The organism is Shewanella electrica (assembly GCF_022321485.1).
GTDB lineage: Bacteria > Pseudomonadota > Gammaproteobacteria > Enterobacterales > Shewanellaceae > Shewanella > Shewanella electrica.
The window spans coordinates 115,344-230,686 of the sequence record NZ_JAKOGG010000001.1 but is presented as its reverse complement, the minus strand read 5'-3'; the positions used below and the strand labels follow the sequence as shown (position 1 = coordinate 230,686).

111 protein-coding genes, 3 tRNA genes and 2 pseudogenes (2 of these 116 cut by a window edge) are annotated in these 115,343 nt (G+C 50.1%); 44 read left to right on the top strand and 72 right to left on the bottom strand.

Annotated elements, in window-relative coordinates; genetic code table 11:
- The 5 genes in view from L9G74_RS01000 to hemW are tightly spaced (at most 59 nt apart) and all read left to right on the top strand, a layout consistent with a single transcriptional unit that may run on beyond the window.
- On the top strand, nucleotides 1-203 hold the 3' end of the coding sequence (locus tag L9G74_RS01000) for a YggT family protein (RefSeq protein WP_238894381.1). The gene continues 349 nt to the left of window position 1, outside the view; the window shows 203 of its 552 coding nt (coding positions 350-552); its start codon lies beyond the left edge, outside the window; its stop codon occupies nucleotides 201-203.
- Nucleotides 203-496: a DUF167 family protein YggU gene (gene yggU, locus L9G74_RS00995; RefSeq protein WP_238894380.1), complete on the top strand. Its 294-nt coding sequence runs from the start codon at nucleotides 203-205 to the stop codon at nucleotides 494-496. Before L9G74_RS01000 ends, yggU begins: the two co-directional genes overlap by 1 nt.
- Nucleotides 497-555: 59 nt before the next feature.
- Complete coding sequence (locus tag L9G74_RS00990) at nucleotides 556-990, top strand: DUF4426 domain-containing protein (protein WP_238894378.1); 435 nt, start codon at nucleotides 556-558, stop codon at nucleotides 988-990.
- A gap of 48 nt (nucleotides 991-1,038) precedes the next feature.
- Nucleotides 1,039-1,641, top strand: coding sequence for an RdgB/HAM1 family non-canonical purine NTP pyrophosphatase (gene rdgB, locus L9G74_RS00985; protein ID WP_238894376.1), 603 nt, complete (start codon nucleotides 1,039-1,041; stop codon nucleotides 1,639-1,641).
- Nucleotides 1,641-2,774, top strand: a complete 1,134-nt coding sequence (gene hemW, locus L9G74_RS00980) for a radical SAM family heme chaperone HemW (protein ID WP_238894706.1) — start codon at nucleotides 1,641-1,643, stop codon at nucleotides 2,772-2,774. The genes rdgB and hemW overlap by 1 nt, the downstream gene beginning before the upstream one ends.
- 366 nt (nucleotides 2,775-3,140) lie before the next feature.
- Here the strand turns inward: hemW and L9G74_RS00975 are convergent, their stop codons facing one another.
- The 4 genes from L9G74_RS00975 to trmB form a co-directional block, all read right to left on the bottom strand.
- On the bottom strand, nucleotides 3,141-4,082 hold the full coding sequence (locus L9G74_RS00975) for a LysR family transcriptional regulator (RefSeq protein WP_238894375.1): 942 nt from the start codon (nucleotides 4,080-4,082) through the stop codon (nucleotides 3,141-3,143).
- Nucleotides 4,083-4,466: 384 nt separating this feature from the next.
- Nucleotides 4,467-5,246 carry a YggN family protein gene (locus L9G74_RS00970; RefSeq protein ID WP_238894373.1) on the bottom strand — a complete coding sequence of 260 codons (780 nt, stop codon included), beginning with the start codon at nucleotides 5,244-5,246 and terminating at the stop codon, nucleotides 4,467-4,469.
- Nucleotides 5,247-5,471: 225 nt separating this feature from the next.
- Nucleotides 5,472-5,795, bottom strand: a complete 324-nt coding sequence (locus L9G74_RS00965; RefSeq protein ID WP_238894371.1) for a 50S ribosome-binding protein YggL — start codon at nucleotides 5,793-5,795, stop codon at nucleotides 5,472-5,474.
- A 21-nt stretch (nucleotides 5,796-5,816) separates the two neighbouring features.
- Entirely contained in the window at nucleotides 5,817-6,533 is a 717-nt protein-coding gene (gene trmB, locus L9G74_RS00960) for a tRNA (guanosine(46)-N7)-methyltransferase TrmB (RefSeq protein WP_238894369.1), read from the bottom strand.
- 166 nt (nucleotides 6,534-6,699) lie between these two features.
- Here trmB and mutY point away from each other — a divergent pair, with 166 nt between their 5' ends.
- The 3 genes from mutY (at nucleotide 6,700) to L9G74_RS00945 (ending at nucleotide 8,573) form a co-directional block, all read left to right on the top strand.
- Complete coding sequence (gene mutY / locus L9G74_RS00955; protein WP_238894367.1) at nucleotides 6,700-7,803, top strand: A/G-specific adenine glycosylase; 1,104 nt, start codon at nucleotides 6,700-6,702, stop codon at nucleotides 7,801-7,803.
- A 3-nt stretch (nucleotides 7,804-7,806) separates the two neighbouring features.
- Nucleotides 7,807-8,088 (top strand): oxidative damage protection protein, encoded by a 282-nt coding sequence (locus tag L9G74_RS00950; protein WP_238894366.1) that lies wholly within the window; start codon nucleotides 7,807-7,809, stop codon nucleotides 8,086-8,088.
- A gap of 275 nt (nucleotides 8,089-8,363) precedes the next feature.
- Entirely contained in the window at nucleotides 8,364-8,573 is a 210-nt protein-coding gene (locus tag L9G74_RS00945; RefSeq protein ID WP_238894365.1) for a hypothetical protein, read from the top strand.
- Between the two features lie 32 nt (nucleotides 8,574-8,605).
- On the opposite strand, the gene L9G74_RS00940 is transcribed toward L9G74_RS00945, so the two are convergent.
- The 3 genes from L9G74_RS00940 to L9G74_RS00930 all read right to left on the bottom strand — a co-directional run bounded on the left by L9G74_RS00940 (nucleotide 8,606) and on the right by L9G74_RS00930 (nucleotide 10,995).
- Nucleotides 8,606-9,736 (bottom strand): MFS transporter, encoded by a 1,131-nt coding sequence (locus tag L9G74_RS00940; RefSeq protein ID WP_238894363.1) that lies wholly within the window; start codon nucleotides 9,734-9,736, stop codon nucleotides 8,606-8,608.
- A gap of 127 nt (nucleotides 9,737-9,863) precedes the next feature.
- Entirely contained in the window at nucleotides 9,864-10,439 is a 576-nt protein-coding gene (locus tag L9G74_RS00935) for a YceI family protein (protein WP_238894362.1), read from the bottom strand.
- Between the two features lie 4 nt (nucleotides 10,440-10,443).
- Nucleotides 10,444-10,995: a cytochrome b gene (locus tag L9G74_RS00930; RefSeq protein WP_238894361.1), complete on the bottom strand. Its 552-nt coding sequence runs from the start codon at nucleotides 10,993-10,995 to the stop codon at nucleotides 10,444-10,446.
- 369 nt (nucleotides 10,996-11,364) lie between these two features.
- On the opposite strand from L9G74_RS00930, the gene L9G74_RS00925 reads away from it, so the two are divergent.
- Together L9G74_RS00925 and L9G74_RS00920 are read left to right on the top strand one after the other, a co-directional pair.
- Nucleotides 11,365-11,440: transfer RNA gene (locus L9G74_RS00925), tRNA-Phe, on the top strand.
- A gap of 6 nt (nucleotides 11,441-11,446) precedes the next feature.
- Nucleotides 11,447-11,522 (top strand) — tRNA-Thr (locus tag L9G74_RS00920).
- Nucleotides 11,523-11,776: 254 nt separating this feature from the next.
- On the opposite strand, the gene tpx is transcribed toward L9G74_RS00920, so the two are convergent.
- From tpx to L9G74_RS00905, 3 genes are all read right to left on the bottom strand, one after another.
- Nucleotides 11,777-12,346 (bottom strand): thiol peroxidase, encoded by a 570-nt coding sequence (gene tpx / locus L9G74_RS00915; protein ID WP_438944526.1) that lies wholly within the window; start codon nucleotides 12,344-12,346, stop codon nucleotides 11,777-11,779.
- Between the two features lie 49 nt (nucleotides 12,347-12,395).
- A complete protein-coding gene (locus L9G74_RS00910) occupies nucleotides 12,396-13,226 on the bottom strand; it encodes a mechanosensitive ion channel domain-containing protein (RefSeq protein WP_238894359.1) in 831 nt (276 codons plus the stop codon).
- A 251-nt stretch (nucleotides 13,227-13,477) separates the two neighbouring features.
- On the bottom strand, nucleotides 13,478-14,026 hold the full coding sequence (locus tag L9G74_RS00905) for a DUF4136 domain-containing protein (protein ID WP_238894358.1): 549 nt from the start codon (nucleotides 14,024-14,026) through the stop codon (nucleotides 13,478-13,480).
- A gap of 193 nt (nucleotides 14,027-14,219) precedes the next feature.
- Between L9G74_RS00905 and L9G74_RS00900 the strand changes: the two genes are divergently transcribed.
- The 8 genes and pseudogenes from L9G74_RS00900 (at nucleotide 14,220) to L9G74_RS23490 (ending at nucleotide 21,310) form a co-directional block, all read left to right on the top strand.
- Complete coding sequence (locus L9G74_RS00900; RefSeq protein WP_238894356.1) at nucleotides 14,220-14,522, top strand: hypothetical protein; 303 nt, start codon at nucleotides 14,220-14,222, stop codon at nucleotides 14,520-14,522.
- A gap of 263 nt (nucleotides 14,523-14,785) precedes the next feature.
- Entirely contained in the window at nucleotides 14,786-15,115 is a 330-nt protein-coding gene (gene yciH, locus L9G74_RS00895) for a stress response translation initiation inhibitor YciH (protein WP_238894354.1), read from the top strand.
- A gap of 28 nt (nucleotides 15,116-15,143) precedes the next feature.
- On the top strand, nucleotides 15,144-15,704 hold the full coding sequence (locus L9G74_RS00890; RefSeq protein ID WP_238894353.1) for a YqgE/AlgH family protein: 561 nt from the start codon (nucleotides 15,144-15,146) through the stop codon (nucleotides 15,702-15,704).
- 41 nt (nucleotides 15,705-15,745) lie between these two features.
- Nucleotides 15,746-16,174, top strand: coding sequence for a Holliday junction resolvase RuvX (ruvX, locus tag L9G74_RS00885; protein ID WP_238894351.1), 429 nt, complete (start codon nucleotides 15,746-15,748; stop codon nucleotides 16,172-16,174).
- A gap of 148 nt (nucleotides 16,175-16,322) precedes the next feature.
- Complete coding sequence (locus tag L9G74_RS00880) at nucleotides 16,323-18,227, top strand: methyl-accepting chemotaxis protein (RefSeq protein ID WP_238894350.1); 1,905 nt, start codon at nucleotides 16,323-16,325, stop codon at nucleotides 18,225-18,227.
- A gap of 183 nt (nucleotides 18,228-18,410) precedes the next feature.
- Nucleotides 18,411-19,871: an aminoacyl-histidine dipeptidase gene (locus L9G74_RS00875; protein ID WP_238894349.1), complete on the top strand. Its 1,461-nt coding sequence runs from the start codon at nucleotides 18,411-18,413 to the stop codon at nucleotides 19,869-19,871.
- A 137-nt stretch (nucleotides 19,872-20,008) separates the two neighbouring features.
- Nucleotides 20,009-20,728: pseudogene (locus L9G74_RS23495) on the top strand (PAS domain-containing protein); the annotation flags it as partial.
- 42 nt (nucleotides 20,729-20,770) lie between these two features.
- On the top strand, nucleotides 20,771-21,310 hold the full coding sequence (locus L9G74_RS23490; protein WP_438944536.1) for a methyl-accepting chemotaxis protein: 540 nt from the start codon (nucleotides 20,771-20,773) through the stop codon (nucleotides 21,308-21,310).
- 92 nt (nucleotides 21,311-21,402) lie between these two features.
- On the opposite strand, the gene gabD is transcribed toward L9G74_RS23490, so the two are convergent.
- Both gabD and L9G74_RS00855 read right to left on the bottom strand, forming a co-directional pair.
- The gene (gene gabD, locus L9G74_RS00860) at nucleotides 21,403-22,845 is read right to left on the bottom strand and encodes an NADP-dependent succinate-semialdehyde dehydrogenase (RefSeq protein WP_238894347.1); all 1,443 of its coding nucleotides are present in this window, start codon (nucleotides 22,843-22,845) and stop codon (nucleotides 21,403-21,405) included.
- 188 nt (nucleotides 22,846-23,033) lie between these two features.
- Nucleotides 23,034-24,656 carry a PAS domain-containing sensor histidine kinase gene (locus tag L9G74_RS00855; RefSeq protein WP_238894346.1) on the bottom strand — a complete coding sequence of 541 codons (1,623 nt, stop codon included), beginning with the start codon at nucleotides 24,654-24,656 and terminating at the stop codon, nucleotides 23,034-23,036.
- 239 nt (nucleotides 24,657-24,895) lie between these two features.
- On the opposite strand from L9G74_RS00855, the gene L9G74_RS00850 reads away from it, so the two are divergent.
- Nucleotides 24,896-25,222: a DUF3634 family protein gene (locus L9G74_RS00850; protein WP_238894344.1), complete on the top strand. Its 327-nt coding sequence runs from the start codon at nucleotides 24,896-24,898 to the stop codon at nucleotides 25,220-25,222.
- A gap of 3 nt (nucleotides 25,223-25,225) precedes the next feature.
- Here the strand turns inward: L9G74_RS00850 and L9G74_RS00845 are convergent, their stop codons facing one another.
- The 9 genes from L9G74_RS00845 to L9G74_RS00805 form a co-directional block, all read right to left on the bottom strand.
- A complete protein-coding gene (locus tag L9G74_RS00845; RefSeq protein WP_438944535.1) occupies nucleotides 25,226-26,473 on the bottom strand; it encodes a class I SAM-dependent methyltransferase in 1,248 nt (415 codons plus the stop codon).
- Nucleotides 26,469-27,275, bottom strand: a complete 807-nt coding sequence (locus tag L9G74_RS00840; protein ID WP_238894342.1) for a DUF1365 domain-containing protein — start codon at nucleotides 27,273-27,275, stop codon at nucleotides 26,469-26,471. Before L9G74_RS00840 ends, L9G74_RS00845 begins: the two co-directional genes overlap by 5 nt.
- Nucleotides 27,272-28,549, bottom strand: a complete 1,278-nt coding sequence (locus L9G74_RS00835) for an NAD(P)/FAD-dependent oxidoreductase (RefSeq protein ID WP_238894340.1) — start codon at nucleotides 28,547-28,549, stop codon at nucleotides 27,272-27,274. The genes L9G74_RS00840 and L9G74_RS00835 overlap by 4 nt, the downstream gene beginning before the upstream one ends.
- 15 nt (nucleotides 28,550-28,564) lie before the next feature.
- Nucleotides 28,565-29,272 (bottom strand): SDR family NAD(P)-dependent oxidoreductase, encoded by a 708-nt coding sequence (locus L9G74_RS00830; protein ID WP_238894338.1) that lies wholly within the window; start codon nucleotides 29,270-29,272, stop codon nucleotides 28,565-28,567.
- Nucleotides 29,269-29,724 (bottom strand): nuclear transport factor 2 family protein, encoded by a 456-nt coding sequence (locus L9G74_RS00825; protein WP_238894336.1) that lies wholly within the window; start codon nucleotides 29,722-29,724, stop codon nucleotides 29,269-29,271. Before L9G74_RS00825 ends, L9G74_RS00830 begins: the two co-directional genes overlap by 4 nt.
- A gap of 13 nt (nucleotides 29,725-29,737) precedes the next feature.
- Nucleotides 29,738-31,180 carry a deoxyribodipyrimidine photo-lyase gene (phrB, locus tag L9G74_RS00820; protein WP_238894335.1) on the bottom strand — a complete coding sequence of 481 codons (1,443 nt, stop codon included), beginning with the start codon at nucleotides 31,178-31,180 and terminating at the stop codon, nucleotides 29,738-29,740.
- Nucleotides 31,177-32,067 carry a MerR family transcriptional regulator gene (locus L9G74_RS00815; protein ID WP_238894334.1) on the bottom strand — a complete coding sequence of 297 codons (891 nt, stop codon included), beginning with the start codon at nucleotides 32,065-32,067 and terminating at the stop codon, nucleotides 31,177-31,179. Before L9G74_RS00815 ends, phrB begins: the two co-directional genes overlap by 4 nt.
- On the bottom strand, nucleotides 32,057-33,016 hold the full coding sequence (locus L9G74_RS00810; RefSeq protein ID WP_238894332.1) for a YbgA family protein: 960 nt from the start codon (nucleotides 33,014-33,016) through the stop codon (nucleotides 32,057-32,059). Before L9G74_RS00810 ends, L9G74_RS00815 begins: the two co-directional genes overlap by 11 nt.
- Before the next feature lie 237 nt (nucleotides 33,017-33,253).
- Complete coding sequence (locus L9G74_RS00805; RefSeq protein ID WP_238894331.1) at nucleotides 33,254-34,177, bottom strand: polyprenyl-phosphate transporter; 924 nt, start codon at nucleotides 34,175-34,177, stop codon at nucleotides 33,254-33,256.
- A 780-nt stretch (nucleotides 34,178-34,957) separates the two neighbouring features.
- Here L9G74_RS00805 and L9G74_RS00800 point away from each other — a divergent pair.
- Nucleotides 34,958-35,974 (top strand): LLM class flavin-dependent oxidoreductase, encoded by a 1,017-nt coding sequence (locus L9G74_RS00800; protein WP_238894329.1) that lies wholly within the window; start codon nucleotides 34,958-34,960, stop codon nucleotides 35,972-35,974.
- 72 nt (nucleotides 35,975-36,046) lie between these two features.
- Here the strand turns inward: L9G74_RS00800 and L9G74_RS00795 are convergent, their stop codons facing one another.
- Nucleotides 36,047-37,330: an MFS transporter gene (locus L9G74_RS00795; RefSeq protein ID WP_238894328.1), complete on the bottom strand. Its 1,284-nt coding sequence runs from the start codon at nucleotides 37,328-37,330 to the stop codon at nucleotides 36,047-36,049.
- A 111-nt stretch (nucleotides 37,331-37,441) separates the two neighbouring features.
- On the opposite strand from L9G74_RS00795, the gene L9G74_RS00790 reads away from it, so the two are divergent.
- The gene (locus L9G74_RS00790) at nucleotides 37,442-38,395 is read left to right on the top strand and encodes a LysR family transcriptional regulator (protein ID WP_238894326.1); all 954 of its coding nucleotides are present in this window, start codon (nucleotides 37,442-37,444) and stop codon (nucleotides 38,393-38,395) included.
- Here the strand turns inward: L9G74_RS00790 and L9G74_RS00785 are convergent.
- The gene (locus L9G74_RS00785) at nucleotides 38,373-39,203 is read right to left on the bottom strand and encodes a hypothetical protein (RefSeq protein ID WP_238894325.1); all 831 of its coding nucleotides are present in this window, start codon (nucleotides 39,201-39,203) and stop codon (nucleotides 38,373-38,375) included. The two genes, L9G74_RS00790 and L9G74_RS00785, sit on opposite strands and share 23 nt — an antisense overlap.
- Nucleotides 39,204-39,443: 240 nt before the next feature.
- Here L9G74_RS00785 and L9G74_RS00780 point away from each other — a divergent pair, with 240 nt between their 5' ends.
- From L9G74_RS00780 to L9G74_RS00760, 5 genes are read left to right on the top strand one after another with little or no spacing between them, the layout of a single operon-like run.
- Nucleotides 39,444-39,869, top strand: a complete 426-nt coding sequence (locus tag L9G74_RS00780) for a curlin subunit CsgB (RefSeq protein WP_238894323.1) — start codon at nucleotides 39,444-39,446, stop codon at nucleotides 39,867-39,869.
- A gap of 12 nt (nucleotides 39,870-39,881) precedes the next feature.
- Nucleotides 39,882-41,366, top strand: a complete 1,485-nt coding sequence (locus L9G74_RS00775) for a hypothetical protein (protein ID WP_238894321.1) — start codon at nucleotides 39,882-39,884, stop codon at nucleotides 41,364-41,366.
- 44 nt (nucleotides 41,367-41,410) lie between these two features.
- Nucleotides 41,411-41,788 carry a curli production assembly/transport protein CsgE gene (locus tag L9G74_RS00770; RefSeq protein ID WP_238894320.1) on the top strand — a complete coding sequence of 126 codons (378 nt, stop codon included), beginning with the start codon at nucleotides 41,411-41,413 and terminating at the stop codon, nucleotides 41,786-41,788.
- A 7-nt stretch (nucleotides 41,789-41,795) separates the two neighbouring features.
- Nucleotides 41,796-42,176: a curli assembly protein CsgF gene (locus L9G74_RS00765; protein ID WP_238894318.1), complete on the top strand. Its 381-nt coding sequence runs from the start codon at nucleotides 41,796-41,798 to the stop codon at nucleotides 42,174-42,176.
- A gap of 5 nt (nucleotides 42,177-42,181) precedes the next feature.
- Nucleotides 42,182-42,961 (top strand): CsgG/HfaB family protein, encoded by a 780-nt coding sequence (locus L9G74_RS00760; RefSeq protein WP_238894316.1) that lies wholly within the window; start codon nucleotides 42,182-42,184, stop codon nucleotides 42,959-42,961.
- Here L9G74_RS00760 and L9G74_RS00755 read toward each other — a convergent pair.
- The 26 genes from L9G74_RS00755 to L9G74_RS00630 form a co-directional block, all read right to left on the bottom strand.
- Nucleotides 42,958-43,653 (bottom strand): helix-turn-helix transcriptional regulator, encoded by a 696-nt coding sequence (locus L9G74_RS00755; RefSeq protein WP_238894315.1) that lies wholly within the window; start codon nucleotides 43,651-43,653, stop codon nucleotides 42,958-42,960. The genes L9G74_RS00760 and L9G74_RS00755 overlap by 4 nt on opposite strands.
- A gap of 317 nt (nucleotides 43,654-43,970) precedes the next feature.
- The gene (locus L9G74_RS00750) at nucleotides 43,971-44,522 is read right to left on the bottom strand and encodes a phosphatase PAP2 family protein (RefSeq protein ID WP_238894314.1); all 552 of its coding nucleotides are present in this window, start codon (nucleotides 44,520-44,522) and stop codon (nucleotides 43,971-43,973) included.
- A gap of 337 nt (nucleotides 44,523-44,859) precedes the next feature.
- Nucleotides 44,860-45,504, bottom strand: coding sequence for a thiol:disulfide interchange protein DsbA/DsbL (locus L9G74_RS00745; RefSeq protein WP_238894313.1), 645 nt, complete (start codon nucleotides 45,502-45,504; stop codon nucleotides 44,860-44,862).
- Nucleotides 45,505-45,535: 31 nt separating this feature from the next.
- Nucleotides 45,536-45,928, bottom strand: coding sequence for a GNAT family N-acetyltransferase (locus L9G74_RS00740; RefSeq protein WP_275297214.1), 393 nt, complete (start codon nucleotides 45,926-45,928; stop codon nucleotides 45,536-45,538).
- 12 nt (nucleotides 45,929-45,940) lie between these two features.
- Nucleotides 45,941-46,144, bottom strand: a complete 204-nt coding sequence (locus L9G74_RS00735) for a hypothetical protein (protein ID WP_238894309.1) — start codon at nucleotides 46,142-46,144, stop codon at nucleotides 45,941-45,943.
- Nucleotides 46,144-46,488, bottom strand: a complete 345-nt coding sequence (locus tag L9G74_RS00730) for a hypothetical protein (protein ID WP_238894308.1) — start codon at nucleotides 46,486-46,488, stop codon at nucleotides 46,144-46,146. Before L9G74_RS00730 ends, L9G74_RS00735 begins: the two co-directional genes overlap by 1 nt.
- A 299-nt stretch (nucleotides 46,489-46,787) precedes the next feature.
- Nucleotides 46,788-47,333 carry a DUF3833 domain-containing protein gene (locus L9G74_RS00725; RefSeq protein WP_238894307.1) on the bottom strand — a complete coding sequence of 182 codons (546 nt, stop codon included), beginning with the start codon at nucleotides 47,331-47,333 and terminating at the stop codon, nucleotides 46,788-46,790.
- Nucleotides 47,333-47,869: a chalcone isomerase family protein gene (locus L9G74_RS00720; protein WP_238894306.1), complete on the bottom strand. Its 537-nt coding sequence runs from the start codon at nucleotides 47,867-47,869 to the stop codon at nucleotides 47,333-47,335. Before L9G74_RS00720 ends, L9G74_RS00725 begins: the two co-directional genes overlap by 1 nt.
- On the bottom strand, nucleotides 47,866-48,351 hold the full coding sequence (locus tag L9G74_RS00715; protein WP_238894305.1) for a DUF2878 domain-containing protein: 486 nt from the start codon (nucleotides 48,349-48,351) through the stop codon (nucleotides 47,866-47,868). The genes L9G74_RS00720 and L9G74_RS00715 overlap by 4 nt, the downstream gene beginning before the upstream one ends.
- A 135-nt stretch (nucleotides 48,352-48,486) precedes the next feature.
- Nucleotides 48,487-50,022: a phospholipase D family protein gene (locus L9G74_RS00710; RefSeq protein ID WP_238894304.1), complete on the bottom strand. Its 1,536-nt coding sequence runs from the start codon at nucleotides 50,020-50,022 to the stop codon at nucleotides 48,487-48,489.
- 346 nt (nucleotides 50,023-50,368) lie between these two features.
- Nucleotides 50,369-50,626 (bottom strand): hypothetical protein, encoded by a 258-nt coding sequence (locus L9G74_RS00705; protein WP_238894302.1) that lies wholly within the window; start codon nucleotides 50,624-50,626, stop codon nucleotides 50,369-50,371.
- Nucleotides 50,627-50,898: 272 nt separating this feature from the next.
- A complete protein-coding gene (locus tag L9G74_RS00700; RefSeq protein WP_238894300.1) occupies nucleotides 50,899-53,127 on the bottom strand; it encodes a S41 family peptidase in 2,229 nt (742 codons plus the stop codon).
- A gap of 323 nt (nucleotides 53,128-53,450) precedes the next feature.
- On the bottom strand, nucleotides 53,451-55,628 hold the full coding sequence (gene fdhF / locus L9G74_RS00695) for a formate dehydrogenase subunit alpha (protein WP_238894299.1): 2,178 nt from the start codon (nucleotides 55,626-55,628) through the stop codon (nucleotides 53,451-53,453).
- Between the two features lie 13 nt (nucleotides 55,629-55,641).
- Nucleotides 55,642-56,190 (bottom strand): electron transport protein HydN, encoded by a 549-nt coding sequence (gene hydN / locus L9G74_RS00690; protein ID WP_238894297.1) that lies wholly within the window; start codon nucleotides 56,188-56,190, stop codon nucleotides 55,642-55,644.
- A gap of 207 nt (nucleotides 56,191-56,397) precedes the next feature.
- Nucleotides 56,398-56,889, bottom strand: a complete 492-nt coding sequence (hycI, locus tag L9G74_RS00685) for a hydrogenase maturation peptidase HycI (protein ID WP_238894295.1) — start codon at nucleotides 56,887-56,889, stop codon at nucleotides 56,398-56,400.
- A complete protein-coding gene (locus L9G74_RS00680) occupies nucleotides 56,882-57,286 on the bottom strand; it encodes a formate hydrogenlyase maturation HycH family protein (protein ID WP_238894293.1) in 405 nt (134 codons plus the stop codon). The genes hycI and L9G74_RS00680 overlap by 8 nt, the downstream gene beginning before the upstream one ends.
- Nucleotides 57,283-58,056, bottom strand: a complete 774-nt coding sequence (locus L9G74_RS00675; RefSeq protein WP_238894292.1) for an NADH-quinone oxidoreductase subunit B family protein — start codon at nucleotides 58,054-58,056, stop codon at nucleotides 57,283-57,285. Before L9G74_RS00675 ends, L9G74_RS00680 begins: the two co-directional genes overlap by 4 nt.
- Complete coding sequence (locus L9G74_RS00670; RefSeq protein ID WP_238894291.1) at nucleotides 58,056-58,601, bottom strand: formate hydrogenlyase complex iron-sulfur subunit; 546 nt, start codon at nucleotides 58,599-58,601, stop codon at nucleotides 58,056-58,058. Before L9G74_RS00670 ends, L9G74_RS00675 begins: the two co-directional genes overlap by 1 nt.
- A gap of 19 nt (nucleotides 58,602-58,620) precedes the next feature.
- On the bottom strand, nucleotides 58,621-60,351 hold the full coding sequence (locus L9G74_RS00665; protein ID WP_238894290.1) for a hydrogenase large subunit: 1,731 nt from the start codon (nucleotides 60,349-60,351) through the stop codon (nucleotides 58,621-58,623).
- Complete coding sequence (locus tag L9G74_RS00660; protein ID WP_238894288.1) at nucleotides 60,344-61,939, bottom strand: hydrogenase 4 subunit F; 1,596 nt, start codon at nucleotides 61,937-61,939, stop codon at nucleotides 60,344-60,346. The genes L9G74_RS00665 and L9G74_RS00660 overlap by 8 nt, the downstream gene beginning before the upstream one ends.
- A gap of 17 nt (nucleotides 61,940-61,956) precedes the next feature.
- Nucleotides 61,957-62,607, bottom strand: a complete 651-nt coding sequence (hyfE, locus tag L9G74_RS00655; RefSeq protein WP_238894286.1) for a hydrogenase 4 membrane subunit — start codon at nucleotides 62,605-62,607, stop codon at nucleotides 61,957-61,959.
- Nucleotides 62,608-62,616: 9 nt separating this feature from the next.
- Nucleotides 62,617-64,056, bottom strand: a complete 1,440-nt coding sequence (locus L9G74_RS00650) for a hydrogenase 4 subunit D (RefSeq protein WP_238894285.1) — start codon at nucleotides 64,054-64,056, stop codon at nucleotides 62,617-62,619.
- 15 nt (nucleotides 64,057-64,071) lie between these two features.
- On the bottom strand, nucleotides 64,072-65,019 hold the full coding sequence (locus L9G74_RS00645; protein WP_238894283.1) for a respiratory chain complex I subunit 1 family protein: 948 nt from the start codon (nucleotides 65,017-65,019) through the stop codon (nucleotides 64,072-64,074).
- Between the two features lie 13 nt (nucleotides 65,020-65,032).
- Nucleotides 65,033-67,057, bottom strand: coding sequence for a hydrogenase 4 subunit B (gene hyfB / locus L9G74_RS00640; RefSeq protein ID WP_238894281.1), 2,025 nt, complete (start codon nucleotides 67,055-67,057; stop codon nucleotides 65,033-65,035).
- On the bottom strand, nucleotides 67,057-67,674 hold the full coding sequence (locus L9G74_RS00635) for a 4Fe-4S dicluster domain-containing protein (protein WP_238894279.1): 618 nt from the start codon (nucleotides 67,672-67,674) through the stop codon (nucleotides 67,057-67,059). The genes hyfB and L9G74_RS00635 overlap by 1 nt, the downstream gene beginning before the upstream one ends.
- An 18-nt stretch (nucleotides 67,675-67,692) precedes the next feature.
- Nucleotides 67,693-67,875 carry a hypothetical protein gene (locus L9G74_RS00630; protein WP_238894277.1) on the bottom strand — a complete coding sequence of 61 codons (183 nt, stop codon included), beginning with the start codon at nucleotides 67,873-67,875 and terminating at the stop codon, nucleotides 67,693-67,695.
- Nucleotides 67,876-68,355: 480 nt separating this feature from the next.
- Between L9G74_RS00630 and L9G74_RS00625 the strand changes: the two genes are divergently transcribed.
- Entirely contained in the window at nucleotides 68,356-70,455 is a 2,100-nt protein-coding gene (locus L9G74_RS00625; protein ID WP_238894275.1) for a sigma 54-interacting transcriptional regulator, read from the top strand.
- Nucleotides 70,456-70,460: 5 nt separating this feature from the next.
- On the opposite strand, the gene L9G74_RS00620 is transcribed toward L9G74_RS00625, so the two are convergent.
- A complete protein-coding gene (locus tag L9G74_RS00620) occupies nucleotides 70,461-70,952 on the bottom strand; it encodes a GNAT family N-acetyltransferase (RefSeq protein ID WP_238894274.1) in 492 nt (163 codons plus the stop codon).
- A gap of 44 nt (nucleotides 70,953-70,996) precedes the next feature.
- Complete coding sequence (locus L9G74_RS00615; protein WP_238894272.1) at nucleotides 70,997-71,311, bottom strand: hypothetical protein; 315 nt, start codon at nucleotides 71,309-71,311, stop codon at nucleotides 70,997-70,999.
- 234 nt (nucleotides 71,312-71,545) lie between these two features.
- Here L9G74_RS00615 and L9G74_RS00610 point away from each other — a divergent pair, with 234 nt between their 5' ends.
- From L9G74_RS00610 to bamJ, 3 genes are all read left to right on the top strand, one after another.
- Nucleotides 71,546-72,661, top strand: a complete 1,116-nt coding sequence (locus tag L9G74_RS00610; RefSeq protein ID WP_238894270.1) for a DUF418 domain-containing protein — start codon at nucleotides 71,546-71,548, stop codon at nucleotides 72,659-72,661.
- Nucleotides 72,662-72,687: 26 nt separating this feature from the next.
- A complete protein-coding gene (locus L9G74_RS00605) occupies nucleotides 72,688-73,308 on the top strand; it encodes a DUF1294 domain-containing protein (RefSeq protein ID WP_238894268.1) in 621 nt (206 codons plus the stop codon).
- A gap of 80 nt (nucleotides 73,309-73,388) precedes the next feature.
- A complete protein-coding gene (gene bamJ, locus L9G74_RS00600; protein ID WP_238894266.1) occupies nucleotides 73,389-73,886 on the top strand; it encodes a BamJ family beta-barrel-assembly machinery protein in 498 nt (165 codons plus the stop codon).
- 37 nt (nucleotides 73,887-73,923) lie between these two features.
- Here the strand turns inward: bamJ and L9G74_RS00595 are convergent, their stop codons facing one another.
- A complete protein-coding gene (locus tag L9G74_RS00595; RefSeq protein WP_238894264.1) occupies nucleotides 73,924-74,697 on the bottom strand; it encodes an ROK family protein in 774 nt (257 codons plus the stop codon).
- Between the two features lie 399 nt (nucleotides 74,698-75,096).
- On the opposite strand from L9G74_RS00595, the gene L9G74_RS00590 reads away from it, so the two are divergent.
- The 5 genes from L9G74_RS00590 (at nucleotide 75,097) to L9G74_RS00570 (ending at nucleotide 80,175) form a co-directional block, all read left to right on the top strand.
- Entirely contained in the window at nucleotides 75,097-76,884 is a 1,788-nt protein-coding gene (locus L9G74_RS00590) for an aminopeptidase P family protein (protein ID WP_238894262.1), read from the top strand.
- A 117-nt stretch (nucleotides 76,885-77,001) separates the two neighbouring features.
- Complete coding sequence (ybeD, locus tag L9G74_RS00585) at nucleotides 77,002-77,268, top strand: DUF493 family protein YbeD (RefSeq protein WP_037443561.1); 267 nt, start codon at nucleotides 77,002-77,004, stop codon at nucleotides 77,266-77,268.
- An 87-nt stretch (nucleotides 77,269-77,355) separates the two neighbouring features.
- Nucleotides 77,356-78,012 carry a lipoyl(octanoyl) transferase LipB gene (gene lipB / locus L9G74_RS00580; RefSeq protein WP_238894261.1) on the top strand — a complete coding sequence of 219 codons (657 nt, stop codon included), beginning with the start codon at nucleotides 77,356-77,358 and terminating at the stop codon, nucleotides 78,010-78,012.
- Nucleotides 78,009-78,974: a lipoyl synthase gene (gene lipA / locus L9G74_RS00575; protein WP_238894260.1), complete on the top strand. Its 966-nt coding sequence runs from the start codon at nucleotides 78,009-78,011 to the stop codon at nucleotides 78,972-78,974. Before lipB ends, lipA begins: the two co-directional genes overlap by 4 nt.
- A gap of 412 nt (nucleotides 78,975-79,386) precedes the next feature.
- Entirely contained in the window at nucleotides 79,387-80,175 is a 789-nt protein-coding gene (locus tag L9G74_RS00570; protein ID WP_238894259.1) for a GIY-YIG nuclease family protein, read from the top strand.
- 133 nt (nucleotides 80,176-80,308) lie between these two features.
- Here the strand turns inward: L9G74_RS00570 and L9G74_RS00565 are convergent, their stop codons facing one another.
- The gene (locus L9G74_RS00565) at nucleotides 80,309-80,803 is read right to left on the bottom strand and encodes a GNAT family N-acetyltransferase (RefSeq protein WP_238894257.1); all 495 of its coding nucleotides are present in this window, start codon (nucleotides 80,801-80,803) and stop codon (nucleotides 80,309-80,311) included.
- Complete coding sequence (locus L9G74_RS00560; protein WP_238894256.1) at nucleotides 80,800-81,075, bottom strand: type II toxin-antitoxin system TacA family antitoxin; 276 nt, start codon at nucleotides 81,073-81,075, stop codon at nucleotides 80,800-80,802. The genes L9G74_RS00565 and L9G74_RS00560 overlap by 4 nt, the downstream gene beginning before the upstream one ends.
- A gap of 222 nt (nucleotides 81,076-81,297) precedes the next feature.
- On the opposite strand from L9G74_RS00560, the gene L9G74_RS00555 reads away from it, so the two are divergent.
- Nucleotides 81,298-81,693, top strand: coding sequence for a hypothetical protein (locus tag L9G74_RS00555; protein WP_238894254.1), 396 nt, complete (start codon nucleotides 81,298-81,300; stop codon nucleotides 81,691-81,693).
- 30 nt (nucleotides 81,694-81,723) lie between these two features.
- Here L9G74_RS00555 and rimI read toward each other — a convergent pair whose 3' ends face one another.
- Together rimI and L9G74_RS00545 are read right to left on the bottom strand one after the other, a co-directional pair.
- Nucleotides 81,724-82,197: a ribosomal protein S18-alanine N-acetyltransferase gene (gene rimI, locus L9G74_RS00550; RefSeq protein ID WP_238894252.1), complete on the bottom strand. Its 474-nt coding sequence runs from the start codon at nucleotides 82,195-82,197 to the stop codon at nucleotides 81,724-81,726.
- On the bottom strand, nucleotides 82,179-82,526 hold the full coding sequence (locus tag L9G74_RS00545) for a DNA polymerase III subunit psi (protein ID WP_238894250.1): 348 nt from the start codon (nucleotides 82,524-82,526) through the stop codon (nucleotides 82,179-82,181). Before L9G74_RS00545 ends, rimI begins: the two co-directional genes overlap by 19 nt.
- A 175-nt stretch (nucleotides 82,527-82,701) precedes the next feature.
- Here L9G74_RS00545 and L9G74_RS00540 point away from each other — a divergent pair, with 175 nt between their 5' ends.
- Together L9G74_RS00540 and L9G74_RS00535 are read left to right on the top strand one after the other, a co-directional pair.
- A complete protein-coding gene (locus tag L9G74_RS00540; protein WP_238894248.1) occupies nucleotides 82,702-83,175 on the top strand; it encodes a Dps family protein in 474 nt (157 codons plus the stop codon).
- Nucleotides 83,176-83,425: 250 nt separating this feature from the next.
- On the top strand, nucleotides 83,426-84,184 hold the full coding sequence (locus tag L9G74_RS00535; protein ID WP_238894246.1) for a hypothetical protein: 759 nt from the start codon (nucleotides 83,426-83,428) through the stop codon (nucleotides 84,182-84,184).
- 116 nt (nucleotides 84,185-84,300) lie between these two features.
- Here L9G74_RS00535 and L9G74_RS00530 read toward each other — a convergent pair.
- A tRNA-Trp gene (locus L9G74_RS00530) sits at nucleotides 84,301-84,377 on the bottom strand.
- Nucleotides 84,378-84,753: 376 nt separating this feature from the next.
- On the opposite strand from L9G74_RS00530, the gene L9G74_RS00525 reads away from it, so the two are divergent.
- Nucleotides 84,754-85,590 (top strand): immunity 49 family protein, encoded by an 837-nt coding sequence (locus L9G74_RS00525; protein ID WP_238894244.1) that lies wholly within the window; start codon nucleotides 84,754-84,756, stop codon nucleotides 85,588-85,590.
- A 272-nt stretch (nucleotides 85,591-85,862) separates the two neighbouring features.
- Here the strand turns inward: L9G74_RS00525 and L9G74_RS00520 are convergent, their stop codons facing one another.
- Nucleotides 85,863-86,498, bottom strand: a complete 636-nt coding sequence (locus L9G74_RS00520; protein ID WP_238894243.1) for a hypothetical protein — start codon at nucleotides 86,496-86,498, stop codon at nucleotides 85,863-85,865.
- A 128-nt stretch (nucleotides 86,499-86,626) separates the two neighbouring features.
- Between L9G74_RS00520 and L9G74_RS00515 the strand changes: the two genes are divergently transcribed.
- The 3 genes from L9G74_RS00515 (at nucleotide 86,627) to L9G74_RS00505 (ending at nucleotide 89,796) form a co-directional block, all read left to right on the top strand.
- On the top strand, nucleotides 86,627-87,661 hold the full coding sequence (locus L9G74_RS00515; protein ID WP_238894242.1) for a hypothetical protein: 1,035 nt from the start codon (nucleotides 86,627-86,629) through the stop codon (nucleotides 87,659-87,661).
- Between the two features lie 68 nt (nucleotides 87,662-87,729).
- The gene (locus tag L9G74_RS00510) at nucleotides 87,730-88,512 is read left to right on the top strand and encodes a hypothetical protein (protein ID WP_238894240.1); all 783 of its coding nucleotides are present in this window, start codon (nucleotides 87,730-87,732) and stop codon (nucleotides 88,510-88,512) included.
- Between the two features lie 318 nt (nucleotides 88,513-88,830).
- Nucleotides 88,831-89,796 (top strand): immunity 49 family protein, encoded by a 966-nt coding sequence (locus L9G74_RS00505; RefSeq protein ID WP_238894238.1) that lies wholly within the window; start codon nucleotides 88,831-88,833, stop codon nucleotides 89,794-89,796.
- A 109-nt stretch (nucleotides 89,797-89,905) separates the two neighbouring features.
- Here the strand turns inward: L9G74_RS00505 and deoD are convergent, their stop codons facing one another.
- From deoD to prfC, 11 genes and pseudogenes are all read right to left on the bottom strand, one after another.
- Nucleotides 89,906-90,616 carry a purine-nucleoside phosphorylase gene (deoD, locus tag L9G74_RS00500; RefSeq protein ID WP_238894236.1) on the bottom strand — a complete coding sequence of 237 codons (711 nt, stop codon included), beginning with the start codon at nucleotides 90,614-90,616 and terminating at the stop codon, nucleotides 89,906-89,908.
- Between the two features lie 49 nt (nucleotides 90,617-90,665).
- Nucleotides 90,666-91,889, bottom strand: coding sequence for a phosphopentomutase (locus L9G74_RS00495; RefSeq protein ID WP_238894234.1), 1,224 nt, complete (start codon nucleotides 91,887-91,889; stop codon nucleotides 90,666-90,668).
- Between the two features lie 18 nt (nucleotides 91,890-91,907).
- Nucleotides 91,908-93,230, bottom strand: a complete 1,323-nt coding sequence (deoA, locus tag L9G74_RS00490) for a thymidine phosphorylase (RefSeq protein ID WP_238894233.1) — start codon at nucleotides 93,228-93,230, stop codon at nucleotides 91,908-91,910.
- A gap of 3 nt (nucleotides 93,231-93,233) precedes the next feature.
- Entirely contained in the window at nucleotides 93,234-94,007 is a 774-nt protein-coding gene (gene deoC, locus L9G74_RS00485) for a deoxyribose-phosphate aldolase (RefSeq protein ID WP_238894231.1), read from the bottom strand.
- 256 nt (nucleotides 94,008-94,263) lie between these two features.
- The gene (locus L9G74_RS00480) at nucleotides 94,264-95,550 is read right to left on the bottom strand and encodes a NupC/NupG family nucleoside CNT transporter (protein WP_438944534.1); all 1,287 of its coding nucleotides are present in this window, start codon (nucleotides 95,548-95,550) and stop codon (nucleotides 94,264-94,266) included.
- Nucleotides 95,533-95,751 (bottom strand): annotated as a pseudogene (locus tag L9G74_RS23485) (Na+ dependent nucleoside transporter N-terminal domain-containing protein); the annotation flags it as partial. The pseudogene L9G74_RS23485 and the gene L9G74_RS00480, both read right to left, overlap by 18 nt.
- A 179-nt stretch (nucleotides 95,752-95,930) precedes the next feature.
- Complete coding sequence (locus L9G74_RS00475; protein WP_238894704.1) at nucleotides 95,931-96,728, bottom strand: TatD family hydrolase; 798 nt, start codon at nucleotides 96,726-96,728, stop codon at nucleotides 95,931-95,933.
- A 19-nt stretch (nucleotides 96,729-96,747) separates the two neighbouring features.
- A complete protein-coding gene (locus tag L9G74_RS00470) occupies nucleotides 96,748-96,915 on the bottom strand; it encodes a DUF5363 family protein (protein ID WP_238894229.1) in 168 nt (55 codons plus the stop codon).
- Between the two features lie 64 nt (nucleotides 96,916-96,979).
- The gene (locus L9G74_RS00465; protein WP_238894227.1) at nucleotides 96,980-97,345 is read right to left on the bottom strand and encodes a hypothetical protein; all 366 of its coding nucleotides are present in this window, start codon (nucleotides 97,343-97,345) and stop codon (nucleotides 96,980-96,982) included.
- A 234-nt stretch (nucleotides 97,346-97,579) separates the two neighbouring features.
- Entirely contained in the window at nucleotides 97,580-98,467 is an 888-nt protein-coding gene (locus L9G74_RS00460; protein WP_238894225.1) for a hypothetical protein, read from the bottom strand.
- 588 nt (nucleotides 98,468-99,055) lie between these two features.
- Entirely contained in the window at nucleotides 99,056-100,645 is a 1,590-nt protein-coding gene (gene prfC, locus L9G74_RS00455) for a peptide chain release factor 3 (protein WP_238894224.1), read from the bottom strand.
- 819 nt (nucleotides 100,646-101,464) lie between these two features.
- Here prfC and L9G74_RS00450 point away from each other — a divergent pair.
- Nucleotides 101,465-104,467: a TonB-dependent receptor domain-containing protein gene (locus L9G74_RS00450; protein ID WP_238894222.1), complete on the top strand. Its 3,003-nt coding sequence runs from the start codon at nucleotides 101,465-101,467 to the stop codon at nucleotides 104,465-104,467.
- 125 nt (nucleotides 104,468-104,592) lie between these two features.
- Nucleotides 104,593-105,276, top strand: coding sequence for a response regulator transcription factor (locus L9G74_RS00445; protein ID WP_238894220.1), 684 nt, complete (start codon nucleotides 104,593-104,595; stop codon nucleotides 105,274-105,276).
- Between the two features lie 438 nt (nucleotides 105,277-105,714).
- Here the strand turns inward: L9G74_RS00445 and L9G74_RS00440 are convergent, their stop codons facing one another.
- The 3 genes in view from L9G74_RS00440 to L9G74_RS00430 are tightly spaced (at most 10 nt apart) and all read right to left on the bottom strand, a layout consistent with a single transcriptional unit that may run on beyond the window.
- The gene (locus L9G74_RS00440) at nucleotides 105,715-111,558 is read right to left on the bottom strand and encodes a tetratricopeptide repeat protein (protein ID WP_238894219.1); all 5,844 of its coding nucleotides are present in this window, start codon (nucleotides 111,556-111,558) and stop codon (nucleotides 105,715-105,717) included.
- Entirely contained in the window at nucleotides 111,555-114,047 is a 2,493-nt protein-coding gene (locus L9G74_RS00435; protein WP_238894217.1) for a VWA domain-containing protein, read from the bottom strand. The genes L9G74_RS00440 and L9G74_RS00435 overlap by 4 nt, the downstream gene beginning before the upstream one ends.
- Nucleotides 114,048-114,057: 10 nt before the next feature.
- Nucleotides 114,058-115,343: the 3' portion of a hypothetical protein gene (locus L9G74_RS00430; protein WP_238894216.1), read on the bottom strand. It continues 421 nt past the right edge of the window; 1,286 of the gene's 1,707 nt are visible here — the last part of the coding sequence; the start codon falls outside the window, past its right edge; it ends in the stop codon at nucleotides 114,058-114,060.

Here is a 115,343-nt window from a genome sequence, read left to right as displayed (position 1 = left end):
GCGCCATCCTCAGTTGGGTTAGCCAAGGCCGTAACCCATTTGAGTTGGTATTGATCCAATTAACCGAACCATTCTTAACCCCAATTCGCCGTATTATTCCGCCAATGGGTGGGTTGGATCTGTCGGTACTGGTGTTGTTTATTCTGTTGAACTTTATCAACTTGTTGTTGGCGCAGCACGTGCCGTACTGGGCTGTGGCTTAATGGCGACACCCGCCGTCACCATGGAGCAGCAATATTTGCTGCTCCATCTTTATATACAGCCCAAAGCCAGCCGCGACCAATGGTGCGGTTTACACGGCGATGAGCTAAAACTGGCGATCACCGCCCCGCCGGTGGATGGCAAAGCCAACCAACATATCATTAAGCTACTCGCCAAAGCCTTCAAAGTGCCTAAAGGCAGTGTGGAAATACAAAAAGGCGAGTTGGGCCGCCACAAACAGATCCGCATTACCAACCCGCAACAACTGCCTGAGGCAATTAGCGCGTTACTTTGATGGGAATTCATCGCGTTGCTGCGTATAATTTGCCTGAGTTAACGACATTCAGAGACATCATGATCCGTTCGTGTATCACCTTGCTACTGATGTGCAGTGTGTGGGCATTTGCCGCCCATGCCGAACAAAAGCTGCATGTAGACCACTACGACATTCACTACATGGCACTGCCAAGTACCTTTATTGCGCCCACCGTCGCGCAAACGTATGGTATCCAGCGCAGCCGCTATTTAGCGTTAGTGAATATTGTGGTGATAGATACCGACGCAACATCACCCAGCTATGTTCCGGTAGAAATTAACGGCATAGCCACCAATCTGCTAGAAGCCAGATTCAAACTGAAATTCAGAGAGATCCGCGAAGGACATACCATCTACTATTTGGCACAACTGCCCTATCGCGAAAGTGAAGAGATCAACTTTGACCTGTCGATAAAATCCCAAGGCAAGCTCAACACCAAACTGAATTTCACCCAGCAATTTTTTAACGATTAATCGCCCCGCTGCCCATCAGCGCAGCGTTAGCCTATTTGAGATAACACCATGCAAAAATTTGTGCTTGCCAGCGGCAACAAAGGCAAACTAAATGAGTTTGCCGAAATGTTCAGTGAATTCCATATCGAAGTCCTGCCACAGAGCGATTTTGCCGTGAGCGAAGTGGCCGAAACTGGCACCACCTTTGTGGAAAACGCCATCATCAAAGCGCGCCATGCGGCAGAAGCAACTGGCCTGCCAGCGATTGCCGATGACTCTGGCTTAGAAGTGGACGCGCTGCAAGGCGCACCGGGCATTTACTCCGCCCGCTACAGCGGCGAAAACGCTACCGCTGAAGGTAACTACCAAAAACTGCTGACCGCACTTAAAGATACAGCGGCACCACGCACAGCGCGTTTCCAATGTGTGTTGGTCTATATGCGTCACGCAAAAGACCCAACGCCAATCATCGCGCAAGCCGCATGGGAAGGTAGCATCGGCGATGCACCGCAAGGTGCTGAAGGCCATGGTTATGACCCAATCTTTATCCCTGAAGGTATGCAACAGACAGCTGCCGAAATCAGCAGCGAACAAAAGAACGCGCTGAGCCATCGTGGCAAAGCATTAGCGCTGTTATTGGACGCCTTTAAAGCGCAGGGGATAATTGCTTGATCAGCCAACTGCCGCCATTAAGCTTATACATTCACATTCCGTGGTGTGTGCGTAAGTGCCCTTATTGCGACTTTAACAGCCATGCGCAACATGGCGAGTTACCGCAACAGCAGTATGTTGATGAGCTGCTCAAAGATCTCGATGCTGACTTGCATTGGGTACAGCAACGGCCGCTGCACAGCATTTTTATCGGCGGCGGCACACCGTCGCTGTTCGATGCGGCGCAAATTAAACGCCTGCTTGATGGTGTAGCCCAACGCATTCCATTTGAAGCCGATATTGAAATCACTATGGAAGCCAACCCAGGCACCATCGAGCATGATGACTTTGCCGCTTACCGCGATGCCGGTGTTACCCGCGTATCAATGGGGGTGCAAAGCTTTGCGCCCGATAAGCTGACCATTCTTGGCCGAATCCATGGTGGCGATGAAGCCAAGCTGGCCGCGCAAACGGTCAAGCAAGCGCAGTTCAATAGCTTTAATATCGACTTGATGCACGGCCTGCCAGATCAATCTCTTGAGCAAGCGTTGGCTGATATTGAGACTGCTGCAGCGCTCAATCCGCCGCACCTGTCGTGGTATCAACTCACCATTGAACCCAACACCCTATTTCATAGTCGCCCGCCTGCGCTGCCAGATGATGAAGCGTTGTGGGGTATCTATGAGCAAGGGCAGCAGCGTTTAGCGGCGCTCGGCTATCGTCAGTATGAGATTTCTGCCTACGCTAAACCCGGCTATGAATGCCGCCATAACCTTAACTATTGGGAATTTGGCGACTATCTCGGTATCGGCTGTGGTGCCCACGGCAAAATCACTCAGTTGGCCGAGCAGAAGATTGTGCGTAGCGTCAAAGTGAAGCATCCCAAAGGTTACTTAGCTGGTGAGCATCTGTACCAGCTCGATGAAGTCGCCGATGAAGACCGCCCGCTGGAATATCTGATGAACCGCTTGCGCTTGATGACGCCGATTGCCCGCAGTGACTTTGAGGCCCGTACTGGTGTATCTGCCACCTTGCTTGATGACGGCATGCAGCAAGGAGCCAAGCAGGGATTAGTGATTGTGACCGATAGCCACTGGGAACTGACGCCCAAGGGCCATATGTTTGTGAACGAGCTATTGTCCTATTTTTGCTAAACGCCCATAAAAAATGCCCCAGTGATACTGGGGCATAACCATAAATCAGGATGTTGGTTTAAATGCTGCACCGTTCAGTCGAACGTTCAGCAAAGGATTCGGATAGCAGATATTGCTGAATCATAGCACCGTGTCGAAGGGGTCATTCCAACACAGCTTCTCCCTAGATTCCCACCCAAATCAAGCCAGTCCATTCTAATAAGCCAAGGTCATGTTGCAACCTAAGAAACCATTATTTGTAACTTAGGTCAAAAAACACATTTTGCTTAATTATCCAGTTTAAAAACAACACCTTGATTTATAGTACAATTTTATTATCTCAAGTTAAATCGATTGATTTTGCTGAATAAAATTGTTTTTCGGTTTTTACTTACGTTGTTCGAAAATACCGGTGAACTTGTCATCCCATCTTGGTGGAGTGCCGATGTGTTCTTTGATAAATTCGATAAAGGCACTGACCTTCGGTGCCAAATGTTTACGGCGTGGATACACCGCCTGCAATGGCAAGTGATTCACCAGATGCCAGTCAGTTAACATCGGCACTAACTTACCTTCCGCAATTTCGTTTTCGAGCAAATAGGTGGCCATATACACCACACCTAAGCCGTTAACCGCTGCGGTTTTAAGCGCTGGGGCGTTATCGACCCGGAAGTTACCTGACACCCCAATCTCACAGTAATCTTCGCCACGTCTAAACTGCCATACAGAGTGTTCATGCCACTCACCGTGATACACCAAACAGTTGTGTTCCACCAACTGCTCTGGGCGCTCTGGCATACCATGGCGTTTAATGTACTCTGGAGAAGCTAACAGCAGGAACTGACATTTCATCAGTGGCCGCGCCACCATGCCCAGCGGCAGTTGCTCTGACATAGTTAACAGCAGATCTAACCCTTCGTTTACCACGTCAACTTTATGATCAAGCAAGCTGACTTGTAGTTCTAACTCAGGATGACGCTCCATAAACTCAGGCAACGCCGGAATGATATGGGCCGTCCCAAACGATTGGGAAATCCCCAGCTTTAACACCCCACGAGTGGCATCGTTAAGATTGTGCACACTAGCTACCGCTTGGTCAGCACCGCGTAACAACTCTTCACCTTGGGCGTAAAGCAAGTTACCAGCTTCAGTCAAACTCAAGCTACGAGTGGTTCGTTGAATCAACTGCACACCTAAACGGTGTTCTAAATCAGCGACTTGTGTACTTACTTTGGACTTGGAAATACCTAAACGACGGGCTGCGGAGCTGAAACTGCCGGCACGAGCGACATGGGTGAAAATAGCAATGGGTTCTAATAGTTCTAGCATTGATGTCGCCTATAGCTGCTGTATTTTATAGCACGAAACATAATTTGGACTTGAACGTACTGGCCAGTGGCCGTGATTGTACGGTTGAGCGAATAATTGTATCGAGATTCAGAAAAATATACCAATGCTTTATCTGATGGTGATGGGCTGATCAGGGCTCGTTACGGTTATTGATCGGTTTTGCGCTCAGTAGCAGCCTTACACGGATATGTAAGCGCCAGCGAAACGTAGCTCGCATCCGGCTTACTCAGTTGACTATGGAAAATCAACGACGAGAGAGCAATAACGGTAAACTGGCAGATAAAAAAAGCCCCGTATCTAAATCGTCAAATACGGGGCAAAAGGAAGGTTCGGTGTGAACCTGTCAAGGAAGAAGTTAACGGGTTACTGCTTGTTAGAAGCGCCTGCAATTAAGGTGTATTTAGCCAGTTCAGGGATCTGCTGTTGCAGTTGTTGTTCGGTCACTTGCAGTTGCTCAAAACTTTGGCATAACTCATCAGCATGGCGTTCTAACACCTTAGATTTGGCATCGACGCGCGCTTCAATCTCTTCGCCCATGCGGTCTAATTTGGCACCAAGCGCTTCGGTGTCGCCATTCATCATGCTTTTGCCAATATTCATCAAAATACTGCCCATGGAACTCATCACCACTTGCTCAATCTCTTCACTAAACTCGTCGTTGAATGCTGCATCCAGCGATTTTTCCGAAGCGCCGACGTAGTACACATCGCCACGGTGATAGGCGAGATCATTCAAGCGGGTATGCAGGTTTTCCAATGATTGATTGAGTTTGCTGGTGCCTTCTTCGCCAAGTAGCGGCTTCAGGGCATTGCCCACCGCATCGCTGGCGATGTCCATCGCATCGTCCACTAGACCGATAATTTTAGGCAGTTGCTCGGTTACACCTTGACGATATTGCGCGACCAACTCACGTTGTTCGTTATTCAGCTTTACCTGCTTACCATCAACAAATAATTTGTCGCCCTCAATGCGATAGCGCTCGACACTGTCTTCCGCCACTGACAGTAGTTGCGGTTTGGCGGTGACATCGTAATTCAGCGAGATATCGCAACTATCGTGATGGTGGCTAACGGTTTTCGCTTCAGCAGGATTAACAGCCAGTAAAGAGCCAGCAATCGCGAGTGTACAAAGCAGAGTTTTCATGATGATTCCTATCATGCCAATGTGATTGACTTGATATAGCACAGGATATGCCAACATTTATCATACTGATAAATAAAGAAAAATTTAAAATAGGATGGATTTTAGAATAGTAATGTAGTCAAACAGACGAGTTTTTAGCGCTTCTAACAACCACGGTGGCAAAAACGCTACAGGCGTAAAAAAAGCAGCGTGCAATACGCTGCTTTTCAGAACGACGGCGGTAACTTAGCTCCACCAGATGTCGTACAGTTCGGTGATATTCACCTCATCAACCTGTTGCGCTTTCCAAAACGCCTCAACGGCTTGACGATCTTCTTCAGTACATTTGCCGATGCGTTGGGTGGCAACAATGCCGTCCCAAATGCGGTGACCACCGCCGTGGAAACCAAGATTGCGCGGTTCAATCACTTCAGCGATGAATTTGTCCACTTGCGCATCAATCTCTTCTTCAGAGATGGTGTCAGGGAAGCGCCAAGCTACATCAAAACCTAACTCTTGAAACTCATCTACGCGCAATTTTTTACGTAAGCGACGACTGCGAATAGCCATGGTGAAATCTCCCTCTAACAATTACTCAACGCGTTCAAACATCAGATCCCAAACTCCGTGTCCAAGACGTTGGCCACGAGCTTCGAATTTGGTCAATGGGCGATAGTCAGGACGAGGCACTACAGTACCATCAGCTGACTGATTTTTATAGCCAGGTGCTTGATTCATGATCTCAAGCATATGTTCGCTATAGTTTTCCCAGTCGGTAGCCATATGCAACACGCCACCGATTTTCAAACAACTGCGCACACGCTCAGCAAACTCAGCTTGCACGATACGGCGCTTATGATGGCGCTTTTTATGCCAAGGATCTGGGAAGAACAGCTGCAAACGCGCCAATGAACCATTTGGAATACAGTGATCAAGCACTTCAACCGCATCGTGGTGATATACCCGTAGATTGGTCACACCCGCTTCGGCGGCAGAACCTAAACAAGCACCAACGCCAGGTTTGTGTACTTCAATACCGATGAAGTTGAGTTCAGGTGCCGCTTTAGCCATTTCGACCAATGAAGCGCCCATACCAAAACCGATCTCAACTACCGTGTCCGCTTCGCGGCCAAAGACTTTGGCGAAATCTAACGGCTCTGGCGAGTATTCCAACCCCATGGTTGGCCAGTTTTCTTCAAGCGCTTGAGCCTGACCTTTAGTCAGTCGTCCCTCGCGCAATACAAAGCTTTTAACTTTACGCAGGTACTTGCCTTCTTCATTGAATTCAGCAGTAGTAACGTCGCTCATTTTTGCTCCTGTCAACGGACAGCCATGTGAAAAGAATGGGCATTATCCAAACTTCGACCTAGGGTGCAAGCCCTAGCGTAGAAAAAGTGTGCCACTGAGTGTTTATTGGTGCGCTACATCAGGATTTGCTTGTGTGCCATTTGGGCCAGCTATACACTTGGCGCCCATGAATACAGCCCCTTTTTCACAACGTATCATCGAATGGTATCGGCAATTTGGCCGCACTACCCTACCTTGGCAGCAAGCTAAAACCCCTTACAAAGTATGGATATCAGAGATAATGTTGCAACAAACCCAAGTTGCCACAGTCATCCCTTATTTTGAGCGGTTTATGGCGCGCTTCACCACAGTGACTGAGTTGGCTAATGCCGATATCGATGAAGTGCTACATCATTGGACCGGCCTCGGCTACTACGCCCGCGCCCGCAATCTGCATAAAGCCGCCATCACCATTCGCGATAAGTTTGCCGGTACATTCCCCGACAAGTTTGATGATGTCGTCGCCCTGCCCGGCGTTGGCCGTTCCACTGCTGGGGCGATTTTGTCACTCGCCAGCGGTCAACATCACGCCATTTTGGACGGCAACGTCAAACGGGTACTCACTCGCCATCAAGCGGTTCAAGGCTGGCCCGGCAATGCCAAAGTTGAGCAAACCCTGTGGCAACTGGCGGAACAGCTATCGCCCAAGCAACATATCGACCAATACAATCAAGCGATGATGGATATTGGTGCCACCTTATGTACCCGCAGCAAACCTGCGTGTGAACGTTGTCCCGTGGCGATCGATTGCCAAGCGCAGCGTCAGGGACGCCAGAAGGACTTTCCCAATAAAAAGCCTAAAAAGGCGATTCCGAGCAAATCTGGCTTTTTATTAGTGTTACGCCAACAGCAACAGATCTTACTGCAACAGCGTCCGCCAGCGGGCATTTGGGGCGGCTTGTGGTGCTTCCCTGAGTTTAGCAGCGCCGCAGCACTTGAGGCACGCGTCGCCCAACTGGCGCCCAATGCCACCTTGCATGCATTGCCGCCATTTAGGCACACATTCAGCCATTATCACTTTGATATTGAGCCGATGCTGATCAATGTCGATGACATTGACCTAAGCCACATCGAAGCTGGTCTACAAGGGCAGCAGAGTGACAACAACGTCATGGAACCTAAGCCCACTCTTTGGTATAACTTAGCGCAACCATCAAGAGTCGGCTTGGCTGCGGCAACCGAACGTATTATCGCGAGTCTTCAGACCGCCTCAATCAAGGAGCTTGAATAACTCATGGCACGCACAGTTCATTGCGTTTATCTCAACAAAGAAGCCGAAGGGCTCGATTTTCAACTTTATCCAGGTGAACTCGGTAAAAAGATTTTCGACAGCATCAGTAAAGAAGCTTGGGCACAATGGCAAAACAAGCAAACCATGCTGATCAATGAGAAAAAGCTCAATATGATGAATCCAGAACATCGCAAACTGCTGGAAGAGCAAATGGTGGCATTTCTGTTTGAAGGTGGTGACGTTCACGTTGAAGGTTACGTGCCGCCAAAAGAAGACGAGCTATAATTTTGTAGCGCGCCGTTCTAAATGAGAAACGGATTCGCCTAAATGCGAAAAATTTAAAGGCCCTTAATGGGCCTTTTTCATATCTGCGAACAATCGCTAACAATTACGCCAAGTGGTTTGACCACCGCACCTAGCCGCTACAGCGCTGGCTTGGTGTCAAGCTAAAACTATTGTGCCGCTACTGCAACCTTGTACTTCTGTTATACAAAATGCTAAAAATGCCACGTTTACAGCATTAAGCACCTAAAAAACCGTACAAGCAGTGGAGATCAACTATGGTAACAATTAAGTTGAGATACCCGCAGCAAGCATCAAACAGCTTGGAAGCATTATTGGATTACCTCAATGATTGGCATCAATACCAGCATGAGGAGCAAAAACAGCTGATTCAGTTCACTATGGCGCGCGCACTGTTTCGCAGTGAGCTATTTATTTTACGACGCCACTTTCCACAAGTGGATATACAGGTGATTTATCTAAGCTAAGCCAACACAGGGCTGGCTTAACCTTTTATCGGCTAACGTTTACGACGGCCAGTCACCAGCATAAAGGCAATCGCCACCAGCGCCAGAACGACCCCACCAGAGCATACCGCAAACCAGCCGTGCCACTGGTACAGCACGACAGAGACATATGAGCCCAATGCGCCGCCAGCAAAGTAACTGGTCATATAGCCAGCATTAAGCCGATTACGAGCGGCGGGCTGCAATGCATAAATCACGTTCTGGTTGCTGACGTGTGCCATCTGCACCGCCAGATCAAGTAACACAATCCCAGCAATCAAGCTGATCAGTGAATGGTCGGCAAAATACAACAATAGCCAACTGGCAAGACCGACTAGCCAGCCAATCCAACTGCCCAAGTTACCTTTACCGCCGTCGGCTAACTTTCCCGCCCATTTCGCCGCCATCACACCGGCAATACCGGCAATGCCAAATAAGCCAATCACTGCATCGGAATATTCATATGGCGGGTTAGCGAGCAAAAAGGCTAGCGGTGTCCAAAACAGGGTAAACATGGCAAAACTCAACGCGCCTAAGAACGAACGCTGCAATAACACGGGTTCGGTCTTAAATAAACTGATAACCGAAAGCAAGAGTTGCCGATAGTTGAGCGATACTTGTGGTCGATACTGCGGTAACGCCCGCCACAACAAGATAGAACAACTCAGCATTGCCACAGCTGCCACCCAATAAACCGCCTGCCAAGAAAACAGTGAAGAGATGGTTCCAGCCACGACTCGTGCTAACAAAATACCTAGCAGCAAACCGCCCATGACGGTGCCAACCGCTTTACCGCGCTGCTCTGGAGCCGACAAGGTTGCAGCTAGCGGCACCAGCACTTGCGCCACGACGGAGCAACCGCCTGTTATCGCGGTGCCAATCAGTAGCCAAGTGACATTGGGCGCGACAGCATTGACCAACAAGCCTGTTGTCGCTAGCAGCATCAGCAACACAATCATGCCCCGGCGTTCAACTAAGTCGGCCAACGGCACAATGAAAAACAGCCCCAGCCCATAACTCAGCTGCGCGGCGGTCACCAAGGTGCCAGCAACGGCGTGAGACACACCAAATGCTTGCGAAATCGTATCGAGCAGCGGTTGAACATAATAGTTGTTAGCTACTGCAACGCCGGTTGCAACGGCCATGAGTAAGATCAATTTTGAAGAGAGAGAAGTTGGCTCAGTCTGCATAACGGTCTCTGAGAATCTTTGACATAGTACAAAAACGAAGAAAGGCGCCATTATGCGCCTTTCCGTTTATATCAGAAACCTATTATTTTTTAACGCCTTCAACGACAAAGTTCAGTGTTACGTGAGTCGATGCTGGCCCTAAATCGGAATCAATACCGAAGTCCTTTAACGCGATTTCGGTGCTGCCAACAAAACCAGCACGGTATCCGCCCCAAGGATCTTTACCTTCACCGATATATTCTGCGTCAATCGTTACTGGCTTAGTGACACCATGCAGCGTTAAATCGCCGTTAATCGCAAATTTGCCATCGCCTTTATCTGTCACGCTAGTTGACGCGAATTTTGCTTGCGGGTATTTACTGACATCTAAAAACGCGTCACCACGCAAGTGCTTGTCACGCTCAGCTTGGTTAGAGTCGATACTTTCAGTTTTCACGGTAACATTAAACTTAGCATTGCTGATGGCATCTTTATCGAAACTAAAAGTGCCTTCAAACTCGTTAAAACGACCAACAACAAAGCTGTAGCCAAGATGACTGATTTTAAAATCGATCGATGCATGTGCACCCTGAGTGTCAATCGTATAATCAGCGGCGTGAGCAGCTGCAGTAAACAGCAGGGCACTGCCGAGAAGGCCAGCGAACAGTGTCTTTCTCATCTTTTTATCCTCTGTTAGGTTTAAGCATACGGATCAGCGTTTGATCCTTGTCGATAAAATGGTGTTTCAGCGCGGCTAACGCGTGCACCACCACCAAGCCAATTAATAGATAAGCAGCATACTGATGCACCATGCCAGAACGATCAGCCTGTTCGGCAAATAACTCGCCAGCACTTGGCACCACAAACCAGTTGAATACCTCGACACCGCGACCATCCGCAGTTGAGATCAACAAACCACTGATCATGATCAACAGCAATAACAGGTAAAGCGCAGCGTGCCCTAATTTAGCGGCGAGCCGCACTAAACGGCTTTGCCCTTCAACATCAGCCACTTTGGGATTAGTAAAGCGCCATAACAACCGCAGCAATGTGGCGGCAAACAACAGCACACCCACACTCTTATGGATGTATGGTGCGGTATGGTACCAATCGCTGTAATAGCTAAGCTGTACCATCCAATACCCCAAGGCGAACAGGCCAATGACTATCACGGCTGATAGCCAATGCGCAGTAATCGCGACTAAACCGTACCCCTGCCGTGTATTTCGAAACATTCACCGACCCCATGTGAAAACAATGTTGCATATAATATCGATTATCACTTGCGCTAATATCAACAAATTTCGTTCATATTATTCTAAAAAACGAAAAACTTAATCAAATCGCGCAATTAATGCCCAGCCACCCAGCAGCACCTAACGCAATGACACTGCCAAACACCGCTTTAGTGAACTTAATCAGCAATATGGGTGAATATTTCCCCATAAACTGCCGTTTTGTGCATTAACTAAGCGAATGAATCCAACAAATTTAAAAAGGGGTTGCGCCCGCAAAAGACCCGCTATAAGATACGCACCACTTCGACAGGACAGGCAAACAGCTTGAAATGTTGCAGTAAAAACTGATAACGAAAATCATCAGTTGCCCGAATAGCTCAGTTGGTAGAGCAGCGGATTGAAAATCCGCGTGTCCCTGGTTCGATTCCGGGTTCGGGCACCACTTGTTGCCGGCATAGCTCAGTTGGTAGAGCAACTGACTTGTAATCAGTAGGTCCCGAGTTCGACTCTTGGTGCCGGCACCATTTTTAAGGCCACATTGATGTGGCTTTTTTTATGCCTGAAATTTACCAATCTTCCCCCAGTAAAAACATCTCAGCACTGTGCACCAACGTCTTCACGTCAATCTGCGTCGGTACCATCTGCGCGAGCAAGAGTTCATTAGCGCCAGAAGGCAAACATACGGCAGTCAACTGATTGTGCGCGCACCAAGCTGATTTAGCCTGTTGGCAGCCATTAAAAAAGCGCCTCGCAAGGCGCTTTCTTGGTTTTCAGTGCATTACTGGCTAATCTTTTTCAGCTCAGCCAGCGCCTTATCATAATCGGGATGGTGCGATACATCGGCCACTAGCTCTTGATACTGCAACTTGCCTTCGCTATCAATGATGAAAATCGCCCGCGCTAATAAGCCCATATCAGGGATCATCAAGCCATATTGCGCGGCAAAATCGCGCCAAACAGAATCAGACAGCACTTTGATTTTGTCCACGTTTTCCACTTTGCAGAAACGCTTTTGCGCAAACGGCAAATCTTCACTGATGGTCAGCATCACAACGTTGTTATCAAAGTTAGCCACTTCTTTGTTGAAGCGTTTAGTTTGCAGAGCACACACCCCTGTATCTAAACTCGGCACCGCACTGATCAGCACGGTTTTACCTTTAAAGTCCGCCAATGATACGGGGGCAAACTTATCATCAACCACTTTAAATGTTGGTGCTGCTTGCCCCACATGTGGCAGTTCTCCCGCCAAGGTCACAGGCTTACCGCCCATAGTCACTTCGGCAGCCATCGTTGAGGTTGCCAATACTGTTGCTAATAACAAGCCACAGCTTTGCCATACTGCTTTCATAACGTTCTCCTGTAGAAAAGCGGGTAACCTACTACCCGCTTGGCTAAAACTAATGCGTTGGTGTGCTTGGTAGCTCTTTGACGTGAATATCCATTTGCGGATAAGGAATACCAATGCCGTGCTCATCAAAGGTCAGCTTAATGGTTTCTAACAATGCAAAACGGGTCGCCAAGAAGTCGGCAGAGTTCACCCAAGGACGCACCACAAAATTGATAGAAGAATCCGCTAGGTCATTTAACCCCACGGTATAAGCAGGGTCTTTCAATACCTTTTCGTTGTTCTCAAGGATCTCAATCAGCAGCTGTTTCGCTTTTTTAATATCCGCGTCATAAGACACACCAATCACTAAATCTAAACGACGCGTGCTCATCATCGAAAAGTTAGTGATACTGCCATTCATTAACGAGGAGTTAGGTAAGGTGATGATTTTGTTATCTGGAGTCTTTAAACGTGTCGCAAAGATAGTGATCTCGTCCACCACGCCCGCCACACCGGCTGCTTCAATATAATCGCCAGCACGACATGGGCGAAACATCACCAACAACACGCCAGATGCAAAGTTAGATAGTGAACCTTGTAAGGCTAAGCCAACCGCTAAACCGGCGGCACCGAGAATAGCCACTAGCGATGCGGTTTGAATACCCAGCTGCCCTAAGGTAGCGATGATAGTAAAGGTGAACACTACCGCCCAAGCGAGGTTAGCCACAAACAATGATACGGTTTTATCGACTTTGCGACTGAGCACATTCACTGTAATGCGCTTCGATAGTGAGGCGAAATATTTACCAATGTAGAAAATAATGATGGCGAAGATGACCTTAATGCCATAGGCCATCACCAGATCAGGCAGTTGTTCCATAAAACTCTTCAGGTTTTCCATTCACATGCTCCTATATGAATCTTGCTCTTATCCAAGTTGAATCTGTATTGAAGCGCAACATCGGGCAAATACCCGCGTTAACTTACCGCGTAGTGGCGAATTATTCACTCCAAAAGTCTCACCAAGGTGCGATGAATTATAGTTGTCGGTTATTAAAACCTAGTTTTTGCTGTTTAAATACGGAGTATTTGTGCGGATATTAATAAAAAAGGCTGACACATAACGGCCAGCCTCAATTATTCACACTGCAATTATTGTGCTTTAGGAGGGAAGTTTTCCAAAATCGCTTGCGCGGCTTGGTTCACTTTATTGATGCGCTGTTCGGGCGTTTTGTACTCACGCACGATGTTTTTAGCGGTACCACGCCATACCAGCTGGCTGGTTTTGGCATCAACTAAATCTAGCACTAAGCTACCAACTTCGTACTCACGCACTTGTGAGTATGAATTGCTAGCCCCCCACCAACCGCGATACCAATATGGGCCATAACCAGCGCCAGCATTAAAAGTATCTACCGTGGCTTGTTTGCTAATTTTAGTTAAGTAGTTCACCAGCAATTGCGCCTCTTCTGGTGCGACTTTAACAAAGCCTTTAGCGGCTAACTCTTTGTCGACGGCGTTATGTACGCGCTGCGCTAGTAAACCATCTTGCTGGTACTCTTCAGCCGACACTTTGTCATCAACCCAAGCATAGGTTTTATACTGCGAAAAATTGGCAGCTGGGTCGTAATCCCAGCCAGTATTGACTGAGGCACAGCCAGACAGGACTAACGCTACGGCGGCTAACATTAGATATTTCATAAAAATCACCTAGTTGCTTTGATCGTCTATTGCGTAACCACACCAGCTTACCGCCAGTGCTAGTAATCTACAACTGCAATTAAGTATCGAATAATTTCCAATTAGCCATTGCAATTTTTATTTTTTAAATGATAATGATTATCATTAATTGTTCAACACACGGGAGTGCTGGCTCATGGCATGGATTGTAAGCATGGTAATTATTGCAAGTTTGATGTTTCTGTTCACACCACAGCACGCAAACGCTGAAGCAGAACCGCGTGCGTCGGGGTTGACGGCAATCAGTCAACCTAAGCTGTTGATGATTCTCCCCTTGATTGTTATGGCTTGGGTTGCGGTTAAAGCATTTTCAATGCCCTTCTCATTTTTGAGTCTAGCGATGGTAAGTTTTGTGGCAACGCCAATGGTGCTGTTGATCCCCAAATGGCGTAACGCCTTGCCACCACTGGCTTTGCTTTCTGTCGCCAGCGTTATGCTAGGCATTATGCTCGACTAATTTTAAGTGCTGTTGCGCACAGGCGATGATTTAGCTCATCAACGGAGCCACATTCACGCTTGGTTGGTTGCACACCCCGCCGCAACGCTCAACAGCGCTTAATGCACCAACTTTCATCTTACTCCCTGCACCCTTGAGATGACTGCGCCGCTTCAAATGAAGCGGTTTTTTTCTTTGCGCCTGTTGTGAAGATAGTCAGTTACTGCGGTAGCCACTAAAAATCTGCTAAAATCGGCCAATTAAACGTAACAACTGAGCATGTCATGAAGATAGATCCCAATGTGTTGCTGGTGTATAGCACAGATAAAGGGCGCATTGAGCAACCAGAAGCCCCAGTAGAAATTCCTCAGGGTGATGGCGTTGTGCGTATTCATCGCGATAGCAAAGGTCGTAAAGGTAAAGGGGTGTCCGTTATCACCGGTTTAGGATTAGATGCTGATGCACTCAAGCTATTGGCACAAAAACTAAAAAAACAGTGTGGTTGTGGTGGCACCGTAAAAGACTTTACTATCGAAGTTCAAACCGACAATCGCGAACAACTAAAATCCCTGTTAGAAAAGCTCGGCTATCAGGTGAAGCTTGCTGGCGGTTAATAGCCATCATTTAGGTAGGAGCTGTTTAATGGAAAGTTTGCAGAATCACTTTTTAATTGCCATGCCGTCATTGAATGATTCGTTCTTTGAGCGGTCATTGATCTACATCTGTGAACACGATGAGAAAGGCGCGATGGGCATTATGGTGAATCGCCCCATTGGTATCGATGTGGAAGAGCTACTGGCGCAGTTGGAATTTACCGATGAGCAGCAGTTGGAAGCGTCCGCAGAGCAACAAGTGCTCGTCGGTGGTCCAGTCAATCCTGAGCGCGGTTTTGTGCTGCACACCACCCAGCCCAACTGGGCCAACAGCAGTAAAATTTCTGACGACATCATGCTGACCAGCTCCCGTGACGTATTGGCCGCGATAGGCACTAACAAAGCACCGAAACACTGTTTGGTGGTACTGGGTTATGCCGGTTGGAGCCGCAATCAGCTTGAGCAAGAGTTAGCAGAAAACTCTTGGCTGACCATTCCTGCCACGGCAGAACTGCTGTTTGATACGCCCTACGAAGAACGTTGGGAAGCCGCCACCAAATCACTGGGATTTGATCTTTGGCAGATGTCGACTGATGTCGGCCACGCTTAATAACTCTCTGTTAAACGCGCCGTTGTAAGGAATGTGAGTCAATGTCGTCCAACACCATTTTAGGTTTTGATTTTGGCACCAAAAGTATCGGTGTTGCCATCGGCCAAGCGATTACTGGCAGCGCTCAACCATTAAAAGCCCTCAAAGCCACTGACGGCACTCCCGATTGGTCGCTGATTGAAGCACTAATCAAAGAATGGCAACCCGATATCGTCGTGGTTGGCCTCCCCCTCAATATGGATGGCACCGAACAAGAGATGACCCAGCGGGCGCGCAAATTTGCTAACCGCATTCATGGTCGTTTTGGCGTGCCAATCGCTACCCAAGATGAACGCTTAACCACCGCAGATGCTAAAGCTCGCCTGTTTGAATACGGTGGTTACAAAGCCCTATCTAAAGGGCAAGTTGATTCGGTTTCAGCGGTATTGATTATCGAAAGCTATTTCGAAAATCAGCTGTATACCGATTAGCGCTGCATTATAGATTTTCCTCACAGTTAACAGCTTTAACTGTTGGAAATTCATTCAGATTTTCCGATAGCTGCCGATAATGAAATATCGCCAATTGCAACTAGACTTGATCTGGTAACACTATTTCAGCACTGTCGGAGACTTTTAAATGAAACAAATCGGATTAAAAAAAGCGCTGATGTTTTCCATTATGCTGTTAGTCGCTGTATCCGTAGCGGTTTCTAGCGTGATTCTTTACCTGCAACAGAAGTCTTCTTTAACGGCCGCCATCGTCAATCAAAGTAGCAGCTATGTGGCTGGACGCGCCGAAGTCATCGAAGCGATGATCAACGAAAAAGTTAACGGTATTCGCAAGATCTCCCAACAGTTTAAAGATACCGGAATCAGCGGCACTCCCGATGAGATTATCGAGTTAACCAAATTAGTCGCTAACGCAATGAACTCCAGCAGCACCGTTATCGCCTTTGATAATGGTGACGGCTATTGGAACCAAGCAACCGCGAGTTGGCCGAATCACAAATATAACGGCAATGTCACCGAGCGGCCATGGTATCAAAGTGCCATGCGCGCCAGTGATGTGACCGTCACCGAACCTTATCAAGGTACCGATGGCGCCTACTGGGTAACCATTGTTAACCGCGTTAAGGGCGGCGCCATCTCCGTTGATTTGGAATTGTCATTTTTAAACAAATTGGTGGCACCGTCCGCCGATATGCCAGGCGCGGTGGCAATTATTCTGAACCACGACACCACGCTGCTTGCGTCCTCTTCGGATGCCATTAAAACCAGCCAAAAGGCCAATCAATATGCGTGGTTTAAAGATACCGTTAACACTGTGGTTAGTCGTGATGATGCCATGGTGGACTACACCTTAAATGGCGAAGATAAAACCATGTTTTCCCATCGTATCAGCGTGGGCGACAAAAATTGGTATTACGGCTTGGGGCTAGAGAAATCAGAGATCTTTGCCACGTTGGAGCAAGCGCGTACTAATGCGATTATCGTCACCTTGATAGCCACCGTGTTGTGCGTGTTTATCGCTTTTGGCTTGGTCAATGTGCTCTATCGGCCGATCATTTCGCTGCGTGATACCATACTGAATCTCTCCAGTGGTAATGGCGATTTGACCCAACGCCTTGAAGTGAAAAGTGATGATGACATTGGCAAAATCTCCAATGGTGTCAACCTGTTCATTGCCAGCTTGCAGCAGATGATGGGCGAAGTGAAAAGCTCCACCCACTCGCTGCACGGAAGTATCGGCCAATTAAAAAGCCAAGCGGCAGCTAACAGCGATATTCTGCAAAACCACGTGAAAGAGACTGAACAGATTGCCACGGCAATTGAAGAGATGGACGCCACCGCCAACTCCATGGCCACCGATGCCGCTGACACCGCAAGGTTGACCGAAGAAGCCAATCACACCAGCGAACAATCGCGCAATATTCTCTCTCAAGCGCAATCCACGGTGACGGCACTGATCGCCGATGTGGAAAAAGCGGTAGCCGATGTGCAAGCGATGAACGGCCAGACACAAAACATCAGTACCATTTTGAATGTTATTGGTGACATTGCCGAACAAACCAACTTATTGGCGCTTAACGCCGCCATTGAAGCGGCGCGGGCGGGCGAACAAGGGCGCGGTTTTGCGGTCGTGGCAGATGAAGTGCGCTCACTGGCAACACGTACCAAAGAGAGCACCAAAGAGATTGAGCTAGCCATCGAGCGTTTGCTGCGAGGTAGCCAACAAGTGGTGAAATCGATGGATGAGACCAAAGACCGCTGCCAAGAAACAGCCTCTGGCTCGGCGGCAGTCGCAGAAAGCTTAGATACGCTGATCGCCTTCATTAGCAACATCAGCGCCTTGAGCACCCAAATTGCCACCGCCGCCGAGGAGCAAAGCTGCGTCACTAAAGAGGTGAGTCGCAATATGTCTGCCATCAGCGAAATTGTCGGCGAACTGGATCACTCAGGGCAAGACTCTCTGCGTAACGCCAATGGTATCGAGCAGATCAACGATGGTTTAGTGATGATTGTTAACCGCTTTAAAATCTAATGCCGCGCAGCAGGTGCTCACCACCATTGCGCCTGCTGCCGCTACTGTTCATTCCTGTTTGCAGTCGGCAAACAATTTGATCAGCTTGCCAAACGCGAACACTTTTCACTTGTGATAGACTGACGCCATCTTCGCTGAAGCAAACTCAGCGACCGTGTTTAATTCAGTTATCAGGAGTCCAATGTGTCTCAACTCAGCCAATTAGCCCCCCAGCCTTTGTGGCAATGGTTTGAAAAAATCTGTGCAATTCCTCGTCCATCTAAACATGAAGCGGCACTGAGCCAATTTATTCAAGATTGGGCTAAATCTCGCGGTTTAACTGTGATTGAAGATGCCACCGGCAACCTGATCATCCGCAAGCCCGCTACCGCAGGTATGGAAGACCGTAAAGGCGTAGTGATTCAAGCGCATATGGATATGGTGCCGCAAGCAAATGCCGATAAAGTGCATGACTTCACCAAAGACCCTATCGAAGCTTGGGTTGATGGCGACTGGGTCAAAGCCAATGGCACCACGCTGGGGGCAGACAACGGCATCGGCATGTCATCCGCACTGGCGATTTTAGAAAGCACTGACATTGCGCACGGCCCGTTGGAAGTATTGCTGACCATTGATGAAGAAGCTGGCATGACTGGCGCATTTGGTCTGCAAGCAGGCGTGTTGCAAGGCGACATTCTGATCAACACCGACTCCGAACAGGAAGGCGAAATCTACATGGGTTGTGCTGGCGGCGTTGACGCAAGCTTCACCCTGCCGTTAGTAAAACAAGCCACAGCCAGCAACGCACAAGCGTTTACGCTGACAATCTCCGGTCTGAAAGGCGGCCACTCTGGCGTTAACATCCATTTAGGCCGCGGCAATGCCAACAAATTGCTGGCACGCTTCCTGTTTGATCACGCTGATGATTTAGGTCTGGCACTGAGCAACATCACCGGTGGCTCACTGCGTAACGCCATTCCACGTGAAGCACAAGCGACCATTACTGTAGCCGCAGATAAAGCCGATGCACTGGCGCTGGCCGTTAGCGATTATCAAGCGGTGCTGCGCCAAGAACTGGCGGTAGCCGATGCCGACGTAAAATTCAGCCTCAGCCCAGTAGCATTGCCTGCTGAGCAATTTGATGCGGCAACGCAAACACAACTGTTAGCAGTGCTACACGCCTGCCCTAACGGCGTGATCCGCATGAGCGACGAAGTGGTGGGCGTTACTGAAACGTCACTGAACTTAGGCGTAATCACCACAAACAGCGACAACATTGTGGTGTTGTGTTTGATCCGCTCGTTGATTGATTCAGGCCGCGATAACGTCTGCAGCCAACTGGCTGCATTGGGTAAACTGGCTAAAGCGGAAGTGAAATTCAGCGGTGCTTACCCTGGTTGGAAACCAGACAACAACTCTGAAGTGATGGCGATTGTGCGTGATACCTACCAAGATATTTACCACAAAGAACCAGTGATCATGGTGATCCACGCCGGTCTGGAGTGCGGTCTGTTCAAAGAACCTTATCCAACCATGGACATGGTATCGATTGGCCCGACCATTCGTTACCCACACAGCCCTGATGAGCAAGTGAATATCACCACGGTGGGCCAATATTGGGAATTACTGTTAGCCGTATTGAAACGCATTCCCGTTAAGGCCTAAAAATTTATTTGATTCAAGAGCCTCCCCTCATTCGGGAGGCTTTTTTACAGTTGCAACTAGGCAGTTTTTCCGTTTAACTCCTACACTTATCACTCACACCGCACCACGTATGAGTAACTAGCCCGAAGGAAAATTCTATGTTTTGGGGAAAGAAGAGCAATAACGAGCATTCACTCAAAGCTGAACTTGAGACGTTGCAAGCAATGTGCACCTCAATTCACCAAAATCTAGCCACCATATCCTTTACTCCAGACGGTAGAATCACTGACGTAAGTGAGCTATTTTGCCGAACAATTGGCTATCGTAAAGAACAGTTGATTGGTATGGACCACAAAGAGCTTTGTTTTGCCGATTTTGTCAATTCACCGGCCTACAGTAAGCTATGGAATGACCTACGCAGTGGTAAACCATACTCAGCACCGATGCCTCGTCGTCATGCAAATGGTCAAAAAATTTGGCTGCAAGCAACCTACTTTCCCGTTACCCAAGATGGGCGTGTCACTCAGGTCATGAAATTTGCCTCGGATATCACCCAAACTTATGAGGAAATGCTAGATAAAGTTGCCTTGGCAAACGCACTGGATCTTTCTCGCGCTACCATCGAATTTGATCCACAAGGTAACATCATCGATGCGAACGATAATTTCCTGCACGCCATGGGTTATAGCCTGCATGAGATTAAAGGCAAACATCACCGCATGTTTTGCGACGACAAGTTTTACAGTAAATACCCCAATTTTTGGAAAGACTTAGCCAGCGGTGAATTTAAAGCGGGCCAATTTAAACGTTACAACAAGTTTGGTGAGCCCGTTTGGTTAGAGGCGTCGTACAACCCGATTAAAGATCCGAATGGCAAAGTCTACAAAGTGATCAAGTTTGCCAGCGACACCACGCGCCGAATGATGCGCGCCGAGGCCACTAAAGAAGCGGCCAATGTCGCCCGCGAATCGGCAATCGACACCACGTCCAAATTGCATGACGCCACCTCGCTGCTGTCTGACGTACAAAACACCTCCAATGCCAACTATCAACAAGTGCAGCGGGCCTCAACCGCCATTGCCGAGTTGAATGAACAGTCACGCAATATTGAGGCGATTGTGTCCACCATTAGCGGCATTGCCGACCAAACCAACTTGCTGGCACTCAACGCCGCCATTGAAGCCGCGCGGGCGGGTGAACAAGGTCGCGGCTTTGCCGTGGTGGCTGATGAAGTACGCCAGCTTGCCGCACGGACGAGCGAATCCACTAAACAGATCAGTAATGTGGTGAAACAAAACGGTGCCCTTACCGAGCAAGCCACCAAAGAGATCTCCTCCGTGGCCGAAGCGACAACAAAAGGCAAAGAACAGATCAACGCCGTCAGCCAAGTGATGAATGATATTCTCACCAGTTCGCAGAACGTATCAGCAACCATCTCGGCGTTGCAAAATACCGATTAAGACTGCGAGGCAGCAACTGCTTGACTCCTAAATAAAAAACCGCCGCAACTCACTTGCGGCGGTTTTCTTATGGCTGATTGACGCTTACAGCGTTAAACCGACATGCACAGATATTTCATCTCAAGATAGTCTTCAATACCGTATTTCGAGCCTTCGCGGCCTAAACCAGAGGCTTTAACGCCACCAAACGGCGCAACTTCATTGGAGATCAAGCCAGTGTTGATGCCGACCATGCCGTATTCCAGCGCTTCTGCCACCCGCCAAACACGCGATAAATTATTGGCATAAAAATACGCCGCCAAGCCAAACTCAGTATCGTTAGCCATGGCGATCACTTCGGCTTCATCGTTAAAGCGGAATAACGGTGCAATGGGGCCAAAGGTTTCCTCTTTGGCGACTTTCATCTGCGACGTCACGTTAGTCAGCACCGCTGGCTCGATAAAGTTGCCTGCGAGCGGTTTACCGCCGTAGGCCAAGGTTGCGCCTTTTGCCAACGCATCAGCCAGATGTGATTGCACTTTTTCACAGGCTTTAGCATCAATTAGCGGCCCGACATTCACGCCCGGCTCAGCGCCATTACCCACTTTCAGTTGCGCCACTTTTTGCGCTAACTTCTCGGCAAATTCATCATAGATGCTGTCATGCACATACAAACGGTTGGTGCACACACAGGTTTGCCCCGCGTTGCGATATTTCGACACCATGGCGCCTTCAACGGCAGCGTCTATATCAGCATCGTCAAACACGATAAACGGCGCGTTGCCGCCCAACTCCAGCGACAGCTTTTTCAGCGTCGCGGCACTTTGCTGCATCAGTTTGATACCAACGGGCGTTGAACCAGTGAACGTCAACTTGCGCACCACCGGGCTATCACACAAGGTGTTACCAATCGCCACCGCATGACCGGGTAACACGTTAAATACCCCAGCAGGAATGCCCGCCATTTCCGCCAGTTTTGCCAGCGCCAGTGCCGTCAGTGGCGTTTGCTCGGCGGGTTTGAGCACCATGGTGCAACCGGCGGCCAACGCTGGCCCCGCTTTACGGGTGATCATCGCCGCAGGGAAGTTCCACGGCGTAATCGCAGCGCAAACACCAATGCTTTGTTTAATCACCAACAGGCGTTTATCCGCTTGATGGCCGGGGATCACATCGCCATACAAACGTTTGGCTTCTTCGGCAAACCATTCGATAAATGATGCGGCGTAACTCACCTCACCTTTAGCTTCTGCCAGCGGCTTGCCGCCTTCGGAGGTCATCAACAATGCTAAATCGTCACTGTTTGCGGTGATCAGTTCAAACCAGCGGCGCAGCAGTTGCGCGCGTTCTTTGGCGGTCTTGGCACGCCATGCGGGCAATGCTCGCTCAGCGGCATCAATAGCTCGTTGGGTTTCTGCGGCACCGACATAAGCCACAGTGGCGATCACCACACCAGTGGCAGGATTAACGACGGGATGCGTCTCTTGCTTATCTGCGGCGACCCACTGGCCGTCAATATAGGCATTAGTTTGCAGTAATTGAGGATTTTGCAGTTGCATTTGAGGCTCCTTTGGCACGCAAGCGTTCTACATAGAAGCCATACCTTAACATAGCACGCAAGCAATCAACTGAACGGCATATAACAGTGGCGTTAACTGCCCTAAAATCCGTCGCGATGGCAAAGCGGTTGGGGGGCAAATTTCCGCAGCGATTCTTTCGCAGCTATGACTATCTAACTTTGCCCTGACTAAGACACGCGCGCGGTTACCTGAAACTGAATCACAAACTGCACTCCTTCACCTTCTTTACTGTGACAAACGATAGAGCCAGCCAGAGCATTGGTGATGATGTTATAAGTGATATTTAACCCAAGCCCAGTACCACCTTCGGCGCGTTGAGTGGTGAAAAAGGGATCAAAAATCTTGGGGATGTTTTCCTTGCTGATGCCTTTGCCGTTATCGCGATAATCCAGTAAAAATTCGGTGGGGTTAATCTCCGTCACGCCGATGGTGATCAAGCCCGATTGCCGCTTGGCAAAACCATGTTTAACCGAGTTAACAATCAAGTTGGTCAACACTTGGGAAATTAATCCCGGGTTGGTCAGTACGCTAATATCCTCTCGGCAATCAATGCTCACTTTAGCGCCGACGCCACGCAGTACCGATGACAAGCTAGACACCACCTCTTCGAGATAATCCTTTAAGTTGATTTGGCGCTCCTCTTCACTCATTTGATCCACAGCAACTTGTTTAAAACTGCGTACCAACTGGGCGGTGCGTTCCAAATTCTTACACACCAAATGCGCGATCTCTTTGGTGGCGCCAATAAATTCCTCAAAGTCAGTTTCGGTCAGACTGCCGGCTAAGTAACGTTTACTGATGCCGTCACAGTCGGCCACGATCTGGGTGATGCCCGTTAAGCCGATGCCAACTGGCGTGTTGATTTCATGGGCAACCCCCGCGACCAATGAACCAAGACTAGCCATTTTCTCCGCCTCGACTAACTTATCTTGCGCCCGTTTCAGATCTTCAATGGTTTGCTCTAGATGCAGGTTGGCGGCCTTTAACAAGGTATTGCGCTCGATAATTTCCTGTTCCAACTTCTTCTTGAGCGAAATATCACGGGTGATGGCGTACAACACATCAACGTCATCGAGGGTAATCTTAGTTAAGATCACCTCGCCCCAAAACTCGGTGCCATCGGTGCGCAAGTGGTTCCATTCAAATCGGGTGGATTCTTGCTGAAATGCATTGCCCATGCGCATCTCAATGGCAATCTCCACCGGCACACCATCGCTCTGAATGGCGGCTGAGACTTTTAATGGATCGAGTCCAATCACCTGCTCTTTACTGGAGAAACCAAACAGCGTGAGAAAGGAGCCATTACAATCAAGAAATACGCCATCGGCGATGATACTCAGCCCATCGCGCGACTCATTGAACAGGGTTTCAAACGTGGCTTTTTGTTTGTCTATTTTCAGTTGCAGCGCTTTCTTCTCAGAAATATCGCGCCAGTTGGTGTGGATCACAATCTCATCATCGAGCCGCATTCTGGTGAGCAACACATCAACCCACAGCGGCTCGCCATTGAGCTTATGGTGCAACCACTCAAAGCGGGCACTGCCGCTGTGGCGACACAGCTCAATCATCGCCAGACCTTTCTCCTCAGAGCGGCGCCCATCAGGCTGCCATTCGGGCGAGCAGTCAAACGGAGAGAGGCCGATAAACTGCTGTTTGGTGGTGGCCCCCATCATGATCAACATTGACTGATTACAATCAATAAATGCGGTGCCTTTAAAAATAGCTAAGCCGTCTTCAGAGTTTCTGAATACTGTTGCAAAACCATCCTCACATGCAAACGTCTGCTTCATGCTGATTTTCCTGAGCGCGCGCCAGCTTAAATACCTTAAAAGCTAGCAAAGAAGCGCAAAAGTGCCAGCACTGACGCAGGCGTATCGGCGGGGGAATATCATAAATTTAGCGCCAACGGCGACAGCAGTTTAGTGGTTGGATAAGCAGCCATGAGGTTAACGCTCTGTGATGAATTTAGCAGTCTGTGGCCCAATGGCCCGCTATATTTAGAGCATCTTGTTAATGCTGGAATGTCATTATGGCTAATTTGATTAAATTGCTGGCGCTGGCGGCCATTCTATGGGCGATCTACAAACTGGTCTTTGGTCGCAAGCCAAAAAACATCATCTTTGAAATGCATTTTAAAAATGGGCACTTACAACAACATAGCGGCAAAATCCCGGAACGATTTGCCAAAGAATGCCGCGCGATAGCCAAAAAAGGCAAACTGAACTGTGTGGTAAGAGCGCAAGATCTACAACCGGTAAAACTGCATGTATCGCCAAGCGCAGGCGCGAAATACGCCGAACAGATCCATGCAGCGTTTCCGCACCAACAATACCAAAACAGCCCAGCTAAAGCTTAAATATCAATTCACTGACTGTGGCCGATAATCCGCTTTGGCCGCAGTCAGATGCACTACACTGATCGCCCGCGCTAAAAACGCCCCTTCGCAGTAACTCAAGTAAAAGCGCCACATGCGAATAAAATCTTCACCATAACCTAAGCTACGCACCGCCGGTAACGCCGCAACAAAGCGCTGCTGCCAATCAGCTAAGGTGTGGGCATAGTCGCCGCCAAAATCATACAAGCTGTCCATCACCATCTCTGTGTTCGCCGTCAGTTGCTGCACCATCACCGTCACCGATGGCAAACAACCTCCAGGGAAAATATAACGTTGGATAAAATCGACCCCGCGGCGGTAACTGGCATAACGCTGATCGGCGATAGTAATCGCTTGCAGCAACAGTTTGCCGTGGGGTAACAGCAGTTCGTTCAACTTGGCAAAAAAGCCCGGCAGATATTCATGCCCCACAGCTTCGATCATCTCGATGGAAACCACGCGATCGTATTGGCCTTGCAACAGGCGATAATCTTGCTGTAACAGGGTGATGTTGTTGCTTAATCCCTCTTGCTCAATCCGCGCTTGGGCGTATTGATACTGCGCATCGGAAATGGTGGTTGTGGTCACGTGCACGCCGTAATGCTTGGCGGCGTAGATCGCCAAGGCGCCCCAGCCTGTGCCAATTTCCAACAAAGTTTGCCCCGGCCGCAAATCTAGCCGCTCGCAAATCAGCTGTAATTTATGCTGCTGCGCCGCTTCTAATCCGGCATCGCTATGGGGATAAATTGCGCTGGAGTACAACATGTCACGGTCGAGGAATTGCTGATACAAGCTGTTGCCCAAATCATAATGCGCCAGAATATTGCGCTTAGACCCCGCCACAGAGTTGCGGCTAAAACGGTGCTTAACCAAGTGCACACTGCGGGTCAACCAGCTAAAACGCTGTTCAACTTGATCGAGCAGACGCAAATTTTGCGCAAACAACTGCACTAACGCGGTTAAGTCATCACTGTGCCAAAAATGTTGAATGAACGCTTCGGCCGCACCAATACTGCCGCCGAATAACAGTTGGCGATAACAGCGCGGATCACGAATATGCATGGTGGCATGCAGCGCCGCTTGCGGCTCACCAAACTGCTGCGACACGCCGTTTTCAATCACAGTGAGCCGACCGCCTTGCAATGCTGCCAACGCCTTAAACAGCAGCTTACGCGCTATTTTCTGCTGCCAATCTAATTTGAGCGCGGCGGGCTGGCTGGTCGATAACTCAATCTCGCTTAGTGGCATGGGAGGACTCCTTGGCGTTTGAATAATTAGGATGAGCAACAAACGGCACTTTGTAGCGCCATAACTTAAAAGCTTGCCAGTAAATCAGCGCAACAATGCGCAGCGTCATCAGCGGAAAGCGCAGCACATAGCGGCGAATGGCTTGGGCTGACATCAGTTGACGCGTGAGTAACATACTGGCGCTAAAACAAGTTTTTCCTGAATCTGTATCTACGGCGGGACGCACGTTACGGATCACACATTGCAGTTGTTCGTTGGGCACATTGAAATGCCAGCGGTAGCCCATGCGGCTATCCATAAACGGCGATACGTGAAAATCTTTCGGGGTAATATCGCGGCTGGCAAACGGCACCAGATAATAATGGCGCTCGTTCCACGGCGTGTTGCTGACCTCCGCCAAAATCCAGCGCAATTGCTGTTCGGCCACGCAGTAGAAAAAATTCACCGGGCTAAAGTACACGCCAAAATGGCATAGTTGCCCGGCAAAAAATACTTGCTCGACTTCACCACCGCCTAGGGCAATTACTCGCTGCTGCACCCGCTGTTTTAACGCGGCAACGCTGCGCTGCGGCGGCTCGGTCAGCCCATCGGTGAGATGCACATCAGGATTAAAACTCAGCGGCCGCCAACGCTCAGGCCCAAACCAACGGCTTAATTGATACAACTGCGGCAGCTCGTCGAGATTAAGCAACGCCAAACCAAACGGATAGCGGAACTGATGTCGCACCACCTCTTGCCGTTGGTGGCGCACTTCGCCGAGATAAAAGCCGCTGCTGATATCGGTCATAGATGCGCTCCAAACCGCTGACACACATCCAGCGCGCTGCGCACCCCATCTTCATGAAAGCCGTTGTACCAGTAGGCGCCGACAAAGTGGGTGTGGCGTTTACCGCAGATCTGCTCGCGATGCTGCCGTGCTCGTAATCCCGCCATGGAAAACTGCGGATGAGCATATTGAAAGCGGCGCAGTATCTTTTGCTCATCCACCCGCTCACTCTGGTTGAGCGTGACAAAAAAGTTGGGCGAATCTGGCGGCAAGCGTTGCAGAATATTCATGTTGTAAGTCACGCACGCTGGCCGGTGTTTATCGCCATCTAAGCAGTAATTCCAACTGGCCCACGCGGCGCGGCGTTTTGGCATCATATTGCTGTCCATGTGCAACACCACATCGTTCATCTGGTACGGCAAGGCACCAAGCACCTGTTTTTCTAGCGGGTCGGCGTCACTTAATAGCGCCAATGCTTGGTCGCTGTGACAACCTAAAATCACCTCATCAAACTCGTGCCACTGGCCATTGACCAATAGCGCCACGCCGTCATCATGGCGTCGAATACTTTGCACCGGCGAGTTAAGGTGAATGCGGTCGGCGAAGGCTTGAGTCAACGGCGCAATGTAGCTGCGCGAGCCGCCTTTGAGCACATACCATTGCGGCCGATTGCTAACATCGAGCAAGCCATGATGTTGGAAAAACTCCACAAATGCTTGCAACGGAAATTGGGCGATATCATGCAAGCTGGCCGACCAGATCGCCGCCCCCATTGGCAGAATGTAATGTTCACAGAAGAAGTCAGAAAACGCCTCTTGTTTTAAGAACTCGCCTAAGGTGTCATCGGGATACACGCCGTCATGATAGATGGCTTTGCAGCGACGATTAAAGCGTAAGATCTCGGCGATAAAGCGCCAAAAGCGCGGCCGTAGCAGATTACGTTTTTGGGCGAATAAGGTCGCCAGATTATGGCCGTTGTACTCGATGCCCGTTAGCTGATGTTGTACCGAGAAGCTCATTTCAGTCGGCTGTGCTGCCACGCCAAGACGCGCCAGCAGCCGTTGAAACCGTGGATAAGTGCGATCGTTGAACACGATAAAACCGGTATCGATGGCGTAAAACTGGCTGAGTGCATCAATATCTACCGTGGCGGTATGACCACCGAGATAATCATTGGCTTCAAACACGGTGATTTCTGCCTGCGGTGCCAATAGATAACCGCAAGTCAGCGCTGAAATGCCTGAGCCGACAATGGCAATACGTTTAGGTGAAGCTGGTACGTCGGATTGCGTCATAGTTAGGGTCCTTAATTACATCCGTTGTAGTAGACGTTGCTGCCAAGACAGGGGCAACAGCGCCAGCAGCTTGAGGCTCCAAATTAGCCGCCGAGGAAAAGCAATCGTGGCTCGCCGCCGCTGCAAACCATGGCGAATACGCTGTGAGGCTTGCGCTGGCGTCATCAGCCACGGCATATCAAACAGATTACGAGCGGTCAGTGGCGTGGCGACAAAACCGGGTTGGATCTCACTCACCGTGATACCGCGTGCGGCTAAATCAAGCCGTAAACTCCCGGCGAGATAATGCACTGCGGCTTTCGACGCGCCGTACGCTTCAGCGCGAGGAAATGGCAGATGCACCACGGCAGAGCCCGTTAACGCCAATTGACCACCGTCCATCAGTTTAGTTAACAACTGCTGCAAACAGTAACCTAACGCCACTAAGTTGGTGTTGATCACGTGCGCGAACGCGTCACCGTCAAACTGATTGGTGTCCAAATATTCACAAGTCCCAGCGTTGAGCAGCAGCAGATCGAGTGAATAATCTGGCAGCGAGCTAAACGCTTGCTGCACTTGTTGGGCGTCAGTGATATCGACACTGATAGCACTCACGCCAGCGATGTCGCGCACCGTGGTGGTATTGCGCCCCGCCGCCAACACTTGCCAGCCCGCAGCAGCGTAATCCTGCGCCAGTTGCAGGCCAATGCCCGATGTTGCCCCAACAATCAGCACTCGCTTCATGTTTGCGCCCTCTGTTTGATTAACCGCACCATGCCGCCCACCAGCGGCAACTGTTCATACAACATCTGACCGACATCGAAATAATCACGATGGAAGATAATCTTGTGCTCCAGTGTCAGATGGCTCATGCCATCCACCGCAATCAATTTGCCGCGCGCCAGTTTGGGATGAGCGAAGCTCATGCGCCAAGTGATTGCCGCCTGTGCGCCAGTCATCAGCACCTGCTGAATATCAAAATGGATGTCAGTGATATTGCAGTACAGACCGGTAAAGTAGTCGGTTAACGCGCGCAGACCTTGCAACTGGTGTAATGGATCTTGAAACCGAATATCGTCGTCATAGATCTGCGCCAATAACGCCAAGTTATCTGCCCGCAACTGAGGGTAGATGGCAATAAACTGCTCTAGCAGTAGCTGTTGTTCGGCGCTAGCCTGTCCACAAAAATTCGCCATCACTGACTCCTTGTTAGTTGGCTTTCTTCAATACCGATAAGCGGTCTAACGCCCGTGCTCTGGCGGCACTGTGTTCCACTATCGGAAGTGGGTAATCGCTTACGGCAAACAGCTCGGCAGCACTGCGGTTGTGCGGATGATGGATCTGTTTGAGTGACCAATCTGCTACCTCAGGCACGTACTGACGAATGAAGCTGGCATCAGGGTCGAACTTCTCACTCTGGGTCATCGGATTAAAGATGCGGAAATAGGGTTGCGCATCGCAGCCAGTTCCCGCCGACCACTGCCAGCCACCATTGTTGGCCGCCAAATCGCCATCCAGCAGTTGCCGCCGAAACCAACGCTCGCCGTGACGCCAATCAATCAGCAGATGCTTGGTCAGAAAGCTGGCAACAATCATCCGTAGCCGATTGTGCATCCAGCCGATTTGATTGAGCTGACGCATGGCTGCATCCACAATCGGGTAACCAGTACGGCCTTCGCACCAGGCGGCAAAGTCATCATCGGCTTGGCGCCAATGGATCTGCCCACCGAGCGGATTAAAGCTAGCGCCCATACATAAATGCGGAAATGCCACCAGCAGGTGCCGGTAAAATTCGCGCCACACCAGCTCAGCCAACCATGTGCGCGCCGGGCTGGTGTCATCGACAATGGCGTCAGGAAACTGCGCTAATAAAGCTGCCAAACATTGCCGTGGACTGATCACACCGAGAGCCAAATAAGGCGATAAACTGCTGGTGCCATCGAGTGCGGGGAAGTCACGCTGCTCGGCATATTCTGCCGCCGCTTGCCGCACAAATTGCTGTAACCGTTGTTTGGCCTCTCCTTCGCCGGCGCGCCAATGCTCACTGTTGCCCGTAGCCACTGGCAAGGTGATCGGCGCAGTGATACTGACAGCGCTCGCCAACGGTGCTGGCGGTGGTAACGGCACAAAAGCTTTGGCTGCGGCCAACTCGCGCCAACGTTTAAAAAAAGGCGTAAATACCCGATACATCTCGCCGCTTTGGTTGCGCACTGTGCCGGGTGCCAGAATGCAATGCTCGTTGGTAAGGTTCAGCGGTAAGCCTGCATCTAACAGGGCTTGATCGCGCTGTTGCTCGTTAATTTCAGGCTCAGCGCCAGCAAAAATCGCCACCGCTTTATGTTGCGCAACTTGCTGCTGCCACAGTGGTAATACATCGGCAAAGGTGTCGCAATGCCACAAACTCAGTTCAATGCCTAACGCCGCCAGCGCCTGCTGTAAACAGCGCAGATGTCGCTGGATAAAATCCAGTTGTTTGAGGCCAACATCATGCTGCTGCCACTGCTCTGGTGTGGCGATATACACCGCTTTCAAGCGCAACTGTTGCTGCCGCGCCATCTTCACCGCCGCGGTTAATGCTTGATTATCGGTAATGCGTAAATCTTGCCTAAACCAGATAAACACTGTGTGTTGCTGGGCAGTAGATGGTTTCATTGTTGCAACTCCTTTGCTGGTGCTGGCCAAGCGGCCAACTGCGTAACGCTTGCCAAAATGGTTAAACGCGGTAATTCACTCATCGCTTGCTGCAACAGCGGCGCGTATGCTCCGCCGAATGCCACTGGCAGTGCCAGTTTTTGCGCTAGTTGGTCTAACTGCTCCAAGGTGCTTTGATGGGTGCGCGCTGCGGGTAGCGCCAATACCGCACAAGGCTGTAAGCGCTCGCTGACTAAACTGAGCACATCCAGATTGTCAGCCACGCTAAAACTGTGCGGCACGATGTTTTGTGCCAGCAGCGCCAACTGCCACAGCCACTGATGGTAATCCGGCTGCTCACCTAAACTCAGCAGCAACAAATTGCGATGTTTTTGCCGCAACACTGACTCACAGCGCAGCGCTGAATAATGCTGCAACTGCTGCTGCAGCCAACTGCGCAACAGTGGCCCGTCCACGCGTTCGGCAAGACTGGAATCTAACGCCGTTAACCATTGCAGCAGTTGCTCGCCGCAAAGCGGCAGCGGGTACAAGCTGGTGAGTTCATCTAGCCGCTGCCGCACGGTTACCGCTTTGAGTGCGAGCACGGCATCGGTTAGTCCTTCGGTCAGTTGCTGCCAATCGCTATCTGCTTCGCCGGTGGTAACCACTGGCGTTGTTTGCTTGAGCAGCGGTTTGACGCGGCTGATCGCCACCCCTTGCTCCAGCCAGTGCAGGATCTCTTTGATTTCATCCACCTGCTCAACACTGTAGAGCCGATGCCCTTTGGGAGTACGTTGTGGCGTTACCAACCCAAAACGGCGCTGCCAAGCACGCAGCGTCACTGGGTTTACCCCCGTCAGCCGCGCCACTTCGCCAATGGGGAGGTTATATTCAACTTCAGTAACCATAACGCAGTTTTAACTCCTGTGGATGGGGATTGAGATACACCTGCTCGGCGATATACGGTGTTGGGTGCTCCGATAAGTAGTGGTTAATCAAGGTCAATGGTGCAATCAACGGCTTAATACCGTTGCGATAATCCATGATGGTTTGCGTCAGCTCCGCCTTTTGCGTTTTGCTCAGGCTACGTTTGAAATAACCTTGAATGTGCTGCAGCGCACTGGTGTGATTTTTACGGCTGGCCTTGTGACGTAGCGCAGCCATAAAAAGTTGGAAATATTGCTGGGCAACCTCGTCCAAATCGCTGCTTGAACGGGCGACCAAAGGCCCAAGTTGGCGATAATGCGCTGGCGAATGCGCCAGTAGCAGGTACTTATAGCGCGCATGAAACTGCATCAGTTTATGATGCGTCAGGCCGCTGTGCAGTAGGCGATGCCAATCGTGATGGGCATAAACGCGGGTGAAAAAGTTCTCGCGGATCACCAGATCGTGCAACCGCCCTTCCTCTTCCACCGGCAATTCGGGCCAACGTTGCATCAAGGCTTGGGTGTACAAACCAACGCCCTCTTTGGTGCCATTGTTGCTGCCCGCCTTATACACAGTGACTCGCTCCATACCGCAACTGGGCGACTTGGCGCAGACGATGTAGCCGCTGAGAAAGCTCAGCTGCTCCACTTTTTCAGCACTGAACTGCTGCATCTTGTCGGTGAGGTCTATCACCTCATCCACCGTTTTAATTCTGATCTGCTGATCAGGCTCGCGCACCAAGCGAATCGCTTTACGTGGCGAGCTAAGCCCAATCGCCATCTCGGGGCAGATCGGTACAAATTCAAAATGGGGTTTTAGCTCGGATTGACAATAAGCCGATTGCTTATGGCCGCCATCAAAACGCACCTTTTCACCGAGCAAACAGCTGCTGACACCAAGACGGATCTGCTGTGGATCAAACTTGTACATTTATCTGCTCCTTGTATAACTTTGTAGTAATTACGGCACAAAGTTGTACAAGGATCAATTTTTTGTACAAATATTTTTTCTGCACACAAAAAAAGCACCCGCAGGTGCTTTTCGTTCTTCGCCTCTCGCTTACAGCTTAAGGCTTATAGCTTATAGCTTATAGCTTATCGCTTTTTCGCTTTTCACTTCTCTCTTACAGCTTAAAGCTTATAGCTTTCGCTCGTAACTCGTAGCTTATTAAACCTTCTTCCTCTGCCCAATATATTCCAACGCCAGCACCAGTACGATGGCGGCACAGGCATAAATCAATGCCAACCACAGCTGGTGGGAGTGACCAGTAATATGCTCAAACTCCATCGGAGACAGATTCTGCTGCAGCAGTGGCACTTGCTCACCGTGGGAGTTAGTCCGCCAAGTCAGCGTTTGTTTCCATGGCCAGATTTTGCCAAGAGTGCCGAGCATTAAGCCAATGAGGAAGATCAGCGTGGCATCGCGATAACGCTTCAATAGCATCGATAACAGATGGCTAAAGCTCAAAATACCGATCAACGCGCCAGCAGCAAAACACAGCAAAATGTCGATTTGCAGGTTTTTCGCCGCCGCCAATACGGCCGGATATAAGCCGATTAACAGCAGAATAAAGCTACCGGAAATCCCCGGTAGGATCATGGCGCAAATCGCCACCGCGCCCCCCAAGAAGATATTGAGATAGCTGGCTTCCACATTGACAGGCGACACTACAGTAATGCCCCAAGCAACCAGCACTCCAACGGCAAAGATCAACATACGGGCTATGGTTACGCGCCCCTGCACCTGCCGCATCATGTGCACCGCCGAGATGATAATCAGACCAAAGAAGAACGACCAAACGGGGATGGGATGGTTGACTAGCAGCCAAGAGATCAATTTAGCTAAGGTTAAAATGCTGGTGATAATACCGGCAAACAGACTCACTAAAAAACCGGCGTTGATATGGGTTAACACCGCCTTAAATCCTTGCTGGCGGTATAGGCTCCACAACGTCGGATTAATACGGCGAATGCTTTCCAGTAAGGTGTCATAGATACCGGTAATAAAAGCAATCGTTCCACCCGATACCCCTGGCACAACATCGGCCGCGCCCATGGCAAGCCCTTTAAAATAGGTTAATAAGTATTGCACCTTATATCCTTGAATCACTCAATCTGTAGCAAATTATACGGAAGCAAGTCGCCAATACTAATGCATGATGCCGTCCGTTACTTTAACTTTTCCTAAGAAAGACGCTGTTAATTTACGAAATTGTGACAACCGCTGTTATTCAGGGGTTCTCCCCGCGTCAATTTAGGGTGATTAATAATTTTTCTAATTTAAAAACAATAAAGTAACTATATTTCCCCACCATAACACTGATGAATTAATCACGACATTTTTACCGCAAAATTGGCTCTGCCGTGACGCAAAAACGGCCATCACGACCGTGGCAACGGTGGGATTAACGTCATGCCACAACCTCGGTCGTCACAGTACCACGGCCAGCCGTCATCGCCGAGTATAGTATTCGTCTTCATGGCGATAGACTAGCGGCTGCTGACCTTAGGTGTTTGTTTTTTGTTCACATCAGGCGTGTTATAAACGAAACTCAGCCGGTGACGCTTAGTCAACTAAGCAAGCTGGGCGCAACTACGTTTAGGCGGTGATGAAAGGAACTCTTCTGGCAGTGGCAGAGCTGCTCACCGAGCGTTAATTGTTGGCTTTCAGCTATCACGGCAATCCGTTTGCGCCTAAGCTGCTCACTATTTCATCACAAAACGTGAGCCTAACTGCAAATCTGCATCAATAACCATCTTTTATGATTAATTATTCTTCAATCAAAATGGTATAACCCATAGAGACTCACTCTAAATCGACGCGGATTTTTTGTGATATCGTAAATTCACGATTTACTAAAATGGATGTCTCATGACAGTTTCCTACTCGGTACTCGACCTTGCCCCAGTTGTCGAAGGCAGTACCCCAGCAGTTTCATTTGAAAATTCAGTGCAACTGGCACAACTGGCAGAGTCGCTTGGCTACCGTCGCTATTGGCTGGCAGAGCACCACAACATGGCAGGCATTGCCAGTGCAGCGACTTCCGTATTGCTGTGCCATATCGGTGACAACACCAGCACCATCCGCATCGGTTCGGGCGGCATCATGCTGCCGAACCATTCACCGCTGGTGATTGCCGAACAGTTTGGCACGCTCGCCACACTGTTTGGTGACCGCATTGATTTAGGCCTTGGCCGCGCGCCGGGCACTGACCAAGTCACCATGCGCGCATTGCGCCGCCAACCACAACAAGCGGTGGATAGCTTTCCGCAAGATGTACAGGAACTACAACACTATTTTGATGACCAACAACGCAGCGTCAACGCCGTCCCCGGCCAAGGGCTGCATGTTCCCTTGTGGTTGTTAGGCTCCAGCTTATATAGCGCACAATTGGCCGCACAGATGGGGCTACCGTTTGCCTTTGCCGCACACTTTGCGCCAGATATGTTGCTACAAGCACTGCGTATCTATCGCGAGCAATTTACCCCATCAGCGCAATGCCCTGCGCCATACACTATGCTTTGCGTTAACCTGATTGCCGCCGATGACACCCGCCAAGCGGAATATCTGTTTACCTCGTTGCAGCAGCAATTTTTGCAGTTATATCGCGGTACGCCGGGGAAAATCCCGCTCCCACGCCAACCACTGACAGGTTATGAGTCGTTTGAACTTAATGCGATGGAACGGACCTTACGCCGCTCATTGGTCGGTGGACCGCAGAAAATTCGAGCCGGTATTGAAGCGTTATTGGCAGAAACTGAGGTCAACGAGTTGATGTTTAATGGCCCGATTACCGATCCTGCCGCCCGCTTCGAATCCTTCGCTATCGGTGCACAAGTGATGCAAGACATCAACGCGGACGTTCACACTACCGCAACCGCCAAATAACCGCATAAACAACAACAGCCCCAGAAGGGGCTGCTGTTGTGACTTACGTTGCGGCGCAGTCATCTTACTAGGTTAAAAAGCTTGTCCTTGCGCGGCATGTTTCTCACGCCAGACACTCACATACAGCAATAACAATCCCGCCAAAGCGTAACTACCAGTAAACATCACCACCGATGACCAACCGCCGTGTTGCCAAAACCAGCCACCGACGGTGCCAGAAATACTGGAACCCATGTAATAAAACAGCAAGTACAGTGATGATGCATGGCCTTTAGCCTTTTTAGCATGTGCCCCCACCGAACTACTGGCAGCAGAGTGACCAACAAAGAACCCCGTCGTAATTAACGCCACACCGCAGACAATCATGGCGATAGCGCCAAATAGCGTGAGCAAAGCGCCGGTCAGCATCAGAATAAAGGCAGCAAACAGCAGTTTAGTGCGACCAAATTTATCGGCTAAGTTACCCGCCATGGACGACGACACAATGCCAAAAGCGAACGCCAAGAAAATCATACTTACTTGGGTTTGGTTAAAGCCAAACGGTTCAGCCGACAACCGGAAAGTGGTGTAGTTAAACAGGGTGACAAAGATACTGATCAACATAAAACCCACGGCATACAACTTGATCAAGCGCGGATTACGCAGATGACTTTTCCACGATGCGATATGAAAACCTAAGTTCAACCCGGGTTTACGAACAAAGTTGCGCGACTCAGGCAACAAGTACCAAAAACCAATTGCCGAGATTAAGCACAACAAACCCAGCACGCCCATCGCCACTCGCCATGAGGCGAACTCAGTTAATAAACCCATGGCCACGCGGCCCATCATGGCGCCAAAGGCGGTTCCGCCGACATACAGCCCCATCGCCTTACCGAGATCTTTTGGCGCAATCTCTTCTGCCAGCCATGCCATCGCCACCGCTGGCACACCGCCTAGCACAATCCCTTCCAACGCACGGCCAAATAACACCCCATGCCACTCGGGGGAAATTGCCACTAAGCAGTTCAACACCGCCGCAGCCGCCATTGAGCAGAACATCAGCCCTTTACGGCCGAGCGCTTGCGAGAACGCGCCAGCCAGCACAATGGCAATGGCTAAGCAGCCAGTGGTTACCGACAGTGCTAGTGAACTTTCTGCTGGGGTGACCCCAAAACTGCTGGACAGATCGGGCAATAACGGCTGCACACAATAGATGAGGGAGAAGCTAGAAAAACCGGCGAGGAATAGAGAGATACTGGCATTTTTAAACGCTTGGGTACCTTTCTCGATACCGGCGTAACTTTCGCTGTCAGCAGCAACAGAATCTGCAGTTGCACTGACAGCGCTGGAAGGGCTAGGTTCGGAACTGTTCATAATATCTACGACTTTTGGCTAGTAAGTGGAGTCAACGCGCCTATTTTATGAAGCCAGCCTTAATAGTTCTAATATATAATAAATCCAATCTCGATACGTTTTGGATATAGCATGGAGCTACGTCATATCCGCTACTTTTTAGCTGTGGCTGAAGAGCATAATTTTACCCGCGCGGCCAACCGGCTACACATCGCCCAGCCGCCGCTGAGCCAGCAAATTCGCACCTTAGAGCAAGAGATCGGCACGGCGTTGTTTGTGCGTACGCCACATGGTGCAGAACTCACCGATGCGGGTCAGGCGTTGTATCAACAGTTGGCTGGGTTGCCCAAACAGTTGCAGCACGCCAAAGATATCGCCTTAAAAGCGGCCAAAGGGGAAATTGGCAAACTGCGCTTGGGCGTGACGGGCACCGCCGCATTACATCCAGCGATCCCGGCAGTGATCCGCCAATATCGCCGCCGCTACCCCGAAGTTGAACTCACTATTGAGGAAGCCAACTCACTCGCGTTAGCGGAAGGACTCGCCAATGATCGACTCGATGCGGCCATTCTAAGACCTTCAGATTCCGATCCGACCCAGCTCACCGTGCAACATTTTTTGGAAGAGCAGTTAGTGATCGCCCTGCCCGCTTCCCACCCCATCGCCCGCGCCAACGAGACTATCGACGTTATCGACCTGAAAAACGAACCATTTATTCTGACGCCGCGCACACTTGCGGTTAGCTTGCACGATGCGGTGGTGCATGTGTGCCAAGAAGCGGGATTTGAACCAATTGTTGGTCAGCCAGCACCGCAAATTGCCTCGATTCTGTCGATGGTATCGGCTGAATTGGGTATCTCTATGCTGCCAGAGTCGATGCGGCAACTTTCAGTAAAAGGGGTGGTTTATCGGCCAATTAAACACACGGCGATCAAAGTGGAGTTGGCGGTGGCGCATCGCTCACTGCATCCCTCACAATCAGCGATTAACTTTGCCGCGACCGTAAACCAGCAGCGGCTGGCGCGCGAGGCATTATTGGCAGAAAGCAAAGCCGCGAGCGCACTTACTGCGCCGTCAGCACCTTAACCACTGGTTGCTCGACTAAGGTACGCTCGCCGCGCGTGACTCTTAAGTAACCGGCGGGCGATTCTGCCGTGCCCAATATCACCACATCTAGCCGATAAACATATTTACCATTATTGAATTGGTAATAGTAATTGCCGCCGCTGCCGTCGTAGTGCATCTCACCGTTATGCAGCACCAAATCGGGGTTGCTGTTCATCGCCTTGCCCGCAGACCACACCGCATAACGCAGTTGCCCGTCGGTGAGCGTATCAACCCGTACTAGGTAATCTTTGGTCTGCCACAACAGGTTATTTTGCTTAATCGGCAATAACTCTTCGGCCAGATCAGCAGCCATGCGCTGCTGTAACAGTTGCTGGGCTTTGCGCCCAAACGACTGCTGATAAAATTCTGGGCTGTAAAACGAAGTGATCGCAACCGTGACTTGCTGGCACAGGTCATCATCGCAAATATCGGTCAGCCACAACGCCCCATCAGCCACTCTGGCACCGCGCCAAGTAATACTTGGTTGGGTGCTATCACGCAGCTGTTGACGCAATGCTTCAGTAAACAGATGCGGGAAATAATGGGTAAACTCATCGGCATCGTGGATCGATACTTCGGGTTCACTACCGCCGATAGTCACCGGATAGTTTACGCTGTCAGCCAGCGCCGCCACATCGTTAGCTTGTATCCACGCCAACACTTGCTGGCTGGCTGCGTGCAAATAGCTTTCCCTGTCTGCATCGCCTGAATAGGACAGCGGTGCTGCCAATAGTGACGAGCACCACATCAACCATCCTGCTAGCGCTAACGCCCAATATTTAATCATGTTTATCTTCCTTGGTTTTATCATGCAACGCCCCAGTATTGACCTGTGCATTTTTCATACAAAATTAAGCCTTTTGGGCTACTACGAAAAATCATGAATTTTACTAAACCACTAATTTTTAAAGTTAAAACACATATTCTCGCATTTGTAGCGTTTTAAAAATCGCCCATTGTTCTGATTGTTCCAATGATACAGCTCGCTATGCTGACGGCATCAAAAACGGATAGTTTGGATATCAGAGTGAAAGGAATTGTCATCATTGCGCTGCTATTTGCCAGCATTTGCGCCTCTAGCAGTGCCGCCGATCTCATGGCTACCGACAATCAACTCAGCCCAACGCTCGCTGCGTTACTTACACGCCAACAACTCGGCAATATCACCTTCATTGGTCAGCAAGGTAATGCCAATGACCTGAGCTTATTTCAAGCAGGCCAAAGCAACGTTGCATTACTCGGACAAGTGGGTGATGGCAACCAAGTCTCACTCACACAAGTGGGCAAAGGCAATCAAACCAACGTGTTACAGGCCGGAAATGATAATCAGGCGATACTATCGCAAATCGGCAACAACAACCAAATTACGCTGGGACAATGGGGTCAAACCTCTGGAATTACCGTTGAACAGCTAAGCAACGGGGCGGAAATGTCCGTCCTTCAATATCGATAGGGAGAATCTCAAATGCTTACATCTAAGCACCGTAAACACCTGTTGGGTTTGGCCATCAGTGTGGTTTTATGTGGTCAAGCGTACGCAGCTAGCAATGATGCGTCTGTTACTCAACAAGCCCCAGTAACCTCAGCCCAGGGTAACGTGGCCGTCGTCAGCCAAGACGGTACACGCCACATTGCTGAAGTCGAACAATATGGTCAAGCTAACTTTACCGGTGCAGCGCAGTCAGGCGACTGGGCAGAAGCCTACATCTATACTGAAGGCACAGGTAACAAAGTAGCCACCGCTCAGACCGAAGATTGGCATATTGCCCAAGTACAAGTCGTTGGTAACGATAACCAAGCGGTTGTCACTCAGGCAGGTCTTTTCAACCAAGCCATTGCGGTCCAACAGGGCGATGACAACAAAGCCGAAGTGAGTCAGGACGGCAGTCTCAACGAAGCGACCACTATTCTGCTGGGTAACAGTAACGACAGTTATCAAGAACAGAATGGCGTTGCTAACTGGAGTGAAGCGAGTTTCCAAGGTAATCGTAACCGTCTAGACAGCGTCCAAACTGGTGATGACAACCAAACTGGGCTGATGGAAACCTACGGTAATCGTAACCGCATGACCATTACTCAAGACGGTGACGCTAACGTTGGCGGGATTGTCGGTGTGGTAGGTAACGGCAACAAAGCCGTGGTTGACCAATCAGGTATCGTAAACACCTTCATCGCCTACGATGTTTATGGCAACGATAACGATTTTGATATTACTCAATCTGGTCAATATAACGAATTTATCGTCGACACCGTTACTGGTAACGACAATAGCATCACCGCAGAACAAAAAGGTTCTGACAACTTAATCACGCTACAAGATGGTTTGGTGAGCAACGACACTTCACTCAACGTCACTCAACTTGGCGATGTGAACGATGCAGTGATTAGCGTGCAAGATGGTAACCACGATAAAGTGACCATCCTTCAAGCTGGTGATTACAACGTGGCTGACGCATCGGTTTATGGCAGTAAAAATACCGTTAATGCGGCAAGCATCGGTAATGAAAACACCACTTATTCTATGTTAGATGGCACAGATAACACCGCCATCACAGTGCAACGTGGTAACGAAAACAATTCACATATTAGCTTTGGTGGTGAAGACAACACAGCTGTTGTGATGCAAATCGGCAATGCCAACGTCAGCCACGTAGGAAGTAAAGCCAGTTCCGACAGCTATGTAGATGTGAGCCAAGTTGGCGACATCAACCTTGTTGATCTGATCGTTGCTGAGCACAACAACACAGTACTCATCGCTCAAGTCGGTGATAGCAACGTCGTGCAAGGCGTAGGCGGCGGTGACTTCAGCGTGACTGGTGATGATGGCGTCGTCAATATCTACCAAAAAGGTGTAGATAACTTAGCGATGGGTGCCCAAGCTGGTGCTGGCAACTATATGCAAGTATCTCAAGTAGGCAGCCAAAACTCTGCCACCGTTATCCAAAACTAAAGGTCGTCGGCCTACATCAGTGATGGTGTAGGCCTTTTTTTCTTATGAAGAAATGGTGGTTAATACTGGCACTACTGCTCAGCAGCAGTATCCAAGCGCAAGAAATTGAGCTATCCGGCCTCGTCATGGATCGCACCCTAACGCGCTTTGGTAAAGACTTTGTCTTTTACTATTCGAGTTATTGGCGTGATGTGCCGCAAACGAGCGGGGTTAGCGTCGTGATTTATGAACAAGTATACCCGCAAGCTGGAACCTACCTTTGGGTAGAGATGAATCAAAAGAAAATTTACCAGACCTATTTCGGCCGTCGCTATAACGATATCAAGCAAAAAGCTGAAACCGCGATTGTTATTTCGGTCAATCAACTGGCCCAGATAAAAGCCGATGCCATTACCGATGAACTGCTAAAACAAGGGTTGTGATCACATCATGAAAGCATTTCTGTTTACCCTAATATTCCTGAGTATGTCCGCACCAGCCACAGAGTTGGTTTACACCCCAGTTAACCCCAGCTTTGGCGGCAACTCTCTCAACGCCAACTTCTTGTTGAGTAAAGCCCAGAGCCAAAACAACCATACCGATGATTCAAATGAGCTGGGGTTCGAAGACCAGTTTCGTGCCGCATTAGAGCGCAACATTATCAACTCGCTAACACGCCGTATCTCGGATGGTGAACTGGTGGAAGGTACCTATAACACTGGTGATTATCAGATCGACGTCGCCGGCGCTGACGGCACCGGCGTCACCGTTACCATCACCAACCTATCTACCGGTGAAATCACCATTATTACTATGCCATCAATGGGATAAGCACCATGCGCACTATTTTTCTATCCGTGTTCGCAGCGTTACTGAGCGGCTGCGCGGCGTTTAATAATCCACAACTGAATATTGCCGATGCGGAAATCGACCCGCCATCACGAGCCATGGTTGAGCTGCAACAAGCGCCAAAACCACTGCACGCCATTCCAGTATCGGTGTATGCGTTTCGCGATCAAACAGGCCAATACAAACCACAACAAAACGTCAGCTCGTTCTCCACAGCGGTAACGCAAGGTGGTACCTCAATGCTGACTCAATTGCTATTAGAATCCGGCTGGTTTGCACCCGTCGAGCGTGAAGGCCTGCAAAACCTACTGACAGAGCGCAAAATCATTGGCGCTACCCGCGAAAAAGGCAATGACCTGCCCAACTTGATGGAGTCTCGCATCATCTTTGAAGGCGGCATCATTAGCTATGAAACCAACGTTAACACCGGCGGGATTGGCTTAGGCTACTACGGCATTACTGCCTCAGAGTTGTACCGTGAAGATCAAGTTTCGGTCTATTTACGGGCGGTGGATGTGTATACCGGCCGGGTATTACTGTCGGTATCAGCTTCAAAAAAAGTGCTGTCACAACAGGTGGATGCGAGTTTCTTCCGCTATGTCAGCCTAAGTCGACTAGCGGAAGCAGAAGCAGGTTATACCACCAATGAGCCAGTACAGCTGTGCGTTCGCCAAGCAATGGAGGCCGCATTAACTGGCGTCATTCATCAGGGGATTGAACGGGGCTACTGGCAAGCAAACGTGACCAATGATGCTATCAAGGGCTAAATCACGGTATCAACAGCGGCTTGGAACTGTTGCGCCCAGCGTAGCAGTTCCACGCGGTTACGTGATTGCGTCTTTCTAAATATTGAAGAAAGATGCGCCTTAACAGTATGAGCGCTGATATTAAGATGGGTGGCGATCTCTTTATTACGCGCCCCTTCACCAACAAGCTCGATGATGCGTTTTTCTTGTCGCGTTAACTGCAGTAAACACGGCGCCGATGCCGAGTCATCATTGGCTTGGCGCTTGAACTTCAACATCTTATCTAGCAGTATCGACAGTTGTTCACGGCCATAATACAGCTCGCCTTGCATCAGAATTTTCAATGCATGTAACACTTGGTCAAGTTGCTTATCAGCACTAATCACACCACGAATGCCAGAGATTAGAGCAACCTGCTGATCAACCATCTGTTCATCTGCGCGATAAAGAAATACCGGCGCAAACTGCAATGCGTGCTTAACCACTATCGGCATGGTGTATTTATCTAAACGCATACCTTGAATGGAGATCGCCACCAAAGCGCCTGCGGTATCAAGCAGGGCTAACTGTTGATCATCTCTAATTACCTCTGTCATAAATCCCATGGATTGCGCCAGAAATGGTAACTGTCCAACGGTAGCACTTTCGGCTACTACGATTAATTTCTTGAACTCTTCCATGATTACCTCGAGTTGGGTGTCGCTAATGTCCATGTCCCTCAAATCTCAGGTTTTGCCTTCCATAAGCTTAAGAAAACCTGAAGGGAGATAATTCTGACTAAAACTTAACCTTTTTTCTACACTTTTGTCGTCAAGGTAGCCTTTAGAACTAAGACAAATGGGCTATATTTCACAAAAACATGATTGTCACTCGTTTATGAAATCGGTTTTGCACACAGAAAACCATGAAAAACTGCGACATTTGTAAAAGAAATGTTCAAAAGAAAAGATAGATAAGAAATTTGAGCAAGAAAAATCATGAGAGCAAGTTAGCACCACGGCAGAGTGACCGCAGTGCTTACAGCAACCGCTTACCAGTTGAACGACACCGCAATACCTGCTGCATCACGATCAACCCAAGGAGTCACCTGCACCTTGTTGTCAAAAGCATCAGTAAAGAACCAGCCAGAAATCGAGCCGATCACCGCACTGGCTGCCACATCGCCCCAGTGATGCTTGTCAGCTTCCACACGGCCGTAAGCAGTTAACGCCGCCATACCATAGGCAGGTAAACCATATTCCCAACCATAACGTTTTTGCAGCGTGGTCGCAGCGGCAAATGCCATGGCCGCATGGTTCGATGGAAAGCTGTCATTATCACTGTGATCTGGGCGTTGCTCATGGATCACTGATTTCGCCAGAATACTGGTGCCAGTGGCGACACCAACACTAAGCCCAGCTTGTTTGACGCCTTGCCAATCATCTTTATAGGCTGGAATGGCTAGCGACGCCGCCACTAATCCATACGCGGTAACATCACTAAACTTATCCCAGTTATCATTGGCTAGCGCCGCAGTGCTGCTCAAAGTGGTTGCCATAAAAATAGCTGTGCCAGTTAAAGCGCGGGTAACTCCGTTTATCATCTAACGATTCCTAAGTTAAAAATGGTGGCGAGCTGCCAGTCACTCGGGGCGGCTGACCTTTGCTGGTTGTTTTGCAGCACGCAGAGCGCGCTTTAGACAAGGTAGGTGATGTGCCGTATCGTCATACTCCACTACCAGCCCCTAAGCACTTTGCGGCTCACACCTTAGCAAATACTTAAGCGACGAGCGATAACTAAACACGACCTTGTAAAAGCTAAGTTAACCATATTGAACAACTAGATAGGAGCATTAGCGCTGGCGCTAGAATCAGCGCCAGAACGGCGATGAACACCGGCGAGCGATGGGTAGTTTGCCGCGCAAACTACCCATCATTGATCTATTTCTGTTTTAGCAGATATTCCACCAATGCCGTAAAACGTGCTGCGGGATCTTTTACACCAGCAAAGCCGTCAAAACGGAGTTGATACTTACCGTTAACGATAAATACTGGCACGCCTTTCAAGCCCAGCGCCTGTTGATCGCGATAAGCAACTGAGAGTTTGTCAAGCGTTGCATCATCATCCATCGCTTTCTCAAACTTTTGCGCGTCAATGCCCTGTTTAGTCATGTAGGCTTTTACATCTGCAAGATCAGGCAAACGCTGTTCTTCGCTAGCAAGCTGATGATAATAGTCCATTAAATCATAAACTAAACTGCTCTTACCCATAGCTTGCAGCGCGTAGTACACATGGGCATCAAACACCCAACGGTCATTACCCAACCCGGGACGACGAACCACACTCACCTTGGGATTTGCACTTTCAAACTGCTTCACCATCGGGTTCATGGCGCGGCAATGCGGACAGCCCAACCAGAAGTATTCCAGCAAGTACGGCCCCTTGGCCTCTGCCGCTTTTATCGGTGCTTTAAGCACGGTGTAATCTACATCCGCTTTGAACTCATAGGTTTCAGCGTGCGCTAGGTTAACGCTGGCGAACCATGCCACCACCACGGTGACTAACGCCAGTAACTGCCGTTTCATCTTGTTAAAATTCCTTTAAAAAACATCAGATTTAATAGTGCCGAAATTCACCAGACAAAGCTAGCCAGCAGGCGATAGAGAAAGGCGAGCTTTTCGTTAAAATTTGTTTAACTTGCAGCAGCGTTGAGCCACTTTCCATGGTGAAATTCAGCAACTGCGTTCCGTTGCGGTCAACCACATTCTTATCTAACCGACGAAAACCCTGCTTGAAGAAAAATGGCTGTGCGAGATAGGACGCTTCCACGTACAAACGTGGTAAAGCAAGCGCGATAGCATGTTGTTCAAGCACGGCGTAAAGCGCACTCGCAATGCCACAACGCTGGTAATTAGGCGCTGTGTACATACAGTCGATATGACCATCATCGTCTAGCTCAATGAAGCCCACCACTTGCCCTTCTATCAAAGCAAGCCAAGGGCGCTTCAGTGTAAGACGTTGCTACCACTTGGCATAATCGATGGGATATGGTGCCCAAGCATGCCGCTGAGCATTGGAATACAGCGCGTCATCAATGCTGTGCACCGCCGCGTAAAACAGTTCAACCACCTCAGAGGCATAGGCTTGATTAACGGCAGAAACTGCCGAATTTAACCTCAACGATGCATCAGCACTCGCCGAATAACGCACAATGGTGATGTCCATTAGCAAAAGCCTTGTTGCAAAATCCGTTTGATTTTCGGTCGCAACAGCAACAGCTCCAACAGATTGTGTACCGACTTTAACGCCGTCAATGCACAGCCGATTAACGCAGCGCCCAACCACAGCAAGCCAATGTTCATCGAGGTGTTTTGCTCACGAAACATCTCGACAATGTCCGGTCGAGCCCACAGCGGTGCGACAAACATAAATACACAAATCAACAAGGTAAGAATCCGTAAACGCCACAGCATACTCAAACGCGCCTCAATCACCAGTCGGTCAATCTGGGTATCGTTTAAATGCGCACCTTGCGGCGTTTGATGTTTAACCCAATAAAAATGCTGCATTGTGTTATGTGTCCTCCGTGACTTAGATATATGCAGATGTATCAGCGAGAAACCCGATAATACGTCGAGTTATGCTAAGGCGTTATGGCGCTAATAGTAAATGGCTGATGAGCAGCGAATTTGAAGCTTTGTGATAAGAGTAGACAGAAGCAGATAAGAACCGAGCTAGCTCGGCTTAGCATATCGCTGTTACATGCAAGGCGCAGTTTGCCGCGACTAGTAAGCCCGTTGTATAAGCTGAAACCTCACTATATGCCACGCGCTACGGAAATTTGTTCACACCTTCCTAGTAACTAGCTTCATTGCTCCTTGGTAAAAAACAAGGTGACTTGGCCGAGAGTCACGCCCCACTTGGTGATTTTTGAAATGTTAAACACATGCTTCTCATCTTGACGATACATCCAATCGTCAAAGTGTACTTGCAGTTCATGCTCATCAGTTTTCAGCAAAAAGTCATAACGCCAACGCAGCGCGTTACCCATCTCTTCGCCCACAGCAGTACCGATAATATCGTCTGCCGTACCGAGATAGCGCCCATCCGGCTGACGGGTGATAATCCATACGCGCGTCGCTGTTTCGCCATCGTGATAACGAAAATCTTCATGCAGGGTAAGCGTGTTACCGTTTACTTCACCCCGAATTTGCACCTCAAAGCGGCGCGTCTGTTGCTCGGTATAATCCTGCACCATGCCCCACGCGGTAATATCCCCGTGGAAATATTCAAACAAATCAAACTTGGGCGTGCTGGCGCGATAGTCGGATAAATCAGCGCTACAACTGCTGAGCAGCACCACGGCGCTGGCCACAAACCAAGTTTTACACCAACGGATGAGGCACTTATGCATTAGCTTGCTCCTATTAATTGTTGTCGTAATTTGGGATATTCCGTTTGCGGCGATAGCCAGATAGCAATAAATGCTTGATTTAGCGCAGGTTCGGTAACCTGCCCCAACAGCTTGAAGCCGCTTTGATGCTTGGCTTGATAATAAAAATCACCCGCTTCGCCAGCAGAAACATACACCAGTTGATCACCCTCAGTAACATTAGGAAAAATCGCACTAAGTTGCTTAAGCCAAGGGGCAATTTGTTCCGTTGAATAACCCAGTTTTTGCCATTGTTCACTGGTCGCATCTAACAACTCTTGGGCGGAGATTTCACGCTGGTAGCGGATCTGTAAAGCCAGTGGCGCTTGTTGGCCGTCATACTGACCAGAGGGTGTGCGTAAGGTTGAATGATAAACATCAAACCATAACCAACTGAGACTCGCCTGCCCGACACTCGGCCATTGCGTCCACGTTGCCGAGGCGGCAGCGTTTGCAGACACGCTCAGCAGCAATGCTACCCCAGCAACAACATTTGCCCATTTAGCCGTTAACTTCATGCCAATTTTCCTCGCAACCACAACAACAATGCCATCAATATGCCCCACTGACACAGCAACACCGCTGCGGTTAAACTATTACCAAACGGCAGCATCACCGCATCAAGTTGGGCACCTGCAAGGTAACTCACCGCCCCGGCCACAGCGGCAACAGGCACGATTATCAACTTGGAATAGCCATGCAATATCGGTAATAACCACCAGCTGTACCAAGCAAAAGCCAGCCATAACGCCATTAACCAGACAGGCAGTTGTGGTGAACTAAATACCATTAAACCTGCCAGTAAATTAACGCTATCAAGCACGATGCCGAGCAGTGCAATGCCTACACACCATAACAACGGTTTACGTTGCCTTGGCAGGGTAATAGCGCAAGTCAGTAACACCAATGCCAATGTCCACCACTGCCAAGGCTCCCGCCCTAGCACCGCCAAAAACCATAGTCCTTGAAACCACAGCGATGTCAGCAACAGGCCTTTCATCCAACGGCGCCTCACATAATGATGAATACATAAGGTGTGCATCACCGCTTAACGACATGGCAAAGGGCGACACTATAGAAACGAAGTAAGCAGGAAAATCGATCAACTTATTTGCGTTGCCGCAGCGCGCCAACGTTAAAGCTGATGTTCAAACGGTAGTAGCTGCAACATCCCCACCATAAAGCGTTGCCATGCCGAGCTGTGCGGGTCGCTATCGTAGCGAACATCTTGCCCCTGCTCGATGGTGTGCCACTGGAGGTCGCCGTCAGCACCAATGACGACGTGGTAACTATTTTCGGGTTTTACACCGTCATCCATAAACGCTGTTAACTGTTGCGCTAACTCAGCATTATTAATGGCGAGTACGGTTTCGGTATTGATAAACCCTGAGCGTGGGTCGAGATTAAAACTGCCGATATACACAGTGCTATTATCAAACACCATGGCTTTAGTATGCAGCGCCGCGCGGGATTTTAGTGACACAATTTTAGGACGCTTCTCTAGCGCGTCGGGCCGTAACTCGTACAAACTGACGCCATTTTCTAGTAATTCTTGGCGGTGATTAGCATGACCAGCATGAGCCGCAAGCACATCATTGGTCACCAGAGAATTGGTTAAGACTCTGATGCTGACGCCAGCCTGATGTAAGCGTTTGACTTCCGCCCTCGCCCGCTCCCCCAAGACAAAATAGGCGGCTTCAATCAACAATGAGTGCTGTACATGCTGTAATTGCTGATAGAGCGCATTAACAATTTTTCCCTCGGCAACATTGGCAGGATCATCCCAAATAAATTGACAATCGCCCCACTGTAACCGCGCCGAGATACGCTGTAATTGATTGAGCAAATCGGCATAGTTGCTCGACAGCGGGTAGGGATAATGATCTTGGCTGATCCTAGCGCGCATCTGCCGCAATAGCTGTTGTTGCTCATCCTCGCTGGGTAACTCAACCAAGGCCGAGATCGGTATTGACCAACTACCGTTCCAAAAATAATCAAACTGTTCAGAGACTTTGCGCACCACTGGCCCAGCGGTGAGTACATCCAAGTCTCTAAAGTTGGACTCCTGCGACACACTGAAATAGTGGTCGCCAATATTCCGCCCACCAACCACCGCCAAGGCGTTATCAATCACCATGGTTTTGTTGTGCATGCGATGATTCACTCGCTCTAAATCCCCGAGAAAATCCGCCATATGAAAGTTGCGATTAGCAAACGGATTAAAAATCCGAATCGACACATTGGGCAATGCGTCCAGTACCGCCAACATTTGGTCGCGATCGTGTAGGTTATTGTCATCCAATAACACCCGTACCCTCACGCCACGAGCGGCGGCACGGATCACGTTATCGCTAAGCAAGCGGCCGGTGGCATCGGCCTCCCAGATATAATATTGCAGGTCAAGTGTCTTCTCCGCCAAGCCTGTCATCGCGATTCTGGCGGTAAAGGCATCGGCGCCATTATCCACTAAAAAGAAACCAGATTGCTGCGGATGCTTTGCAGAAACATCAGCCAGCACACGAGCTACGGCGGTTTGTTGGTAGTCATTTAGGGCAAAAGAAGGTTGTTTTTCAACATGTTCAGGTAGCGAGGAACAGCTGATCATCAGCGGCAAAAGCAACAGTAAAAAAGCAAAACGCAGCAGCGGGAAGATGGTCGTTGTTGAATACATGAGCTATCCGAAAATAATGTTCAAATGCCAATGGTGCAAGGCAACAACGACAAACCTTGCATGCGTTTTGTTAGCTTAGCGTGATTTCACCTTTGTGTATTATTTTTTGATCACATCGTTAGCTGTATATCTTTACTGGTTGCTTTTTGCAGCAGACAGCGCGTGATTTAGGCAGATAGAGCGTGAGTTAGGCAAAGCTGATGATGTGCCAGTCTTGCTCTGCCAGTAGCCGCAATCCCAACCTCATCCCCAACATTAGCAGAGTTAGCGCCATATAAACGCAGTGATATTTTTAGCATATCAATCAGGTAGCCTTGTTATGAAAAGCTGGACGAAGTAAGACAAGTTACTCGAAAGCCCCGCAGCGATTCGCATCTTTATCACACAGTTCTGCCGCCATCTGTGCGACCTGCAGCTTGTAGAGATTATCGTCAGACAGACGCACTAGCAGCGGTTCATAGGCGCGATGCCACACGGCACGGCAAAGGCTATCGGATGGCAGATCTACACTGAAAATAAGGGGAAAGAACACAAAGGGCGCACTGAGATACACCATCATCAGCGCCGCTAGCGCGAAGACTGTTATCAGCAGTTTGCTTAACACCTTAAATCCTTTTATGTGCCAGCGCCTAAAACGTGTCCAAACCTAGCATTTAATTGCTTTATGGTGATTCGATGTCTATCACAAACTGAAAGATCTACCGTTAGCCATTCATCGATAATGCCAATCAGGAGTGATTACACCTGCATTGCAAAAAAGGACAGCTTGCGCTATCCCTTTGACTTTGAAGGTTATGTAGTTTTGCAATAATTGCAAATCATGCGATAGAGGCGGTCGCCGGCTTGGCCTCCTCCAAAAATTAAATCAGCTCTTTGTTAAAGCTGCACTTTACTCGGCACTAACGCATCAAACTCTGGCGATAGCGCCAGTTGTTGCGCGCGCTCCAGTAGTGTGTCTTTACCCGCTTTGATATCAGCCATGGTCGGCTGCTGATACACATCCGGCACAATGCCAATCTGCTGAGTCGACTGCTTAGTCTCCGGTGTATTCACTCCAAGCCCAGTCAGTACAAACTGATCACCAAAGGGCAGAGTTATCGCGCTAGCGTTGCCGTCAGCGCCCGAGGTTTGGCTGCCGAGCACAATCGCTTTTGGGGCGCGCCGTAACGCCATCAGGGTAAATTCAGCAAGGCTTTGCGAGCTTGCATCAGCCAGCAATATCACTCGGCCGCGATAGTAGTCTGGATTTTCTTTGCCGACAGACATGGGATCATCAAACAGAAACTCGCCGGGCAGCTTAGGATTGGGATGACTAAACCTGATACATGCCGTTTCATGAGGCATGAGCGCATCAGCCAGCTGAAATACTGAATGAGGGTAGTTACGCACATCAATAATCAGTGCTTGAGTATCGTTATATTTCGCCATCACCGCGGCAACTTGCGCTGGCGCTAACGTATTTAAATTAAGATAACCGATGTTGTTAGGCAGTATTTTATCGCTTGGCTGCGTCGCTTCGTGCTGATATTTAGCACGATAAAACTGCTTAAACGATACCGTGTTTTCAACGCTGCGATGACCATCGGCTAAGGTCAATGCAAGTTGCGCAGCATCCGTGTTGAGTAGGTAGCCAGCGAGGAGATGATCCATACGAGATTGATTACTCGCCGAGATCAACCGGCGCATTTGTGCCGCTTTATCCGCAATGGCGACACCATCAATCGCAACAATCTCATCCCCTAACTGCAAGTGAGTAGCAAAATCTGGCGCTAATTGACTCACCACCCAATGGTCTTCGATGTTGCTCAGAGTGACTGGCACGGTATTTTGACCAAACTGTGAAAAGCCCTCGCCTTTAACACGCAGCATGGTATGCGAGTCTTTTACCTCCGCCGCCAGACTATGCATCGCCTGTGACCACTGCGACTCAGTCGTTGCTGCAGCAAACTTGCCAATATAAAGTTCGGGGATCTTTTGCCATGGTATGGCAGTTAACTCGCGGTTGGGCGCAAAATATTGTTCGATGTTCCACCAGCGCGCCAAGGTCAACAACCGCACGCCAGCATCGCTCAGTGGCAATTGGGCATAGCTGCGCTCATGACTTGGAAACACGTTACCAGCACTATGAAAATCAACATAGTAATGCTCTGCATAGTGATGCTGCGCGACGAGATTCTTCAGCGTGGTGGCAAGCTCAGCCCCCAAATAACTGCGTTTAATCCAGCTAAAATCTGCCGCAGTTTGCGCCTTATCATCAGCTACAACACAATCCGCAGTGCACGCTGGCTGCGCGCCAAAATGATTGACCCATTCCAGCAATAACGCATTGGCATCTGCATCAAGTTTGGCGTTGAGCAGCTTAGGCACCATGCGAAAGAACTCGTTATCCATGTTGAATTGACCAGCGGCGACCGCAGTATGGAAATACTTCACCAAGCCCCACACCCGCACGAAGCGACTAAGATTCGCTTGCTGCTGCTCATTTAATTGCGCTAACGCAATGCCTGAACCGTCAGCAAACGCATTATCGGTTGATGCCGGATGCGCCGTCACCGGCAGCAGTGGCGTAGCGCTAATATCCTGCTCATCCACGCTAATCTTAAAGTTATCCACCGCCAATTGACCGCCGCCAACCACAAAGGCACCAATGCGCATTTGATATGGCTGCCCCAGCAGCTCCATGCCGATGCTATAGTGTTGCCAATCTTGGTCGCCACGCAGGTAATTACGTTGAGTAGCGATCACCTGACCGAGATCATCCAGTACCGAAATCACAATCCCCGCGTAGCCTTTAACACCGATAGCTTTGGCATCCGCATCAAGCATGATCACTTGGCCTTTAGCGCCGCCAGTCACTTGTTGGTACACCATTTTTTCGCCGCTTTCACCGGTAACGAGTGCCACTGGATTATCAGTTTTGGCTACATATCGCGAGTCGGTGGTGACCGTCACTTGGGTATCTTTGGCGGAGTGCCAGCCAGTTAACTGTTCGGAAAAATCAAGGTTAGAAAATTGCTGGGGAGCGGCGAAACTGCTGGTTGAGGCAGCCATACAACCTAGCAACAACACTATGTAATAGCTCGTTGCCGATAGCGCTTTATGCATGATGAAATCCTTTTCTTATCGATATTGTTATTACTGACATTATTCAGCGAGACACGCGATAACCTCTATAATATCTTATAGTTATAAGGCGAGACTAGGCTTTTATTTAAACCGTTTGGTATCAAATATACAAGCGTCAGTATTGTTGAAGTGAGTAACGACGCTGAGGGTTTTACACGGGAATTTAGCTGTCGTGCACAAACTGGAATTTCGCCTCTATACGCAGTGGCTCATTAAGCCTTAGCTGTTTACATTGCAAAAAAGGGACAGCTTGCGCTGTCCCTTTGACTTTGACGGTTATGTAGTTTTGCAATAATTGCAAATCATGCGATAGAGGCGGTCGCCGGCTTGGCCTCCTCTACGGCATTGCGTAAGCGCGCTTTCATTTCGCTATAGATCTGTGCAGCATGGTTTTCTGCCCAATGTTGATCTTCAATAGCGACAACTTTCACGGCGCAATATTTGGTTTCTGGTGTGGCAGTCACTGAGTCAACGTTATCTTGGGTTAACTCGTTACAGGCGCCGATCCACCATTGATAGGTCATGTATACCGCGTTGCGGTTAATACGTTCGCTGACGTTGGCACGGCTGATCACTTTACCGCGGCGAGACTCCACCCATACCAATTGTTGGTCTTTAATGCCCAGCACTTGCGCGTCAGTTGGGTTGATCTGCACGTAGCCGGGTTCATCTGCTAACGTACGCAATGCAGCGCAGTTACCAGTCATGGAGCGGCATGAGTAATGGCCCACTTCACGCACGGTACACAGCACCATCGGGAAGTCTTCATCAATCAATTCGCCCGGTTTACGCCATTGTGTTGCAAACAACAGCCCTTTGCCGCTTGGGGTGGCAAATTTGTTGTCGGTGTACAAAATAGGCGTGCCCGGATGTTCTAGGGTTGGACATGGCCATTGCACATGACCCATTTCGCCCATTTTTTCGTAAGTGGCGCCAAAGTACAGCGGGCACAGCTCACGCAGTTCGTCCCAAATTTCCTGTTCGTCGTTATAGTGCATTGGGTAACCCATCTCGGTCGCAATCAGCGAGATGATGGCCCAGTCACGTTTGACGTTGTATTTTGGTTCCACTGCTTTGAAGAAGCGTTGGAAACCACGGTCACAACAAGTGTAAACGCCGCTATGTTCACCCCATGAGGTGGATGGCAAAATCACGTCAGCCACTTCGGCGGTTTTGGTCATGAAGATATCTTGCACCACCAGCAGATCCAGCGCTTCAATACCTTTACGCACCATGCTCAAGTCTGCTTCGGTTTGCAGCGGATCTTCACCCATGATGTAGTAGGCTTTGACTTTACCTTCCAGCGCCAGATGTGGCACTTCAGTAATTTTCACGCCGTTTTCTTTATCCATAGTGGCTGGGTCAATGCCCCAACGTTTGGCGAATTTTTCACGTACCGCAGCATCGGTAACTTTTTGGTAGCCGGGGAACAGATCGGGCAGTACACCCATGTCGCAGCCACCTTGTACGTTGTTTTGACCACGAACAGGCGCCAACCCCGCACCAGGGCGACCAAGTTGCCCCGTCAGCAAGGCCAGTGTCGATAAGCTTTTAACGGTTTCAGTCCCTTGACCGAATTGGGTCACGCCCATGCCCCAACAGATAATCGCGGTTTCGGCTTTGGCGTATGTACGCATCGCTTGACGGACATCAGCAGCAGGCACACCAGTGATTGGCTCCACTTTTTCAGGGGCGTAGTCTTTAACCACATCCCACAATGCATCAAAGCCTTCGGTGTAGTTAGCTACATAATCTTTGTTATAAAGATTTTCTTCCAAAATGGTGTAGATGAAGGAGTTCACCATCGCCACGTTGCAACCGTTGTTCAATTGCAGGTGTTGGTCGGCAATGCGGGCGGCTTCAATACGGCGTGGGTCACATACGATGATTTTAGCGCCGTTTTGTTTGGCTTTAACTACGCGGCGCGCCACGATGGGGTGCGAGTCGGCGCTGTTATAACCGAAGATCAGCAAACATTTGGATTTTTCGATATCTTCAACAGACACGCTCATAGCGCCGTTACCCACAGTGGCACGCAAACCAGCAACTGATGGGCCGTGGCAAACACGGGCGCAGCAGTCAACGTTGTTAGTACCGAGCACCGCACGGGCAAATTTTTGCATCACGAAGTTGGTTTCGTTACCGGTACCGCGTGATGAACCGGTGGTCATGATTGAGCGCGGGCCATATTTGGCTTTGATATCTGACAGGCGATGCGCCACAAATTTAATCGCTTCGTCCCAGCTAACCGTTTCAAACGGCGCGCCTTTTTCACGGCGGATCATGGGTTCACGCAGGCGTGGGGTTAACAACTTGGTGTCGTTCAAAAAGTCCCAGCCATAGTAACCTTTAAGGCACAGCTCTCCTTGGTTTGTTTTACCATTGGCGGCTTCTACCTTGATGATCTTGCCATCGTCCACCACCATCTGCATTTTGCAGCCCGCACCGCAATACGGACACACTACGGTTGCTTTTTCCATAAGTTCCTACCTCTTACGCGTAAACGTTATGAGCACTCGCTTCCAGCGCGGTGCGGCGACGTTTTTCAGCGGTTAATCGTTCCAATTCAGCACGGTCGACACAGTGCAACGCTTCGGTTGGGCACACCTCAACACAGGCTGGCCCTTCGGCGCGGGTATGGCACAAATCGCACTTGTTGGCTTGCGCTTTAGTGACTTGCACATTGACGGCGGCGCCAGTGTCACGCACGGTTTGGTACGTCACCACTTCCATCGCCCCATAAGGGCAAGCCACCACACAGGTTTTGCAACCGATGCAATTTTCTTGCAACACATGCACAAAGCCATTTTCAAGGCGAATCGCGTGGTTAGGACAAACATTGGCACAAGGAGCGTCTTCACACTGACGGCAGGTTGCCGCGGTGGAGATATAAGCTCCTTTGATTACGTGAATACGCGGTGTGAAGTTAACTTCATTCAACGCGCTAACATCCCCATCAGAACGATGCGCCACAGCGCAGGCGACCTCACAAGTGCGGCAGCCGATGCACTTATTGGCATCTGCGAGAATAAATCGATTCATTGATCTTCTCCGTTTAACAAGCAGTTACTGCTTTGGTTCCTGCAGTTTCAAAGCACTTTGCTACACATTACTTCCGGCTTAGTAAGGCATAATCCAAGCCAACATTTTTATTATTAAAATTCATACAGTTATAAAACAGTGTCGACATTAGCATCTTTTAATAGCCACAACTTTGATGTCGATTCGACAAAACTGACGAAAGTGACGTCAGCACTGCTCCGATGTGTCGACCAGCTCGGCGATGTCACGCCAGCGGTTTTGCCGCAGTAACTGTTCCAGTTGGGTCACAGCGTCGATCACCGCCGGCGACATCGGATAACAAAAACCGACGATGTCCGGCTGAATACCGAGCATCACCACCTCATCGACCGCCTCTTTTAAGTCATCAATCAGGTAATTGAGTGGCATGGAGTGGGTGCTCATCAGCATCATTTCGCTGATGCAGTCAGGGTCGACCATGCGCAGCTCACCGGGGTTGAGCCCCATTTCTGTGGCATCAATCACCAGCAAGGTTTGCGGCTTGAGTTCGCGAATGCGCACGGTTTCAGTTTCAGGCGCACTGCCACCGTCTAGCACCAGCCAACCAGCCAGCGGCTCGGCGGCTAACTTTTGTGCCAGTAGCGGCCCTGCGCCGTCATCACCCATCATGCTGTTGCCAACACATAAAATGATGTGGCTAGCGTTGTTTGCGTTAGTCATTGAGCCTCCGCACAATCAGCTGGATCGCGGGTTCGTTTTGGATCATCTCCAGCATGGTCATCAGTTGATCACGCCAGTGCAAAAACTCCTTATCGACATCCGCCGCCATCGCCGCTAAACCTTTGGCTAGCAGCACCACATGGCTACTGTCGATAACGATCTCGCCATATTTGGGAATGCCCTCTAACTTGCGCCGCGCGTCATCGCTGGGGATCAAGGTCAACCATTCAAGATAACGCGCTAACGGGCAGCTCATGGCAGGTTTGAAACAGTCGATCACCCCTAGGTGATGACCGATAGCCAAACCGTAATACACCAGCTGTTGGGTCTCAGGTTTGGCATCCTTGTCGTCAACAAACTTCTGATTCAGGATGAAAAAAGTGACTGTTTCACTCATGCGCGTAGCTCCTCGGTCACTTGTTGTAGATAGCCGAAGATCTCACTCAGGCGTGGATCGGCCTGCTCGCCGAGATACTGTTTAAACGCGTCGAACGGATTCGGCGTCACCAACAGCTCCAGAAACTGATTGGCGATTTGACGGCCGTAGCGATAGCCCGCTAACTCACGCGCCTTACGTTCAACCGCCACCCGCAGTTGCGGCGCCACTTTCGGGTGCAACAGTTGTGCGGGTTCGCTATCAATGGCTGATGGTTCACGGGCGTGGATTTTCTGCTCCAGCAGCCCCAGCGCCATGGCAAAACCATACAAAGTGGCTTGCGGTGTGGGCGGGCAACCGGGAATGTACACATCCACTGGCACGATTTGGTCAGTGCCGCCCCACACGCAATACAGGTCGTGGAAGATACCGCCGCTGTTACCGCAAGCGCCGTAAGACACTACGATTTTGGGATCGGGCGCCGATTCATAGGCGCGCAGTGCTGGCACCCGCATTGAACGAGTGACCGCACCGGTGTACAGCAGAATGTCGGCATGGCGCGGTGATGGCACCACTTTGATACCAAAGCGTTCGGCATCGAACAACGGCGTGATACTGGCAAAAATCTCAATTTCACAGCCGTTACAACCACCGCAGTCCACCCGATAGACATAGGCAGAGCGACCAATATTTTTCAGCAGTGCCGCTTTCATTTTGGCAATGCTTTCATCCACGGTCAGTGGCACCGGCATGCCGTTAGCGTCACGGGTGTTTGGAATAGTCAGACTCATTATGCTTGCTCCCGTAACATACGACTGAGGGCAATGCGCTGCCCTTGGGTAATATTGTGCTGGCGTTTGCAATGCGGGCAGGTATGGAGCTGCGCGTGCAGTTCGGCACTATCGGGATATTGTCCGGTCGCCAGTAACAACTGTTCGGCGTATTGCAGCTCTTTTTCCACCGCAAATGGCTTAGCGCACGCCACGCAATGTGCCAGCGGGAAGGCCGATTTCTGGTACATATCTTCCTTGCGCCATACCGCCAGTTGTACCTCTTGGCTCAGCTCAATCGCGCCAGTTGGGCACACCTCTTCACAGCGGGCGCAGAAGATGCAGCGGCCGAGAAACAGCGACCACTCCTGCATACCAGTATCGAGATTGGTTTGCACCGTCAGCGCATTGGCCGGGCAAGCATTCATGCACGCGGCACAGGCGATACACTGCGCTGGATTGTGCTCTGGCTTACCGCGAAAGTTTTTATCAAAATCTGGCGCAGTCAGTGGGTCGGTGCCAGTTGCTACGCCAACGCTCAGTGCTTTTTTTAAGAATTTCAGCATGTTTTGACTCCTTGGCGCCCTACTTCAGCGGTGAATTAGTGCGCTCGATGCCATAACGTTCCACCTCTTTATAAGGCACGGTTTTACTGGTGCGCTTATTCACATCGACAAACGTGACGCGGTCGGTGCAGGAGTAACAAGGGTCGAGACTACCGATGATCAACGGCGCATCGGATACTGTGTTGCCACGCAGCATGTAGCGCAGTGTGGTCCAGTTGGCATAGGTGGCAGCACGGCAGCGCCAGCGGAACAGTTTCTGGTTATCGCCAGTCATGCTCCAGTGCACGTCATCGCCGCGTGGCGCTTCGGTGAAGCCAAGGGCAAATTTGTGTGGTTTGTAAGTAAAACCATCCACTTGCAGTGGGCCGCCGGGCAGATTATCTAGGCCGTAGTCGATCATATTGAGGCTGGTATACACCTCATTGATACGCACTTTCACCCGTGACAACACATCGCAACCCTGCTCGCTGTGCACTTCCATCGGCAATAAACCGTAACCGACAAATGAGTGGTCAAAGCGCGCATCACGGGCATGACCACTGGCGCGAACCATCGGTCCAACGTTACTGAAATCGCGGGCGATTTGTGGGTCAAGCCGCCCAACACCGACGGTACGTTGCTCCATATTCGGCGTACTCAGCAGCACGTCAACGAGGTCATTCACTTCGCGGCGCATCTCTTGTGCCAGTTTGCGCGTGGTGATCATGTCGTCTTTGAGCAGATCGCGGCGCACGCCGCCAATCAAGTTCAGCCCATAGGTTTTACGGGAACCGGTGAGCACTTCGGCCATCTTCATCGACACTTCGCGCACGCGGAAAAACTGCATAAAGCCAGAGTCAAAACCGGTGAAGTGACAAGACAAACCGAGATTTAACAGGTGGCTGTGCAGCCGTTCCACTTCCAGCAAAATCGAGCGGATCATCTGCGCCCGCGCCGGTACTTTGATGCCAAGTGAGTTTTCCACCGAGGTGGAATACGCTGTGCTGTGGGCGAAACCACAGATGCCGCAAACACGATCCGACAGGAAAGTGACTTCGTTATAACCCATGCGCGATTCGGCCAGCTTTTCCATGCCACGATGCACGTAAAACAAGCGGTAATCCGCATCGACAATCCGTTCACCATCGACAAACAAACGGAAGTGACCCGGTTCGTCAGAAGTGACGTGCAGCGGGCCAATCGGCACGATGCGGTTTTTGTCACTGCCCAGTTCATTGAGGAACGGATAGGTTTCATCATCGGTAGTTGGCGCTGGACGTTGGCGGTAATCCATGCTGTCTTTACGCAGTGGATAGAGGTTTTCCGGCCAATCATCTGGCAGCACTAAACGGCGTTCATCGGCGAGACCGACAGGGCGCAAACCATACATGTCACGCACTTCGCGCTCGCCCCACACCGCCGCAGGCACCCGTGGAGTGACGGCGGGATATTCCAGCGTGTTGGCATCCACCAGCACTTTGACAGTGATCCAGCACTTCTCATGGGCTTCCATCGACAGCACGTAATACACCGCATAATGGCCGTTGAGCGTACGTTCATCGTTACCAAACAGCACGCTGAGCCAGCCACCATGTTGGTAGTACAAGCTCTCAACCACCTCTGGCAACATATTGGTTTTGACGGTGATGGTTAGCTGATCCTCGGTTTGGCGTTCCTCTTCGAGGATGGCTGTTGGAAACTGCGCCCGCAGCTGCGCGATGTACGCGCCGCCGCGATTTTGGGCATTAGCAACAGTGGTTAGATTAGTCACGATACATCTCCTGCGCGGCAGAATGGGAAGAAGTGGCGGCAGCTGTGGTGCTGTCTTCTGTGGCAGCGCCCGGCAGCTCGAGCGCATGTAGCTCGTCAATACCCGCCTGATCGCCATTGAGCACAATGGTGGTGGCTTGTTTCAGCAGTTGTTGTACGGGTTGTGGAATGTGGGTGCCCATCAGCACCATCAGTACCATCAACACCGCCAGCGGTGCAGTGGTCAACCAGCCAAGTTCACCTTTGCTGACGTTATCAGGTTGTTTACCGAGTACGGACATCACAATCATCCGCACCAAACCAGCGAGTACGATGGTCAGTAGCACCAATAGCACAATCACCAACCACAGATAACCGCCGCGAATCCCCGCAGTCACGGTCATAAACTCACTGAGGAACAGGTTGAACGGTGGCATACCGCCAAGCGCCAAGGCACCGCCCGCCAGTAACGCACCAGATAATGGCGCGACGCGCAGCAAGCCTTTAACCGCGTTCATATCGCGGGTGCCGTATTTCAGCAGTACGTTACCTGAGCCGCAGAACAGCAAGGTTTTGCCCAAGCTGTGGTTCAAGGTGTGCAGCATGGCAGCAAAGATGCCGAGCGGCCCGCCGATACCCAGCGCCACCGCAATCAAACCCATGTTTTCCACACTGGAATAGGCCAGCAGCCGTTTCATATCGCGCTGCACCAAAATCAAGAATGCAGCCACCGCGACCGACAACAAGCCGAACACCAACAGCAACCGTTGAGGGAATTCAGGGCCAATCGCCGCGCTGATCAAAATGGCGTAGCGAATGATCACTAACAAGGCACAGTTCAGCAGCACTGCCGACAGCAACGCCGAGGTTGGACTAGGCGCTTCTGAGTGGGCATCTGGCAACCACGCATGCATCGGGAACAAGCCGGTTTTGGTACCAAAACCAATCAAAATGAAGATAAACGCCAGATGCATCAGGCTGCTATCGAGCAGATTGGCGTGCTTGAGCACTTCACTCCAAAAGATGGCATCGCCTGGGTTTGGCATCACATTGGCGGCATTGGCGTACACCAGCACCGTACCGTACAGACCAAAGGCCACGCCGACAGTACAGATGATGATGTATTTCCACGCCGCTTCCAGTGACGATTGCTGACCGTATAAGCCGACCAAAAACGCTGAACTCAAGGTGGTGGCTTCAATCGCCGCCCACATCAAAATCAGGTTGTTACTGGTGATCACCAACAACATGGTGAACAAGAACAGGTGGAAGAAACCGTAATAAGTGCCCAAGGATTTAAGGCTCACTTCGCCCTCTTCCAGCTCATGGTTCATATAGCCGATAGAGTAGATACCGGTGATAAAACCAATCACGCCGAGAATGGCGAGAAACAGCGAACTCAAGCTATCCAGATGCAGCCAGTTATGCCCCGCTAGCAGTTCGCCTTGTTGGTACACCGCCCATACGCCATACAGCGACATCAGTAGTAACAGCGTTGAACCAATAGTGTGCACTGCGGTTAACACCGGCCGAGAGGCACCAACCCAGCGACAAGTAAACGCCACTAAGGCTGTCAGCAACGGAATCGCCAGCAGGATGAGAAACAACATAAAAGTATCCATAGTCATCACCCTTTCAACGAAATCAGTTTTTGCACATCAAGGGTGTTCATGGTGCGGTAGATGCGCCGCGCCATCAGCGCCATGATGACCACCGCAAAGATGGCATCAGTAGCGATACCTATCTCCACCAACTCCGGTGCTTTGTAGGCCAGCAATGCCAGTGTGAGATGCGCGCCGTTCTCCATCAGGCAGTAACCAAACACCTGCTTGAGAATGTTGCGTTGGCTAACAATGCACAGCAGCCCAATCAAAAAGTGCCCCAGCGATACCGCCAGCACAGGTTTAAGATCAGCCAACATCGGCAACGCGACGGGCGCGGTGGCAAAGTAGCTCACCAGCACAATGGCGGCAGCAATCATCATCAGCAGCGCGGTGCTGATAACGCCACCGTCGGCATTAGGGTCGGCCATTTTGCGAAAGGCGCGATACATAATCAGCGGCACTAACACCACCTTGGTAATAAACGAACTGATTGACCACATATACAGCTCGTGAGCATCAAACAGCGATGCAAGGCTCAGGAAAATGCCCACCAGCACCAGTGACTGCAGCGCGTACAGCCCCGCCGACACCGTAGGTTTTCTGGCAGCGATCACCATCATCGAAGTGACGATCATCAGCCCGGCCAGATTGTTGACAAGAAGTGTTCCAGTCATGGTGATTCCTCAATTTAGCCAGTTGGCTGCAATAACGCTGGACACCAGCGACATCACAATCAGCACCAACAACACCAGTTTCATCGACAGCGGTACCGGCTGGGCACTCGCCAATTCAGGCGAAGGCTCACCGGGTACGGTGCGACCAAACCACATCAATAACCACGCAAAGCTGGCTACCGATTCAATCAACGCCACAATCAACAGCGGCATCAGCCACCAGTGCTCGCCAGTCAGGCTGAAACCTGCGGCAAACAAAGGGAATTTACTGAAGAAGCCGTTAAACGGTGGCACGCCCGCAATCGCCATTGCCGCCACGCAGAAACCGATGCCGAGCAGCGGTGTGCACTTCAGCATGCCGCGCAGTTTCGGCAGCATGCGAGTCCCGCAGGCATAGCTCAGCGCGCCAGCCACCAAGAAGAACAAGCTCTTGGCATAGGCGTGGTTGAAGATGTAGGCAACGCCCGCATCAAAGGCCATCTTCGAATTGAAGGTGGACATGGATAATGCGAGGAAGATGTAAGACAGTTGCGCGATGGTGGAGTACGCCAACAGACGTTTCATATCTTTTTGTGGCAGATACATCAGGAAGCCGTACACCATAGTGATGGTTGCCATCACCACCCCGACCACACCAATTTCGTGTGGCACCGAGTCAGACGACATAATGGCGCGGGCAAAAATGTACACGCCCACCTTCACCATGGACGCCGCGTGTAAGTAGGCACTCACTGGTGTTGGCGCTTCCATCGCATCTGGCAGCCACATATGCAGTGGCAGCTGCGCAGATTTACCCCAAGCTGCAAACAGAATGCCGCCGAATACCACCAGCTTGTCGGCATCGGTTAACTGCGCGATAGCGGTCAGCTCAAAGGTGCCGGTTCTAGCAAATAACCACGCTGCGGCGAGATATAAACCGACTGACGCAATGTGGGTCACAATCAAGGCTTTTAACGCAGAGCGCAGCGACTTCGGACTTTGGTAATAACCAATCAAGCCCCAAGAACAGCCACCGGTGATTTCGAAAAACAGCAGTTGTCCAAGGATGGTAGATGACAGCGTCAAGCCTGCCATCGCGCCGATGAAGATCAGCAACAACGCGTAGTAACGGTTGCTCCCATCGTGCGGATGTTCACGGTTCAGCGCGGTCAAATAGCCGCAAGAGTACAAGCTGATTAAAAAGCCGAGCGATACCACCGCAAAGCCAATCAGCGTACTGACGCGGTCAATCACAAAGCCGAAGATTTGCGTATGACCAAAGCTGTAAAGTGGCATGGTGACATCGGTTTTACCACTGCCTAAATAGCTCAGTGCTAACCAGCCCATGCCAAGGGTGGCCAACAACGCAAATGCCGTACAAAGCACTTTGGCATAACGTTGCGGCGATAAGGCGATCAGCAGCGCCCCAATAAAGGGCAACAACATGGTCGCAAGGGCAATAGTTTCCATAAAATGCTGGTCTCCTTACAACCCAGTGAGATAGAACACGAACGCCAGCACCGCGATGCCGAAGCCCAGCCAAGTGACGCGGCCAGTCAGTAAGAACCGGCCACGCGCTAAGGTGTTTTCAATCACCGAGGCAATCACAAATATCAGCAGCAACTTCAGCAAAAACGCCACAGTGCCTACCACTATGCTGACCAAACCGATATCCGCCGCTTTGCCAAACGGCACGAAGATCGCCAAGAACAAGCCAGCCACCACCACTTGCTTGAGGCTGAGGCCCCATTTCACCAGTGCTAGCCCTGAGCCGGAATACTCGGCCAATGGCCCTTCTTGCAGCTCTTGCTCCGCTTCGGCGACATCGAACGGGATTTTGCCCATCTCGATAAATACCGCGAACGCACACGCAATCAGCGCCATCGCCGTAGCGGTGGGTGCATTCCAGTGTTCCGCCGCAAAACTGCTGCTGATGTTGCCGATATTGGTCGAGCCAACAATCAGCGCGACCACCAGCAAACTCAGCATCAGAATTGGTTCCACCAAAATGCCGAGGGTCAACTCGCGGCTAGCACCGATACCTGCAAAGGTGCTGCCTGAGTCGAGCCCAGCCAGTGAAAAGAAGAAACGGAAAATGGCGAACATGTACACCACAGTGATCAGATCAGCGCCCGCCGCAATCGGCGCCGCTTGGCTGACTAACGGCAGCGTTGCCCCGACCGCCAACATAGTGCCAATCAGCACAAACGGCATAACGCGATAGATATTACCGCTGCAACTGGGCGCCACTTCTTGGCGGGTCAGTAATTTGAAAATATCGCGGTACTCTTGCAGCACACCCGGCCCTTGACGCGAATGCATCTTGGCGCGAATAACACGAGAGACACCGGAGAACAGCGGTGATACCGCCATCAGCAGTACCGCTTGCAGCAATCCGGCCAGCAGCGTTACCACAAAGGAACTTTGAGTCATCATCATCTCCTCCCTACGCCATAGTGACCAGTAACAGCACCACCAGTGCGGCGACCACGTATAAGCAATACACGCGGAAATCACCGTATTGAATGAGCTGCACTACGCGACTCAAGCGCTGCACGCCGCCCACCACGGGCATCACAATGCGGTCATCCCATACGGGTTCCACTCTGGCCGCCGCATCGGTGGTCACATCTAATGAGCGATGAAACGCCGGTGCCGGGTCGAGGGTTTTGCGCATGCGATACAGCGGCGCGAACAGCACTTTCAGCGGCTGCGCAAAGCTGCCCGCGGTCAGAGACATACGTTGTTCGTAACCGTAACCACACGCCCAAGGGGTGCCGCGTTGAATGAAGTTGAGGCGGTTGTTTTTGCCGGTGAAGCTAAACAGCAGCAGTGGCAGTAATGGCAGCGCCAACAGCATGATGAACAGCAGTGGCGTATTGAGGCTGGTTTGGGTCACATCACCGGGGAACACGGTGGCCGCCGTCGCCATACTTGTGGCAGTTTGGCCGCTGAGTTCGGCAGCAATCTGGGTAATCAGCGGTGCCACTTGCGCAGCGCCAACACCGAGCACGATACACAGCAACGCTAGCAGCCACATGGCGATGGTCATGGATGCGGGGACTTCGGTAGCACGTTCAACTTGTTCGCTACGCGGCGCACCACAGAAGCAGATACCGTAAACTTTGACGAAACACATCGCCGCCAACGCACCGGTAATCGCCAGCATCACAATGGCAATCGGGCCCGCCAGTTGCAGGCCGATATCACCGCCCTCTTTGCTCATGGTGAACAGTGATTGATAGGTAAACCATTCACTGACAAAACCGTTCAGTGGTGGCAAAGCAGAAATCGCCATACAACCAATCAAGAACGCCATAGCGGTGCGAGGCATCAACTTGCCAAGGCCGCCCATGATCTCCATGTTTTTGGTATGGGTGCGATAGATCACCGCGCCAGCACCAAGGAACAGCAGTCCTTTAAACAGCGCATGGTTAATCAGGTGATACAAGCCACCAAGCAGACCAAGCAACGCCAGCAGCGGATGATGGGTCGCCATGCCGATCATGCCGGCCCCCACGCCCATCAAAATGATGCCGATGTTTTCCACGGTGTGATACGCCAGCAAACGTTTGATGTCGTGCTCAGCCAGCGCATACAGCACGCCCAGCACTGATGACACTGCACCAAAGGCCAACACCACCATGCCCCACCACGCTTCAGTAGCACCGAGCAAGTCGATACCCACTTTGATGATGCCGAACACCCCGATTTTGACCATCACGCCAGACATCATGGCTGAGGCATGTGATGGTGCTGCGGGGTGCGCCCGAGGCAACCAGCCGTGCAGTGGTAACATCCCCGCTTTGGCGCCAAAACCAAAGAACGCCAACAGGAACACCGCCGAGGCTTCGCCTACTGGCATATCTGCAGCGCGGAACGCCGCAAAATCGAGGCTGCCCGCGTGGCGATACATCAAGAAGAACGCCAGCATAATCAGCACCGAACCCGCATGGGCAATCAGGAAGTACAGCAAACCGGCACTGACCGCTTCATCGTCTTGTTCGGAGATAACCAAGAAGTAAGAGCTGAGCGACATCGCTTCAAACAGCACGATAAAGTAAAAGGCGTTATCCACCGCTACCAGCGCCACCATTGAGGCGATAAACAGGTTCATAAAGAAGCCCATCGCCCACGCGCCTTTGCCGCGATACTCTTCCAAGTAAGCAAAGGAGTAGATAGCGCACACCACGGTGAGGATGGAAATCACCAGCACCATAAAGGCTGCCAGCAGATCGAGCCGCAAGGTCAAATGCGCAAAGGCCGCAAACGGCCCAGCGTATTCGGCAGTAACGGTTGCGCCACTAAGCAGCACAGGTAAAGCGCACAGCACACCCGCCACGCCGCCCAGCAGCGAGAAAACGCCACTTAATTTGATTGCTAAGCCTTCATTGCGATTGAGTAGCAATGACAGCAGCGCGCCTATCACAAACAGCAGCAAGGCTGTGCCTAACCAACAGATAGCTGTCATTATTTGTTTCCTCCCGCCGCAGTTTTAGGCGCCGAATCCACTGGCCACTCCACCAAATTGGTCACCGCGGTAAGCTGACGCTTGCGATTGCTCGCCAGCGCGAGGGCTTCATCGCACACCACCATAATGGCTTTGGTTGGACAGGTTTCGACGCAGGCTGGACCTTCAGCACGGAAACTGCAGAGATCGCATTTCACTGCCACCGAACGCACGCCCGGCCGCCAATCCAGTAACGGACTCACGCTAGGTGCGGGTCTTGGTGGTAACGCGGCTAGCGGTGTAGCCACATCATCAGCAACGTCGATAGGTTTGGAGCCACTTAAGGTGATTGCCCCAAACGGACAGGCAATTGCACACAGCTTGCAGCCGATGCAGCGGCTCTCGTTGAGTACGATGGCTTCGCCCTCGTGGCGAATTGCGTTGACCGGACACACAGTGGCGCAAGGCGCATCCTCACATTGGTGACACATGTGTGGCGCCGATTCATCGACGCTGCGCATGATCACTAATCTGGGCGCGGCCTGTAACCCTTCATGCTTGTGTGCCTCTGAACACGCCGCCATGCAGGTATTGCAGCCGAAACACAAGTTGGGATCGGCAATGACAAAACGGTTCATATACTCTCTCTAAGCACTTCATCCCGAGGTGTTAGTCACTTCGTCACTTTTGACGACAACGCCATCAGTGACGAAGCTGTCGACAGCCGTGAGTAGCTGAAAATCCATCGGAATAACTTCCCAAAACACCGACAAAGAACACTGCTCTATTGCGGGTTTGCGCTGCGTGAGCGCTCGCGAGAAAGCGGGTTTGTCGGACATGCGGCTTAGTCATACGGATTAAGCCAATGTCCATAGAGAGCATTTTCTACGCCAAGTTAAAAAATTGAATAAATAAACAGTTAAATCAATTGATTATGATGTTAATGCATGTTTTAGGTACGCTCGACAGCCATCGTCATCAATCGCGTCGGCGATAGCACCCGCATTACTGCAGCATTTGCTGATAAAGCCACAGATTAATTAGCGAACAATTTTCAACCAAAGTTGGCAACGGGTCGCATTTTGGCGCTTGCGCTTATGCTTAAATAATGTCTCGCCGTAATGGTTCGACCAGTGAACAATAAACAACCACCACGGCATTTAGGCAAGGTGTGTGAAAGTCCTCTAAGCACTCAATTAGTGTGCAATGCAATTAACTGTTGGTCTTTTGGAGTATGCCAGCGTTGATTAGCCCAACCAGAAAGGACTAGCCATGTTGCTTTGAGTGAGTAGGCCGACAAAGAGGGGACGACGTCGACTATGACGCAACGACTTGAGTATCTGCACGAGCAAAAAAACTGTTTACGGCTGACCCACCAACTGTTGGATCAGTCGAATGTTGCCCAGTTGCTGCAATCAATGAACGCCTACCTGCGTGAATCTCCCGTTAGCTATCAGTGCACTATGCTGGTAGATGATCCGGTCGATGGCCCGCTACTGTATCGCCAGCACCAAGATGAGGTGCAGTGTATTAGCGATGAGATGCTACTCAACGGCCCACTGCGGCTGATAGAAGCCACCCGCGCGCCGCTGCATCTATGTGCTGATGAATACCAACAGCGCTATCCAGCGCTCTACAGTCTGACCAAAGCGCCTGCCTTTTGTGACGCGCTGATCTTACCGATTTTGAATCACCGCCGTTTGCTTGGATATTGCGAACTGCGCCGCGCTGACGGTCACCGCTTTGATAGTGAAGATGTGGCCTGCGCTGAACTGCTGAGCGAATCGCTCGGCGTGGCGTTAGAACACTTACAAGCGCGTTTATCGTTAGGATTAGAGCAACATCAGCTATGCGAAGAACGGGACGATTTTCATGTGCTGGTCAATGTCACCAACGCGGTGATTACCGAGCGTTCAGTCGAATCCTTGGTAGAAAAAATCGCCCACGAGATCCACGTCTATTTTGGTATTTGTGCCGTCAGTGTGTGTTTGCCCGATACCGATCCGTCACTGCTAAATCTGTATAACGCCTTTTTTACTGAACCGGCGCAGCCACAACGTTCTCATCTGCGCATTACTGCCGCTAACAGTATTTGTCAGCGAGTGCTAGAACATGGCGAGATTGAGTTATGTGAGCTGACAGCAGACGATCCGTTTGCGCGCAACGAAACCCAACTGTTTCAATATTGGCCCGCCGAACGTCACACACTGTGTTTAGTGCCGATTAAATTTGCCGGACAAGTGCTGGGCGTGCTCAAACTGGCGCGAGCCGATGCCCACTGTTTTCAAGGTTCGCGGCTGCAACTGCTGGCACAGATTGCCGAACGCACCGCCATCGCAGTAGATAACGCCCGCGCCTATCAAGAGATCAACCGCCTTAAAGACAATCTAATGCGTGAGAACCACTATCTCAGCGAACAAGTGGAAAGCCTGAGCCACCAGCAATTTGATGAGATCATCGGCAGCAGCCATTCAATTCAAGCGGTGCTCAAGCAGGTAGAGCTTGTTGCCAGCACTGACTGCTCGGTACTGCTGTTGGGTGAAACTGGCACCGGCAAAGAGGTGTTTGCTCGCGCCATTCATCGGCTCAGCCCGCGCGCGCATAAACGCATGGTCAAAATGAACTGTGCCGCCATGCCAGCGGGATTGCTCGAAAGTGATCTGTTCGGCCATGAAAAAGGTGCTTTTACCGGTGCCAGCAAAGATCGCCAAGGCCGCTTTGAAATGGCGCATCACAGCAGTTTGTTTCTCGATGAAGTGGGCGATATGCCGCTGGAGCTACAACCTAAGTTGCTGCGGGTGCTACAAGAACAAGAGTTTGAACGCGTTGGCGGCAATCGCTTAATCAATGTCGATGTGCGCTTAATTGCTGCGACTAACCGTAATCTACAAAAAATGGTGGTCGATAAAGAGTTCCGCAGCGATCTGTTTTATCGCCTTAACGTGTTTCCTATTCGGCTGCCCTCGCTCAATGAACGCCGCGACGATATTCCGCTGCTGACCAAGTTTTTTGTCAGCCGCGCCTGCCAACATATGGGGCGCAATATCGACAGCATTCCCACCCGCGTGCTGCGCCGCTTGCAAGAGTTGGAGTGGCCGGGGAATATTCGTGAATTGCAAAACGTGATTGAACGGGCGGTGCTGCTCAGTAGCGGCCACACGCTGCAACTGCCACCAGAGATTGAAACCGCCGACGACAGCGAAGCCAGCTTTTTCCACGTCACCGCATCGCCACTTGCAGCGCCCAAACGTAATAGTGATGAAGATGATGAATACCAGCGCATTGTTAGCGTGTTGCAGGAAACTAACGGCATTGTTGCTGGCCCACGAGGTGCGGCGCATAAGCTAGGGCTGAAGCGCACTACTTTGCTGTCACGCATGAAACGGCTTGGCATCGATAAAGACGCCGTGTTGGAGTAAGGCGGTTATACGCCAACCACTTCGCTGCGGCGTTCCATCAACACCACATCACGCCATTCGCCGTTGAGCTGGCCGAGCTTGTTATGCACGCCGAGCAGTTGAAAGCCGTTGCGACGGTGCAGTGCCATGCTGGCTTGGTTTTCGGGGAAGATGCCCGCTTGCAGCGTCCAAAAGCCTTGTTGCTCTGACTCCGCCACTAAACGTTGCAACAACTGGAGGCCGACACCTTTGCCGCGGGCGTTTTTGGCAATATAGATGCTCACATCAGCAACGCCGCGATAAACCGGCCGCGAACTCACGGCCGACAGTGCCGCCCAGCCAACCACTTGTCCATCCAACAACGCCAACAAACGGCACTGCGGTAACATGCAGCTATCCCATTCATCCCAACTGAGCACCGCCGTTTGAAAGGTGGCAAAACCGAAATCAATGCCCTGCTGATAAATCGCCTGCACCGCGGCATAGTCCTGCGGCAACAAAGCTCTCACCTGCAACATAAATGTGGTTCTCCCTCAGTGCGTATGCTTAACACCGCCGTGGCTCACGCTTGTAGCATTGCCACGATGGCAAAACCAATGACCAACACCAAAATCGGCAAACAACTTAAGCAACGCAGTTGCCACGCTAATTGACCAAGATGTTGGTCGGCTGAATGGGCTAACTCACCATGATGAATCGACTCCAGCAACAAGCGATGTAACTCACCATCAGGTTGTTGCTGGTAAATCTGCTGTGCGGTTCGGCGATAATGATGCTGAACATACTGCACCAACTGTTGCCGCCTAAATTGACGTAATCCCAAAAGAACCGCCACCAGTACACTGGATAGCGTGATATAGATTTCGACGTAATTCATGGGTCCCTCTCATGAGTAATGAGCGCTAAATATCCCTATGGCACCTTAGCGGACTAACAAGTTAGTGAGTTGCGCAGAGAATTAATGCGATCTATCACAGGTTTTATCACCTTGAATACGCCACATCAGTCGCCGCCTGCTTAGCACAAAACGGCTGCTGAAAAAGAGTTATTCGCACCGCGCCTAACGCTCAGCTATGATAGGAACTCACTTTTTATTTGGTCGAGTTTTCAATTGCCTAGCTCCGGTCGCATCCACACACTTGATATGACTCGCGGCATTGCCGTGTTGGGTATCTTGTTGCTGAATATCTTCGCTATGGGCGTCAGCTATTACGACTATGTGCCGTTTAGCACACCGAGTTGGGGCGATAAACTCGGCCAACTGTGCTACTACTTTTTGCTGCGCGATCGCTTTATCACCCTGTTTGCCATGTTGTTTGGCGTAGGGCTATACCTGCAATGGCACAGTTTCGCTGGCCAAACCCACTTATTAAAACGACGACTGTACTGGCTGCTGTTGTTTGGCTTGCTGCACCGTATTTTTGTTTGGCCGGGCGATATTCTGTTTAACTACGCCATCTGCGGGCTGATTTTGCTGCGTTACTTATCGCAGCCACCACAGCAGCAGTTAGTGATGGCGCTGAGGTTTATTGCGATGGGCATTTTGCTGTGTATCGCCTCGTCACTGTTGCTGTATGACCTTGAGCCAGTGACCCGCGAATCCAGTGACTTTCTCGATAGCTACGCCGCGTGGACAGGTGCTTATAGTGACCGATTGCAGATGCAGCTCGATCTCGCCATCGCCGATGCGGTGTTGTTTCCACTCACCTACATGTGGCTGTTACTAGGGCTGATGCTGCTCGGCTGTTATGGTTTTCGCCAGCAGTGGTTTACCCAAGGGCTGAGCCGTTATCGGCATTGGCTACTGCCCGCGTCATTGTTGATGTCAGCCATCGCCTACCCCATCGGCCAACAAGATAACGCCCACCTGCAAGCCCTTGCCGAAGCCTTACTCAGCTTGGCAGCCATTCCCATGTCTATCTGGTTGATTCACTGCATCGCTCACTCTCAGGCACAAGGCCGATTCGCACAACGGCTGCAAGCGGTCGGCAAAATTCCGCTAAGTTTATACCTGCTGCAATCGCTGCTGGGCACTTGGTTGCTGCGCGATTTAGTACCGCAGCTTAATTTAACGTTGCACTGGTTTGGCTATATCGGCATTGCCCTGCTCGGTTGTTTGCTGCAACTGTGGCTTGCGCCGTTATGGCTGAAGTTCTTCCGCCAAGGCCCACTAGAATGGCTGTGGCGTCGGCTAGCGTTTGGCGCCAACTATCAACCGCATAACTAAATAATAAGTAAATAATAAGGACAGCAATGAAAGGCAAAGGCCACTTGAGCCAATGGAATGATGACCGCGGCTTTGGTTTTATCACCCCGGTCAACGGCGATAAGCCGGTGTTTTTGCACATCAAGGCGATGGCCAATCGTAGTCGTCGCCCCACCGTGGGCGAGCTGCTGAGTTACGAGCTAGCGCAAGATAAACAAGGCCGCTGGCAGGCATTAAATGCCATGAGCACTAACGACAAACAACAACTACGCCAGCAAAACAAACGTAATAAACAATATCAACGGCAACGTGGCACAGCTAAATACTCGCTGCTGTTCTTGCTGCTACTGGCGCTCGCCAGTTGGCAGCATTGGCTGCCGAAGTACACACCCGTATGGTATCTGGCGCTAAGTGTTATCAGTTACATCAGTTATGCGCTGGATAAACGTGCTGCTCAGCAAGACCGCTGGCGCATCAGCGAAAGTACCCTGCAACTGCAAGCGTTGTTAGGCGGCTGGCCGGGGGCATTATTGGCGCAGCAGCGGTTGCGGCACAAATCGGTAAAAACCGCGTTTCGGCGAGTGTTTTGGGTGATGCTGTTACTCAATCTTGCCGCCTTATTTGCGCTTTACCATTATCGCCATGCGCTGCCAGCACTTTTATATTAACCCGGCTTAACCAAACCCATTTGGCGCAATTCGACGACGCTGGTAACATAACCGCTCTTTTTATTTTGCAGGAACTTGCTATGAGAATTGTGCTGGCCGTTATCATTATCGCTTCGGTTATTTTTTACTTTTTTATTGATCGGCAACAGCGCGTTGGCATGCAAGAGACGATTGAAGCTAGCCAAGCATTCCTCAAAGCCAATAAAACGCAAGAGGGCGTGATCACTACCGATTCAGGCCTGCAATATCAATATCTGCATCACGGTGATGGCACGGTCCATCCGCAAGCCAACGACACGGTTAAAGTGCATTACGAAGGTCGCCTGATTAACGGCCGCGTGTTTGATAGCTCTTACCAACGTAACGAGCCGATTGAATTTCCACTTAATAAAGTGGTGAAAGGTTGGAGCGAAGGGGTGCAGTTGATGGTCGAAGGCGACAGAATGCGCCTGTTTATTCCGGCAGAGCTGGGGTACGGTAACCGCGCTGCGGGTCCTATCCCTCCGGGCTCTGCGTTAATCTTTGATGTTGAACTGCTAAAGATTAATCCTAGCGCTGAACAACCAGCAGCTAACTAACCATTGGGGAAGGTGCGAACAAAGCGCCGCGCCTTCCCTAGCCTTGCTGCAACATAGCGTGTAACCCGCGACACACGATAGTTTCAGAATCATCAACACGACTGATCTGACAGTGACTCAACGCCGCAGGCATCGCCATCTCTTTGATACTCGCCACACAGCCTTTGTAGTAATCCGCTTGATTGAGCGTGCTACCCGCCAACCAGATACGCTGCGGGTTAAGCAAATTGACCGCCCACGCAATGCCCATGCCCAAGTAAGCACCTGAACGATACAGCTCTACAGGGTTACGGAAACGGCGCTGACGAATCGACTCGCCACTTGCCATCTGATCTAAGCTAAATTCACCCGATTCGGTCATCACTCGGCAGTTGCCCAAATCCCCAGCAATGCCCTCGGCTCCGGTAAATACTTTGCCATCAAAAGCAACGGCCATGCCCATGCCAGCGGCGCAGCCGACCAGAATTTCACAGCGATATTTACTGCTAGCCACCGCGTGCAACGCCGCATGCACATCGTTGCTGAGCAATACGCGACTGGCTTTACTATGAATTTTCTCTGGGCTTAAGCCCATCAAGGCGGGTAAATGACGGCAGGAAAACAAGCTTTGGTGGCGCACCATGCCCGGCACAGCCAAGGCCAATTGATAATCACTCAGTTGATAATCGCTTTCACAATCGGCAATAAATTGATTGAGATCTGCCAGTGAAAAACCTTCACCCGTAGGCACCTTGTACTGTTCGGTCACACCGTTGTCGATAAACTGCAACAGTGCAGTATCAGCACCAATCTCAATGGTTAATTCAGCCATCGCCCCTCCATCGTGCTCTCTCAGCGAGCTTTAACTGCGGCACATACTAGCATAATCCCGCTATAGCAGCGATGTAACCACATATTATTTATCGTTAAAACAGTCGATTAACTCGGCAAATAGCCGCTTGCAGCATCACGCGTGAAAAATCCAGCCGTCAGACGGCGTTAGCCAAACCGCTTTTGCAACAATTGCGGCTCCCCAACCGGCGATCACTCCAGCACCGGCATACCAATGTGTTACCAGAGCAAATCAGCCCACAGCGCTTTACATTCAGCAACGCTTTTTCTTGCGGCTTAACTTGCGAAAGCCAGCACACAGTTGCCATAATCCTCGCTCTTAAATGCTCACCTATAGCGCGTTGCTACATAGTGGCGCGCCACCTGTAACGGAGTTGATATGTCCAATTCTATCGCTGCACGGCTGGACGCCATTCGCACCGAAATGGCCAAGCTCAAGCTTGATGCCTTTATGCAACCACGCGCCGATGAATACCTTGGCGAATATGTGCCTGCCCACAACGAACGTTTGTGGTGGCTCACGGGCTTTACTGGCTCAGCGGGCATGGCAATTGTGATGCAACAAAGCGCAGCGGTATTTGTTGATGGCCGTTATGTGGTGCAAGTGCGCCAACAGGTCGATGGCAGCCAATACAGCTACGAAAGCCTGACCGACATGCCACAATATGAATGGCTGGCTGGCAAACTGCCTGCTGGTAGCCGCGTTGGTATTGATGCCCGTTGCGTTACGCTTTCTTGGTTTGAAGCGGCGCAAACCCGCTTAGCTAAAGTCGATATCGAATTGGTGCGTCTGCCTGAAAACTTAGTCGACATCTGCTGGCACGACCGCCCTGCTGCGGCGGTGAATCCGGCTTCTCTGTTCAGTGATGACGTGGCCGGTAAAACCAGCCTTGAAAAACGCAAATTCATTGGCGAACTGGTAAAAAGAGAAGGCGCTGATGTGGCGCTGATCAACGCGCTTGATTCCTTCTGCTGGTTACTCAATATTCGCGGCCAAGATATTCCGCGCATTCCAGTGGTGTTGGGTAATGCGCTGCTGAATGCCAATGGCGACATGACGCTGTATTGCGACCAACGCAAACTGCCAAGCGACATTGCCGCCCACGTCGGCGCTGGTGTCAGCTTTGCCGATGAGTCAGAGTTGGCCGCCGCAATTACGGCACTTAAAGGCAAAAAGCTGCTGGCTGACCCCAACAGCGCCAACGCCGAATGCCAACTGCAAGCGCGTGAAGCTGGCGTAAAATTGATTGCCGGCCTCGACCCAGTCGCGCTGCCTAAAGCCTGTAAAAATCCAGTCGAACTGGCGGGCATGAAAGCGTGCCACGTGCGTGATGGCGCGGCAGTCAGCCGCTTCCTCGCATGGTTGGATCGTGAAACTGCCGCCAATCGTTTATACGATGAAGCCACCCTGTCAGATAAACTGGAAAGCTTCCGCAAGGCCGATCCGCTGTATCAAGAGCCTAGCTTTGACACCATTTCTGCCGCTGGCTCAAACGCCGCCATGTGCCACTACAATCATTTGAATGGCACGCCGGCACAGGTAGAGATGAACAGCATCTACCTCGTCGATTCTGGCGCACAATACTTAGATGGCACCACCGACGTGACCCGCACTATCGCCATTGGCGAGGTAACGGACGAACAACGCAAGATGGTGACTTTGGTGCTCAAAGGCCACATCGCGCTGGATCAAGCACGCTTTCCCAAAGGCACCACCGGCCAACAATTGGATATTTTGGCGCGGCAATATCTGTGGCAACACGGTTTTGATTACGACCACGGCACAGGCCACGGCGTCGGCCATTACCTGAGCGTGCATGAAGGCCCGCAACGTATCGGCAAAAACCACAACGCCATTCCACTGCAAGTGGGCATGGTGATCTCTAACGAACCGGGTTATTACCGTGAAAACGGTTTTGGTATCCGCTTAGAAAACTTGGTCACCGTCAAACCGTGTGACGCGTTAGCCAATGCCGAGCGTGAAACTTACCAGTTTGAAGCAATTACCCTTATTCCGATGGACCAGCGCTTGTTCGATAAATCGCTGATGACTAGCGCCGAAATCGACTGGGTTAACCGCTACCATCAACGGGTGCTGGCCGCCCTGTCACCAGTGCTCAAAGGTGACGATTTAGCCTGGTTAAAACAGGCCACCAGCGCGCTTTAATCTAGATAAATCAAGCCGGTAGCAATACCGGCTTTTTCTTACCTGATCCGCGCCTTGAATTCGGTTATAATCGCCGCCATATTTGCTCATATCCCTGTATTTTTGGAATAGCGTTTTATGTTGAATACCGAGTTCGATAAGTACCTAGAGTTCCCTACCGATTTCCCATTTAAAGTGGTTGGCGATGCCAGCGATACTTTGGCGGAAAAAGTGGTATTGGTGGCTCAACGTCATGCACCGGGCGATTACACGCCTAGCACCAAAGCATCGAGCAAAGGCAGCTACCTCTCAGTCACCATCCGCGTGATTGTAGAAAGCAAAGAGCACATCGAAACACTCTACACCGAGTTTGCCGCCATCGAAGGCGTGCGCCGCGTGCTGTAATCTTTACAGGCAAAAGTGTGATCTATATTACATTTTTGCCTTGAGCGCGTATAATAGCGCCACGGTGAAACTGGAGACAATTTTCTCTTGTCAGACAAAACCTTACACATTTGCCATCTGGGCATGATGGATTATGAAACCGTTTGGCATGCCATGCAGCAGCTAACGGATGACCGCGACGAAACTGTTGAAGATCAGTTGTGGTTAGTCGAGCACCCACCGGTGTTCACCCAAGGACAGGCAGGCAAAGCGGAACACTTGCTCAATACCGGCGATATTCCGGTGATCCAAGTTGACCGTGGCGGCCAAGTAACCTATCACGGCCCCGGCCAGATGGTTGCCTACCCGCTGTTAAATGTGAAAAGACTCAAAATCGGCGTGCGCCAACTGGTGACCGACATTGAGCAAACGGTCGTGTCTGTGCTCGCCAAATATGACATTGAAGCCTATCCCAAAGCTGATGCGCCGGGCGTATACGTCAACGGTGATAAAATCGCTTCATTGGGGCTGCGCATTCGTCGCGGCTGCTCTTTCCACGGTGTGGCGTTCAATATCAATATGGATTTAGAGCCGTTTCACCGCATCAACCCCTGTGGTTATGCTGGGTTAGAGATGACCCAAGCCAAACAACTTGGCGGGCCGCAAACCGTTGAGCAAGCTGCCAACGAATTTGCCGAAATTTTCAGTCAGCGCCTAGGTTACACGCAGCTGATTCATCACCAAGGATTACCGAAATCATTATGAACAGGCCAGAACGTTTACAACCCGGCGTCAAGCTACGTGATGCTGACAAGGTTGCCCGTATTCCCGTGAAAGTGGTGCCATCGGAACGCGACACTATGTTGCGTAAGCCGGACTGGTTGCGCGTGAAACTGCCCGCGTCGAACCAACGCATTTTAGATATCAAATCTGCGCTGCGTAGCCACGGTTTGCACTCGGTGTGTGAAGAAGCCTCTTGCCCAAACCTAGCGGAATGTTTTAACCACGGCACCGCCACCTTTATGATTTTGGGGGCTATTTGTACCCGCCGCTGCCCATTCTGCGACGTGGCCCACGGCCGCCCACTCAAGCCTGATGAAAACGAGCCCGTCAAACTCGCTGAAACCATTCGCGATATGAAGCTCAAATACGTGGTAATCACCTCGGTTGACCGTGACGACCTACGTGATGGCGGCGCCCAGCACTTTGCTGACTGTATTCGTGAGATCCGCAAACTGAACCCAGCAATCAAAATTGAGATTCTGGTGCCAGACTTCCGCGGCCGTATCGACCAAGCATTGGATATTCTGGCCACTGAGCCACCCGATGTGTTCAACCACAATCTGGAAACCGCGCCAATGCACTACCGCAAAGCGCGTCCAGGGGCGAACTATCAATGGTCGCTCAATCTGTTGAAACGCTTCAAAGAGCGTCACCCGAACATTCCAACCAAATCAGGTTTGATGATGGGCCTCGGCGAAACCAATGAAGAGATTGCCGACGTGCTGCGTGACCTACGCGCTCACGACGTCAACATGCTGACCTTGGGGCAATACCTGCAACCATCAAAATTCCACCTGCCGGTAGAACGTTACGTGACCCCAGCTGAGTTCGACAAAATGCACGAACTGGCAACGGAACTTGGCTTCACCCACGCCGCCTGCGGCCCATTGGTACGCTCTAGCTACCATGCGGATTTGCAAGCACAAGGGAAAGAGGTGAAGTAACGCTCTTGTTTTAGCGTTACAGGTTGGTTCTGAAAAACCGCGCAATGCGCGGTTTTTTATTGTCTGCTGACAGCTTTGTGGCACTTTGTCGGCGTTTGTATCGCCTGATAGGTTGGGTGCGCTAAATCACCTGCGGTGCGCAATGCACACGCATCCTTGTGGCACGCTGCAAGTACATCCGTGTAAGCTCGACGCCAGCATCCATGCTGGCGACGGCCACAAGTCTGCATGTGCTGGGAATTTCAGAGTAATCCTGTTGAGTAGGATAAAATTTCTCCGAAAATTACAAAACCTTTCTCAATTCCAATTCTGCATTGATAAGGTAGGTTTACACTAACATTCCGTAATTGACTAAATTTTAATAATGCTACAAAGTGTTTATTCTAAAAAATAGAGATTTCCGGGTAAAATAATGAGTTTTATATACATTTTAAATAACAAATCGTTCGAACCATATGTATTAAAAATAGGGAAAACAAGAATAAGCCCTGAAGTTAGAGCAAAACAAATATATTTTGGGAAAACTGGGGTCCCAGAACCATTTGACGTTTTATTCTCATGCACCGTTCCTGATTGTGATATTGCTGAAAAAAAGATTCATGAAACTCTTAAATCATATAGACATAATAAGAGAAGAGAGTTTTTCAGACTTCCATTCGAAGTTGCGAGAAAAAATGTGATTAACATATGTGAGGAATTATTCGGAAAAGCTAAAGTCGCAACCTTACACGACATACGTAATAACAAAAACACTCATGAACAAGATCATGAATTAGATGAAAAAAATATGAATACAGTCAAAGTGAAAGATTTAACACCTTCTCCAATTGGCACAAGCATATTAAGCAACTCTCAGAAGCAGAGAATATCTATATTTAGAGATGTGTTATCCATAGTTTATCCCAGGTCAATAAATGATTCCCTAGACGATTTTTCTAGAGATAAAAACCCTGAAAATGAAATAGAAATTTGGGAACATTTAGCAAAAGCATTCATGAAAATCCAAACAAATGAATTCATTTCCGATGAATTCAAAAGTGAGGCGTATGTTCTTTTATTAAAGAGAACATTCAACTCCAAAACAAATGTTTTAAAGAATACAAATCTAAAAAACATAACAGAGAATCAAGCGAAATCAATATTAAATGCTTACGAATTAAAACCAAAACCCATACTTATTAAAAGACAAAATTACAGATAATAATTTTTGTGTTCACCGTCGATGGTGAAGGATAGCGGGCGATGTAGGACTGGTTGATTCGATGCACTTAGAGAAGCACCGATGATGCGTTACTCACATCTTGGTTGGGCGTTTTTCTTGGGTAATCATGCCATTAACTCAGGCTGGCACGGATGTTTGCGATGGTGATGAAGAGTTTGTTTTCAGTGTCTTGAAATGCGGTGAAGCCATATTTTTCGTAAAAGTGTGCGGCGCCGTCTTTGGCATCAACGATGACGATGGGAAAGGCGACGGTGTCGCTGGCGGCGAGTAATTTACGCAGGGCGTCGATCAGTAACCATTCACCGAATCCTCGGCCTTGGTAACGATTATCTACGGCTAAGCGGGCGATGAGTCCGCCAGACATCGATGACTGGTGCTTTTTCTGCAGTTTACTGGGCAAGGTGTTCAGATCAATCGGGGTCATAGTTAGCGTATAAAACCCAATCACGGCCGAGTTATCGGTGTCATCTTCCAACACAAAGGTGCGGGTGTTGTCTTTTTTGGCTTGCTGGCTGGCCATCACTTTGAAGTAGTTATTCAGCGCGTCGATACCACAATTGAATCGGTTTCTATCGTGTTTATCTTTGTCGAGCAGCACGGTATTCATTGCTGGGTTTTACCGTCATAGCGCTTGGCGGCGGCTTGCAGTTTGGCATTGGGCTTGGCGGGTTGGTCGAGCGCTTCCATCAGTGCCATAGCGTCGATTCGGCTGAGTTTGAGAGTTTCTTCGCGCTCAATTACCTGCTTAGCTTTTTCAATCGCGGCATTTAGCACAAAAGAGTTAATGCTAGACATACCGGCAATAGCGGCGGCTTTGGTCAGTAAATCTTGTGTATCAAGGTCTACTCTGGCGGTAATACGCGGTAATGTTGAGGCCATCGTGTTCTCCAATGTGTCAAAGTGGCACAGCAAGCATTATGGTATCAAACTCAAAAATGATCAATTTAAGTGTCACTTTGGCACACCAATAGTTATTAGTTAAAGCAGACAGGTAACATGCTAACCACCGTCACTTTCATTGCTACTCGCCTGCATTACGCCAGAAAAGGTGTAACATGCGAGCGATGTAATGATATTCAACAACATGAAAAAGATTAACTAATGAACATAGAAGCAATACTAACGGCGTTGCAGTCGGCCGATGATAAATTGGCCATCAGCTGCGCCATTTCCAGTGTGGGATTGAAGTCTCGCATCGATATGGTTGGGCAAGTAAAAAGTGACTCGCCCGGTGCGGCGATTGGCGAACGAGAACCCTATCTACGGGAAAAGACGGTAGCTGAATTCAAGCAGGAGTTGCAGAGCTTCGGTGCGGATTACCAAGGTAAAGACTTTTTGCTGGTGTTAACTCACGAGCTTAATCAAGCGGAGTATGAGCTGCGCTACTTCGCGCTAACGCAGATCAACATTGCCGCCGATGAAGTGCTACTGCTCGCTGAAAAAGGCGAACGGGTAGCACTGAGAGAGCACTACCAAGAGCCGGAGATCGAAGAGTGAATCACCAGCCGCTGCTCATCCGCAACTCAATTATGCACCAAACCGCTTTGACATCAGCACGGCGGTTTCTCGACCGTCAGCGGTTTCGTAGTAGTTTTTGCGTTCGCCGTCGATGCTGAAGCCGAGTTTTTGATAGAGGGCGATGGCGGCTTGGTTGCTTTGGCGTACTTCTAAGAACACCACTTCGATGGCGGCATCATCCACCAGTGTTTGCATGCTGTGGCTGAGGAGTGTGTTACCTAATCCCCTGCCCTGTGCGCTGGGATTGATGCAGATATTCATCAGCGTCGCTTCTTCAAATAGAAATTGGTAGATGGCGTAACCGAGCAACTCAGACTGCCCTGCTTCCTCTTCAATAAACAGCCCAAATACGCGGTAGCGTTCGCCAAAACAGCTGGCAAGTACGGCTTCACTCCACGGATAAGCATGGGCGGCTTGTTCGATGGGCAGCATGCTGCCGAGGTTATCAATCGTCAGCGGTTTGATCATTGCTGTTGCTGCCACTCTTGCTGCCAAATCTGCTGCCATAGCTCACGTTTGGCGGGGGCGCTTTGGCACAGCATCGGCAATGGTTGGCTGCGCAGGCGGCCGGTTTGTGGTTGAGCGCGCATGTCCCATAACACTTGGCTTGGGGCGATTTTGTCGGCGGTCTCACTGCTGGCAATCTGGCAATCGCGGCTGTCCACTTGCAGCAGCTTTAATACTTCTTGCACCAGCGGATGCTCAAGGCTGACATCATTGCCGCTGTCGGCCAACAACCATAAGCCATCGCTTATTTGCTCAGATTTTGGCTGCCATTGGGTAATGCCCATGGCGTGAAGATAACTGTTCATTTAACACCCGTTAACATCCAATTGGCGACAGTTTACCAGAATCCCCAGCACAATGGGGCTTAGCCGTTATTCAAGCAAGTTCCACTAAAAATCCGATTAGTAACATCGATTCTATCCACTTTAAACTCTCAGCGTGAGCGTTAGACTAGTCCCATCAACTTAAGAGGAGGTCAATATGAGTCAGATTAATATCGGAATCGATCAAGCAAATCGTCAAGAGATTGCCAAGGGTCTATATAAAGTGTTGGCCGACACCTACAGCCTGTACCTGAAGACCCACAGCTTCCATTGGAACGTGACCGGGCCAATGTTTAACAGCTTGCACCAGATGTTTGAGGATCAATACCTCGAACTGGCAACCGCAGTCGATGTACTGGCGGAACGTGTGCGTGCCTTGGGCGAACGTGTGCCAGGCTCCTACAGTGCCTTTGCCGCAGTAACCGGCATTAAAGAAGATAACGGTGTGACTGATGCTAACCAGATGATTCAAGAATTGCTGGAAGGCCAAGAAGTGATTATTCGCAACGCCCGTAGCCTCTATCCGTTGGTTAACCAAGCCAATGACGAAGCGACCGCCGATTTGCTAACCCAGCGTATCCAGCTGCATGAGAAAACCGCTTGGATGCTGCGTTCGCTGCTACAGCGCTAATCAGTTTTTCTCTGCATATTCATCTATCTATCATTATCTGAGTTATGTTTTGGGCCACGCAATGTGGCCCTTTTTTTGAGCAGTCAAAAACGCCAATGCATACGTCATGCTGCAACATTCTATCCGAGCATGTACCCACACTTACTTCAGTTAAGCCGATAGATTCCACCCATTTTATTCAACTAACCACTGGCGAGATCTCTGCTAGTATGAAAGCTCACAAATTAGCTGTTAATAATGGAATATGACTATGACGCATCTTCATCGCACTTTACCGCTACTCGCAGCCTTACTATTAACGCCTTCCCTCGCCGTTGTTGCCGCCGATAACAGCCAAGCCATCGCCAACGTGCAAGCCCAATTAAAAACGCCGTTCCATCAAACCGAGCTAGAGCAAGATAAAAGCCGTTTACCGCTGAAAATGGTGGAATTTTTGGGCATCACGCCGGGCATGACCATCATGGATATGGGCGCAGGTTCGGGTTACAGCACGGAGATTTTATCCGCCGCCGTGGGGAGTAAAGGCATGGTGTACGCCCAAAACAATCACCACATGGAAACCATGGCCGATGGTAAGTATCTTAAACAGCTACATGACCGCATCGACGGTGCCAAGCTGACGAATGTGCAAGCCGTGATTTGGGAGATGGATGCCATTCCGCTGCATAATCAGCTGGATCTGGTGTTCTGGGGCAATAATATTCACGATTATTACAACAGCTTGGGCGAAGCAGAAACGCTGAAGATCCTTAAAAACGTCTATCAAGCGCTTAAGCCCGGTGCCACCTTTGCCGTGGTTGACCACGTTGGCAGTGCCGGTAACAACAACGACAAACTGCATCGCATTGAACCGCACGTCATCACCGAGTTGTTAGAGCAAGCAGGCTTTATTGAGCAAACCACCTCAGACATCTACCACAACCCGCAAGACAACCATCAACTCTCAGTATTTGATGAGCAGATTATGGGTCACACCGATCGTTACTTCGTTAAGGCAGTCAAACCGTAATAGGTTGTCATACTGAGCACTCGCCATAGATAGTTTGGCGAGTGCTTGGGCGCTCATGTTACTGATGCCCTGAAAAAGGAAACGGCCCGCATATTGCTATGCGAGCCGTTAGAATATGGCAGGGGTGGCAAGACTCGAACTCGCAACCGTCGGTTTTGGAGACCGCTGTTCTACCAATTGGAACTACACCCCTTCGAACGGGACGCATTATGCAAAAACCCCCGTTAAAGGTAAAGGACTTTTTCAGGATAAACTCACCAAATGCAGCTTTTTCAGTCAAACAACCGTTAACTGGCGGTTTTTACTGCATATTGTGTGTATTGCATCGCCATTTTAGGTTATCTAGTGATGATTAACAGCTTGCACCTGCGAGTGATTGATTCACGGTAATAACCCGATTTCGTCTCATCAATCAGCAACGCTGTGTATTTAACCCGCAAACAAACATAGTGCGCCGTTCAAGCCCATATTTGCCACACCACTTATTAGTAGTGCCGCATTCTGCTTGCGGCGCTAACTGGACTAACGGTGCCAATAGCGCATCGACCGATTTACCAAGGAAGTACCCCATGATTAAACGCCATCTTGAGTTAAAAAAGTTCATACCGCTTGAAGCATTAGAAACATTTGAGGGGCTTCTATCCGATGATGATGGTCTATATGACAATATGCGTCGGAATAATGGTGGTAGTGTGATGGGTTTATACATTACTGAATCGTTAAAAGGCGTCTCGTACTCACTAATCGCCGATTGCCCAAAATCAACCACCTTACGCTATCTAAAGCTCGCAAGAGAGTTTGGTGTCGCCCATTTCGCTCAACATGTGCGCCATGGCGAGACCTTTGAGGTCAGCATTAATGGCCAGCAGATAACGCTGACAGGACGCTACAAAGGCGACTACACCGACAGTAATGCTTGGTGGGAAACTTACTTTACCGCCATTTTGCTGCGCGATATCGACGCCATTAATAGTTTGCAGCAAGTACAGCCCAAACACTTTGCCATGGCCAATATTCCCAGCGATGCATTTGATTTAGCCTTAGTGGCTGTACTGCAAGGCTTGTTTCAACAAAACGCCGATATGGCCGAACGCTTAAAAGTGGCACTGACGGCTGAGATAAAAGGCAAAGACCGCGCTAAATGGTCCAATCACTTACTGGTACCGCTATTACCGGTTATCCGTTGCATCTTCACCCCTGATGCCGAAGCGGAATTTAATCAAGTGGTTAAAGAAGCGGTGAAGCTGCATAAGAAATATTGGAATGGGGACAAGTACGATAAAGCTGGCTGGATATCGTTAGCGCTTACTGCGCTAGCCGCTATTGCTAAAGCCCGCAACGGCTGGCAACTCGACTTCGAAACGGACTATATTCCGCAGTGGTTAGTGGATGGGGATTTTAGCTAAGGTCTTTTCTTATTCAAACGCGTATAAACAGGCTACTTTTCGTAGCCTGTTTTCATGCATACAAGCTAGCAGATATCTCAGGTTTGGGGCAGGCCGTATGAATAAGTTATCTGTATCTACAGCGGGCCTGTTCAACCCATAGCCTTTTTAGCGTTAGCCAAGCTTGTCATGCTTATGCCTGCCCTAAACGGCTATCGCTGCCATATCCAGCGTGTAGCGAGCCATTCGCCAATTGGCCGCTGTTAGCTAAATCCTGAGTCACCTTGGGCTACTCACTCAATATAGTTAATAGTTAACGTGCCTACACGACCACGATAGATAAGGCTTGTTTGACTGGGCGTCTGGCGCTGAACATAGTGGTCATTCTGCCGTACAGCCTCAAAGCGCCCAGGGGTGACGGTAAAGTAATCCCATGTTTGCAGGAAGGTGGGGCTAGTATAAATCAACAGATAATGGGCATTGGAGGGGGTTACCACCGTGCCTTGCATCACGCGTTCCTGTGATAAATACGATGTAAATTTAGGCGGGCGCAATTCAGGAATAAGTGTTTTCTCTGCGTTAAAGTTTGCATCATAAAAGCGGACGATTGGCTTGAAATATAACGCGGGGTTGTAGGCTTCACTGCTGATGCGGAGCGTCGCATTTGGCTTAATCGGCACTATTGCATAGTAACTCTTACCCTCAGCAAAATTATCACAGGCGGGCGAGTGGTTATCTACCACCACCTTAAAACCATTTTCTGTTGGTGTTGGCGTAGTGACTGCCGCAGCAAAATCGCACTGAGATTCGGCACTATCAAGTATCGCTTGCTGCCGCTTTTGCGCATTAGCCACCACGGCACAAGCCATGAGTTGCGGCACAAGCAGTAAAATAACCGCCACCTTGCCAAGTTTATTGCGCCACTGCATCCGTTAAATACCTCTGTTTTCCTTAACGATAAGAGCACTAATAGTAACTGATTTTAAAACAGAATTTTGGCGCAAAGTCACTGTACCCAAGTTAGCCTCATCTGGTAACGTACTCAGCAAACTTGAACATGGAACAAGGGATGAATTCCACAACATTTAACACCATCGGCATACCGAAACGCTGGCGCTCTAAAAAAGCGGTGGCAAAGCGTCTGGCTTGTGATAGTGAGGAATTAATTAGAATTCAGTCAGATATCCATAAGATCGAGCTTTATAATCGGCGCAGCGATGTTGATAATAAAATCAATTTACCGTGTAAAACGCTTTATTTTAGATTAGCGTCAACCTTAGAGAGCCACTCAGTATCAACGGCGCTCACGGGCGGCAATTGGCTTGGTCAGCTCAATAAAAGCACTGCTTATAGTGTGTTGTATTTTAAGTTGCATTTTTTTTGGAATTATCAGTTTGTTGTCAAGGGAATTTTGAAAAATGAAAACCCACCTGAAAAACTAGGGATATTTTTTTACGACGAAGTCGAGTATATGGGGTGGCTGTTTCTTCTTGGCCAAATAGAAGAGGCCAAAGTTGTTGCTCGTCTTATCTATGCTGCCATTCATCGTGATTATTGCATGGACTTTAATGATGAGTACCATCGTCGTGGTCAGATGTTCATGTTACGGTTATTCGGCAAATGGCAAGATATCACCATTGATTTCCCTAACTCGGCCTACGATGAGCCGGTATACGAATGGCTGTTAGCACATTGGGATATTGCCGATGAACAAGCACTGCTACCAGCTCTTATTGCCGCGAGTGACCGTCATACACACCAATCGTGGGATGACACGAACAAGGCCAATCATGATTTTCATCACATTACCCTTTACCGATGTCCGCTAGAGCTGCTGATGTTGTTCCGTTTGCGAGCATTAAAGGGATTAAAAAATCCAGTTGTAGAGCACCCGTTGTTTGACGCACCATTTGACCAACTCCCCGAGCCACAACCGGTATATATCGATGACATGATGCAGGCTACGCTCAAACGTGTGCGTGAAGACTGGCCGCATTATGACAAGGTGCTTGACGATGCGATAACGTCACCATTTACCGATGCAGACTACGAGTTTGGTAAACAGTATGAACAACCATCAATGACGCGATAAATGGTCTAAGGCCATACGCAAACCCATCAGTTCAAATCACTGTCTGTCTCTGTCAATGGATGTAAGCGATGTCAAAGATAAAGAATATTATTAGCAAGCTATTTAAGCGTACGCCAAATGCAACTGACGCGCCCCGCTACACTAATATCAAACAAGCTTGTGAAGAAATTATGCAAAGGTTTATCGAGGGTAAACCCGGTTGGAGATATCTAAAAACAAAAAGAACATTCTCCTATAAAATACCTAAAGGCGCATTTGTTGATATCTATACAGCTATGTCTAATAAATCGGACTTCGTTACTTTTCAATTTTCTATCCAAGTTGGACATAAGGAGATTGGTAAGGCAATGGAGATGATTTACAACATGAAAGACACTACCAATTGGATTGTTGGTATTAATGGCTTATCTTGGGCACCCAAAAATGTTAGCCATGGTCGTTGCATTCTATTTCAACCTCGCCCAGAATTTTTAACTAATTTTGAACAAGCGCGGAAGGATGGTTCGACATCTTACGTTTATTTAAATGAATTTGAGGAAAGGTTAGCAATACTATTTACTGCCGCTGAAAAGAAAATAACAGAAATATTTGATACCACCTCAGAGATCGCTTTAATCAACTCAATCATTGAGAAGCCTATCGGCTATTTTGATCCAGTTAGTGTGTTAGTTGTGCAATTGATGCTTGATAACCCCGCTTACTATGATGAATTAGTCGATTTTTACGACCGACCTCATGAGGAGCTGGTTGCGCTAAAAATAGATATGTTGAATCAACAGCATGCCGATATGGCAATGGCGCGATATCGAGATGGTACATTGCCCAAATTTAGCTTTATCAACAACGGCTAACACGTACTGTCTGCTCCAGTTGAGTGTTTTTGAAAATGTAAGCAGCTAACATTCGTCGATATCAGGCGGATTGGCCAGAGTCCGCGAGCAAAAGTATCGGTATAGTTGACGTTGATTGAGCATTTTAATCTCACCTAACCATTAAGTTTTCCGCCACTAGCGCCGCTTATTTATAAAAGTGCTCAAAGCCACTAACGGCATACGCATAACGACCCAACCTCATTGACCATCCGTCTGAAATATGTCGAGTGATTAATGAACAATCAAAGACTGTATGAGTATCAGTCAGTTATCTGTTTTAGTAATAGGATGTACGAGATGTCGAAGATAAAGAATCTTCTGAGTAAGATATTTAAGCGTAAGCCAAATGAGACTGCCACGCCCCACCAAACTAGTGCCACACAAGCCAGCGAAGCAGGCATTGATTCACCTAAAACCTCAATCGCTAATGATCGCCATATTGAGCTGCCACAGGGCTCGCGCGCTGTAACCGATAAAATAGATAGCTATAACGACTTATTTGTAAGAACCATTAATCCCTCTTTTAAAGATGGCAATCCAGCGTTAGGCTCACATTTTAAAAGCACTTTTGATACATTTTGTGTAGCCGCGGCTGCTGGTTGGTATCCAAAGCAAAAAGTACAACATTATCTATGTCTAGCAAAAGATATAGGCATAGCGCGCTTTAAACAGCGTTTAGTCGAGCCAGACCGCCCTTTCTTAACACCATTAGACGGCGATTTAGTGGAACTCTGCGGCAGTGAAACATGCGATTACACCGACAGCAATACGTGGTTGAACACCTACTATTGCGCTTTGCTAATGAGAGACATTGAAGCCATCAACAGCTTAGCACAGGTAACCCCTGAGATTTTTGCGCAAGCGACTATCCCTAGTGACGGCTTTGATCTCGCCTTTGTGGCGCTGCTGAAGGGGATATTCCAGCAAGATAGCGATATCGTATACTTACTGAGGACGGCACTGATATCTGAGGTCGATGGTACCCCTGAGCGTGAGAAACTAGCCAATCACTTACTGGAGCCGCTATTACCGGTTATCCGTTGCATTTTCACCCCCGATGCCGACGCAGAGTTTAACGAAAAAATGCAAGAGGCAGTACAAATGCATAAACAATACTGGAAAGATGACAAGTCCGCACCAGAAGGTTGGATTGCGTTACCACTGACGGCATTGGCGGCATTAGCCAAAGCCCGCAACGGCTGGCAACTCGACTTTGAAACGGACTATATTCCGCAGTGGTTAGTGGATGGGGATTTTAGCTAGTAAGCAGGTTAAGCCGCGTGCGCGAGCATTACCAGCGTTCAACGTTAATCATCAACTAACAAAAAAGAGGCTCGAAAGCCTCTTTTTTAATCCGTCACGGCAATAACGATTACAGCTTCAGAGTTGCTTCCAAGGTCATCACGATCATGTCGTTGAAGGTGGTTTGGCGCTCTTCAGAGGTGGTTTGTTCACCAGTGCGGATGTGATCAGATACCGTCACCACACACAAGGCGCGGGCGCCGAATTCATGGGCAACGCCGTACAAGCCAGCGGCTTCCATTTCTACGCCAAGCACACCCATTTTTTCCATCACGTCGAACATTTCGCCGTCTGGTGTGTAGAACAGATCGGCAGAGTAAACGTTACCGACACGTACCGGGATGTTGTGCGCTTTAGCCGCATCAACGACGGTGCTCAACAGGGTGTAATCTGCTACTGCGGCAAAGTCGTGGCCTTTAAAGCGAGTGCGGTTAACTTGTGAATCAGTACAAGCGCCCATGCCGATGATCACATCGCGCACTTTGACGTCTTGGCTGATAGCGCCGCATGAACCAACGCGGATCAGGTTTTTCACGCCGTAATCTTTGATCAATTCAGTGGCGTAGATTGAGCAAGATGGAATGCCCATGCCTGAACCCATTACCGACACTTTTTTGCCTTTGTACGTGCCAGTGAAACCCAGCATGTTGCGTACGTCGGTCACTTGTACCACGTCTTCCAAAAACGTCTCTGCAATGTACTTAGCACGCAGCGGATCACCAGGAAACAGGACAGTTTCGGCGAATGCGCCATCAGCGGCGTTGATGTGTGGTGTAGCCATTAAAATTAACCCCTTAACGTTAAATTCGTCGTTACCTAACTAACGGGTGCTAGCGCGGTAAAAATGAGGAACCATACTGCATCGGTTCCAGCTCAAAATAGGCTGCTATCGTTTGACCAATATCAGCAAAGGTATTGCGTAATCCCAGCGAGCCCGCTGGTAGACCTGCCCCGTATGCGATCACGGGGACGTGTTCGCGGGTATGGTCGGTGCCGCGCCACGTTGGGTCACACCCATGGTCGGCCGTTAAAATCACTAAATCGTTGGGTTGCAGCTTGGCGAGCAACTCCGGCAAACGGGCATCGAAATATTCCAGCGCGGCGGCATAACCCGCCACATCGCGGCGATGACCAAATTGCGAGTCAAAATCAACAAAGTTGGTAAAGACGATGCTGTTATCGGCGGCGCTGTTCACTTGCTCCAGCGTGGCGTCAAACAGTGCTGCTAAGCCCGTTGCCTTAACTTTAGCGGTGATGCCACAGTTTGCATAAATATCGGCAATTTTACCGATACTAATAACATTGCCGCCTGCGGCTTTGAGTTTATCCAGCACGGTTTTGGCTGGCGGCTCAACCGCGTAATCATGGCGGTTGCCAGTGCGTTCAAATTGGCCTTTACCGCTGCCGATAAATGGCCGCGCAATCACTCGGCCGATGTTGTACGGCTCAAGCACTTCGCGGGCGATTTCGCACAGCTGATACAGCTTGTCGAGGCCAAAAGTGTCTTCATGGCAAGCGATTTGGAATACGGAATCCGCCGAGGTGTAGAAGATCGGCAAGCCGGTTTGCATATGCTGCTCGCCGAGTTCATCCAAAATCACCGTGCCTGAGGCGTGGCAGTTACCTAAAAAACCGGGTAGCCCAGCGCGGCGCAAGATTTCATCGGTCAATGCTTTAGGGAACGAATGGGTTTTATCGGCAAAATAACCCCAGTCGTACAGCACGGGTACGCCGGCCATTTCCCAGTGACCGCTTGGCGTGTCTTTGCCTGAGCTTAGCTCAGCCGCATGACCATAAGCGCCAATCACCTCGATGTTGTCACCGAAGCCCGCAGGAAAACTGCCAGTGCTTTCATAGGCGGCATGCGCCAACCCCAGTTTGGCGAGATTCGGCAGTTGCAGCGTGCCACTGCGTTCGGCGTTATCGCCGTTGCCTGCGGCACACTCGGCCGCGATATGGCCAAAGGTGTCGGCACCCGCATCACCAAATTTGTCAGCATCGGCGCTGGCGCCAATCCCAAATGAGTCGAGCATTAAAATAATACAACGCTTCACTAACGGTTCATCCCTCGATTAATCAGCCCGAATAACTTGGTAAACTTGCTGAGTGGCAGGCGCGGCATCACTCACTTGCACCGCCGCTTTAACGGCGGCCGCGGCCTGTAAAAAGTCTGCTTCTGAGTTGGCGTGGATTAACGCCAAAGGTTGCTCGGCATGCAGTACATCGCCCAAGGCACACACTTGGCTCAAGCCGACGCGGTAGTCGAGCGTGTCGCCGCTTTGTTTGCGACCGCCACCCAAGCTCACCACGGCCATGCCCATAGCGCGAGTATCCATCGCGCTAACCATGCCGGAGTTGTCGGCATACACAGGTTTGACGATAGGCGCCGTTGGCAGGTAGTGCTCAGCACGTTCAACAAAATCCACCGGGCCGCCGAGCAGGTGCACCATGCGGCCAAAACGTTCCGCCGCCGCGCCCGATTGCAGTGCGTGCTCAAGCTGTTGCAGCGCCTCCGCTTGCGAGCCAGCCAGTTTGCCTTGTTGCAGCAGTTCGGCGCTCAGCGCCATGGTGACCTCGTATAACCGCGTATTGCTGCTCTCCCCTTTGAGAAAGCGCACCGCTTCGGCCACTTCTAACGCATTACCAGCGGAAGAGGCTAACAGTTGGTTCATGTCAGTTAACAGTGCCGAAGTGCGGGTGCCCGCGCCATTGGCCACGGTAACGATAGATTCGGCTAAGGCTTGAGAGTCTGCATAGGTTGGCATAAAAGCGCCGGAGCCGACTTTCACGTCCATCACCAGTGCGTCGAGACTACAGGCCAGTTTTTTCGACAGAATGGAGGCGGTGATCAATCCCATTGACTCCACCGTGGCGGTGTTGTCACGGATGGCATAAAAGCGTTTATCGGCAGGTACTAAAGCGGCCGTTTGCCCGACAATTGCCACACCGGCTTCACGCACGGTATTGCGGAACTGCGCACTGCTCACACTGGTTTGATAGCCGGGAATGGCATCGAGTTTATCCAGTGTGCCGCCAGTATGACCAAGGCCACGGCCAGAAATCATCGGCACATAACCGCCACAGGCGGCGACCAAGGGGCCAAGCATTAAACTGGTGACATCGCCGACGCCGCCGGTGCTGTGTTTATCGAGCACCGGGCCGTTAAAGGTACAATCTTGCCAGCTGAGCACATCGCCCGAATCACGCATCGCGCGGGTCAGCGCCACACGTTCATCCATGTTCATGCCTTGGAAATAGGTCGCCATGGCAAAGGCGGCAATCTGACCGTCGCTGATGCTCCCGTCAGTAATGCCTTGCACGAAAAAAGCAATCTCTTGCTCGCTCAGTGCAGCGCCGTTGCGCTTTTGGCGAATAATCTCTTGTGCTAACAACACGGCTTAGTAGCCTTTGCTGGCTGCTGGCGCGTCGGCCAGTTCCAAGGTGTGCAGCAGGTTATTCAGCAGGCTTGAAGCACCAAAGCGGAAGTGACGTGCATCAGCCCAGTCATCACCCAAAATACGGGCTGCGGCACCTAAGAATTCGGCCGCTTGTGCCGCATCACGCACGCCACCGGCAGGTTTAAAGCCGACGTTACGGTTTTTCTCACTGATCACGGTCAGCATGATTTCAGCCGCTTCAATGGTGGCGTTCACTGGCACTTTACCGGTAGAGGTTTTGATAAAGTCAGCACCGGCATCGATAGCGATTTCAGACGCTTGACGGATCAGCGCTGGGTCTTTCAGCTCGCCCGATTCGATGATGACTTTAAGCAATGCGCTATCACCACAGGCGGCTTTACAGGCTTTAACCAATTCAAAACCAACGGTTTCGTTGCCAGCCATCAAGGCTTTGTATGGGAACACTACATCGACTTCATCGGCACCATAAGCTACTGCGGCACGGGTTTCTAGCACGGCGATATCGATATCATCATTACCATGCGGGAAGTTAGTCACAGTGGCGATACGGACGCTGTCGGCACCAATAGCGGCTAAGGTTTTACGCGCAATCGGCACAAAACGTGGGTACACACATACTGCGGCAGTGTTACCAGCAGGGGTTTTGGCTTTGTGGCACAGGTCGATAACGCGTTGGTCAGTGTCGTCATCGTTCAGCGTGGTCAAATCCATCAGGCTGATGGCTTTACGTGCTGCTAATTTAAGGTCTGTCATGCAATGTTCTCCGCATTCGGTGGCAGCTCTTTGGCTGCACCTTGCTATCTAGGTAATATTCAGGCCGATAAACCGGATTTATGGGGCTGAACACTCAATATGCGGCGCCAATAATATACCCGCATTTGTCTCAAATCTAGAACCGCCGTTCAAATATCATGAACAATTACCAAAAGCTAAGCTTTCCATAAAAAGCAAAACCCGGCGTCGCTGCCGGGTTTTATTTAAATGCTTGTAACCAATCGCGATTACGCCACTATGACAGCGACACAAACAGGCCAGCGATGGTGGCACTCATCAGGTTAGCCAGTGAACCAGCAATCACCGCACGCATGCCTAAACGGGCGATATCGTGACGACGGCTTGGTGCCATAGCACCCAAGCCACCGAGCATAATGGCGATAGATGACAAGTTGGCAAAACCACACAGGGCGAAAGAAACAATCGCTTTGGTTTTGTCGGTCATCACCAAACCGGTTTCAGCTACCAGCTTACCGCCATCGATAACGTCTTTGAGATACGGGGCAAAGTTTGAATAGGCGACAAATTCATTGACGACAATCTTCTGCCCGATGAAAGAACCGGCCAGCATCGCCTCGTTCCACGGTACGCCGATCAGCCATGCCAGTGGCATGAAGATGTAACCGAGGATCAGTTCCAGTGAGATCTTGGCATCAGCCGCCGCAGCGACCGCTGTGGCAGCGTCATGCAACTGAGTCACTTTTGCCAGTTCGGTGAACTGCTGCATCACAATGTCGCGGTCGATATCGGTGATCGACAGATTGGCAACGGTGACACCCGCTTGTTTGGCCACTTCGGCCAAGGTGCCATCAAAGGCCAGTTTCAGATCAGGCGTACTTGCGACCATGCTTTGCAGCGCCACAAACGCTTGTTGCAGGCCACTATCGCCGTAACCGAACATCAAACCGATGCCGCCGATGATTGAGTTGATCAGCGCAATTAAAGCAATAAACGCTAACAACATGGCGCCAACGTTCAACGCCAACTGCATACCAGAGGACGCGCCTGACGCCGCTGCATCCAGCACGTTAGCGGGTTTATCTGGGTCGTCGCCAATTTCACCCACATCATCGTGTGGTTGTTGCGTCTCAGGGTGGAAGATTTTCGCCATCAACAAGCCGCCTGGCGCCGCCATAAATGATGCCGCGACCAAGTATTCCATCGGTACGCCCATCTGCGCATAACCGGCCATCACTGAACCTGCAATCGACGCCATACCGCCGACCATAATGGCAAACAGCTCAGATTCGGTCATTTTAGGAATAAATGGACGCACCACCATGGGCGCTTCGGTTTGCCCAACGAAGATGTTAGCGGTGGCAGACATCGACTCGGTGCGGCTGGTGCCCAGTGCTTTTTGCAGCAAACCACCAATAATGCGAATAACCCATTGCATAATGCCGAGGTAATACAATACGGCAATCAGCGAGGAGAAGAAGATAATGACGGGCAGCACGTGGATCACAAAGATAAAGCCCAGCTTAAATTGCGCTAAGCCGCCAAACAGGAACTCAATGCCCACGTTGGCTTTTTGGATCACGCTAGAAACACCATCAGATACCCCTTTGAGGATATCTTTACCGATAGGAACGTAGAGGACAAAGCCGCCAAAAATGGCCTGAATGGCAAATGCGCCGCCTACGGTACGGAAGTTGATCGCTTTCTTATTTGCGGATAGCAGATATGCTATCGCCAGTAGGACCACAATGCCTACTAAACTCATGACGACGCTCATTAATCAGCACCTTTATTATTTATTTTTATGGCGTTCCCGCCTCGAACCGCGCGCATTATAACGGACAGTGGGGGTGAAATCGCCTTGTTAACAAGACTTTTTACAGTTGTCTTCCTTTGCGATACAGCAACTTAGCTGAACAAGCTTAGACGTTTACCAAAAACTATTTAGTAGTCAAACAATTGAACCGCATTTTTACTGAGCTGTTCTGTTACCTGAACAACTGATAATTTTCGTAACCGCGCAATTTCGGCCACCACCGCTAAGATTGTCAACGGCGTGTTACGCGGCTCATCACTGGTCACTGGCGTCATATCCGGTGCATCGGTTTCGACCAATAACGCCGCTAGCGGCAGTTGCTCAACCACGGCGCGTAACTTCTTCGCCTGCGGATTGAGTAATAAGCCGCCAATGCCTAAGCGCCAACCACTGTGCCAGTATTGCTGCGCAATTGCTACACTGCCGCTGAATCCATGGATCACTCCGCCGCGCGGTAAATCATATTTCGCCAACTGTTCCAGCATGATGCCGTGGCATTGTACCGCGTGGATAATCAATGGTAGTTGATAACGCTCAGCCAACTGTAATTGCCGTTCAAACAGCGTTAACTGATACGTCCAGTGCTGTGGTTCGCCCTGCTCTGCCATACGTTTAGCGCGCAGTTTATCAAGGCCACATTCACCAATTGCCACCAGCTTAGCGCCATCAGCGTGCTGCGCCTGTTCAAGCGCTTGTTCAAGTGCGGTTATGGCGTAATCGAGCGATTCAGGCAGATACCAAGGATGAATGCCGAGAGCGAACGGTAAGTGGTATTGGTTTGCGATGGCGCGCAGCATCGGCCACTGCGCGGGGCTGACCCCGGGGAGGATACAACCGCTAATGCCGTGCTGTCGCATCTGCGCGAGCAAGGCGTCGCGGTCATGATCAAAGACGGCAAAATCGAGATGGGCGTGGCTGTCGAGCAGCTGATGAGTCGACATACGCTTATTTGGCAGAGTCAGCATGATCTGCCGTAGTGCTTGGCTTGCGTTCCAGCGGTGGATCGCTCAAACGTGGCATACAGCAACGGCGGTTTGCTTCGGTCAGCCCCATGCGGTCGCACCATGCGGTGTAACCGTGCCAAGCGCGTTTAATCCAATGTAGTAAGTTCATGGTCTTGCCCGCTATAAAATCATGCCGCTGTTGTAACAAGCTACGTCGAGTTTAGCAAACCGCGCTATTCCACCACGCGCACCAGTTTATAGCTGACAAGTCCTTCTTTAACCAGCAAGGTTTTGTCATCGATAATTTGCCACGCCCTTTCATCGCCCTTGGTTTTCATCACCAAATACGTTTTGCCGTGACTGTCGCGAACAAAGATCTCATCGAACGTGCTACGCGCCCCATCAGATTCAATATAGTCATCACCGATGATCAACGTTGGCTTGTCCATCATATCGCCAGCCATTTTAAGGAAGGCGCCAAACGGATTGTCATGCTCAACCCCGAGTTCCACTTGGTAAGTGCCTTGGTAGCCGTGACCACCACAAGCAGCCAGCAGCAGGACCAATGCAAGTATCGATGAGATGTTAAACAGTTTCATGGGCCGCGTCCCTGATTGAGTGTGACGATTCAAAACGCTACATTGACAACGTCAGTTTGTAAACGGCACGGCGGCAGTTGTTTGATGGCAAGCGTTGGCGGAAATGTGTGCAGATGAAGAGATGTGAGGATGCTATTCCGACAACCAGAACAGCATCGTGCATGAATAAATAGCGGTCACAAACAATTAAGGCCAGATAATAGAACCTCAAACCAAACGATGTTAGCTATCCAGTTATTTAGCAGAGTTGCTTGCTAATTTTTGTCTTAACGCTAACACATCTTCATAAACGTCATCAGCCACTTTTTGCGCTTCACTTTTCTGCTCATCAGTATATTCCTTGCGATTGAGACTTGATTTAAGTAGAGCGGACGCATATCTATCACCATCTTTTGCCTTAACCATGAGTGCAATCATATTGCCATCGAGATTTTCGTTGGGGACACTTTGAAAATTCAAGTAATTACCTTGGGCCAATGATAACATCTGCGCTTCAAAATATTTTTCCGTGAGGGCACTTTCATCATAGTTAGCAAAGCTGGCGGCAAAAAGTTCTTTCTCAGAAAAAAAAGACTCTCGCTGATCATTTAAAATTTTATCTTTTTGATCGAGATATTCTGGATTGAAATATTCTGGTGACTGAATATCCTCTACATCCATAAAACTGGATCTTACTTGTGGGTTAAGACGATAAATTACCACAGCTAGTGCATTTTCATCCCCCTCAGCGGCCATCTGTAACAGGTAATCTATATTCGTCTCATAGAAAAAGGGGTTATTGGCGTCAATAACATAATTGGATTTATTGTACCCCTTGTTATTCATATCAATAATGTCTTCTTCGGTTAACCCCTGTTCATCGTAAAAACTTTTTAAGGAGGCATCTAACAGTACATTGTAAACAGTGTCGCCAATTGAACTATTATCTTTTGGTGACTGGGTCACTTCGCCACCGCCGCCCATCTGAATAGAGGCCGATTCAGTAGAACTGCCACTTTCTACCGTTTCTGATGGTGTAATGCCGGTATTGGTTTCATGTTTGCCTTCATCATAAAAGAAATAACCAATGCAAATAAAAACTGCCAAGACCAAAAGTAGCAAACAATATTTTATAACAGTCATAAAACCAACACACCACCATTTAAAAAATCAGTAATAAATTTAAATATTCATAAAATAAATCTAGGATAACCCAAAAATTATCTCGGGTAAGTTTTTAGCAACATTAATAGCGCAACTATGAATATCGCTTAGCAAACCCGTTGGCAAAATTTAGCTATTAGTGTCATGTTCATTCACCAATCGCAATGAGCAACAACAGACGCGCTGTTTATACTCACACAGCTTTATTTCTTGTTGGTGAAAAGTTGGAAATCAAATGCCACACTATTACATAAAAAAAACAAATACAACACTTAGGATCATCAATTTACAATGATAGAGAATATCGTAATCTGACTAATTGGAGCGAATACTGTCGCCGTCACGTATCACTGTCAAACTCGTAGCAAGCATCGATGCCAGATAGTTAGCGGCGGATCGTGGGATGGATTTTATCTTGGTGGGGACGGTATAAAGCTGGCACAAGGTATCAACCGTATCGTTTATTACTCGCTGCTTTTTATGTGGAATATTGCGTGCCGTAAACTGCGCCAATAAGGCAAAAAGAAAGCGGCTATCAAGCCGCTTTCTCTATAATTATATTGCTGATTAGTGTTCGCGGGTTTTGGCGAACTCAACGTCTGGGTAACGTTCCATCGACAAGCTCAAGTTCACCATGGTTGGCGCGATGTAAGTGAGGTTGTCACCACCATCGAGTGCCAAGTTGGTTGAGCATTTACGTTGGAACTCATCCATCTTCTTGGCATCTTTGCAGTAGACCCAACGCGCAGTCGCCACGTTGATTGGCTCGTAAATCGCTTCCACGTTGTATTCAGACTTCAGGCGAGCTACCACCACTTCAAACTGCAGCACACCCACGGCACCGACAATCAGATCGTTAGTATCCAGCGGACGGAACACCTGTACCGCACCCTCTTCTGACAACTGCACCAAGCCTTTGAGCAGTTGCTTTTGCTTCAGCGGATCTTTCAAACGAATGCGACGGAACATTTCTGGCGCAAAGTTAGGAATACCAGTGAATTTCAGATCTTCGTTTTGGGTGAAGGTATCCCCAATCTGAATCGTACCGTGGTTATGCAAACCGATAATGTCACCAGCGTATGCTTCTTCGGCACGCTCACGGTCACCCGCCATAAAGGTTACCGCGTCAGAGATGCTGACGGTTTTACCAATACGCACGTGTTTCATCTTCATGCCTTGGGTGTATTTACCCGATACTACGCGCATAAAGGCGATACGGTCGCGGTGTTTAGGGTCCATGTTGGCTTGGATCTTAAACACGAAGCCGGTGAACTTCTCTTCTGAGGCTTCAATGGTGCGCACGTCCGCTTCACGTGGTTGTGGTGCTGGCGCCCATTCGGTCAAACCATCAAGCATATGGTCTACACCAAAGTTACCCAATGCCGTACCAAAGAATACTGGGGTCAGTTCACCGCTGAGGAACAGCTCCAAATCGAACTCGTTTGACGCACCTTGTACCAGTTCCAGCTCGTCACGCAGTTGCGCAGCCAAGTCACTACCGACGGCAGTATCCAACTCAGGATTGTTCAAGCCTTTGATAATGCGCACTTCTTGGATGGTGTGACCATGACCTGTTTGATACAAAATGGTTTCGTCACGGTGCAGGTGGTACACGCCTTTAAATGACTTACCGCAACCAATCGGCCAGCTGATTGGCGCACACATCATGTTTAACTCGCCTTCAACTTCATCGAGCAGTTCCATTGGGTCGCGGATATCGCGGTCCAATTTGTTCATGAAGGTCACAATCGGCGTGTCACGCAGACGGGTAACTTCCATCAGTTTGCGGGTACGGTCTTCCACACCTTTAGCGGCGTCGATCACCATCAAACATGAGTCCACAGCAGTCAGCGTACGATAAGTATCTTCGGAGAAGTCTTCGTGCCCTGGAGTATCCAGCAGGTTCACCAAGCATTCGTTATACGGGAACTGCATCACCGAGGTAGTGACCGAAATACCACGCTCTTTTTCCATCTCCATCCAGTCAGATTTCGCATGATGACTAGAGCCACGGCCTTTTACGGTACCGGCTTGTTGGATCATATGCCCGTGCAGCAACACTTTTTCAGTGATGGTGGTTTTACCGGCATCGGGGTGCGAGATAATCGCGAAAGTTCGGCGTTTACCGATTTCTGTGGTGATGGCTGAGTTCGACATGAATTAACTATCTTCTATTGGACAGGAAGCCCGTGTATCACGGCAAAAAAGTGACCGAGCTTCAAAGGCGTAAAATTTAAAGTGCGCTATTTTCGCTGATCTGCGCCGCAGAAACAATCAACACAGGCAGAATAAGCCAACGTTCAGCGCAAACCAGCGGCAGTGCCCTGTTAATTAAGGCGCAAAGCTGACCGCGTTCAGTTGTCAGCAAAACTGCTACGGCCGCTGCATAACTCAAACATTCGTTAACAACCAGTGCTATTAGCATGCTGTCACAGGGCCACGACACGGTGCTGAACAAGGTAATTTTTAACCAACTTTTAGCCAATCCACAGATAAGATTACAAACATTAACGCAGCCCCCATCACCTATCAGCGGACGGCAGTCGCAGTTTTTGTAAGCCACCCAATTAAATATTCACAACTAATATAGAATTAACTTAATTACAGTAAAATACTCGCCACTGCGGCAGCAAAAAACCTTACTCCCTAGCAGCTGCGGGCCGTTACTGCCAAAGGCCGCGAGGCATTACTGTTCGGTAACTCACTGGCATAGCTGAGGAATATTGCTTGCTATTTGCTCTGCCACCACCTAAGGTCGGCAGCGGTTTAATCGCTCACTTTTGTTAACATTTCATCTTCGTGTCAGCTTTCCTACCTACTTATGACAGCAACCCAGCGTTATACAACTAAAGTCGTGCAAGGTTGGTGTAAGCTTTTTCTGATAAAAGCTTATCTGTTAAGAAAACGTTAGAAATAAAAGGTATTAACAAAAATACCAACATTACAAATAAAAATAGGTAAGTAGAAGGAAAGCCAATGCAAACAAGCAACCGTTTCCAATTATCCGCTTTAACATTAGCGCTATACGGGCTGTCATCCGTCGCCATCGCGGCCGACAACCCACAAACAGATAATATTGAAGTACAAAATCGTATCAACAAGACTCAGGTTAGTCACAAGAAAGACTTGACCAAAACCAACGATATTACCAGTGAAGCGGTTGAACGAATCGAGGTTACTGGCTCTCGTTTGCAATACGGCAACATGACCTCACGCGAACTCGTTATCGACGCGGAAGAGATCAAAGCTCGTGGTGTCACCAGCGTTGAAGAACTGATCCGTACATTACCGCAAAACTTGGCGTCGATTGGTTCAATCACCAACGAACGTACCCGTGGCCCGCTGGCGGATCGTGACCAAGCCAGTGTGGGACGTCTAGGTTCATTAGGGGTGTCAGCCGCCAACTTAGGTGGTGTCGGCGCGGGCCAAACCTTGGTGTTGATTAACGGTCGCCGCATTGCCGGTGCCGCCGGTATTGAAGATGGCTTTGTTAACCTTAACGGCATTCCACTAAGTGCCATTGAGCGGGTAGAAATCAGCCTCGACGGTGCATCAGCCATTTACGGTGCCGATGCAATGGGCGGGGTTATTAACTTTATTCTGCGCAGCAACTTCTCGGGCAGCACCATCAGCTTGCAGCATGAAGAATCAGCCAATGATGCTGATAACAGCCGCATCAGCTTGTTCTCTGGTCATACATGGACCAGCGGTAACGTATCGCTCTCTGTTGAGCACAGCAAACGTGATCCGGTAAACAACTACAAGTCCGGCTTTACCACGCTCGACTATTCCGACTATTACGACGACATAAACTACGATTTCCGTCAGTTCACTAATGGCTTACAGCCCGGGTTAATTCAATATGGTATGTATGATGCCGATGGTAACTGGATATCCACCGGCATCAAATTACCTAATGGTACCAATGGTAGACCCGATATCGCCGATTTTGTGCCATTAACCGATGACGACAAGTTGGACTATGTGCCTAAATATGCTGGCCCGAAATCAAATTCTACCAGTGTGACACTGAACGCTGAGCAGAAACTGACCGAACACTTCAGCACCTTTTTTAACGGCATGTACACCCGCGGTGATTACAGCCGCGAGCTAACGTATAATACCCAGGCGTTAGAACTGTCAATGGCACCAGGACAGTATTACAACCCGTTCCCATCAGGTTACTTTGCTCAGTACACCTATGCCGACTACGCCACTGTACAATACCGTCCAGCCGACGAAGTCGCTACCGGCGTGCTGCCGTCAGGGCGGATCAAGAGCACCAAAACCCAATGGAACTTCAACTGGGGCTTAAGCTACGAGTTCAATAGAGAAACCAAGTTAGATTTTGTCTACTCTAAATCAGGCTCAAGCAGTAAGGGCGATGATTACAGCCTATCCTCTATGGTGTCCTATCTTGCAGACCCTAACTCAGCCAGCGGTATGGCGTGTTACAACGGCGCAATCGCTGAGGGCAGTTACACTGACGCTGAACTGGAATACTACCAAGGGGTGTTTGACAAACAATGTTTAGCGCTTACCAGTAACGACCCTAACATTGCGTTCAACCCATGGAAGTCCACCGCAGAAAGCTCGGGCGGCAGTATCATGGACTTTTACGTCCGTAATGACACCGATACCCGTAGCTCCTCCATGGATAACTATGAACTTCGCCTCAATGGTGCCGCGTTTGAGTTACCTGCGGGCAAAATCTACTATGCCGTCGGTGCTGAGTGGCACGATAGCGGCGTGAGTAGTAAAGAAGTGAAGAAGTTTACCGGCAACGAAGTTAGCCGCGATATGTATGCGCTATTTGGCGAGATGAGTATTCCAGTATTTAGCCGCAAGTTTAACATTCCCGGCGCGCACACGCTGACATTGAGTTTAGCTGCCCGCCGCGACATGACTAAAACTAAAGGGGCTATCGGTACTGTCGATGGAGCGGTCTACGAGCCAGGCGTGCCATTGGTTTATGGCGACAATACCTTTGCGCGTACCACGCCTAGCTTAGGTTTTTATTGGGAGCCGATCCCCGAAGTCAGTGTGCGCGGCCGCTGGAGCGAAGGTTTTAAAGCCCCCAACTATACCGCCATGTTTAACCTTGCCGGGACCATTACCTATCCGACCACTATTAATAATGATCCGTACTATGACTGTACCGCACATAACGACTGCCAATACGACTTTGGCAGCTTCAAAGGGTATGCTGCTGAAAGCTACTTAGCACCTAACCCCGATCTAAAACCAGAGACATCAACTCAGGAATCATTAGGGCTGGGATGGACACCAAGCGGCATGCTGGCAGGCCTGAGTGTTAACATAGACTACCAACGCACCAAGCGTAAAAATGAATACGGCGACCTGAGTGATATCTTTGAACTGGTGCCCACAGAGGATCGCTTAGCATTAGAGTTGTTCTATGTCCGTGATGAAACTGGCAGAGTGATTCAACAACGACAGATGCAATTTAACATGGCATCTTCTGAGTTCGAATCCATCACCTATGAGGTGGGGTATTACTTTGATACCGCTTACGGTAGTTTTGAGCCAAAAATCACCTACTTAGATAACCTGACAATGGAAAGCCAAGCCTTTGCTGGGGGAGAAAAAATCTCTCGTCTCGGAACGATTGGTGGGGTGGATGACTATAAAATCAACGGTCAACTGCGCTATTACTATGGTGATTTAACCGCATCGTTATATGCGTACTATCTGCCGTCGTACATCAACGACAGTATGACCTCTCGATCTAACGGTGCTATTTTTGGCGATCAATACAACCGTAAAGTGGATTCATACTTGTGGTTTGACTTGACTGCGTCTTATCAGATTACTAACAGCCTACGCGTTAACTTTGCGGGCCGTAATATCCTAGATAGCACGCCATCATTTACCGTAGTTGAAAATCGTCCTTACGACACTTCACGCTATAATGCAGCAGGCAGAACTTTCTCTGTAGAAGTACAATACGAATTCTAAGTTAAAGATTCATAACTGCTAAAATTAAACGCCCAGTTTACTCATAAACTGGGCGTTTTTGTCAGATTTAGGCAAGCTTTGCGTCATAGACTCATGCTTATATTATGCTGATGATGAGATGAAAAATGCGCCTGTTATTGATTGAAGATGAAGAAGGCATTGCCGAAGCGCTAGTCGCATTTCTCGAACGTCATGAGTTCGTGGTTGATGTTGCCCCCACCTTAGCCATCGCTAAAGTCGCCATTCTAGAAAACGAGTTTGACTTAGTGATTGTTGACCGTCTTTTGCCTGATGGTGATGGCATCTCGATGCTCAGCTTTGCTAAAGCCCAGCAAAAACCACAACGGTTTATTTTGCTTACCGCATTAGCCGAGAGCTACGATAAAATCGAAGGCTTAGAGTTAGGCGCACTGGATTACATTGCTAAGCCGTTTGAACCACGTGAGTTACTGGCACGTATCCGCAATAGCTTGCGCCTGCCGCTAGAAGTAACCAGCCACTCCAAGCAATTTGGCGCGTTGGAATACAACCCTACCACTCGCACGTTCACCCTCAATAAAGAGCCATTACTGTTGCGTCGCACTGAAGCGTTGGTATTAGAGACACTCATCGCCCGTCCCGGCACGCTGGTGACCAGAGAGACATTGGAAGCGCGAGTATACGGCTACGATAAGTTTGTGACCTCTAACTCGTTAGAGTCGCAGATCTCACGTCTGCGTAAGAATTTGGCAGAAAAGACGACCAATATCCGCATAAAAACCATACGCGGTATGGGCTACAGTCTAGTCGAACAAGATAACGAAGATTAACACTATGCCAATGACGCGCCACGCAAAGTGGCGGCAGTTAAGCTTTATCCATTTCCTTCCGCCTGCTCACAACATGACGCTTGAGACAAGCATAGCGCCACGTTAAACGCGTGGTTCGCTAGCTCCTATGCAACCGTGCGGCATTGTCTGTGTTGCGCTGCCCTGTTGCTACATTAGCGCTAGATAGACGTTTTACATCGCACGTCAACGCTGACTGCAACGCCAACAAGATACACGGTCAAGACAATCGCTTGAGTAACCTCGCCAACTTAGGGGCGGTTTATCTTTGCTGGTTGTTCTTACAGTGGACAGAACGAGATTTAGACGTGGCAGGTGATGTGCCGTGTCGTTATTGCTGCTGGCAGAACATGATAACAAAAAGGGCCTTACCAGTGTGACTCTGACACCGATAAGGCCCTCAACACCATGTAACAACGGTTAGTTGGTGGACAAGCTAGTCAATCGTTCAAGCACTTTGCGATACTGCTCGCCACCTTGGTCTTCAGCTAAGCGCTGTTTGGCTTCACTGGCAAGATATTGCTGCCATTGTGGCGTAGACCACCAGGTGATATCTCCGGTAGCACGTAGCAGATCATCAATGCCGGGCCATGCCTCGAGCTTGCGTGCGTTTTGCTTACCGTACAGCCGTCCATACAAAGGCAGTAATGCGTTGAGTTGGTCACCACCAAAGGTGTTGGTGGCCGCTAAATCATCTAACCAATGTTGCAGTTGGGTTTGAGCCGCGCTGATATCAGCTTGCGCTAATGCTTGACTGATGGCCGCTAAACCCGCATCGCTATTGTGGGCAACATCTTGCGGATTGATCGTCAATTGCGCCAGCGCGGCGGCATCATAGTTTGGCATCAACAAGGTCATACGGCTAATAAACGCGCGCACGTTTGCTGGCTCATTGACATCGGATTGGGTGTTAAACACGCGAGTCATTAGCTCAGTGAATACCCGATCACGACGTTTAACATCACTCCACGTTGCCAACTGCTGCACCAGCGTGTTGATCCCCACAGACGTACCGTCGGACATTAAGCTCTGCTGTTCCGCATCACTCGCCGCTAACAACTGCCAAGATACCAGTTGCAGCAGTTGCTCGGCACTGGTGTAGTCTTGCGCACGGGCAAACTGTACCAAGGCCAAATAGGTGGGTACATCCGCCAGTAGCGGCGACGATTGAATGCGGGCGAGCAACTGCTGACGCGCCGTGTCGTTCAAGGTCACATCTTGCTGCTGTGCCAAGGTCAACAGTAGCTGCAATTGATGGTTAGCAATGTCGCCATCCATCAGCTGTTGCTGTAACTGTTGTAGCGTGTCCGCCGCTTGGCCAGCTTTGCTAATACCTTGCGCTAAAATATCGTACAGCGGCTGTTGCATTTGTCGCTCGGCCTCTGGCAGCGCGTACAGGTACTGGGCTAACTCTTGCTCGCCCTTGGCGGTAGCAAACAGCTGCGGCAAGGCAAACGCTGCAGTTGATGTGCTTTCGTTCTGTAAGTATGTCTTATATTCAGAGGTCAACACACCTTGGCTCGATAGGTTATAGCGGTTGTTCAGCATGCTGTAGCGGCTCAGTTCTTTACCTGACACCAAGCTAAAACGCCACAATGCGCGCAACTGTCCACTCCATTTTGGATCATTCGCCTGATAGGCCGTCACTAATGGTTGCAGACGGCTCAAGTTTTCGCGGCCGCTACTTTGCGCCTGTTGTTGCGCGCCTTTAATCAGCTCTTGCCATTGCTCGTCTTGCTGTTTCAGCAGCAAGAATTTCGCCGCCTGGCTTTTTAAGGCAGACATCACGTTAGGCTCATAGTTACCGTAACGATCGTTCATCGCCTTTTTATAAAGATCGCTAAAGAAGGTGACATCATCCAGCTGTGGCCCATTGTTAGCGCTCACGCTCGCTTGCACTTGATTGGCAGCGGCTTCTTGTTGCTCACTCTTCAGCATGTAAAACAGCAGAGCGGCGTCATTCACTGGGTAATTTTTTGCCTGCACATACGACTGCAACAGGCTGATGACGGTGGAGGTATCATTACGTCGTAGCAAAACATCGATGAGGCCGTATAAGTAGATCTCATTATTAGGTCGCAGCTGCACCAGTTTCTGATAGTGATTAATCACTTGATTAAGTTCAGCGGTTTCTGTGGCAAAGCGGCGGCCAAGGGCGAAGCGCTGATAGAAAGCGTCAACATCGGCATCACTGGCGCTATCTTTCGCTAAAAACTCCGCGATCGATTGCTTTTCAGGCTCTGCCAGATACTGGGCAATGACATCACGCGTGTAATCCATACCAGCAGCTACCGCGTTAGTTTGTGCGTATAACTGCATCAAATCACTGTAGGCCGTGGTTTTATCGCCGCGATAATAGGCTTGTAAAAATGGCACCAACTGAGTAATCGAGCTGAACTGTTGTGTAATGGCACCAGCCAATTCATACAACAACGGCTGTTGCTCTGCGGGTAAGTCGAGCAATAGCACGTCACGGACGTAATCACTGACATTACGCGCGTTGTTTTTACTGCTGATGCTCAGTTCCTGTTGGAACAGCGCCTTAAATTTTTGCTGCTGCGACTTGCTCTGCGTTTGACGTAGCAAGCTACCAAACAGTTGCGGTTGCATACGCAGCACTTGACCAGAAATCTGCATGCTATTGACAAACTTAGCGTAGAGGTCAATCTGCTCATCCGTGGTTAACCGTGCAGCAATAAATTGTTGCATGTTAGTTTGCGACATTGGCGAGAAAAACATCATGTCAGCGTTAGGTTGCTGCAACAACGCCGTGAGTTGACTGTTAGTCAATAGCGTTTGACCCGCTTGCTGTTCCAGCAAAGTAAACAGCTCTGGATGGGTACAAATTAACTCAACGTATACCCGCTCAACACCAGACATTTTAGTTAATTCAGCCAGTACTGTTTCACGGAACTCTTTGGCGCTGAGCTGTTTGAGCGTTGAGCTAATGACGCGGCTAAGGTTGTCGTTGCTTTCGCTAGTATATCCCTGCTCCGCCAGTTGCTGCTGTCGTTGTTTTTCTGCAGTAACAGCTTGTTGAGCCGTACGGCGAATGGTGTCTAAATCACGCTGCGCTACTGCCAACGTAAAACTTAAACGGCTGTCATTAGTCAACTTGGCGCGTTGCGACAACAAGCCGTAAACCCAGTCACTGTTATTGGCAACACTGTCACCCCAGCCGGATTGGGCCGCAAAGGTCTGTTCCAGCTTGGCAATATGGCTACCTTGTGTGGCTAACGGCGCGATGGTTTTACGGATCTGCTCAAACCAATCGCGTCGATGCTGTTGCTGCGCCACGCGCACCAACAAGCTGCTCACGGCCACCACTTGGGTAGCGGTAGCATCATCGCTGTTATTCGCTTTGAACGCCTTTTGGGTTTGCGCCACGCTGTGATTGAGCAACTGCATCAGCTGTTCAAAATGTGCTGCCGAACCGTCTTTGTCCTGCGGCCAAGTGATCAGCAAGCCTTCGCTTAAGCCACTATAGTAACGGCTGTAATCAAGTACGCTGGAGTAATAGAGATCGTTACTGACCAAGGGTATTTGCGTTAATAAGCCTGACACGGCATTAAGGTAAATCTGTTGCGCACGTTCGACTTTGCCCGCTTGCTCCAATAACACACCGCTGTTGACAGCCAGTGACATATTATGGGTGTCGTACAGCAACGCTTGGGTAAAGTTGATGCGCGCTTGGTTGGTGTAGCCTTGCTGATCAAAAGCGCGAGCCTTAATTTCAGCCACGTTGGTCAACCCGGTGTTGTCGTTGATCATCGCAAACGCTTGTTCAGCGCCAGCTTCATCACCTTGCTGTAGCAGGGTTTTCGCTAAATCCGCGTAAAAATCTGGTGGATAGGCACGTTGCAATGCCAACAATCGGCGGCCAAATCGCAGTTTTTGCAGATTATCGGTTTTCCCTTGCCCGCCAGCGACCGCACCGCCGCCATACAGGGTCACCAGTTGGCGCAGCAGATAAGGGAGCTGCTCTTCCGAGTCTGGAATGACGTTTTGGATAACGCGTGCTTGCATCGACATATCTTCGCGCTGCTCAGCAACATCAACCATGAGCGTCAACAACGCCGTATCACCAGATAACATATAGCGTGCAAACAACTGCCGCTGCATCCAACTCAGCATGTTGGTGAGTTCTTTGATGCGGTAAGTCTGCTTACCAATCTGGTTAAATGCACCAGAATAGACGTTGAGCAAACCATCGATGGCGATAGCAAACTCTTTGTCATCGGTCGTCCGTAGCGCGACGTCCTGCAGCATGTACATGGTTTCAAACACTTGACCGCTCTTCATCATCAGGTCGCTTAACAGCAACCAGTCGTCAGTCTGTTTGGTGTGAGTCGCAAGATTGGCGCGATAAGCGTTAATGGCCTCTTGTGGCAGGTTTGCCATGGTATAAATACCGGCCTTAAACTCACTGTCGATGTCAGTCTGTTGCGGCGCCATTGCCTTGGCAAATTTTGCCAGTAAGGCATTAGCGGTGGCGGTACGTTCCGCTCTATCCGCTTGAGCAGACATATTGTTCAACGTAGTGATGGCAAAGTTACGCAGATGGCTTTCAGCATTTTCTTTGTCAAGATCAGCAAGTTGTTGATATGCGTCTAATAGTCTGGACGTATCATTGATGCGTGAATACAGTTTGACCTGTTGCTGTAAAATCTGAATCTTATCCAGCCCAATTTGCGGCGCTAAGCGCGTCAACACCTCTTCTGCACCACTGGCGTCTTGATTAACCATGTGCAATGCCACCAGCAGATCAATGCCGGAGGTACTGCCTTTGCCCTGTTTAAACTCGGCTTCTAACTGTTTTTTCAGTTTATCAATGCTGTTACTGGTGGTTGCCAATCTAACGATCTGGTTTTCCAAAAATGCACGACGCGCTGGCAAGCGTGTATCACGCCATAACTGAATATAATCAGTTAACGCGGTAGCCGTTTGACCATTGCTGGCGGCTAAACGGGCCAGATGCAACTGCTGATCGTAACCAATATTGGGGTTAGCTTGCGCTAAGCGTGTGAGCACTTGCTGGGCCAGTTTAGGCATGGATGCGCGTTCATAGGCATCAACAATCTGCACGTTGCGCATGTCTTTAGCAGGCAAACTGTTGCTGAGTTGCTGCAACTGGCTCAACACCACTTCGGTTTGTCCTTCAGCCAACAACAAATCCACCAATGCCAGCGTTTTATCCACTTGTTCAGCGGTTTTTACCTTGGTGGCTTCCAGTAAAGAGATCGCTAAGCTGCCTAAGCCAAGTTTTTGCATGCTATTGGCAGCAGGCACTAACAAGCTGAGTTGACCATTAAAGCGGGCAAAGAAATCTCGATAGAGCTGTTCCGCTTGTGCTTGTTGTCCTTCACTCAAATAAACCACGGCTAAAGCTTTAAGCGCACCCAGATCTTGCGGATCTTTCTGCCACTGTTGCAGATAGTACTGACCCAAGGCCGCATAATCGCCCTGCATTGTCAGTACCATTTGCCGTTGTTCTTTAATCTCAGGATGGCGACTTTGCTCCACGTAAGCGAGCGCTTTGGCCAAGTCACCACTGGCAAGCAATAAGTTCAGCCGCGCTTGGGCCAACACGGCAGAATCAGCTTGTTTGTCCAGTTGCGCGAGTGCGGCGGCAATATCCCCTTGCTGACGAATGCCTTCTTGCCACAGTGCCAACGCATAGCGCTGCTGGGTCGCATCTTGCGTACTATTGAAGGCTTGCCATGCAAGCTTAATGGCGCGGGCGGTATCGTCGCTGTTTAACGCCCAATCAGCCAGTCTGACGAGTTCACGGAAACCCTGCGGCGCGCCAAACAGCTTATCAGCGCTGGTAAAATCGCCACGCATCGCCTGCACAATCGCCACACGTTTACGCTGTGCTAACGTTAGTTGAGCAGTCCAGTCAGCCTGTTTTCCCAAGCCGTTCAACGGCAGTAATTCAAAATGAATCAGGTTGGCTTGGGTCGCATTACTCGCAAGCGATAACGCACGCTGGTAGCTGGCAATGGCGTCCACGGTATTCCCGGCCACGTTCTGCAAACGGGCTTGCAGCAGATAACCATCAAACGATGGTTGTTTTAACGCATCTTGCGCCAGTGCGCTGGCGGCTTCAATATCCCCTTCGCGCCACTTGTTGTAAGCATTAGCAACGGTTTGACCTTGCACTAACACTTGCGCAGCGGCGGGTTGAGGTTCAGCAAAGCCAGTCATAGGCGTTATCGAACCCAACAATAAACCGATGCTTAGCGGTAAACAGGCATACTTCATAGAGACTTCCTCACACCAGGCTGACGCACTACCAATGGCCAACGTCTTAAAATAACTTCAAACAGATAAAGAGATAATGCGAGCAAGACAAACCAACGTGCCAAGGCGATGGCATCCCAGTTGCCGTCCTGCGGAGCTGGCTTAGGTAACGCATCAAAATCGGCATCGGCGGCGAGCATAGCGCCACCGGTAACTTGGGCGATGTAGGCCAATGGCATCTGTTGCGACAACGGAATTTCCGCTTCTGGTAACGTGTCAGATGCGGCGATATCGGTCAGTCCCCAATGTTGTTCACCATCAACAACGTTCAGTAACAGATCGCTATCGTGCGGATAATTAAACTGGGCGCGATACCAATCCAGCGCGATGCGTTCAGCAACTACTGGCTGAGGTAAATGTTGGTTTGAGGCGCCTAGCGCGACCAGCGTCAATTGCGGTGCATCGAGCGCGGTTGCAGCGTTGCGTTTAAGCCAAAGTGTCACTTGATCACCATCGCGCATCACCTTGCTAGAAAACGCAGCAGGACGATGGGCAATACGGGTAATTTCCCCGGCCAACCACGCACCGTAGCCGTCCCACTGTTGCCATTGCTGCATGGTTGGAGCGAACAGCGCATTGCTCAACGCCGCAATTTCACCGCGTCCCACCGGCCAAGTGGCGTAGAACGGGATCGGCTGCGCGTTGGCGGCATTGGTCAGCGACAGCAGTAACTGTGCTTCCGATTGCAATGCCGTTTTGCTGTAGCCGGTGGTGTCAGGGAACGCAGCGCGCTCAGCCACAAGATCACGTACGCTAAATTGGCCTGATTGCTGATTCGCTTGCGGCTGCGGCTTAGGCTGATGGAAATCCAACTCGACTAAGCTGAAATCGTCCTCGATCAGATAAAAACGTCCCTGCCCCCAATTAGCCAGTTCCTGCATTTTATCTTGGCCTGAATTGCCGCCACCAACGAGGAAGGTTGACACGTTAATACCGTCTTGTGAGATGGCACGCAGCAACTGTTGATAGTTTTCCTCTTCAACTGCGGCGTCACTGATCACCAGCATGTGTTTAAAGCGGGTTTTGGTCTGCTTTAAGCCGTAATATGCTTCTTCAATTGCGGGGTAAAGCACGGTGGAACCTGACGCTTGGATACGACCAATCGCACGTTCAATTTCATCCGACTTAGCCACCGGCTGCATCGGCACCGCCCACTGTTTATTACCGTAAAATTCCACAATACCGATCTGGTCGGTAGGTTGCAGTTTGCGCACCGCTAGGCGAGCAATTTTCTTCGCCAGAGACACAGGTTTGCCTTCCATCGAGCCCGATGAGTCGATAATTACCGCCAATGCCACGCTTGGATCTTTCAGTTGTTGTTGCGGATCAGCCAACAACGGCAGACTTTGCTGCAACGGTGAACTCAGCTCTTTTTTAGCAAATGCCTGTTGGCCGCCCGCATAAAACATCCCAACACCTTGTTGGTTTACGGCGGTCAAGATGCGTTGCTGCTGCGCAATCGGCAGTTGTTCACTGGCGACATCATCCATCACCAACACAGCAAATTGAGACAAATCGGCCACTTGCTCCAACGCCTCAGGCGTAGTCGCTGTCACTTCAAAGCCCGTGCCAAGCAAGGTGGCTAACTGCTGTTGCGGCTGCTGGCTGATATATAACACCGGAATGGCTGGCTGATTGGCCACAGTTAAGCGTTTTTGGCTGATAACGTTATCACCGTCAAGCAGCAGCAAGTCAACGCTCTGAGCGTCACTGTCCGCCAGTTCCGCACTGATGCTCAGTTGCTGTGACTGCCGACTCAACCCCTCGCGCTGCGCCAGATCTCTGCCCTGCTGACGCAGTACCAACTTAAGATCGTTCCCCTCGTTGTCGCTGCGAGTGCCAGCAATGGTCACCTCCGCAGTAAACTGCTGGCCTTTATACCAAGGCTGGGCGGCAACATCGGCAATCAGCGGCTGCGCTTGTTGCGCCTTGAGCGCCAATATTGACAGCGGGATGTTTCTGGCAGTCAGCCGAGCCACCGCTTGTTGCCAAGCCGGTGTGGTCGCCATGCCATCAGAGATCAAGGTGATAGCGCCACTGGCACCATAAGGGATCAACTGTTCCGCTTGCAGCAGCGCCTGACTAACATCGCCCACCTGCTGGGTGGTGCCAGCGTTAAATGCCGCCGTATCGGCCAACACATCCGCTTGACTAGACACCACAATCACAGCAGCAGAGGCATGCTGTTGCTGCACTTGTTGAAGCAATGACTTAGCGCGAACCGCACCTTGTGCACCAACGCTATAACTCAAATCCACAATCACTACTTGGGTAGCTTCCGCTTGCTGTGTGATCCACACAGGTTGCATCAACCCCACCACCAACAACGCAGCCACACTGCTGCGCAGCAGCGGCAACCAACGATTGCGTAACTGATTACGCCGAAACCAAAAGAGGGGCAACAACAGCAGTAACACGGCCCACCAAGGAGACAGAAAACTAAACGACATTATTGATTCCTTATGGGATCAGATTACGACGCAGTGCCAACCATTCAACTGTCAGCAATGTGAGAATGAACAGCAGCAAAATCGTGGTCAAATAATGGCTCGCCCATGACCAGACATCGGTTGCTACCGCAGGCGTTTCAGCCGCTGGCGCTTGACCGACCAAGTTCTGCTCACTGGCACCATCTGTTGATGCGCCCGTGGCTAGTTGTAGTGTGGTTGCACTGTCAAGCAGCCCCATTGCTGGAGTATTAGCGGCAGCAATCTGCCGAGCCAGCAACGCGGTAGGTGATTGAACTTGGGTAAAGGCACACTCGCCAAAGCCCGCTTGTGACAATTGCGGTTCAACATCAGCACAAGCCACATCGGCCAACCAACTCAGCAAACGCGATACCACCACCGGCAACATACGTTGGTTGCTCTCAGTCGCGTCAAACCAAGAGTCAGGCAGTTGCACGGCACGTTGTTCGGCAGCTTGCAACTGCACGGCCACACCGTTACTGACCGAGGCCAGCAATGCTTCGAGTTGTTGCGGATCATCTTGCTGTGCCAGATAGTGCACCACAAGGTTGTTATCGGTGCTCAAACGCAAGCTAGGTGTGCGGTCGTTAGCGCTTGCCGCTGACAGCGGCTGCACCAGTACATCGGCGCTGTCCGATGCGGCATCTGCGGTCAATAACTGCAAACCACTGTTGAGTTGCAGCATGCGTTGTAAGCGCTCTGGCACGGATGCCGCCACGCTCACCTTAACCAGCGGCTGTTGCGCCAACTGAATACTGGCGCGATTATCGGCCATCAATGCATCTGGCTGCGTCAGTTCAATGGTCAGCGTTTGGTCATTGGCGGCCATATCACGCAACACAAATTGATTTTCGCCTAATGCTTGTGGCGCCAGTGCGACCGTTGGCGCGGCATCCGATGTCACTTGCAAACTCGGCGTAGAGGTCAGCGGTTGATTACTCGCCAGACGGAAATAGACATCACGCAGATCTGCGTTACCGGAGGCAGCGCTCTGCTGAGATAACGCCACGATGCCGACGTTAGCCTGCGCAATTTGGTAAGCCGCTTGCTGGGTAATTGTCAGCTTAGCCGCCACCGACGCAGGTACAGATGTCAGCGCTGGCAACGCCGGACCACCAAACAGATGGATGTCGAGCGGCTGCGCAGCATCATTGGCACTCAGCGCCGCCACCTTGGACGCCACCCATGTGGGTAGCGTTGAGGGTTGCGGGGTAAATGTTAGGTTATCCAGACGTTTTTCCAGCAGCGCGATGGGTTCGTTCGGTGCCAAAATGGTTG

What these genes read in the sequence shown, in the direction of transcription:
- yggU (WP_238894380.1), top strand. Translation starts at nt 203, where the DNA reads ATGGCGACACCCGCCGTCACCATGGAGCAGCAATATTTGCTGCTCCAT.
- L9G74_RS00990 (WP_238894378.1), top strand. Translation starts at nt 556, where the DNA reads ATGATCCGTTCGTGTATCACCTTGCTACTGATGTGCAGTGTGTGGGCA.
- rdgB (WP_238894376.1), top strand. Translation starts at nt 1,039, where the DNA reads ATGCAAAAATTTGTGCTTGCCAGCGGCAACAAAGGCAAACTAAATGAG.
- L9G74_RS00975 (WP_238894375.1), bottom strand. Translation starts at nt 4,082, where the DNA reads ATGCTAGAACTATTAGAACCCATTGCTATTTTCACCCATGTCGCTCGT.
- L9G74_RS00970 (WP_238894373.1), bottom strand. Translation starts at nt 5,246, where the DNA reads ATGAAAACTCTGCTTTGTACACTCGCGATTGCTGGCTCTTTACTGGCT.
- L9G74_RS00965 (WP_238894371.1), bottom strand. Translation starts at nt 5,795, where the DNA reads ATGGCTATTCGCAGTCGTCGCTTACGTAAAAAATTGCGCGTAGATGAG.
- trmB (WP_238894369.1), bottom strand. Translation starts at nt 6,533, where the DNA reads ATGAGCGACGTTACTACTGCTGAATTCAATGAAGAAGGCAAGTACCTG.
- mutY (WP_238894367.1), top strand. Translation starts at nt 6,700, where the DNA reads ATGAATACAGCCCCTTTTTCACAACGTATCATCGAATGGTATCGGCAA.
- L9G74_RS00950 (WP_238894366.1), top strand. Translation starts at nt 7,807, where the DNA reads ATGGCACGCACAGTTCATTGCGTTTATCTCAACAAAGAAGCCGAAGGG.
- L9G74_RS00945 (WP_238894365.1), top strand. Translation starts at nt 8,364, where the DNA reads ATGGTAACAATTAAGTTGAGATACCCGCAGCAAGCATCAAACAGCTTG.
- L9G74_RS00940 (WP_238894363.1), bottom strand. Translation starts at nt 9,736, where the DNA reads ATGGCCGTTGCAACCGGCGTTGCAGTAGCTAACAACTATTATGTTCAA.
- L9G74_RS00935 (WP_238894362.1), bottom strand. Translation starts at nt 10,439, where the DNA reads ATGAGAAAGACACTGTTCGCTGGCCTTCTCGGCAGTGCCCTGCTGTTT.
- L9G74_RS00930 (WP_238894361.1), bottom strand. Translation starts at nt 10,995, where the DNA reads ATGTTTCGAAATACACGGCAGGGGTACGGTTTAGTCGCGATTACTGCG.
- tpx (WP_438944526.1), bottom strand. Translation starts at nt 12,346, where the DNA reads ATGAAAGCAGTATGGCAAAGCTGTGGCTTGTTATTAGCAACAGTATTG.
- L9G74_RS00910 (WP_238894359.1), bottom strand. Translation starts at nt 13,226, where the DNA reads ATGGAAAACCTGAAGAGTTTTATGGAACAACTGCCTGATCTGGTGATG.
- L9G74_RS00905 (WP_238894358.1), bottom strand. Translation starts at nt 14,026, where the DNA reads ATGAAATATCTAATGTTAGCCGCCGTAGCGTTAGTCCTGTCTGGCTGT.
- L9G74_RS00900 (WP_238894356.1), top strand. Translation starts at nt 14,220, where the DNA reads ATGGTAATTATTGCAAGTTTGATGTTTCTGTTCACACCACAGCACGCA.
- yciH (WP_238894354.1), top strand. Translation starts at nt 14,786, where the DNA reads ATGAAGATAGATCCCAATGTGTTGCTGGTGTATAGCACAGATAAAGGG.
- L9G74_RS00890 (WP_238894353.1), top strand. Translation starts at nt 15,144, where the DNA reads ATGGAAAGTTTGCAGAATCACTTTTTAATTGCCATGCCGTCATTGAAT.
- ruvX (WP_238894351.1), top strand. Translation starts at nt 15,746, where the DNA reads ATGTCGTCCAACACCATTTTAGGTTTTGATTTTGGCACCAAAAGTATC.
- L9G74_RS00880 (WP_238894350.1), top strand. Translation starts at nt 16,323, where the DNA reads ATGAAACAAATCGGATTAAAAAAAGCGCTGATGTTTTCCATTATGCTG.
- L9G74_RS23490 (WP_438944536.1), top strand. Translation starts at nt 20,771, where the DNA reads ATGATGCGCGCCGAGGCCACTAAAGAAGCGGCCAATGTCGCCCGCGAA.
- gabD (WP_238894347.1), bottom strand. Translation starts at nt 22,845, where the DNA reads ATGCAACTGCAAAATCCTCAATTACTGCAAACTAATGCCTATATTGAC.
- L9G74_RS00855 (WP_238894346.1), bottom strand. Translation starts at nt 24,656, where the DNA reads ATGAAGCAGACGTTTGCATGTGAGGATGGTTTTGCAACAGTATTCAGA.
- L9G74_RS00850 (WP_238894344.1), top strand. Translation starts at nt 24,896, where the DNA reads ATGGCTAATTTGATTAAATTGCTGGCGCTGGCGGCCATTCTATGGGCG.
- L9G74_RS00840 (WP_238894342.1), bottom strand. Translation starts at nt 27,275, where the DNA reads ATGACCGATATCAGCAGCGGCTTTTATCTCGGCGAAGTGCGCCACCAA.
- L9G74_RS00835 (WP_238894340.1), bottom strand. Translation starts at nt 28,549, where the DNA reads ATGACGCAATCCGACGTACCAGCTTCACCTAAACGTATTGCCATTGTC.
- L9G74_RS00830 (WP_238894338.1), bottom strand. Translation starts at nt 29,272, where the DNA reads ATGAAGCGAGTGCTGATTGTTGGGGCAACATCGGGCATTGGCCTGCAA.
- L9G74_RS00825 (WP_238894336.1), bottom strand. Translation starts at nt 29,724, where the DNA reads ATGGCGAATTTTTGTGGACAGGCTAGCGCCGAACAACAGCTACTGCTA.
- phrB (WP_238894335.1), bottom strand. Translation starts at nt 31,180, where the DNA reads ATGAAACCATCTACTGCCCAGCAACACACAGTGTTTATCTGGTTTAGG.
- L9G74_RS00815 (WP_238894334.1), bottom strand. Translation starts at nt 32,067, where the DNA reads ATGGTTACTGAAGTTGAATATAACCTCCCCATTGGCGAAGTGGCGCGG.
- L9G74_RS00810 (WP_238894332.1), bottom strand. Translation starts at nt 33,016, where the DNA reads ATGTACAAGTTTGATCCACAGCAGATCCGTCTTGGTGTCAGCAGCTGT.
- L9G74_RS00800 (WP_238894329.1), top strand. Translation starts at nt 34,958, where the DNA reads ATGACAGTTTCCTACTCGGTACTCGACCTTGCCCCAGTTGTCGAAGGC.
- L9G74_RS00795 (WP_238894328.1), bottom strand. Translation starts at nt 37,330, where the DNA reads ATGAACAGTTCCGAACCTAGCCCTTCCAGCGCTGTCAGTGCAACTGCA.
- L9G74_RS00790 (WP_238894326.1), top strand. Translation starts at nt 37,442, where the DNA reads ATGGAGCTACGTCATATCCGCTACTTTTTAGCTGTGGCTGAAGAGCAT.
- L9G74_RS00785 (WP_238894325.1), bottom strand. Translation starts at nt 39,203, where the DNA reads ATGATTAAATATTGGGCGTTAGCGCTAGCAGGATGGTTGATGTGGTGC.
- L9G74_RS00775 (WP_238894321.1), top strand. Translation starts at nt 39,882, where the DNA reads ATGCTTACATCTAAGCACCGTAAACACCTGTTGGGTTTGGCCATCAGT.
- L9G74_RS00770 (WP_238894320.1), top strand. Translation starts at nt 41,411, where the DNA reads ATGAAGAAATGGTGGTTAATACTGGCACTACTGCTCAGCAGCAGTATC.
- L9G74_RS00765 (WP_238894318.1), top strand. Translation starts at nt 41,796, where the DNA reads ATGAAAGCATTTCTGTTTACCCTAATATTCCTGAGTATGTCCGCACCA.
- L9G74_RS00760 (WP_238894316.1), top strand. Translation starts at nt 42,182, where the DNA reads ATGCGCACTATTTTTCTATCCGTGTTCGCAGCGTTACTGAGCGGCTGC.
- L9G74_RS00755 (WP_238894315.1), bottom strand. Translation starts at nt 43,653, where the DNA reads ATGGACATTAGCGACACCCAACTCGAGGTAATCATGGAAGAGTTCAAG.
- L9G74_RS00750 (WP_238894314.1), bottom strand. Translation starts at nt 44,522, where the DNA reads ATGATAAACGGAGTTACCCGCGCTTTAACTGGCACAGCTATTTTTATG.
- L9G74_RS00745 (WP_238894313.1), bottom strand. Translation starts at nt 45,504, where the DNA reads ATGAAACGGCAGTTACTGGCGTTAGTCACCGTGGTGGTGGCATGGTTC.
- L9G74_RS00735 (WP_238894309.1), bottom strand. Translation starts at nt 46,144, where the DNA reads ATGGACATCACCATTGTGCGTTATTCGGCGAGTGCTGATGCATCGTTG.
- L9G74_RS00730 (WP_238894308.1), bottom strand. Translation starts at nt 46,488, where the DNA reads ATGCAGCATTTTTATTGGGTTAAACATCAAACGCCGCAAGGTGCGCAT.
- L9G74_RS00725 (WP_238894307.1), bottom strand. Translation starts at nt 47,333, where the DNA reads ATGCATAAGTGCCTCATCCGTTGGTGTAAAACTTGGTTTGTGGCCAGC.
- L9G74_RS00720 (WP_238894306.1), bottom strand. Translation starts at nt 47,869, where the DNA reads ATGAAGTTAACGGCTAAATGGGCAAATGTTGTTGCTGGGGTAGCATTG.
- L9G74_RS00715 (WP_238894305.1), bottom strand. Translation starts at nt 48,351, where the DNA reads ATGAAAGGCCTGTTGCTGACATCGCTGTGGTTTCAAGGACTATGGTTT.
- L9G74_RS00710 (WP_238894304.1), bottom strand. Translation starts at nt 50,022, where the DNA reads ATGTATTCAACAACGACCATCTTCCCGCTGCTGCGTTTTGCTTTTTTA.
- L9G74_RS00700 (WP_238894300.1), bottom strand. Translation starts at nt 53,127, where the DNA reads ATGCATAAAGCGCTATCGGCAACGAGCTATTACATAGTGTTGTTGCTA.
- fdhF (WP_238894299.1), bottom strand. Translation starts at nt 55,628, where the DNA reads ATGGAAAAAGCAACCGTAGTGTGTCCGTATTGCGGTGCGGGCTGCAAA.
- hydN (WP_238894297.1), bottom strand. Translation starts at nt 56,190, where the DNA reads ATGAATCGATTTATTCTCGCAGATGCCAATAAGTGCATCGGCTGCCGC.
- hycI (WP_238894295.1), bottom strand. Translation starts at nt 56,889, where the DNA reads ATGACTAACGCAAACAACGCTAGCCACATCATTTTATGTGTTGGCAAC.
- L9G74_RS00680 (WP_238894293.1), bottom strand. Translation starts at nt 57,286, where the DNA reads ATGAGTGAAACAGTCACTTTTTTCATCCTGAATCAGAAGTTTGTTGAC.
- L9G74_RS00675 (WP_238894292.1), bottom strand. Translation starts at nt 58,056, where the DNA reads ATGAGTCTGACTATTCCAAACACCCGTGACGCTAACGGCATGCCGGTG.
- L9G74_RS00670 (WP_238894291.1), bottom strand. Translation starts at nt 58,601, where the DNA reads ATGCTGAAATTCTTAAAAAAAGCACTGAGCGTTGGCGTAGCAACTGGC.
- L9G74_RS00660 (WP_238894288.1), bottom strand. Translation starts at nt 61,939, where the DNA reads ATGTTGTTTCTCATCCTGCTGGCGATTCCGTTGCTGACAGCCTTAGTG.
- hyfE (WP_238894286.1), bottom strand. Translation starts at nt 62,607, where the DNA reads ATGACTGGAACACTTCTTGTCAACAATCTGGCCGGGCTGATGATCGTC.
- L9G74_RS00650 (WP_238894285.1), bottom strand. Translation starts at nt 64,056, where the DNA reads ATGGAAACTATTGCCCTTGCGACCATGTTGTTGCCCTTTATTGGGGCG.
- L9G74_RS00645 (WP_238894283.1), bottom strand. Translation starts at nt 65,019, where the DNA reads ATGACTCAAAGTTCCTTTGTGGTAACGCTGCTGGCCGGATTGCTGCAA.
- hyfB (WP_238894281.1), bottom strand. Translation starts at nt 67,057, where the DNA reads ATGACAGCTATCTGTTGGTTAGGCACAGCCTTGCTGCTGTTTGTGATA.
- L9G74_RS00635 (WP_238894279.1), bottom strand. Translation starts at nt 67,674, where the DNA reads ATGAACCGTTTTGTCATTGCCGATCCCAACTTGTGTTTCGGCTGCAAT.
- L9G74_RS00630 (WP_238894277.1), bottom strand. Translation starts at nt 67,875, where the DNA reads ATGTCCGACAAACCCGCTTTCTCGCGAGCGCTCACGCAGCGCAAACCC.
- L9G74_RS00625 (WP_238894275.1), top strand. Translation starts at nt 68,356, where the DNA reads ATGACGCAACGACTTGAGTATCTGCACGAGCAAAAAAACTGTTTACGG.
- L9G74_RS00620 (WP_238894274.1), bottom strand. Translation starts at nt 70,952, where the DNA reads ATGTTGCAGGTGAGAGCTTTGTTGCCGCAGGACTATGCCGCGGTGCAG.
- L9G74_RS00615 (WP_238894272.1), bottom strand. Translation starts at nt 71,311, where the DNA reads ATGAATTACGTCGAAATCTATATCACGCTATCCAGTGTACTGGTGGCG.
- L9G74_RS00605 (WP_238894268.1), top strand. Translation starts at nt 72,688, where the DNA reads ATGAAAGGCAAAGGCCACTTGAGCCAATGGAATGATGACCGCGGCTTT.
- bamJ (WP_238894266.1), top strand. Translation starts at nt 73,389, where the DNA reads ATGAGAATTGTGCTGGCCGTTATCATTATCGCTTCGGTTATTTTTTAC.
- L9G74_RS00595 (WP_238894264.1), bottom strand. Translation starts at nt 74,697, where the DNA reads ATGGCTGAATTAACCATTGAGATTGGTGCTGATACTGCACTGTTGCAG.
- L9G74_RS00590 (WP_238894262.1), top strand. Translation starts at nt 75,097, where the DNA reads ATGTCCAATTCTATCGCTGCACGGCTGGACGCCATTCGCACCGAAATG.
- ybeD (WP_037443561.1), top strand. Translation starts at nt 77,002, where the DNA reads ATGTTGAATACCGAGTTCGATAAGTACCTAGAGTTCCCTACCGATTTC.
- lipA (WP_238894260.1), top strand. Translation starts at nt 78,009, where the DNA reads ATGAACAGGCCAGAACGTTTACAACCCGGCGTCAAGCTACGTGATGCT.
- L9G74_RS00570 (WP_238894259.1), top strand. Translation starts at nt 79,387, where the DNA reads ATGAGTTTTATATACATTTTAAATAACAAATCGTTCGAACCATATGTA.
- L9G74_RS00565 (WP_238894257.1), bottom strand. Translation starts at nt 80,803, where the DNA reads ATGAATACCGTGCTGCTCGACAAAGATAAACACGATAGAAACCGATTC.
- L9G74_RS00560 (WP_238894256.1), bottom strand. Translation starts at nt 81,075, where the DNA reads ATGGCCTCAACATTACCGCGTATTACCGCCAGAGTAGACCTTGATACA.
- L9G74_RS00555 (WP_238894254.1), top strand. Translation starts at nt 81,298, where the DNA reads ATGAACATAGAAGCAATACTAACGGCGTTGCAGTCGGCCGATGATAAA.
- L9G74_RS00545 (WP_238894250.1), bottom strand. Translation starts at nt 82,526, where the DNA reads ATGAACAGTTATCTTCACGCCATGGGCATTACCCAATGGCAGCCAAAA.
- L9G74_RS00540 (WP_238894248.1), top strand. Translation starts at nt 82,702, where the DNA reads ATGAGTCAGATTAATATCGGAATCGATCAAGCAAATCGTCAAGAGATT.
- L9G74_RS00535 (WP_238894246.1), top strand. Translation starts at nt 83,426, where the DNA reads ATGACGCATCTTCATCGCACTTTACCGCTACTCGCAGCCTTACTATTA.
- L9G74_RS00525 (WP_238894244.1), top strand. Translation starts at nt 84,754, where the DNA reads ATGATTAAACGCCATCTTGAGTTAAAAAAGTTCATACCGCTTGAAGCA.
- L9G74_RS00520 (WP_238894243.1), bottom strand. Translation starts at nt 86,498, where the DNA reads ATGCAGTGGCGCAATAAACTTGGCAAGGTGGCGGTTATTTTACTGCTT.
- L9G74_RS00515 (WP_238894242.1), top strand. Translation starts at nt 86,627, where the DNA reads ATGGAACAAGGGATGAATTCCACAACATTTAACACCATCGGCATACCG.
- L9G74_RS00510 (WP_238894240.1), top strand. Translation starts at nt 87,730, where the DNA reads ATGTCAAAGATAAAGAATATTATTAGCAAGCTATTTAAGCGTACGCCA.
- L9G74_RS00505 (WP_238894238.1), top strand. Translation starts at nt 88,831, where the DNA reads ATGTCGAAGATAAAGAATCTTCTGAGTAAGATATTTAAGCGTAAGCCA.
- deoD (WP_238894236.1), bottom strand. Translation starts at nt 90,616, where the DNA reads ATGGCTACACCACACATCAACGCCGCTGATGGCGCATTCGCCGAAACT.
- deoC (WP_238894231.1), bottom strand. Translation starts at nt 94,007, where the DNA reads ATGACAGACCTTAAATTAGCAGCACGTAAAGCCATCAGCCTGATGGAT.
- L9G74_RS00470 (WP_238894229.1), bottom strand. Translation starts at nt 96,915, where the DNA reads ATGAACTTACTACATTGGATTAAACGCGCTTGGCACGGTTACACCGCA.
- L9G74_RS00465 (WP_238894227.1), bottom strand. Translation starts at nt 97,345, where the DNA reads ATGAAACTGTTTAACATCTCATCGATACTTGCATTGGTCCTGCTGCTG.
- L9G74_RS00460 (WP_238894225.1), bottom strand. Translation starts at nt 98,467, where the DNA reads ATGACTGTTATAAAATATTGTTTGCTACTTTTGGTCTTGGCAGTTTTT.
- prfC (WP_238894224.1), bottom strand. Translation starts at nt 100,645, where the DNA reads ATGTCGAACTCAGCCATCACCACAGAAATCGGTAAACGCCGAACTTTC.
- L9G74_RS00450 (WP_238894222.1), top strand. Translation starts at nt 101,465, where the DNA reads ATGCAAACAAGCAACCGTTTCCAATTATCCGCTTTAACATTAGCGCTA.
- L9G74_RS00445 (WP_238894220.1), top strand. Translation starts at nt 104,593, where the DNA reads ATGCGCCTGTTATTGATTGAAGATGAAGAAGGCATTGCCGAAGCGCTA.
- L9G74_RS00440 (WP_238894219.1), bottom strand. Translation starts at nt 111,558, where the DNA reads ATGAAGTATGCCTGTTTACCGCTAAGCATCGGTTTATTGTTGGGTTCG.
- L9G74_RS00435 (WP_238894217.1), bottom strand. Translation starts at nt 114,047, where the DNA reads ATGTCGTTTAGTTTTCTGTCTCCTTGGTGGGCCGTGTTACTGCTGTTG.